The sequence below is a fragment of the Pantoea sp. GABEPS69 genome, from assembly GCF_045780835.1.
Classification (GTDB): Bacteria; Pseudomonadota; Gammaproteobacteria; order Enterobacterales; family Enterobacteriaceae; genus Pantoea; species Pantoea septica.
In genome coordinates this window covers 3,052,741-3,167,677 of sequence record NZ_CP118618.1, presented here as the reverse complement: position 1 = coordinate 3,167,677, position 114,937 = coordinate 3,052,741, and the positions used below count along the sequence as shown (strand labels likewise).

The window sequence follows — 114,937 nt, the reverse complement described above, 5'->3', positions numbered from 1 at the left end:
CTGAATCTGGGTCTGACGCCCGCCAGCGGCTTTAAAGAGCCGGTCGATCTCAGCGCGTAATCCTCAACCCTGAACGGCAGGCATAGTTCGATTCGCTTCGGCTATGCCTGTTCTGCATTATTACGGCACTGGCGCTGCGTTTATATTTTTCTCCGCTTTAACGTTATTTCCCGACGCGCTTTTTTATTATTTTTTACTCCCGCTTTTATTTAATCTTCCCTTGCAGACATAAAATATTCTCACGGCTTATTTGATTATGGATATTAACTAAAGCCGCTTGATAAAAGCTGTTTAATCAACGGCAGGCGTTGAAATAACCGGTCCAGCTAAATCAGAGGGCGGCACGGTATAATTCCTATTCTCTTTTTATTGAGGCGGATCGCACTGACGATTTGTAGACGTTTTCCTGACGAAATGGTGTGATACCCGCCAGCGCGACTGCCATTGTCGCGGCTTTTCTCCGTTTGTTATCGGCAAAAAAGAATGCCAACCCGGACACCTAAAAGTCCGGGTGGTCCTGTGCTGTCTCTCTGGAGGAAAACCCTTTGTTTAAATTAAATCCGCTGTTATTAAGCCTGGCCGCTGCGCCCGGGCTGCTTTTTCCGATTACCTGTAGTCAGGCCGCTACGTTAAAACCTTTTTCCCCGTTATTAAATGACTACAAGGCAGGCGTATTTTGCGTCTGTAATGGATCGACGCAAACCCTGAGCGGCATTCAACGCTTTCAGCCGGGCTTAGATGGCGGCCGTCCCATTACCGTCGGCGAATTGTTATCGGGCGGCAGAATTATTTCCGATGACAATGTTATCGGCGCGGATCGCCTGACGTTCGGCGCGCAGGATTATCTGATCAGCGTGCCCGACGTCAACGGCAGCGGCAACAATCAGCTGCCGGTGTTTAATTCGGCAAATATCAGCGCGCTCGCCTCGGTGACGCCCGCCAGCGAATTGCCTGACTACTACAACGTCAACGGCGAGCAATATATTGATGCCCGCGTGGCGCAGGTGAGCAACGGTACCATTAATGTCGATATCGGCGTCGACGGCGCGGCCACCACCGCCGCCACCAACGGCTGGAGCATGGCGGCGAAGCAGAGCCAGCTGTTTACCGCCAGCGGCAGCGGGGCGATGAACTGGCAGTCGGCTAACCGCATCGCCTTTACCGGATCCTATACCGAATACACTTACAACCTGGCCTGGTGGGTAGATAACGTCGCCCAGTACAGCGGCCCGTTCAGCGTCACCACGCTGGACGGCAACAGCCGCGAATTCAACGTCGCCAGCCTGAACGATCTGCGGCAGTACAACGACTGGCTGATTGAGCAGCTGCAGAGCGGCAACCTCAGCGCCGGCAGCTACAACGGCGAATTCAACAAGGCGCTGTCGCTCTACAGCGCGCCCATCGCCTATGTGATTGACGCCGATGAGTACAACGACGAGGTGACGCTGCCGGTGGGCGAGCGCTCGGTGCTGAGCGCCGACGGCCCAGGCGCCAGCGTCTCGGTGCAGAAGGGCGCCACGCTGGAGGTGGTCGACTCGGACGGCGGCGCGGTGCGCGCCACCAACGGCGCGAAGGCCACCATTGACGGCAAGCTGGCCGCCAGCGGATCGGCGGCCCATGAAAACACCGCGCTGCGGCTGGCGGGCGCCAGCGGCGTCAATAACGGCGTCATCAACGGCGGTTTCTTCAATAACGCAGACGGCAGCGGCGTGGATGCGGCGACGCTCGGCTACAGCGGCAGCACGGTACTGGCGACCGGCGGCAGCCGTTTCGTCAACAACGGCGTGCTGAATTACGCCACCACGCAACCAGGCAGCGCGCTGCGGCTCAGCGACGCCCAGGGGATCAACAATGGCGCGATTAACCTCGGCGTAGCGGAGTCGAGCGGTAGCCACAGCAGCGCGGGCGTCTTGCTCGACACCAGCGGCGCCAGCTTTATCAACGCCGCGGGCGGCATCATCTACGTCGGCCGCGCGCCGCAGAACGCGAAAAGCGACGTCGTGGAGGATGTGGCGATTAACCAGAGCGGCGGCGTCAACGCCATTGCGCAGCAGTTTAACTCTACCGCGATTAACGACGGGCGCATCGTGCTCGGCAGCAGGGTGCAGAACGCTGCCGCCATGCGCGTCGAGAACGGGCCGGAAGCGATCGCGCTTAACAACGGCACCATCGATCTCAACGGCCGCGCGCAGTTTCGCCCGGCGGAAAGCGTCGGCCTGCTGGCGATCGATTCCGGCAGCGGCGGACTGGTGGGCAATAACGGCACCATCAACCTTAACGGCGACGGCGGCACCGGCATCAAAGTCATCGCTCGCGACGGCCAGCGCGCCAGCGCTTTCTCCAGCGGGACAATCAACGTACCCGGCCGCGCCGATACCCTGAACGGCAGCTTCAACACCGCAGTATGGGTAAACGGGCAGGGTAGCGGCAAGGCGTCCGCTACCCTGAGCGGCCCCATCGCCCTGCAGGGCTACGGCGCGGTCGGCATTCGCGCCGAGGGCAACGCCACGGTCGATCTCACCGCCGATGCGGTGCCGCAGCTCGGCGGCAGCGGAGAGTACCAGATGGGTTTCCTCGCCATCGGACCGAATGCGCACATCAATCTGCCGCAGGCGGGCAACTATGCCACCGGCCCTGACGACTGGTACGCCACTATTTTCCGCTATCAGGACGGCGCAGACTTCGACGGCGCCGGGCTGACCATCGCGCCGGGCGCGGCGTTCTCCACCGGCATCGAAGCGGTGGGCGAGGGTTCGGTGGTCAACACCCACGGCGCGACGTTTAATATCGGCAACACCTCGACCGGCCTGCGCATCGAGGGCGGCGCGCAGGGCACCATCGATGCGGCGACGCAGCTTAACCTCAACGTCGGCGGCGCGACGGCGGCGGTGGTGGACGGCAACTACTACAACCTGACGCGCTACATCACCAACAGCTTCGACCAGCCTTTCGCCTCGACGCTGGTCAACCACGCGAATATCAACGGTCAGGGCAACCAGCAGATCGGTTTGATCGCCCAGTATCGCGGCGCGCTGATCAATACCGGCGACATCAGCCTGCGCGGCGAACAGAGCTACGGCATCCAGGCGCTCGTCAGCGGCCAGGCGGTCAACAGCGGAACTATCAGCGTCAGCGACGGCGCGATTGCGCTCTATGCGGCGAGCTATCCATTTGACTCCCCCGGCGGAGGCAGCGTGATCACCAGCAGCGGCGCGTTGAACGTGACGGCGGGCAGCGCGGACGGCTTTTTGCCCACCACCGGCCTGTATGCGATGGGCGGCGCGGCGCGCATCGAGCAGAATGGCGTTATCAACCTCTATGGCGGCAACGCGCTGGCGGGCGAGGCGCTTTATGGCGGCGCGCTGGTGCTCGGTCAGCAGAGCAAGGTGGTGTTTCACGATCCCAACCAGACCGCTTACCGGGTGGTGGAGGGAGGCGGCACCATCTATGCGTACGGCAGCAATCAGGATGTCTCTACCGACGGCTCGACGCTCTACCAGCTGGGCGACGGCGCAATCCTCTCGCTGCAGCGGTTAGGGGAGATCACCCTGAGCGGCGCCAACACCACTGGGGTGAAAATGTCCGGCAGCGCCACGCTCTATGACAACGAAACCTACTTCGTTAACGGCAAGGGCGCGGTGGCGCTGCGCGCTTCCAACGGCGCCTACGGCGATCTGGGCGACGTGTGGCTGAACGGCGACGAGACCATTGGCGCAATCAGCGAAAACGGCGACGGCGCGGTGTTTAGCAACCGCAACATCATCGGCAGCGGTAAAAACGTCACCGCGCTGCAGGCGTCCGGCGGCGCGACGGTGATGAACAACGGCACCATTATCCTCGACGGCGAGAACAGCACCGGCGCGCGGCTGCTGGACGGCGGACGCCTGATCAACAACGTCTGGATCCACGTAGCGTCTGGCATTGGGATTGACGCCAGCGAAGGAGCAAGCCTTTATCAGCCCTACAACGGCACGGTGCAGGTAGATGGCGGCATTGCTGGCGCGCGCGTGGAAGAAAACGCCATCCTCAACATTGAGGGCGACCAGCTGTTCCGCAGCGGTATCTGGGTCAAAGGTGGGGCGGACGCGGTATTGCTGGATCGCGGCGCGGCGGGGCTGCAGGCGAGCGAAATTATCCTCAGCGCCGAAGGCGGCGGCAGCGCCATCAACAACCGCGCCGAAACCGCGAATATTGCGCTGAATAACGCCTACCTTATTCCTACTAACGGCGCGGGCATCCGCTCCGCCACGTCGTTCGACTACGGCGGCAAGGCGACGATTGACGTACAGGGCAGCGGCGTCGGCTATCTGTTCCAGAACGAGGATGGCTCCGCCACCGCTAACGATTTGGTGGTGCCGCCAGGCTACGCAATTATCGTCAACGGCAGCGGTGACGGCATTCGCGCCAATACCACCGGCCGCGTCTTCGCCGACGGCTTTATCGCCGTGGGCAGCGAAGCGGGCGGATCGGCGATTGTCACCCGCAGCGCCAGCGAGGTGATAAACCGCGGCACCATCGTCTCCTACAGCCGCGTCGCGCCGGTGATCGATCTGCGCGGCGGCCAGACGGTGTTTATCAACCAGGGCGATATCAGCGCGGAATACCCGGAAACGCCGATCGTGGCGGGCGGCGCGACCAATGACCAGCTCGCCTTTATCGGCGGCAGCGTCATCGGCGAAGTCGATACCGGCAACGGCAGCGATACGCTTGCCGTCACCGGCGGCACCCTCAACGGCAGTCTCACCATGGGCAGCGGCGAGAACAACCAGGCGCTGATCGAGAACGTCAGCCTGGCGAATACCCGTCATATCACCACCGCAGGCGGCGTCGGCAGCACGCTCAGCTTCCGCAACATCGACGCCAGCGGCGGCTCCCTTAGCGGCGACGACCTCAGCAAAGGGGTTAACCTCGGCGCGGGCTGGAGCACGCTCAACTTTACGAAAACTCAGTGGACGCTGACCGACAACCTGAAGCTGGCGCACAGCACCATCAATATCGACCGCGACTCCACGCTGTTTGCCGGGAATAACGTCAACCCGCTGCTGGCGGGCGCCACCGACGACTCGCTGGTGGTGAACAACGCCGGTACGCTCGATCTGAGCAACGGTGGCGCGGGCAACAATCTGCTGACCATCGATGGCACCCTGGCGTCGCTCGGCGGCACGCTGCGGCTGGCGACGCGGCTTAGCGGCGCAGGCGGCCAGAGCGATGCGCTACGGGTGAACGGCGACGTCACCGGCACCACGCTGATTGACGATCGCATTCTCGCAGGCAGCGCCGCGACGCAGAGTGACGCCAGCGGCGACGGCGCGATCGACCGCCGCGAAGGCGTCTCGCTGGCGCAGGTTTCCGGCAACGCCAGCGCCGACAGCTTCGCGCTGCAGGGCGGCTACCTCGCCGCCGGGCCCTGGCAGTACGGGCTGTATGCGTTTGCGCCCGACGGCAGCGGCACGGGCTGGGACTACCGGCTCGCTAACCGCTATGTGTGCGAGGACGGCGCACTGTGCCAGCCGCAGGCGGGCCGCGCCGCATCGCGCGCGGCGCGTCCGGCGCTGGCGCCGCAGGTGCCTTCTTATCTCTCCGCGCCGGTCGGTCTGGCCTACTACACCCAGGCGATTACCGACGATCTGCATAAGCGTCTCGGTGAACTGCGCGACGGCCAGCGCAGCGGCGCGGGCGGCGAGCTGTTCCTGCGCTATCTCGGCTCGAATCTGACCTACCAGAGCAACCGCGACTTTAGCGACTACGGCTTTGACGCCGATATCGACTACAGCGCGGTGCAGCTCGGCGGCAATCTGCTGCAGCTGGACGGCACGAGCGACAGCCTGCGCGGCGGCGTCGCCTATACGCGCGGCAATACGCGCATTCGTCCGCACGCGGCCGACGGCTTTAGCTCAACCACGTTCGACAGCGACAGCGTTTCGTTCTACGGCACCTGGCAGCGCGACAGCGGCTTCTATCTGGACGGCTCGCTGAGCTGGAGCTGGCACCGCGGCGACACCGATGTCGCGCGGCAAAAAGAGGTGGCGAAGCTGAAGGCCGACGGCTGGAGCGCCTCGCTGGAGTCGGGGTATCCCTTTGTTTTCGCCAACGGCCTGCGTCTTGAGCCGCAGGCGCAGCTGACCTGGATGCGTCTGAAGTTCGATGACGCCACCGATAAGGATGGCACCACCGTGAAGTTCGACGACGACGATCAGACCATCGGCCGTCTCGGCGCGCGGCTGGATCGCACCTGGCAGGACGACGCGCAGCGTGAATATACGCCTTATCTGCGCGCCAACTACTCCCACGGCTGGGGCGGTGGCTCGAAGGTAAAAGTCGGCGCGGTGGGGGGCGACATCGGTCAGGATTTCAACAGCGGCAGGTTCGGGCAGATGTGGGACGTCGGCGTCGGCGGCACGACACGCTTCCGCAACGACGTGTCGCTCTACGCCGAAGCGGACTACCGCAAGGAGATCGACGGCAACGGCGCGAAGGGGTGGCGCTATAACGCCGGGGTACGCTGGACATTCTGAGAGGCAAGGTAAGAACCACCGTAAGGTGGTTCTTACAAAAAAGGTGCAAAAGCGGATGGCATGGTCTGATCGCAAAGTCGCTCAAGGCATCCCTGCGCGCTCGGCCCGCGACATCCCTGTCGCGGGACGCTTTGCTCCTCAGACCATGCCATCCACTTATTGACTATGGTGCTGCATAAAGAAAGGGCCGCTGATGAGGCGGCCCTTGTTTATCAGACACATTGAGGGGAAAACACTGCTGCCGTCGCGCGTCGCTTCGCGGCGGCGCCAGATTTTTAGAACTGGTAAGTCATGCCCAGCGCAACCACGTCGTCGTTGTTCAGGCTCAGACGGTTGTCGTCGTCCAGCTGGTTGATTTTGTAATCCACGAACGCCGACATGTTTTTGTTGAAGTAGTAGGTGGCGCCCACGTCGATATATTTCACCAGGTCTGCATCGCCGATACCGTTTTCGATATCTTTGCCTTTGGTCTGCACGTAGCCCAGTGACGGACGCAGGCCGAAATCAAACTGATACTGCGCTACCAGCTCGATATTCTGCGCTTTGTTCGCCGCGCCCGCGGCCGCCAGACCTGTTGCGCGATCGGTGCCGTTGAACGGCGTCATATTGCGCGTTTCGGTATAAATAGCCGCCAGGTAGACGCTATTGGCGTCATACTTCACGCCAGCGCCCCAGGAGTCCGCACGGTCGCCCTGACCGTAAACGCGCGCCTGCTGCTGGTTGGTGCGGTCGGAAGAGGTGATCGCCGACATCACGCTGATGCCGGTATCGGCGATGGTGTAGCCCAGAGACGCGCCATAGCCGTCGCCGTTCTGACGGTTGATATCGGTACGCGAGTTGCCGCCGTTGGCGTCGTTGCGGCCCTGGTACTGCAGCGCGAAGCGCAGGCCGTCAACCAGACCGAAGAAGTTGTTGTTGCGATAGGTGGCTACGCCGGTGGCGCGCTGCGTCATATAGCTGTCAGCACGCGCGGTGCCGTCGCCGCCGAACTCCGGGAATACGTCGGTCCAGGCTTCGACATCATAGAGCACGCCGTAGTTGCGGCCGTAGTCGAAGGAGCCGTACTGACCAAACTTCAGACCGGCAAAGCCCAGACGGGTTTTGTTGCCGTTGTTGGCGTCGGCGCCTTCAGAGTTATTGACGTTGTACTGATATTCCCACTGGCCGTAACCGGTCATCAGGTCGTTGATCTGGGTCTGGCCTTTGAAGCCGATACGTACATAGGACTTATCCCCGTCCTGGCTGTCCGCGTCGCTCAGATAGTGCATCGCTTTTACTTTGCCGTAGAAGTCCAGCTTATTGCCGTCTTTGTTATACACTTCCGCCGCATGAGCAGCAGAAGTCAGCGCCAGAGCAGAGACGACGAGTGCCAGTGTACTTTTCTTCATTTGCTATCAATCCCGATGAGTAAAATGTGTTATGCCCCTGAAAAGGGCTTATAAAACAGGGGACGTTTTACCGTCTGGAGATGAACGTTTTATGACATTTTTTCTGATTTCTTGTGATATGCGAACTTTTGGTCTACCTGCTTGTCTCGGGTTTTTCGTGCTTTTCCCCGGCGGAGAGTTGGCTTCGCTTCTGACTCCTGATAAAAAGTTCCTTCGCAGAAATTTTTTTCTTTTTTTACTTAAACGGCAGGAAATATGAGCGGCAGTCAGACCCTGGTGGTCAAATTGGGGACCAGCGTCCTTACCGGCGGTTCGCGCCGGTTGAATCGGGCGCATATGGTGGAGTTGGTTCGTCAGTGCGCGCAGCAGCACGCGGCCGGCCATCGCATCGTGATCGTCACCTCCGGCGCGATGGCCGCCGGGCGCGAGCACCTGGGTTACCCGGAACTGCCCCCTACCATCGCCTCAAAGCAGCTGCTGGCTGCGGTGGGGCAGAGCCGTTTAATTCAGCTGTGGGAGCAGCTCTTCTCTATCTACGGCATCCATATCGGCCAGATGCTGCTGACCCGCGCGGATATGGAGGATCGCGAGCGTTTCCTTAACGCCCGCGACACCCTGCGCGCGCTGCTGGACAACCATATCGTGCCGGTGATTAACGAAAACGACGCGGTGGCCACGGCGGAGATTAAAGTCGGCGACAACGATAACCTGTCGGCGCTGGCGGCGATGCTGGGCGGCGCCGATAAGCTGCTGCTGCTCACCGATCAGCAGGGGCTTTATACGGCCGATCCGCGCAGCAATCCGCAGGCGGAGCTGATCGCCGACGTGCATGAAATCGACGACGCGCTGCGCGCGCTGGCGGGCGACAGCGTCTCTGGCCTGGGCACCGGCGGCATGTCCACCAAGCTGCAGGCGGCGGACGTCGCCTGTCGCGCCGGCATCGACACTATTATCGCCGCGGGCAGCCGTCCCGGCGTGATCGCCGACGTGATCGCCGGCAATCCGGTCGGCACGCGCTTTCACGCTATGCAATCGCCGCTGGAGAACCGCAAGCGCTGGATCTTCGGCGCGCCGCCGGCTGGCGAGATCACCGTGGACGACGGCGCGCTGGCGGCGATACTGGAGCGCGGCAGCTCGCTGCTGCCGAAAGGCATCCGCGAGGTGCGCGGCAACTTTTCGCGCGGCGAGGTGATCCGCATTCGCAGCCTGCAGGGCCGCGATATCGCGCACGGCGTCTCGCGCTACAACAGCGATGCGCTGCGCATCATTGCCGGCCATCACAGCCAGCAGATCGGGGAGATCCTCGGCTACGAATACGGCCCGGTGGCCGTGCATCGCGACGACATGATCGTCAGTTAAGGAGCGGTCAAATGCTTGAAGAAATGGGAAAAGCGGCGCGCGCCGCCGCATATAAGCTGGCCGATCTGTCGACCGCTGAGAAAAACCAGGTGCTGCTGGCGATCGCCGATCGTCTCGACGCGGAGCGCGACGCAATTCTGGCGGCCAACGAGCAGGATCTCGCCGATGCGCGCGTCAGCGGCATGAGCGCCGCGCTGCTCGATCGCCTGATGCTCAATCCGCAGCGCCTGAGCGCCATCGCCGACGACGTGCGCAAAGTGTGCCAGCTCGCCGATCCGGTCGGCCAGCTGATCGACGGCGGTCAGCTCGACAGCGGGCTGCGCATCGAACGTCGCCGCGTTCCGCTCGGCGTGGTTGGGGTGATCTACGAAGCGCGCCCCAACGTCACGGTGGATGTCGCCAGCCTGTGTCTGAAAACCGGCAACGCGTCGATTCTGCGCGGCGGCAAAGAGACGTGGCGCACCAACGCCGCCACGGTGCGGGTGATTCAGAACGCGCTGCAGGCGTTTGGGCTGCCGGCGGCGGCGGTGCAGGCGATTGAAAACCCGGATCGCGAACTGGTGAATCAGCTGCTGAAGCTCGATCGCTACGTCGATATGCTGATCCCGCGCGGCGGCGCCGGCCTGCACAAGCTGTGCCGCGAAAACTCCACCATTCCGGTGATCACCGGCGGCATCGGCGTCTGTCATATCTATCTCGATGAAACCATGGAGGTCGCGCCGGCGCTGGAAGTGATCGTCAACGCGAAAAAACAGCGCCCCAGCGCCTGCAACTCGCTGGAAACCCTGCTGATCCATCGCGCCGCTGCCGACCGTTTCCTGCCGGCATTTACGGCGCGTATGGCGCAGGAAGGGATCCCGCTGCACGCCGATGAAAATCTGCTGGCGCAGCTGCAGGATAGTCCGGCCAGCGTGACGCCCGTCAGTCAGGGCGATTACGATGACGAGTGGCTGTCGCTCGATCTTAACGTGAAGCTGGTGGATGACATGGACGCGGCTATCGACCATATCCGTACGTATGGCACCCAGCATTCCGACGCTATCCTGACGCGCAGCACGCAGAACGCCAGCCGCTTTGTGAAACAGGTCGACTCCTCGGCGGTGTACGTCAATGCCAGCACACGTTTCACCGACGGCGGCCAGTTCGGTCTCGGCGCGGAAGTGGCGGTGAGCACTCAAAAGCTGCATGCGCGCGGCCCGATGGGGCTGGAGGCGTTAACGACCTACAAATGGGTCGCGTGGGGTGATGATACGCTGCGCCCCTGATTGCGACTTTATTTAACAAAAAGGGTGTCCAGAGCGGGCGCCCTTTTTTTTAACCCCTGTTTTTCGATCCAGTTAATTTTGGAGTTTTCAGGTGTGACATTCGACGCGTCTGGACGCCACTTTTTTTTCGACAAGGTGGCTGTCTGTTTTTTGCCCGTTTTTCTACGGAACATTCCTGAAAGCCGCGCCGCAACGGGGCGCGGCGCGATCGAGACTGGTTGCCCAGAGCATGAGGAGGATAATGATAATTAGCGTTGCTTTACAAAAGCAATTGGGTAGCAAACGGACGGTAATATAAAATGAACTGGTAGCAATAATGAAAATAACATCCAGTATCTCCTCTATGGCAGATTATTAACTAATGGTTAAAAAAGAGAGTACGAGACAAGCTTTTACTGCCAGGCTGATTGCCGCGTGCGAAAGTGCGGGAATTGTCGGACATGGACGAAATAAACAGGTTGCCAAAGCGTTACAGCAGCTGGGGTGCAAAATATCGACGCCGGGCGTGTGGAAGTGGTTCAACGCACAGTCCGTGCCGGATGATAATAATTTGCTGGCGCTAAGCCGCCTGCTGGGCGTACGGGTTGAATGGCTGCAGTATGGAATGGAAAAGCCCGCTGAATCGCTGTCGCTCGACAGCCTGAAGGCGCAGCGCAACGTCTTCCGTATCGAAAGCCTCGATATTGGGCAAAAGTCAGCATCGGGATTGCACGCGCGCGATGAGTTTGTTGAGACCATTCATGCCATTGAATATGGCGTGGATGAGGCGCGCGTGCTGTTCAACGGTCGGCCGGCGGAAAATATTCGTTTGATAGCGATCAACAGCGATTCGATGGTAGAGACCTTCGCGCCGCGCGATCAGCTGTTCGTGGACATTAGCGTGAAGTTTTTCGACGGGGACGGCATCTATATTTTTACCCTCGATAACCAGCTTTACCTCAAGCGTTTGCAGCTTCAGCACAAGAAAATTGCTGTTATTTCAGATAATAAGCGTTATGAAACCTGGTATCTCAATCGGGAGGATGTCGACAGCATGCAGGTGATGGCCAAGGTGATCCTGAGCCAGACACGGCACTATCAGCTGCTGGGTTAACCTCTGGCTAAATTCTGTTCAGTTGCAACCTGCTGAAAAAAATAATTCAGCAGAATTCAAAAATTTAACCAATGGTAAATAAAAAATTAACTGTTGGTGTTTGATAAAGCATAAGAACAGGTTAATAATTTGAGCGTGGACCAACGAAGCCCTTCTCTCACGGAGTGAGCCGCTCTTAAACAATCGAGGCGCTGCACAAGCGCGAATCAAACCATCCAAAGTCAGTGAACTTTGGGATGGGGTGGATGCGCACATGCAGCGTCGTCAGATGCCGCCTTTTTCTCCCAACTCGCGCTTAGCCTGGCTGTTATTACAGCCGGGGCATTGCGTCGTGAGCGGAAAACGCGGCATCCGGGACGGTTCGGCTTGCCGAAAACCCATGCCTGCCACCCCATCGCCAAAGACTCATTCACAGGAGGAGTTATGGCGATAATACACTATGGCAAAAGCGTCTTTGTTGGTAATGCCCGCACCCGCAGGCATCGGCGGCGCCAGCCGCTCAGTCGACTCAAGCTCAGCATCGATCAGGCGCTGGGCTGCGAACCCGAAAATCCCCCGTTACGCCACGCCGAGCGCATCGCTCAGCGTCCGGTGACCTCGCGTGTTGAGCGGGCGATTGCCCCGACGCCCGTTAACCGTTCTGAAACCGCCAGTTTCGATAACTGCTGTTTGCCGCATGTGCATCTCTACGCCGTGCGCTAAATCTGCTCTCTATCCGCCTGTACCGCTGTATCTCATCTTTTCTCCCGTTTTATCTGGACGGGAATTCTCAACGCACTGTTTAGTGCCGCTGCTGGTTTCACCTGCAGTTTTGCTGGTGTTATCTCTGGCACTGATCAGTGTGATTTAACTGTCGCTGTCGCATTGGGAATATCTTTCCCATGCCCGGAAAAGAGGAATGGTCATGAGCCAGATTATTGAGATTCTCAATTTTGAAGAGGGTTACGTCGAAGCGCCTTATCTCGACACGCAGGGATTTCCCACCGTGGCGGGCGGCATACGCATCGGCCCGAAAGGCGCATCGCTCAATAACTATGTGTTTCGCGTGCCGCGCCAGGTCGGCGACGTCTGGAAGAAGTGCATTATCGAGGGCAAAGCCCAGCAGATGCAGGGCGTGCCGCTGCTGCAGCAGGCGCTGGCGAAGTGCAACGACGCGCGCAGCGATGTGCTCTACAGCATGGCCTATCAGCTCGGCGTCGACGGACTCTCCTTGTTTAAAAACATGCTGACCGCGGTGGCGGCCGAGGATTACGACAGCGCGGCCAACTCCATGCTCAATAGCCTGTGGGCGCGTCAGACGCCGGGACGCGCCCGCCGTCATGCCGAAGTGATGCGCAGCGGCACCTACGACGTCTACAGGGGGCTGTTATGAGATGGCTCTTTTTTATCATCGCCGTGCTGATGGTGGTGATCGTGCTGCTGATTATGCAGCGCTTTACCACGCTGGAATTCGTGGCGCATGCGCGCCTGCTGTTTAAAACCTGGTCGGTCTGGCTGGCGTCGCTCGGGTCGATGCTCAGCGCCTGGGTGCAATCCTTTCCCTCCGCCTCGGTGGATGCCTGGAACGCCCTGCCGGAAGACGTGAAATCCATTCTGCCCCACAACTACCTCGGCCTGATCGGCGCCTTTATGGTGGCGATGGGCGTGATCGCGCAGTTTGTGCGACAGAAGAATCTGGTGCAGCAGAGGCAGCAGCTTGAGGCGAAAAAATCATGAGTCTATTTACCGCACTGCTTAGCGGCGGCTGGCACTGGCTTGCCGTCATCGGCGCGCTGATTGCCGCGCTGGGCGCCAGCTACTTCGGCGGCAAAAAGATCGGCAAGGTGCAGCAGCAGGCCGAAGCCGATACCAAAAGCGCGCAGAAAGAGGCGGCGCAAACCGCCGCCGTCGCGCAACAACAGCAAAAGCATCGTGAGGAGGCGACCCGTGTTACCACCGAGAACAGCAATCTTGATGACGCTGCTGCTCGCGACAAGCTGCAGCATTCGAAATTCAACAAACCCTGAGCCTACGGCCGTCACCGATTCGGCCTGCGTGCTTTTTTCCCCGATTTACACCCACGGCGACGACGCGAAACGCATGGACGTTCGCACCGTTCGCGCCATCAATACCCACAACGACATGTGGGATCAGCTTTGCGGCCATGCGGCCAAACCCTGATTAACGACGTGCTTTAGTACCCAAAATCCTGAGGAGGATACCATGATTGAAGTGAACTCATATGCCGAACTGCGTACCACTAAACCCGCAGCAGCAGGCCAGGTCGCCAGCCTGAATCGTTACTACGATAAGGATTCCACCTTCCGCGGCGGCGGCGATTTTGTCGGCTATCTCGGCACCACCACGCTAAAAGATGACGGCGGCACCATTGCGGTTGGCGACGGCTTCTACTGGAAGCGCACCATCAACGATCCCTCCGAGCTGAACGTGCTGCACTTCGGGGCGAAAGGCGATGGCTACGCCGACGATACCGAAGCCTTTATGCGCATGTACAACTGGACCAAAACCTGGAACGCCAACTGCGTCGCGCTGCCCGTGCGTTTTCCCGGCGGGAAATACCTGATTAAGCCGATCGATCTCAGCGCCACCGACGCGACCTTCTTTGGTCTGCTCGGCGACGATTCGCCGCTGGGCTCGCTGCCGCGCACCACCATTATCTCCGATAAGAGCGATGCGCCGGTGTTCAAGGTAAAAGCGCGGCGCACGGTGATCACTGGGATGGCGTGGAACGGTCAGGCGAGCGCCGATACCGTCGCCAATACCGGCACCATTACCGCCGATCTGGTGAGCAACAAGCAGCCGTTCTTCGAGAACACCTGTATCGAGGGTGAAACGGTGAATATTCACTGCTTCCGCGCGCAGAACACCGGCGGCACGGTATTCAAGCTGCTGGATACGCTCGACAGTAAGTTCGACCAGATCTATACCCTCTACACCTATTCGCGCGTGTTCGATGTAGGCTGGTCAAACTCACCGCGCGGCGTCTGGGATCACTCGACGGCGATCGAGCTGAGCAACGCCAACTTCCAGACCGGCTACGGCGACGCCACGCTCTATATGCCGCGCGTCACCCAGGGGATTATGCGCAACGTCTGGATTGAGCATACGCGCAACCCGGGCGATCTTTCCGACGGCGGCTGGACCATCGACACGCTGAACATCGAGGATTGCGGCAGCCCGTTCAATCTGAACAATGCGCGCGTGGTGATGCGTCAGATCGGCCTGCAGTCGGGGGCGAGGATCTCTCAGGACGCCGCCAGCGGCCGCTGGCTCTCTACCTTCGAGTATGGTTATCGCCGCGATGAAAACCACGGCACCTTTATGACCGGCTCGCTGCGGGTAGGGTACTTCAGCGGTTATAAGGTCACCAACAATACCGGCACCGATAACTGGTATCGCCTCGGTCAGTTCTTTTTCCCTAACGCCAACCAGCAGTGGGTCATCGAAATGATCGGCAAAGGCGACGCCACCTCGCCCTCCACCACCGCCGCTTCGCCGGTGAATATGGTGGGCACCGGTAAAACCTGGATTAACCTGCAGCGGCTGGAAACCGTCTGGGCCGACGCCCACCATATGGGGCAGCCGGCCGTGCTGGATATCCGCTACAACCGCGTCGGCACCACCTACGCGGTGGTCTGGGTAAAGCTGGCCGCGAACAGTGGGGACACCCTGTTCAACCTGAAATGTACCGGCCCGACGCGCTTCGATACCGGTTCATGCTCGCTGTTCCAGTCTGATCTGTCGATGGTAACGGATACCACCAAAATAGGGACGCTGAAACCGGCGGCACGCTTTGGCCTGCACAATGGAGTGGCGGGTATCGGCGCCAACGAGAAAGGCGTAGTCACGCTCGCGACGACCGCGGGTACGCCGACTAATAAAACCACGCCTTCGGGCTTTGTGCTGATCAATATCAATGGTACCGACCGCAAGGTTCCTTATTACGATTGATGAAAGGCACTTTTGGCGAGGCTGCGGCCTCGCCTTTTTTTGTTTTTGGCCTGGTAGCGCGCAGGGAAGGGCAGCTGCCGTGCTGTTTTCATTATCAGATGACGAGAAAAGCAGCATCCGCGCGCTGCGGCTCTTGACGGAAGTGACGCTTTTTTCTAACTTAATGCCCCGTAGTTCTCGCCTCTATGCCGGTGTAGCTCAGTTGGTAGAGCAGCGCATTCGTAATGCGAAGGTCGCAGGTTCGACTCCTGTTTCCGGCACCAGTCAGTTCAAGCCTGTGGCTCTGATCCCACTCTTTTCTTCATTTTGTGGGACAGATTTGGCACAGCAGCGGTCCCGTCAAATTCTCGCCAGAAACCTCAAGATGACCTGTTCCTCCTCATCATTAGCTTATCTGTTGTCCTTTTTGCCAACGCTTAGCATTACGTGCCTGGTAGATAATTTAAATATCCTTAATATCAGATGCTTGCTTCCATTTTAGCATGACAAGGTGATTTTTTATTTGCTATTAAATAGCGCGCTATATATATTCGGCTCATTCCGAATGCGCCGTCGCGAAGGCGGTGCATTTAAATAGCGTGCGATTTAATAGCGAAACAATTCAAGGAGTCACCTGATGACCATTAAACATACCGTCTTAGCGCTGGCGCTGGCCGCCGCGTCCGCCAACAGCTTCGCCGACGCGCCGCAGCCGGAGCGCCACGTACAGACTTTTTTGAACGCGCTGAACAGCAGCGGCGGCAAACCGATTGAGCAGCTCTCGCCGCAGGCGGCGCGCGAGGTGCTGATCGGCGCGCAAAAGGGGGCGACGCTGCCTGAGGCCGAGGTTACGGAAAAAACCATTGAGGTGAACGGCCAGCCTTTAAAACTGAATATCGTTAAGCCCAAAGGGGCGCAGGGCACGCTGCCGGTGTTTATGTTCTTTCACGGCGGCGGCTGGGTGTTAGGGGATTTTCAGACCCATGAACGCCTGGTGCGCGACCTGGTAGTTGAGTCAGGTGCCGCTGCGGTCTTCGTTAACTACACGCCGTCGCCGGAAGCGCACTTTCCCGTCGCGATCAATCAGGCCTACGCCGCTACCCGCTGGGTAGCAGAGCACGGCGCCGAGATTGGCGTAGACGGCAAGCGCCTGGCGCTGGCGGGCAACAGCGTCGGCGGCAACATGGTGGCGGCGGTGGCGCTGCAGGCGAAGCAGCAGCATGCTCCGGCGATTCGCTATGAGGTGATGCTGTGGCCGGTGACCGACGCGCGCTTCGATACTGGCTCCTATCAGCAGTTCCAGAAGGGCTATTTCCTGACGCGCAATATGATGAAATGGTTCTGGGATAACTACACCACCAAAGCAGGCGACCGTAACAATATTCTGGCGTCGCCGCTGCGTGCGACCCGCGAACAGCTGCAGGGGCTGCCGCCTACCTTAATCCAGACCGCCGAGCTTGACGTGCTGCGCGACGAAGGCGAGGCCTTTGGCCGCAAGCTGGACGCGGCAGGCGTCGACGTCACGGTAACGCGCTACAACGGTCTGATCCACGACTACGGCTTGCTGAACGGGCTGAGCGACGTGCCGGCGGTGCGTACTGCGCTGCGCCAGGCGGCCGATGGGCTGAAAACGCACCTGAACTGATGCTGTGCCAGGCGAAACGCCTGGCTTTTTTCCCTTGCCGCAGCACAAAAAAAGCAAGGCATCCGCGACCGGCCAGGTTAGATTAGCAAAATCATACGGTTAATCTACTCACTACTGCAGGATACGGACATGTTTGCAAAGCATTATGATGTTGATGAAAAGCATATCGATTTCCAGGGCATCGTCGACGGCCTCTATTATCCGTTTTATATGGAATGGACACGGCATGCCTACATGCGCGAAGCGCTGGGCATCGACATCGAAGAGGAGTTCAAACAGGGACGCCTCTATATGGTGCTGGAATATTCGCTGCGCTTCCGTAAAAGCCTGCAAAAGGGCGACCGCCTGGAGGTGACCTGCGCGCTGGAGAAAAATAGCAAGCGCAACCGGGTAAACTTCGTTCAGCAGATCAGAGTCGATGGCGTCACCTGTGCCGAAGCGACCTTCGTCTGCACCTGTCTCAGCAACGGCAGGCCCAGCATGCCGGATGCGGTCATGAACGCGCTGAATGCGCTTTAACCCCTTGCGTGAAGGGAGAAAGCCAGCCCTTCACGCAATGCGCGGCGCCAGCGCCTTGTTTTCCTCTGCCCTGACGCCTCGCTCAATTCTTAGTCCGACCGGCAAAATTTACGCGACCTGCGTCACGTTAACCGCCTTAATTTTTCCCCGCTTTTTCCCTGTTTTTTTCACATCAGCGTTGTTTAACCTGGCGCTATGCTTTAAATGTATATTGTTATTATCCTTAAGAGAGCATAATTGACCGCTGATAAATAACGACGCTTTCGAGAAATAAAAATTATTAAGCCCGATTAACAGGATTGCATGCTTAATTTTGCGATGCCATGAAAGCACTGCACTTTTTATTTTTTCCTACCAGGATAATTCCTAATGGATAAGCGTTTGCTGGCGCCGTTGAAGCACGGTTTTTATTCGACTTTTTTTCGCCTTTTAATGGTTTCGGTTCGAAGAAGCGAGAGCAATCACAGATAAGCGTAATGCCCGCTTATCCATTAATTCTGATGGATAAGCAGAGCATCTGTGCGGAAATTCCGGTTTAGCGCTCGCCCCATTGACGCAATAAAAGCGCCACGTAATATCTCCTCATTCAATCCTGATTTTTTCTGTAGTCGCACAACACTTATCCGGGATAAAAACAAAAACGCTAACGTGAGCCCGGCACTAAAACTTTATTGCGGTTATTGCCGCGCTTTTTAGCGCGGAGGTAAAAACTTTTCCAGAGGATCTATGGTGACGCTTAACAACCCGTTAATTAGCGTAATTGTGCCGGTCTATAATGCCGAAAACTCGATTATTCGCTGCGTTGAAAGCGTGCTGGCGCAGCGGGCGCCGCGCGTCGAGCTGATTCTGGTGGACGACGGTTCGACCGACAGTTCCCCGCTGATACTGGAGAGCTGGAGCGACCATCCTCAGGTGCGCATTATCACCCAGCGCAATGCCGGCGTTTCGTCGGCGCGCAACGCCGGCATTGCCGCCTCGCGCGGCACCTATTTGCGCTTCGTCGATGCGGATGATTTTCTGCCCGCCGACGCGTTGAGCCTCTGTCTGGCGCTGATGAATGACAAAGTCGGCCTGATTGTCGGCGAGTCGCAGCACTTTACGCCGCAGGGGCAGCCGATTGCGCGCGCCTTTCTGCCGGAGGCGCAGCGCGTACTCAGCGCCAGCGACGCGGTCAACGATCTGCTCTATTTCCATCCGCGCCACGGCATCTGCGACAAACTCTTTAACGGCGAGCTGATCCGCGCGCATCAGCTGCGCTTTAACGAACAGATCGCCAATTTCGAGGATCTGCTGTTTGTGATGCAGTATCTCAGCCTGCTCAGCACGCAGCGGGTCATCTGCATCAACAGCGTGATTTATCACTACGTTGAGTCAGAGAACTCGGCGACGCGCTCGTCGGTGCGCGAAAAGCATTTCTCCTTCGCCCGTTCATTTAGCGAAATGCAGCGGCTGCTGTCGCGCAGCAACGATAAGTTTTTCTATTTTCTGCTGCTAAAAGTCTCTTCAGCCTATTTATATAAGGCCATCGCCTCCGGCGAATTTAACGCCGCCTTTATCAACGACCATATTCGGCGCTATCGCAAAGCCTTTAAAGCCTATCTCTCTTCCGGCGTCATCGTTAACGGCTGGAGTCTCTACTTCACGCTCTTTTTCTGCTCGCCGCGCCTGGTTTCGCAACTGCGTAAGCTGGCGCAAAACGTGGGGCGCGAAGGATAACCATGAAAGATAAACTGAAGAACTCGATGTGGATGATCGCCGAAAAGATCATTGCGGTGTTCGGCCTGATTTTCGTCACCTCTTTTGTGGCGAAATATGTCGGCCCGACCACCTTCGGCATTATCTCTATTTCGCTGCTGGTGTTTCAGTTTTTGCAGACCGTGGCCTATATGGGCAGCGATGTCATCCTGCTGAAACGGCTGTCGCAGAATAAAGCGTCCGGTATCAGGCTGATGATCTCCGCCTCGGTGCTGATCGTCACGCTCTACCTGGCGCTGGCGTCGGTCGGGATGGTGATCATGCACGAAGAGATGAGCTCGCAGGCGCAGATCTTTATTGTCGCTGCGGCCATCGCCTGCCTCTTTTCCGCCATCGATCTGGTAAACGTCTTTAACGAGGCGATGCTGAATGCGAAGCTGAACGTTATCGCTAACGTTATCGGCTTAACCATCAGTTTGACAATACGCTTCGTTATCTCCAGCTGGGGGCTCGACCCCGCCTGGCTGGCGCTGCCGATCGTACTGGCGACCTTTATTCCCTTCGTAATTAAGCTGGCGCTGTTCCGCCGCTACGAAGGCGCGCTGCACAGGCCCAGCCGTAAACAGCTGAAAGCCTATTCGCGCTACATGCTGGCCTCCGGCGGCACGCTGATCTTCTCGGTAATCGCCGTGGCGCTCTATACGCGCCTCAACCAGTTCAGCGTCAGCTATTTTCTCGGCGTAAAAGAGGCGGGCGTATTTTCCGTAGCCTTAACCCTCTCCGGCGCCTGGGTCTTTTTGCCCAATGCGCTGCTGGCGTCTTTCTATCCGGCCTTTTTCTCGGAGCGCGATCCTAAACGCGCCATCGTCAAAATTCAGCAGCTGCATCTGCTGGTGGTCGGCGTTTCGGCGCTGGTCATTGCCGCCGTCGCGCTGCTGGCGCCGCCCTTTATTCACTACTTTTACGGCCCGGCCTACCAGGATGCGGTCGCGCCCACGGTCTGGCTCTGCCTGGGCGCGATGTTCGGCCTGCTGAGTAGCGTCATGGACCGCTTTATTATCAAGTACAACGGCTACGCCTACCTGGTGAAAAAAACCTTCTTCGTACTGCTGATTTGCCTGGTTTCTTCCGCCGTGCTGGTGCCGCTCTATGGGCTAACCGGCGCTGCCTTTAGCGTAATTTTGACCGAGCTGCTCTCCTTTACGCTGCTGAATTACTTTTTTGCCGCTCAACCGATGTTCACTATTCATCGCTCTTTTTTCAGTCCCAAAAAAATATGGTTTTTATTAAACGACGCCAAGACCCTCAGATAGTTAAGAGGAATGAAAAATGATTCCAGCACCAAAGTTCAGCATTATTATTCCCGCGTGGAATGCGCAAAAAACATTGAGAAGAACCTTGATCAGTGTGCTGCAGCAAACCTGCGATGATTATGAAGTGATCGTGGTTAATGACGGCAGCACCGACGGCACCGCCGCGCTGCTGGAGGAGTTTAGCTATCAGCCGACGATCCGCGTTATCAATCAGCCGAACGGCGGCGTCAGCGCGGCGCGCAATCGCGCGCTGAAGCAGGCGCAAGGGGATTTTATTATTTTCCTCGACGCTGACGACTGGGTGGAAGAGTCTTTCCTCGCCAGCTTTCAGCAGTCGCTGGATAACAGCCACGGCCGGCCGGTGGATTTAATTGTCGGCAACCTCGTGGACGACCGTATCGGCAGCATTCGCAAATATGGCTATTTTGCGGCGCAGGAGATGCCTTATCTACTGGGCGAGCTGGAGATGAGCGACAATATCGGCTATCTGCACAACAAGTGCTACAGCCGACGGGTGATTGAGGTGAACAATCTCTATTTCCTCGAGGGCATCTCCATGAGCGAGGATCTGCTGTTCAATCTCAAATATTTCTACAATATCAGCAACTGTCTGGTGATTGACAGCGCCGCCTATCACTATGAAAACGTGATGGATTCGCTGTCAAAAAAGCGCGTGCAGTACAACGAGCTCAAGGAGCGCAAGCAGTTTCTGACCGGGCTTTACGACACCATTATGAATAAATATACGCATCGCGATCTCGACTACTTCCTTAAAGGGGTGTCGAAACGGGTGCTGGCGCTGGATATGCAGATTGTGACGTCGATGTACCACGACTCCTTTACGCACAATGAAATCTCGCGCGAAATTAACGAGATCAAGCGCGGCAAATATTCGAAAGGGATTTTTATTCTGCTGAACCGCAATGAAAAGCTGAAATATATTATTATGAATTTCAACAGCTTTGCGGCTTACTACTGCCTTTACGCCCTGTATAAGGCGCGTGCATTTTAATGGATGTGCTTCATCCGCTACACACGACCAGGTTTGACGTTTCTGTGGTTTATTCGCGCTAATCGCATTGGGCGGCCCTTTCGGGTCGCCCAATGCTGAACAGCTTACTGCGCCGGACGCAGCGCGCCGGTTTTAAACACGCTCATCGCCTGCGCCATGCGCTCTGCCTGATCCTGCAGCGCCTGCGACGCGGCGGAGGCTTCCTGCACCAGCGCGGCGTTCTGCTGCGTTACCGCTTCCATCTGGGTAATCGCCATATTGATCTCGCTGATGCCGGTGCTCTGCTCGCTGCTGGCAATAGTGATTTCACTCATAATGCCGGCCACGCTCTTCACGCTATTGACCACCTCGCCGATGGTTGAGCCGGCATGGGAAACCAGCTTGCTGCCTTCCTCTACTTTAGCCACCGAATCTTCAATCAGCAGTTTGATCTCTTTCGCCGCTGACGCCGAGCGCTGCGCCAGATTGCGCACCTCGCTCGCCACCACCGCAAATCCGCGTCCCTGTTCGCCCGCACGTGCCGCTTCGACGGCGGCGTTGAGCGACAGGATGTTGGTCTGGAAGGCGATGGAATCGATGACGCTGATGATATCGACGATTTTCTTCGACGAGAGCGCAATCGCCTCCATCTTCTCAATCACCTGTTCCATCACCACGCCGCCTTCGCGCGCGACCGCTGAGGTGCTCGCCACCAGCTGGTTGGCTTCGCGCGCGTTGTCGGCATTGTGCTTCACGGTAGAGGTCATCTGCTCCATCGCCGAAGCGGTCTCCTCCAGCGAGCTGGCCTGCTGCTCGGTGCGGGTGGAGAGATCGAGGTTGCCGCTGGAGATTTGATTCGAAGCGACGGCGATGGTGTCGGAGCCGGTGCGCACTTCGGTCACAATGCTCAGCAGGTTGTCGTTCATCTGCTGCAGCGCGCGCATCAGCACGCCGGTTTCGTCGCGGCTGTCGATGGTGATTTTCGAGCTCAGATCGCCAGCGGCGACGCGTTCGGCGACGCCGACCGCTTCGGTCAACGGACGCACAATGGAGCGGGTCAGGTAGATGCCCAGCATGATTGAGGCGAGGATCGCCAGCGCGGCGCACACCAGCGTAATCATAATTGCCGTGCTGGCGGCGCTGACGATGGTTTGACCTTCATTGCGCAGCTGCGAATCCTGCGAGTTGGCGAATTTCTCCGCGCCCTCAAGAAAGGCGTTCTGACTGGGCGTCATGGTTTTTAGCGCGTAAACGCCCGCACCTTCAAAATCGCCGGCTTTGACCAGCGCGATCAGCGCGCCTTTCGCGCTTTCAAACTGCTGGCCCGCCTCGATCAGTCCCTGAATTTTCTTTTTGCCAACGGCGGTGACCTGAATGGCGGCAATGCGGTTCATCGCGGTATTGGTGCGCTGGGTCGCTTCATCCAGCTGGCCGTAACGCTTGAGATTTCGGTCGGGATGCGCGGTGTCGATCACCAGGCCGCGCAGGTATTTAATCTGATCGTTTACGCCGTCGCGCACGTCGAAGGCGAGGCGCACTTTGACGTAGCGGTCGTCGACGATAGCGGAAATGCCGCTGTTAATGCTTTGAATTTTGCTGACGGTAGTGACGCCGATGATCACCATCAGCACCACTACAATGCCGAAGGCGACGCCAAGCCGGGCGCCGACCTTCATATTTTTTAAACTCCACATCTCTGTTCTCCCGCGATTACATCGAATGTTGCTGCTGCAATAGTTAAGTTTTTTAACGCCTGTGCGTGACCAGCCCAGGCCGCCCAATAGCGGTTAAAAATGAGAGCTGGCGCACAGGTTATCGGATGTTTTTGTTTTGACTTTAATTTTTTCCAGGCGGTTTCTGCCCGCCTGAACGGCGTAAAGGGGGCGTTGAACCGCAACCATAAGCCGCAAAGGCGGCGCTCCAGCGGCGATGTGCGATCAGATTAACCTGGCTAAGCAGTTGAATAACGGCGGTCAGCGCGTAGACGGGCAGGGCAGCAAGGCGAGAAGGAGAAAGCGGCAGGAGAGGCGAGGAGAGGGCAGCAGAAAGGGAACACGCGACGTAGCGTCGCGTGTTGAGTGCGCATCAGGGCGCTTTTTCCAGCACGCTGTGGATCACGGTGGAAAGTTCGTTGATTTCAAATTTGGCGACGTAGCCGTCGGCGCCGACTTTGCGCACGTGATCTTCGTTAGCGCTGCCGGAGAGCGAGGAGTGGATCACCACCGGAATGCGCTTCAGCGACTCTTCGCGCTTGATATTGCGCGTCAGGGTAAAGCCGTCCATCTCCGGCATTTCGAGGTCGGTCAGCACCAGCGCGATTTTGTCGTGGATCGACTCGCCCGCCGCCTGCGCCGCTTCGTTCATCTCTTTAATCTTCAGCCAGGCTTCAAGCCCGGTGTTGTGCATCAGCGCGGGAATGCCCATGCTTTTCAGACCCTGCTCCAGCAGTTGACGCGCCACTTTCGAATCTTCCGCCACGATGGCGACCGCGCCCGGCTTAAGATTAAAGTTGCGCACGTTTTCCGGCGCCGGCTCGACGCCGCGCACCGAAGGGATAACGTCATAGAGGATCTGCTCGACGTCGAGCACCATCGCCAGGCTGTTGCTGCCCTTTTCATCGTCGAGGCAGGCGATGCTGGTGATATTGCGGCCGCCAATCCCTTTCTCGGCGGTATGCACCTGGCTCCAGTCGAGGCGCACGATGTTATCTACCGACTCCACGGCGAAGGCCTGGGTGTTGCGCGCATACTCGGTGACCAGCAGCAGGTTCAGGCCGGTTTCCGGCGTGCAGCCCGCTACCGCCGGCAGATCGATTACCGGGATAAACTGGCCGCGAATATTGGTCATGCCCAGCAGCGGCGAGCGCATGCCGGCCGCGCGGGTAATCGGCTGCATCGGCACAATTTCGCGCAGCTTGAAGACGTTAATGCCGAACAGCTCCGATTTACCTTTGGCCTGATCGGTGCCGAGACGGAACAGCAGCAGTTCAAAGCGGTTCGATAACGCCAGATTCGCTCTTTCATCTATCTCTTTTTGAAAATTATCCATCGTTGCTCTGCCTTGCTGCCGCCTGTGACGCGGCGAAAGTGAATGATAAGAGCGTTATCGGCACGGTTGGCTAAAAAGTGAGAGGCGAGCGCGCAAATTTGATCGCGCGGGCAGTTAGCGATTCTTGTGCCAGGCTTAGAGGGTAACAACGGAAAAATTTCACTAAAGGAGCGCACCATGAAAAAAGTCATGACGTTTACGCTGTTGGCCGTTTTGAGTCTGCCAGCGCTGGCTGAGAAGGGCGGTTTTGAAGCGGGCGCGACGCCGCCGCCGCAGAAAAAACAGGATGCAGGTTATAAAGGTTCAGAGGATACCGGCCAGACCCACATCAACCAGATCCGCGATTTTCGTCAGGACGGTTACGTCACGCTTGAAGGCTATATTCTGAAGAAGCTGCAGGGCGATAACTACCAGTTCCGCGACAGCACCGGCACCATCACCATTATCGCGCCGGAGAAAACCTTCGACGGCAAAACCTATAAAGCGGACGAGCAGGTGCGCGTCAGCGGCCGCGTACACGGCAAAGGCGAGAAAACGGTGCTGCACGTTACGCAGATCGACGAGCCATAAGCGCCAGAACGGCGTTTCAGTGTCATGATATTCGGCGCGGGCGGGTTAACGCCCCGCGCCGTTTCAGCGTAACGCCTAGTCCTGCAGCAGAATCGCCCGCACGCTCTTACCCTTCATTTTTCCCTGCTTTAGTTTGACCAGCGCCGCTTTGGCTTCGCTCGCCGCCACGGCGACATAGGCGTGAGTAGGGGTAATATCGATTTTGCCGATCTGGTCGGCGCGGAAGCCCGCATCGCCGGTCAGCGCGCCGAGAATATCTCCCGGACGGATTTTCGCTTTACGGCCGCCGTCGATGCAGAGCGTCATCATGTCAGCCGGAAGCGGCTGGCGCGCGCCTTTTTTCAACGCGCTTGCCGCCAGCCAGCGAAGCGGCTGCTGGAGGAAATCTTCCAGCGCGTGGGCGCGCGCCATTTCGTCCGCCGCGACAAAGCTTACCGCGCTGCCCTGTTCGCCGGCGCGCCCGGTGCGGCCGATGCGGTGCACATGCACCTCGGGATCCCACGCCAGCTGATAGTTCACCACCATCGCCAGCGCTTTAATATCCAGGCCGCGCGCCGCCACGTCGGTCGCCACTAATACGCGTCCGCTGCCGTTGGCGAAGCGGATCAGCACGCGTTCGCGATCGCGCTGCTCCAGATCGCCATGCAGCGCCAGCGCGCTGATGTTCTGCTGGTTGAGCGCGGCGGCGATATCGTCGCACTCGCGTTTGGTATTGCAGAACACCACGCACGAGGCTGGCTGACGCTGCGCCAGCAGCGCCTGCAGCAGCGGCAGCTTTTCGCTCGGGCTCGCTTCGATAAATTCCTGTTCGATCGCAGGCAGCTCGCTCACCTCTTCAGTGGCGACATGCAGCGCGTCGCGCTGAAAGCGCGCGCTGAGCGAGGCGATGCTCTCGGGCCAGGTGGCGGAGAAGAGCAGCGTCTGGCGGCTGGCGGGCGTAAGCGCCGCCACCGCTTCCATATCGTCGCGGAACCCCATCTCCAGCATGCGATCCGCCTCGTCGAGCACCAGCGTGTCGAGCTGATCGAGCTTTAGCGTCTCGCGTTTCAGGTGATCGAGAATACGCCCCGGCGTGCCGACCACGATGTGAGGCGCGTGCGCCAGCGAGTCGCGCTGCGCGCTGATGGGCTGGCCGCCGCACAGGGTGAGGATCTTAATATTGCGGGTAAAGCGCGCCAGCTGACGCAGCACGTTGCTGACCTGATCAGCCAGCTCGCGCGTTGGGCAGAGCACCAGCGCCTGAGTAACGTAGCGGCTGCTGTCGATATGCTGCAGCAGGCCGATGCCGAACGCCGCCGTTTTGCCGCTGCCGGTTTTGGCCTGCGCCCGCACGTCGCGTCGCGCCAGGATAGCGGGCAGCGTGGCGGCCTGAACAGGGGTCATCTCGGTGTAGCCCATGTCGGCCAGATTGGCGATCTGGCTGGCGGGAAGATCGGTAAGGGTAGTAAATGCGGTCACGGGCGGCCTCGGCGGCAAAAGGTGGTCGAAAAATAGCGCGGCAAGTCTGGCAGAATGTGCGTCGCGCGGCAACCTGCGAAAAGGGTTACCTGCATGATAGCTTCGCCCGACGGGCGTTTAGGAATAACCCGAAGATCGGTGAGAATGGATGTTATCTTCTAATGCTTTTACCCGGCGTCAGTCTGTTTGTGCATATCGTGTGGCGTTTCAAGGCCAGTGAAAACTTTATAACTGCGCGAATAAGAAAATTAATTTCTTTTGGTATCAGATGATTCCCTTTTTTACACTCCAGCAAAAGAATTAATCATTAAATAAAGTCACCTGTGCAGCCGATAAAATAATCACCGCAATTGCTTTATATTTAGCGCGCCATACTTCTATTACAACGACAGTTTGAGGGTTCTCCATTGAGTAATATTGCCCAGGGATCACATGAAGAAGTGCTGAAAATCGTTGGCCGCGCAGTGCTTACGCTGCATGTCCACGGTGAAAGCTTATCTGCTGACAAGGTTGTCTCAATGATCGGCTGCTACGCCGAAAGCGCGGAACAGAACCAGCAGCAGCTGTTTGCGCTGGCGATGGAAATGATGACGGCCCAGAAATGGGCGAAGAGCGCCTGACGTCATCGTCTCAGTTGAACCAAGCCTCCAGCCGGAGGCTTTTTTTATGCCTCTCTCTTTTTCTCGATTCGCCCTGTTGGTCCTACCAATTCAAGCCTGCTTTTTAACATCAGTCACAGAAGCGGAAAAATCGCGCCGTAAAGGTTGTCTCAGGTTAACAAAAGATTAACCATTTGAACTCTTATTGTCGCGCAGCGCGCCGTTGGTCCGACCAAAAAGGGCGCGCCGTTTTGGAATAACGCCATGAGTGAATCGACATCGACGGCCGCAGAGCATCTTGTGGTGCGGCTGCGCCGCTATATCGAGCAGCAAAAGCTGGAGCCAGGCATGAGGCTGCCCGCGGAACGCCAGCTTGCCGCTGAGCTGGGCGTGTCGCGATCGTCGCTGCGCGAAGCGCTGCAACAGTTGATCAGCAGCGGCCTGCTGATCAGCCGTCGCGGCGGCGGCACCTGGCTGCGTCAGCAGCTGGCGCCTTGGGCGGAACAGCGCATCGTCGCGCCAGTGCGCGCACTGCTGCAGGACGATCCCGACTATCGCTACGACATTCTCGAAGCGCGCCATGCCATCGAGGCGAGCACCGCCTGGTATGCGGCGCAGCGCGCCACCGAGGCGGATAAGGAGCGGCTGCGGCTCGCCTTCGACGCCACGCTGAAGCTGAAAGAGAGCGACGATCCCGACCTCGCCGCGCAGGCCGACGTGCGCTTTCACCTCGCTATCGCCGAAGCGTCGCACAATGTAGTGCTGCTGCAGACCATGCGCGGTTTCTTTGCGCTGCTGCAATCCTCGGTGCTGCAAAGCCGACAGCGCATGTACAGCCAGCCGCCGATTTTCGCCCGCCTCACCGAACAGCATCAGCGCCTGCTCGACGCCATCCTCGCCGGTGAGGCCGAGACGGCGCGCCGGGCGGCGATGGATCATCTCGGCTTTGTCCACGCCACCCTGAAAAGCCTGCATGAAGACGAAGCGCGCCAGGCGCGCATCACGCGTCTGCCAGGCAATGACGCTCTTTAACCCTAAGGAAACTGACCTGTGATTATCTCTGCCGCTTCCGATTATCGCGCCGCCGCGCAGCGTATTCTGCCGCCGTTTCTTTTCCACTACATCGACGGTGGCGCCTATAACGAGCGCACGCTGCAGCGCAACGTCGAGGATTTGGCCGACGTGGCGCTGCGCCAGCGCGTGCTGAAAAATATGTCCGATCTAAGCCTGGAGACCCGCCTGTTTAACGAAACCCTGGCGATGCCGGTGGCGCTGGCGCCGGTCGGGCTTTGCGGCATGTACGCGCGTCGCGGCGAGGTGCAGGCGGCGCGCGCCGCGGCGCTGAAAGGCATCCCTTTTACCCTGTCGACGGTCTCGGTCTGTCCGATCGAAGAGGTGGCGCCCGCCATCAACCGTCCGATGTGGTTCCAGCTCTACGTGCTGCGCGACCGCGGCTTTATGCGCAACGCGCTGGAGCGCGCCAAAGCAGCCGGCTGCTCGACGCTGGTGTTTACCGTGGATATGCCGACGCCCGGCGCGCGCTATCGCGATGCGCACTCCGGCATGAGCGGGCAGCACGCCGCGCTGCGCCGCTACTGGCAGGCGGCGACGCATCCGCAGTGGGCGTGGGACGTCGGCCTGCACGGCCGTCCGCACGATCTCGGCAATATTTCGACTTATCTCGGCAAACCGACAGGACTGGAGGATTATATCGGCTGGCTGGCGAACAACTTCGATCCCTCTATTTCCTGGCGCGATCTGGAGTGGATCCGTGAATTCTGGGACGGCCCGATGGTGATCAAAGGGATCCTCGATCCTGAAGACGCGCGCGATGCGGTGCGTTTCGGCGCGGACGGCATCGTGGTGTCGAACCACGGCGGCCGCCAGCTGGACGGCGTGCTCTCCTCGGCGCGCGCGCTGCCCGCTATCGCCGATGCGGTGAAAGGCGATATCACTATCCTTGCCGACAGCGGCATTCGCAACGGGCTGGATGTGGTGCGCATGATTGCGCTGGGCGCCGACAGCGTGCTGCTGGGGCGCGCCTGGCTTTATGCGCTGGCGACGCACGGCCAGCGCGGCGTGGAAAACCTGCTTTCGCTGGTGGAAAAAGAGATGCGCGTGGCGATGACCCTGACCGGCGCGAAATCGATCGCCGAGATCACGCGCGATGCGTTGGTGGATGCCGGCGCGGCGCTCACTAATGCAGCCGTCGCGCCGCGTCCGCGTGCCGTTAGCTGAGGCTTGTCTATACTTACTCACTCTTCATCAACAGGAGGAATGAAATGACTATTCACAAGAAAGGATCGGCGCACTGGGAAGGCGATATCAAAGGCAAAGGCACCATCAGCACCGAAAGCGGCGTGCTGAGCCAGACGCCTTACGGTTTCAATACCCGCTTCGAAGGCGAGAAGGGCACCAACCCGGAAGAGCTGATCGGCGCGGCGCACGCCGCCTGTTTCTCCATGGCGCTGTCGCTGATGCTGGGCAATGCCGGCCATAAGCCGCAGAGCATCGACACCACTGCTGACGTCTCGCTGGATAAAAAAGGCGAAGGCTTCGCCATCACCAAAGTGGCGCTGAACAGCACCATCAGCCTGCCGGGCATCGACAGCGCGGCGTTTGACGAAATCATTCAGAAGGCGAAGGCGGGCTGTCCGGTCTCGCAGGTGCTGAACGCCGAGATCACCCTCGATTATACCCTGAATAATTGATCCAGCAGGTCGCCCTCAATCGGCGACCGCGCTATGCTGGCTGACACGGGTTCTGATGAACCGCAATGGATGCGCCCTGGGGCGCATCTTTTCTTTCTGCGGAAGGAGGAGAAGCGTGGCGAAATATCTGCCGGCAAAAAGACACTGGAAAATGGTGCTGGTGCTGCTCTGTATTTGCGGCGCGTTGATGCTGATCCGCTGGGCGGCGATGATATGGGCCTGAAGGCGTGGATTTGCCGCCACAAGCTGGGCGTATTAGTGATGATCGTGCTGGCGCTGGAGCTGATTCACTTTCTGTTGACCTCATCCTGGCTGCCCTGGGTCTCCCGCTGAGCTGCGTCACACATACTCACGCTCTTCCTGCTCGCGCCGCTTAGCGCGCACGTCGCTGCGGGCGATGCGATACGCCTTGCCGGGATCGCCGGCGACGAACTCGAAGGTCGGCGAATAGTAAAACGGCAGCCAGCCGCCGAAGCCGCTTTCCCACTCCCAGCGCACCGGGCAGGGCCAGATAATGCCGTCATACAAAATGTAATAAACCCAGCGTCCAGTCGGACGACGGGGGCGTGGTGTTTTCATGGGGATCACAACGATAATAGGTTAAAACAGCTTATATTTTGAACGCTGTTGCCGCAGGCTGCAACGTTTAAACCGCTTCTTTTTTCCTCACATCCTTCAGCGGCCTTAATTAACGATGCACTTCGCCGCACAGCAGGACCACGCCAGGCCGCACTTTATGAATGCGATCCGCCATGGTTTCACAGGCTGCTTTGGTCGGGTAAATGCGCTCCGACACCGGCAGGGCATCGCAGGCATCATGGCCACAGGCGCTCACTAACAACACAAATCCAATCAACATGGCTCGACTCCTTTACACGGTCTCGTTGGTACGGACTGTGATGCTTAGATTCCTTTTTTACGATCCAGTATAGACAAACGTGACGGCGCGGCATTATCAGCCTGAGCGGTATTGCGTCTCAGGAGAAAAACCAGGCGGGCAGCAGGGCGACAAGGTTGTTGAAGGTATGCAGGAAAATCGGCAAGGCCAGGCTGTTGCTGCGCAGGCGCGCATAGCAGAGCAGCAGGGAAAAGAGCGTCAGCGCCACCAGGGTTTCCCAGTGCACGTACTGAGTATGCATCGCCGCGAACAGCAGCGACGTCAGCAGCATGCAGGCGAAGCGGCTGCGCGGCGCCCACAGCAGAAATCCCTGCAGCAGAAAGCCGCGAAACAGCACCTCTTCGAACACCGGCGCCAGCAGCACGGCGGTCAGCAGCAGGATCAGCATCGAATTGCGGCCCTGCTGCGCCTGCTCTACCAGCCAGCCTTCAGGCTGCAAAAACTGCGTCTGGGCCGCCATCAGCGCCAACAGCGCCAGGATAAACAGCAGCGTCTGACGAATGCGCAGCTCGCCCAGCGGCAGATCGCTGCGGCGCTGGCAATAAAAGCGGTAAAGCGGATAGATCACGGCGAATTCAAACAGGCAGAGCACCGGCACCAGAAGACCGTCGTTACGCAGCACGCCGTAGTTGGGAAACAGCGTAATCAGCATCGTCACGAGGTAATAGACCACAAAGCTGCCGACGTAGAACAGCGTCAACGTCACTCTGTCGGGATTGGTGTTCATAGGCAACCCAGCCACTGGAGGAAAGCGCATAGTAGCAACGCGCCCGATCCCTGTCGAGGGAGGCGCGCGTACAAACTTAACGCAGTAAATTGCCGCCTCAGGCTAAAACCGCGACGCCGCGCGCCGATAACCGATTAAACCTGTTTGGGCCTGCGACGTCAGCTGCTGACGCGCTGTTGCCCGAGCCTCTTTTATCGCTTTGCTGTGAGCGCCCTTGATGACTTTTGACACACCGGAATCGCCGTCGCGCCGCTCTGCGCCGGCGGCTGAAGATCGCACTCTGCGCAGCACGCGCCGCAGCCTGCGCATCTTTTCGCTGCTGCTCTCCGGCGTGCTGCTGCTCGTCGTGCTGATGGTGCTCGTCATCGCCCAGCGGCAGAACCGCGACGCGACGGATCACGATCGCCAGCGGCTGCGCCAGGCGTGGGACGCCCGGCAGGAGACGATGCTGACTGACGTGCGCGACTACGCCTTCTGGAGCGAGGCGTGGCGCAACCTGCATCTGACGCTAAACAAACGCTGGGCGTGGGATGAGGAGAATATCGGGCCGGATCTCTACAACGAGTATCACTACGAAGGGGTGTTCGTGGTGGATAATGCGGGCCGCACGCGCTACGCGGTGATTAACGGAAAACTCGCCGATCTACCGCTGGAGGCCTGGCTCGGCGCGCACAGCGCGTCGCTGCTGCGCGACGCGCGCGGGCTGCAGAACGCGGCGCTGGCGCGCAACGTCGTGATTGAGCAACAACCTGCCATTGTCGTGGCGGCGCCCATCTCAAGGGGCAAAGCGGCGGGTCTCTCTGAGCGGCCGGGCGCTCCCTCGGTGCTCGTCTTCGTCAATCTGTTCACGCCGGCCAAATTAGAGGCGCTGGGCAAAATGCTTGACGTCCTTGCGCCACGCGGCGCGGCGGACAACGACGCGCGTCAGCGCCCGACCATGGCGCTGGAGGCGATAGACGGCGGGAGCATGGCGCTGCGCTGGCAGCCGAAAATGCCGGGCACGCGCCTGCTGATGCTGCTGCTGCCGATCCTGGCGGCGGTGGCGCTGCTCACCGGCTGGATTACGCGCCGCGTCAGCCGCCACGCGCTGCATCACGCCCTGCTATCCGATCGCCGTTTCGCCATGCTGACCCAGAGTCAGCAGGAGCTGGCCAACAGCGAAGCGCGCTTCCGCGATCTGGCTGAAGCGGCTTCAGACTGGATCTGGGAAACCGATGAGCACGGACGGCTGATCTATCTCTCTTCCCGCTTCCATCGCCTGACAGGCCACCAGATTGCCGACTGGACGGGCGAGCATATCGATCGTCTGCTGACGCACTCCAGCCACTCGCTGGTGGCCTGGCTGATGCGTCAGGAAGATAGCGGCTCCTCCGCGCCGCTGCGCTGCCAGTTTATGAGCGCGCAGGGCGAACGCCGCATTGGCCATCTGGTGGCGAAAACCATCTGGCACGAGGGGCGTCGCGCCGGCTTTCGTGGCACGGTGTCGGATATTACTCAGGGAATGGAGGCGGAGGCGCGCATTCAGTTTCTGTCGCGCCACGACGCGCTGACCGGACTCGCCAACCGCATTCAGCTGCAGGAATTCCTGACGCGCCATCTGGAGCCGCCGCAGCTGGCGTCGCCGCTGACAATCGTCAGCCTCGATCTCGACCAGTTCAGGCCGCTAAATGATAACTGGGGGCACGCGGCGGGCGATCAGGTGCTGAATCAGCTGGCGCAGCGGCTGCAGCGCGGCGTCGACGCGCACGAGCTGGCGGCGCGACTGGGCGGCGACGAGTTCGTGCTGGTGCTGCAGGAGGGCGACGCCGAAGTGGTGGCGCACCGCTGCGCCCGGCTGCTGCAAGAGGTGCAGCAGCCGATCTATACCGGCCAGCACGCGCACTATCTCACCGCCAGCATCGGCATCGCCTGCGCGCCGCAGGACGCCAGCCACCCCGAGGCGCTGCTGCGCATGGCGGATATCGCCCTGAACGAAGCGCGCGCCGTGGGGCGCAACCGCTGGGTCTGGTACGCCAATAATATGGCCAGCCAGCGCGAGCATAAGCGCGAGATGGCGAAACGTATCGAGCAGGCGTTGCTCAACGACGAGTTTTGCCTGCATTATCAGCCGCGCTATCAGCTGCAAAGCGGCAGGCTGGCGGGAGCAGAGGCGCTGATTCGCTGGCAGCCCGAGGAGGGGCCGCCGATTACGCCCGATCGCTTTATTCCGCTGGCGGAAGAGAACGGCCTGATCGTCGCCATCAGCGACTGGGTGCTGGCGCGCGCCTGCCGCGACGCCCGCGGCTGGGGCGCGGATCGCTATGTGTCGGTCAATATCTCGCCGGTAGAGTTTCGCACCAACGATTTGGTGCAGCGCGTCGCGCGCGCGCTGGCGAGCAGCGGGCTGCCCGCCACACGGCTGGAGCTGGAGATCACGGAAAACGTAACGTTCGAGCATCCGCAGCAGGCGCTGGAAGTGATGCAGGGGCTGCGCGCGCTCGGCGTCAGGCTAACGGTAGACGATTTCGGCACCGGCTATGCGGCACTGGGTTATCTGAAGACCTTTCCGTTTAACGGCCTGAAGATCGATCGCTCCTGGATGAAGGATTTTCCAGAGTCACAGCAGGCGGAGTCGGTGGTAGCGGGCATTATCGCGCTGGCGCACGCTTTTGCGCTGACGATTACGGCGGAAGGGATTGAGACAGAAGCGCAGCTTGACCAGCTAAAACGGCTCTCCTGCGAAGAGGGGCAGGGCTACTTTTTGGGACGCCCCGTGCCGCTGGCGGACTTTACTGCGCTTCTGGAAACCACATCTCAACCAATTCGGGCTTAACGCACTTTGACCGCCACGGCGGTCATCAGAACGGCAAAGCCCACGAAAATTGCCAGTTCCATACGATCCTCCTCAGAAAAGTCTTAATAATTTTAGCGCTCCAGCGGAGAGGTTTTGTTCCGTAAGTGCGATTTATCTGAAAAGTTCGGCGCGCAACGTCGTAAACAGGCTATTCGCGGCCATCTTTTTAGCGCCTGAGGGTTAAGCCTGGCGCACGCCTTTGCTACTCTCTGGGGCGAGTTCACCACGTTCATGAGGAGAAAGCGTGAAATATTATGGAAAAGCGCTGCTGGCGCTGGGCATGCTCGCCTTAACCGCCTGTCAGTCAGCGAATAAACCTGATAACACCGCAGCAGACGCGGATGCGGCAAGCGACACCTGCGGCGCTTCGCAGTATCAGAGCTACGTCGGCAAGCCGATTAGCGCCGCCAGCAGCCTGCGTCTGGAGACGCCGGTGCGGGCCATTCGCTGGAACAGCGCGGTCACGATGGACTTTAATCTGCACCGTCTTAACTTCCTGGCGGACAAAAACGACGTTATCAGTCAGGTCTACTGCGGCTAAGGCGTCATAAAAAAAGCGTCGCATTGTCATGTGCTGGTCATTAATGGAGTCGAGGATAGATCGCGGATAACAGAGATTTCCTCGTCACTCTCAATATGCAATGCTCGTCTTGTTTATTCCCGCTTCGGCGGGAATTTTTTTGTTTATTCCGACGAACCGGTTTCCATTAACTGCGCCAGCAGTTGACGATAATTTTCCAGACGGCGCGCGTCGCCTTCCACCTCCAGCCGCTCAATAACCCGCGCGATCACCGCTTTATTGGTGGCGGGCTCGCCAGCTTCCATTAGCTCGCGCAGGATCACCGCCAGCAGATCGGACTCCTGCGGGGCGCTCCAGGCGGGGCTGTTGAAATAGTCCACAATCGCACGGCTGGCACTGTTTTGAACTCTCATATTCACCTCCGCTAAGGCGACGGCGCGTCTGTCACGACCTGCGCAGCGCAGCGTGATAGTCAACGTGATGGGTAACTGTGGACCTCGCCGCGACGGGAAGTGGCGGAGGCGTTAGCGCAGCCGGAAAGCCGCACCTGCGCCAGAGAAACTGGCGTTTTTTTAAACATACAACCGACGCCTTAACTTGTCAGTAACAGGCTGACATATTTTTTCATCTCTGCTGACACTCAGCCAGCGACGCCATCGACATTCACTGCAAAAAAGCGATAACAGCCTATATACGGCAGTGAAAAAGGGCTGACGCAGTAAAAAACGGTTTTTTTCTTTTCGTGCCATCATTTGTCGCTCAGCGACAGCGCGCCGTTGATAGACTGTGACCTCCCTCTGTCAGCGCCCGTTTGCTCATGCCACGCACAATTGAACCCTGGAAAATCAATCTTATCTCGGTCTGGTTCGGCTGTTTTTTTACCGGCCTGGCCATCAGTCAGATCATTCCTTTTCTGCCGCTCTATATCGAACAGCTCGGCATCAAAGACGGCGATGCGCTTAGCCTCTGGTCAGGACTCACCTTCAGCATCACCTTTGTGATTTCGGCCGCCGTCGCGCCGCTGTGGGGCAGTCTCGCCGATCGCAAAGGACGCAAGCTGATGCTGCTACGCGCGGCGTTCGGCATGGGCGTGGTGATCCTGCTGCAGGCCTTCGTTACCCAGGCCTGGCAATTACTGCTGCTGCGCGCGCTGATGGGGCTGACCTCGGGCTATATTCCTAACGCGATGGCGCTGGTAGCGGCGCAGGTGCCGCGCGACCGCAGCGGCTGGGCGCTGAGCTGCGTCTCGACCGGCCAGATCGGCGGGGTGATCCTCGGGCCGATGCTCGGCGGACTGCTGGCGGACTGGGTCGGCCTGCGCATGGTCTTTATCGTTACCGCCGCGCTGCTGCTGGTCAGTTTCCTGGTGACGCTGTTTCTGATTAAAGAGACCGGCTATACGCCGGTGAGTAAAAAGGACAAGCTGAGCGGGCGCGAGGTATTCGCTTCGCTCGACAATCCCAGACTCATGCTTTGCCTGTTTGTCACCACCATGGTGATCCAGATGTGCAACGGCTCGGTTAACCCGATTCTGACGCTGTTCGTCCGCGAACTGGCGCCGACCGCGGATAACATCGCCTTTCTCAGCGGAGTGATCGCCGCGCTGCCGGGCATCTCGGCGCTGATTGCCGCGCCGCGCCTGGGCAGGCTGGGTGACCGTATCGGCACCCAGCGGATTCTGCTGGCGACCATGGTGGTGTCGCTGCTGCTGCTGATCGCCATGTCTTTCGTTACCAGCGCCACCCAGCTCGGCGTGCTGCGCTTCCTGCTCGGCTTTGCCGACGGCGCGATGATGCCGGCGGTGCAGACGCTGCTGGTGCGCCACTCGCGCGACAACATTACCGGCCGTATCTTCGGCTACAACCAGTCCTTTATGTATCTCGGCAACGTCGCCGGCCCGCTGCTCGGCGCGGCAGTGTCGGCGCTGACCGGCTACCGCTGGGTCTTCTTCGCCACCGCGCTGGTGGTGCTGGTTAACGTGCTGCTGCTGAAGCGCTTTTACCGTCGTCCGCGTACGGTGCTGGAGCCGAAAGGGAAAAGCGCAGCGCATAGCGCCAGCGACGCTGAGTCAACAGAAACTCGGCGCTGACGCTCGGGCTCCAGGAGTCGTCACCGCCTACGCCCATATGCGCGGCGTCGAGATGCAGCCAGCATCCCGGCTCCGCGCGCAGCAGATGGCGGTGCGACGTGTCGCGCAGCTGTTCAAGGCTGTAGCGGCTCAGCGAGAAGCTGAAGTCGCCGCTGACGCGCCAGTCTTCCGCCTCCAGCCGCCGCGTGCCGCCGCGCAGGCCGTTTTCGCTCGGAAAGATGTAAGGGGTATGCAGCGCGTCGAGAGGCAGCTGCCAGCGCGAGAACTGCGCCGCCAGCTGGCGGTCCGGATAGTTTTCATGGGGGCCCAGCCCCAGCCAGGCGACCTGCTGCGGCGCGGCGGCGAACTGACAGCGCAGGCCGATGCGCGCCGGCGCGGGCGCGTCGGCGGCCTGTTCCACCTCAACCTCCAGATGCATTTCGCCCTGCGCGTCGAACCGGTAGCGTTTGTGGCTGAGAAAGGCGAGCCGGCCTCGGGCGTACCAGCCGTGCTGCACGCTGATCTGCACCGCGTCCGACAGCATCGAAGCCTCTGTTCGCTCTACGCGGCTGGTCATGGCGTCGTAGCCGGCCGCTTTCCAGCGCTCCGACCAGGCGTTGGGATCGACGCGCTCCGCTTCGCTGGTGCCGATATCGTTATCGAGCGGCGCGCGGATAAAGCAGTCCTGCAGCGGAGAGAGCAGCCTCGCCTGCTCGTCGACCTGCCACTGCGTCAGCTCGCCGCTTCTGCGGTTAAACTGCCAGCGCTGGTTGCGGTGCGTGACGGCGATAACCGTCTCCTCCACGCTGAGCGTCGGCGGCTCGCCCGCACTCGGCTGCGGCGGAAGCGCCAGCGCGGTGGGCAGCGGCCACTGATGCCAGGCGACGCGCCAGTCGGCGTCAGACCAGGCGGTGGCGGCGCGCTGATGTACGGCGACGTTTAGCCAGCACTCGCCGGTAAGATACGCTATCGGCGGAACGCAGTGGCGCTGCGTTCCCTGGGGCGCGATATCCAGCGCGATTTCGCCCTGGGTTACCACTTCGCCCTGCTGCTCAACGCGCCAGCGCAGCACCTCGTTGTCGCTGCGGCGAAACAGGTAGTCGCTGCTGACGGTAAAGCTAAAGGGATCGTCGGCGTCCGGGGTAAAGTGGAAAAACTGCTGCGCGCGCTGCGCTTCAAACAGCGCCGGATGCGGCGTGCGGTCGGCGAACACCAGGCCGTTCATGCAGAACTGGCGGTCGTTAGGCTTGTCGCCGAAGTCGCCGCCGTAGGCCTGCCAGGGCTGCCCGTTTTCATCGTAGCGCGTCAGGCTCTGATCGACCCAGTCCCAGACGAAGCCGCCCTGCAGGCGCGGAAACTGACGAAACGCCTGCCAGTATTTTGCAAAGCCGCCGAGGCTGTTGCCCATGGCGTGCGCATACTCGCACAGGATTAGCGGCCGGTTTTCCCCCGGCAGGCCGATCCACTTTTTCAGCGACCATTTCGGCACGGCGGGGAAGGGCTGATCTTCATCGACGCGCGCGTACATCGGGCAGAGAATATCGGTCGCCGCGCTGTTGGCGCCGCCGCCTTCATACTGAACGGGGCGCGTCGGATCGGCGCTTTTCACCCAGCGATAGAGCGCGTCGTGCGTGCTGCCGTGCCCCGACTCGTTGCCCAGCGACCAGATAATAATGCTGCAGTGGTTGCGGTCGCGCTGCACCATGCGCGTAACGCGTTCGCTAAAGGCGGCGAACCAGCGGGGATCCTCTGCCAGGCGGCTCATCGGCTGCATGCCGTGGGTTTCGATATTGGCTTCGTCGACCACGTAGAGGCCGTAGCGGTCGCACAGTCGATACCAGAGCGGATGGTTAGGGTAGTGCGAACAGCGCACCGCGTTGAAGTTATGCTGCTTCATCAGTTCGATGTCGCGCCGCATCGTCGCTTCATCCACCACCTGGCCTCTCTCCGCGTGATGTTCATGGCGGTTTACGCCGCGTATCAGCAGCGGCTGGCCGTTCAGGCAGAGCAGGCCGTTTTCGATAGCAACGCGGCGAAAGCCGACATCGTACGCCTCGACCTCAATGGTTTCGCCCTGCGCGTCGAGCAGCGCCAGCGTGGCGCGGTAGAGCGTCGGCGTTTCGGCGCTCCATAGCACAGGCGCGTCAACGCGCAGGCGCAGTTCGGCGCGATCGCCATAGTGGCCGCGCTCATCGATAATCGCGCTGCCGAGCGGCTGCTCGATGACGCCCGTCTGCTTGCCTTCTCGCCACAGCGTCAGCCGCAAACGCAGCGCCGCGTCCTGAGCGGTGACGCATACCCGCGCCACCAGATCTGCGCTGCGGTATTCCGGGCTCAGCAGCGTCTCCAGCTGGACATCCGCCAGATGCGGCGTCGGCTTATGCAGCAGCGAGACGTCGCGGAAAATGCCGCTCATGCGCCACATATCCTGGTCCTCCAGCCAGGTGCCGTCGCTCCAGCGCAGCACCATCACCGCCAGGCGATTCGCGCCGCGCACCAGCGCCGCGCTGAGGTCGAATTCGGCGGGCAGCCGGCTATCCTGGGAGTAGCCGATAAACCGGCCGTTGCACCACAGATAAAAGGCGGAGCTGACGCCGTCGAAGATCACGCGCGTCTGTCCGGTTTCAGGCCAGCTGTCGTCAAGGTTGAATGTGAGCGAGTAACAACCTGTAGGGTTCTCTTGCGGCACGCACGGCGGTGTCGCCGCGATCGGATACTGGACGTTGGTATAAATGGGCGCGTCATAACCGTGCATCTGCCAGTTAGCGGGCACAGGCAACGAGGCGGCGTCGGGCAGATCCTGCTGCAGCCACCCCTCCGGCACCGCTTCAGGGCGGCTGAAGTAGCTAAAGTTCCACGTGCCGTTCAGGCTGCGCCGCGCGGCAGAGGGCCGATCGTCGCGCGCCGCCTCTTCGCTGCGCCAGCTGGCGAAAGGCGGATGGGCGTCAAGGCGATGCAGACTGGTGACGGCCGGGTTCTCCCAGTCGCGGCGGGTAAGAAGCTGACTCAGCGAAATCGACGGCGTTGACATAGCGGTGTCCTTAAATTGTATTGCGCTCACAATGCAGTGTTTACCGCAGGCTGTAAAGAGCGACGGTTTAAAGAAAGGGGCAATTTTTTAACGCGCTCTGCGCCGTAAAACGGCCGGATGGCGGTTTTGTGTCGCTTTCGTGCCAGTAAATTGTTAAGCCTGGTATGCAAGGGTTAATACCGCCCTGAGTCAGAGAATTCTCTCTTGTCGCCCCGGTTTGCCGCTCATACACTCAGCCCGATTTCATCCATCCTGAGGTTGTTATGGTACGTATTGTTAAACTTGCCGCGGTCGTGGCGCTGGCGACCGCGCTGAGCGGCTGTATTTTCCCGCCCCCGGGCGGCGGCTGGGGAGGTCCTGGCGGCGGTGGTGGCGGTGGTGGCGGTGGTGGCGGCTGGGGCGGTCACGGTCACGGTTTTACTGGCCCGCGTTAATCCTGTCTAATTTCCGCTTTATTCCGGGCTGAAACGCGTTACGTCTCGCTTATTTAGCAGTAAAACGTTTCGCCCGCTCCTTAAAAAACGTTTAAGCCCTGTTTTAATAAAACGCGTTATAAAGAGCCGTGGAAAATCGGCGCAAAAGCGCTGTTTTTTTATTTTGGCGAATGATAACGTCTGCTTTTATTTACCCCATGGGAAAAGGGCATGAAGAACCTTATCGCTGAATTACTGATAAAACTGGCGGCAAAAGAAGAAGAATCGAAAGAGCTGGTCGCTCAGGTTGAGGCGCTGGAAATTATCGTAACGGCGATGCTGCGCAAGATGGAGCCGGAACAACAGCGCGCTATCGCCGCCGGAATCGACAACGCGATGCATAATGCAGACGCCGACGGCAGTAATGAAGATGCGCTTTTGTTACGTAACTACCTGGACAAATTACTTAATCATCCGCGCGTCTGATTGCTAATAGCGGAGCAGTGCGATCGGCGCTGCAAATTTGCGCAAATTTCCACCGCTCTGTTTCTCTCGTGCCAGAATTAACGGATTATTCATCAAGGGAGTCATACCATGAAATTGCATTTAGCGGCAGTCGTGATGGCAGGTTTGCTGATGAACGGCGTCAGCATGGCGCAGGCCGCCGAGAAAACGGCGCAGCAGCAAAAAATGACGCAGTGCAACCAGCACGCCAGCACGCAAAATCTGAAAGGCGACGCGCGTAAATCTTTTATGAGCGAGTGTCTGAAAAAAGAGAGCAATATCTCCAGCATGACGCCTCAGCAGGTAAAAATGAAAAGCTGCAACACCGCAGCGGGCGATAAAAAGCTTAGCGGCGACGCGCGTAAAAGCTTTATGAGTTCCTGTCTGAAAAAAGCCTGATATCCGGTTTATTACGGCCGCCGCGCGGCCGTAATATCCTCCGCGCCTCTTCTGCTCCGTTTTTTAAATATTTACACTTGCTAAAACTTTAAATAGACGCCTTAACAACGGGTTAGCCACTTTTTTTATTTTCAGACTCTGCCTTCCGCTTTCCTTTGCCACACTTACTTTTTGTAGGGGAATAGCGGCGTCCGCCCAGGGCGCATTGTTGAATAACGACAAAGAAGGAGCCGTGTCATGAATTATCAGCCCGTCATCGCCTTAAAGGATCTGCCCGATCGCCAGCCCACTAAAACGAAAATAGCCGATACCGATATTCTGCTGGTGCGCGACGGAGACAAGGTGCGCGCTTATCAGGCCACCTGTCCGCATGCGGGCGCGCCGCTGGAGCAGGGCGCTATCTGCGGCGATAAGCTGGTCTGCCCCTGGCATAAGGCGGTGTTTGCGCTGGAAGATGGCCATATGTGCGAGCCGCTGGCGCTGGCCGATCTCAAACAGTTTCCGCTGCGCGTCGAGAACGGCATCGTGCAGGTCAATCCCAAAGCCATGTCATCTGCGACGCCCATCGGCAGCGGCGGCGATGCGCCGGTTTATGCGGTGCTCGGCGGCGGCGCGGCAGGCAGCGCGGCCATCTGGACGCTGCGCCGGGAAGGCTTTAAGGGAAAGGTGGTGCTGGTGGAACGCGAGCCGGAGGCGCCCTACGACCGCACGGCGCTGACGAAATTCGTCCCCTCCGGCAAGATGGATATCAAGGATGTGCCGCGCATTCTGAAAGAGGACATTTTGCAGCACGTCGATCGCCTTCAGGGCGAAGTGACGCGCCTCGACACGCGCGAGCAGCGTATCCACTTCGCCGACGGCGACTCGCTGTTTTACGACAAATTACTGATCGCCTCAGGCGGCGCGCCGCAGCGTCCCGATTTAGCGGGCAGCGATCTGGCGGGCGTACACCTGCTGCGTTCGCTGGCGCAGGCGGATGCGCTGCTCAAGGAGGTCGACCAGAGCCAGCAGCTGGTGATTGTCGGCAACAGCTTTATCGGCATGGAGATGGCGTCGGCGCTGCGCAATCGCGACGTCGAGGTCACGGTGGTGGCGCGGCATCCGCTGCCTTTCGCGCGGCAGTTTGGCGAGCAGATCGGCCGCTATTTCCGCGATCTGCACGGCAGCAACGGCGTGCATTTTATTGATGGCGATCCGGCAGAGCTGGAGGGCGAGCAGCACGTTACCGCGCTGCGTCTGCAGGATGGCCGCCGCATCAAGGCGGACGTGGTGCTGCTGGCGACCGGCATTCAGCCCGCTACCGGATTTATTCACGATCTGCCGCTGCGCGAGGATGGCAGCCTGCTCGCCGACAGCCAGCTGCGCGTGACGCAAAACGTCTGGGTGGCGGGAGATATCGCCAGCTATCTGACGCCGCAGGGGCCGCTGCGCGTCGAGCACTATCGCGTCGCCCATCAGCAGGGACGCATCGCCGCCTTTAATATGCTGGACAAGCGCATGATGTATGACCGCGTGCCTTTTTTCTGGACCACGCACTTCGGCACGCGCTACGAGTATCTCGGTCATGCCGAGGAGTGGGACGAGTATCGCCTGATCGGCTCGCTGGAGGAGAAAAAGTTTATCGCGCTTTACGGCCAGCAGGGCAAGCTGGCGGCGGCGTTCTCCTGCGGCATGTATACGCTTACGGCGGCGCTGGTGCTGGAGATGCAGCAGCCGATGACCATGGCGCAGGCGCTGGCGACGGTGGCGAGCCGGCAGGGATAGCAGAAGCGGGCGGAGCGGGCGCTCCGCCCTGTGCGTTACTTCTTGCTCAGCGCTTCAGACTTCGCCATGCACTGCTGCATCGCCTCCATCACGGCGGCGCGAAAGCCTTTCTCTTCCAGCACTTTCACCGCTTCAATGGTGGTGCCGCCGGGCGAGCAGACCATATCTTTCAGTTCAGCGGGATGTTTGCCGGTTTCCAGCACCATCTGCGCCGAGCCTTTTACCGCCTGGGCGGCGAACTGATAGGCCTGGGCGCGCGGCATGCCGCCGAGCACGGCGGCATCCGCCATCGCCTCAATGAACATAAAGACATAGGCGGGCGCGGAGCCGCTAACGCCGACCACCGAATGGATCAGATATTCACTGACGACCGCCGCCTTGCCGAAGCTCTCGAATATCGTGACCACCTCGTCGATTTCCGACTGCTCAACCAGCACGTTCGGCGTTATCGAGGTCATCCCTTCGTTGACCAGCGCCGGCGTATTCGGCATGACGCGCACGATTTTGCGGTCGTGGCCAAGCACCGTCGCCAGCGAATCGAGCGTCACGCCCGCGGCGATAGAGACCACCAGCGCCTCTTTTTTCAGCTGGCTGGCCAGATCTTTCAGCACTTTCAGGATGACGTTGGGTTTGACCGCGCCGAACAGAATATCGACTTCGCGCGCCAGCGCCTCGGCGCTCTCGGCGGCCTGAATGCCGTACTCGCGCGCCAGCGCCTCGTTGGCCTCCGCTTTGCGATCAAATACCCAGATATTCGAGGGCGCGACCTGGCCGCTTTTCACCAGTCCGCCGATAATGGCTTTGGCCATATTGCCGCCGCCGATAAACCCAATCTTCTTCTCCAGCATCGCCGTATCCTTCAGAAAGTTCGAAAATCTTAACGCGTTAGCTTACTTCAGCCAGGATTAATAACAAGTCAGCAAGGAGAACACTGCATGGGCGACAATGAAAATCAAAGCCGGCACTACCCGGTTAAAGAGAATATGCCGTGGCAACGTATCGAGTGGCGTATTCAGCACGCAGGTTTTGCGCTGCTGCTGTTAATTGTTGTCGCTGGGGCGGCAGGGCTGTTTTCAAAAGGCTGGCTGAGTAACCAGAGCGTCGCCAGCACGGATAAGCGGCTGAGTGTCGATTACGAACGCTTCGGGCGACGGGAAAGCAACATGGATATGACGCTGCGTCTGAGGCAGCTGCGCGGCGACGCTTATCAGATCAGGCTGCGCGGTCCGCAGCTCGACGATATTCAGCTGCAGACCCTTCAGCCGCAGCCGGACGACGCCTGGAGCACCGGCGATAGCCTGGTGCTGCGCTGGCACCGACGCGCCGATCAGCAGGAGGCGACTATCTGGATCGGCACCCAGCCGCAGGACTTCGGCCGCTATCACCTTACCGTCACGCTCGACGACGGCTCCAGCGTACGGTTTAGTCAGTTTATCTATCCTTAGGAGAGCCATATGGAAACGGTTTTGCGCGCAGCCAGCATGTATCTGCTGTTGATGGTGGTGTTTAAAATCGCTGGACGGCGCACCCTCATGGAGATGACCTCTTTTGACCTGATTTTGCTGCTGATTATCAGCGAGGCGACCCAGCAGGCGCTGCTCGGCGATGACTTTTCCGTCACGGGCGCCGGATTGACCATCGTCACGCTGATCGTCATTGATATTCTGTTCGGCGTGATGAAAACGCGCTTTCCCCGCATGGAGCGGCTGATTGACGGCTCCTCGCTGATCCTGGTGGAAGAGGGCAAACTGCTGCGCCAGCGGGCGAAGCGCGCCGGGGTAGATGAAGAGGACATTCTGCAGAGCGCGCGCAGCTCGCAGGGGCTGGAGCGGCTGGATCAAATAAAGTTTGCCATTCTGGAGAAGACCGGCAAGATCTCCATCATTCCCAAAGAGTAAGGAAAGAATATGGTTATCTGGGTTGATGCCGACGCCTGCCCCAACGTCATTAAAGAGGTGCTTTACCGCGCGGCGGATCGCACCAAAACGCAGGTGACCTTCGTCGCCAACCAGTCGCTGCGCGTGCCGCCATCGCCCTGGCTGAAAACGCTGCGCGTGCCAGCCGGATTCGACGTCGCAGATAACGAGATCGTGAAGCGCGTGGAACCCGGAGATCTGGTGATTACCGCCGATATTCCGCTGGCGGCTGAGGTGCTGGAGAAAGGGGGCGCGGCGCTTAATCCGCGCGGCGAGCGCTATTCGCCCGCCACCATTCGCGAAAAGCTAACCATGCGCGACTTTATGGACACCATGCGCGCCAGCGGCGTGCAAACGGGCGGTCCCGCAGCGATGAGCCCGCGGGACCGCCAGCAGTTCGCTAACGCGCTCGACAGCTGGCTGACGCAGCGCCAGCGCTGAAATCAGACAAAGCTGTCGTCGTCGTCGTTAAAGCCGTCGAAGCTGTCGTTGCCGAGATCGTTGAAGTCGTTATTATCCGCGTAGTTGTTATCCCAGCCGTTGTTCTGGTCGAGGAAGCCACTGCCGCCGCTGTTGAAGGTGTCGAGATTGTCATCGACCTGCGGCAGCGGCGCGTCGGGTTCGTTGATAATGTTGACGATCTCTTCCGGCTGCGAGTGGTGGAACAGGCTGGTCAGCATATCCGCCATCACCACGCCGCCTGCGACGCCCACTGCGGTTTGCAGCGCGCCGCCGAGAAAGCCGGTACCGCGCGCCGGCGCGGCTGGCGCGTTGTTATATTGCTGCGGCTGCTGCGGCGCGTTGTTCCACGCCTGCTGCTGTGGCTGTTGCGCAGGCGCCTGCTGGCGCGATCCGCCGCCGAACAGGCTCGACAGAAAACCGCCGCTGCTCTGCTGTTGAGGCTGCTGTTGCTGTTGCGCCAGGCGATTCTCCAGCTCGGAGATGCGATCGTTGAGTTTCTTCATCGCCGCTTCCTGGATCAGGATCGCCTGCGCCATATAGTAAGGCGCGCCGGGCTGCTGTTGCAGATGCTCTTTAATCAGCTGTTCCGCCGCCGCGTCACGCGGTCCGGTCTGGCTCTCGGCCTGTTTCAGACGGCTGAACAGCCCCTCAATTAACTGATGTTCCTGACTGTACATAATGGCTCTCCTGTTGCGATGGAATAAGTATATGGGGGCGCGACGCGGCAAAGTAAAATCCACCAGGTAAGCAAATGTTGCCGCCGCTTGATCTGACGCGATCTGCACGAAATGCGCATGGTTAACCCGTTAATATTTAATGAAATTGGTGTGAAAGTCTGAAAAGGATGCGCAATTCTTGCTTCACGGGTGGAGGCTATAGCGGTTTCCAGTTATGATGCGTCGCATTATTAAGCGATACGCCGCGATATACGGCCTGTAACGGCGGAGGAACTGCCCGATGTCTCTACCCATTTATTTGATCGGCGCGCGCGGCTGCGGCAAAACCACCGTGGGCGAGGCGCTATCGCGCGCGCTTGGCTATGCCTTTCGCGATACCGATCACCATCTGCAGCTCAGCACCCAGCGCAGCGTCGCGCAAATTGTGGCCGATGAAGGCTGGGAAGGCTTTCGCGCGCGGGAAACAGAGGCGCTGAAAGCGGTTACCGCGCCAGCCACGGTGATCGCTACCGGCGGCGGCATGGTGCTGGCGGAGCACAATCGTCGCTTTATGCGCGAACAGGGGCGCGTGATCTGGCTCAGCGCGCCATCACATATTCTGGCGCAGCGGCTGGAGAGCCAGCCGGAAGCGGCGCAGCGCCCAACGCTGACCGGCCGTCCCATCGCCGAAGAGATGGGCGATATTCTGCGCGAACGCGCGCATCTCTATCGCGACGCCGCCCACCATGAAGTCAACGCCATGCAGACGCCGGAACGCGTTATCGACGAGATTCTTCAGTCGCTGTCGCTGGCGCGCGCCAGCTAATTTCCGCCTTTTCTTCAGATTTTTCCCGCTTTCCCGTCTGGGTTGCGTAGCCTGGCTATACTGATCTTCAGACGGGAATCGTCTCGTCGTGTGGAATACGATTAGCCAGGAGGGATTGAATATGCCGACCAGACCGCCTTATCCACGCGAAGCTCGCGTCGTCACCGTTGAGAAGGGACCGCCGGGCAGCACCGTAACCTCATGGGAGTTACGCGCCGATCATCCATCGCCCAATACCTTAATTAGCGAACATACGTCTGAAGCGGAAGCGCAGGATGCCAAAGTTCGCTATGAAGATGTGGAAAAAGAGTAGGGTAATCTCTCTGGCAGGGACGCCAGCCTGAATACGCTTTTTCGCTGATTTCTATTTGCTGTTATCCGCTGCCTGCGCGCAGCGAAGCTGTTATCCATTCTGCTATTTCTCTTAACTCCCTTATAAAATCATTTCTCTTTGCCGCCTGCCCGTTTATTTCACTGCGCACTATTTCCCCTGACAAAAATTGACGCTTGACCCTTATTCCCCCGCGTTTTAGTTTTAACCATCGATACAGGAACTCGGTTCCATATAGTGAAACTCGCAATATGACCACACTCGAAAACGCCGCCGCGGTGCTTAAGCTGTTTCAGCAAAAAGGCGTGACGCAGGGAAATCCCGGGCTGACGTTTACCGATGTCGTCGAGGCGCTGCGCCTGCCAAAAAGCACCGTATCGCGCCTGCTGGCCACCATGGAAAGTCAGGGCATGCTCGAGCGCGACGCAGAGAGCCGCTGTTTTCATATTGGCCGCGTGCTGCTGTCGGCTGCCGGACACTATCTCTCCGCGCCGCTGGTGGACAGCGCCGCGCCGGCGATGGCGCGGCTGGCGGATAAAACCGGCAGCATCGGCTATATCTCGCGCCTCGACGGGCGCGATCTGGTGGTGATGCGCATGTTTCACGGACGCCACTTCACCCAGCTGGTGACGCCGCCGGGAAGCCGCATGATCGCCGCCGCCACCTCGACCGGCCGCGTGCTGCTGGCGCAGCTCAGCGAAGAAGAGGTGCGCGAGCGCTACCGCGACGCCTGGCAGCCGCTGCCGCCCAATTCGCCGCAAACGCTGGAGGCGCTCTGCGCGCAGCTGGCGGCGATCCGCAGCCAGCGCTGGTCGCTGGCGCGCAATGAAACGCTGCCCGGCATCAGTTCGCTTTCCGTCGCGCTGCATAATAAATATCACGGCGATACGGTGGCGCTTTGCCTCTCGTTTTTATCGCAGGAGAGTTCGACTGGCTATCCGCCCGCGCTGCTTGACGAATTACGCATAACGGCCAGCGACCTGGCCGAGAAATATGGCGCAACGCCACTCTGAATTTATTTTTTATCGGCGCAATACTTTCGCCACACCGGGAAAACGTCAGGCCTTCGGGCCTGTTTATTCAACCTCACGGACGAAATAAAAAAACGACGTAAGCGAGCCTGATTCAGGCTCGCGAAGCGTCATTTCATTTCTACCGGCATTGCTGACGGGGACAATATGGAGAAGGTTAATCCAGTTAAACAGGCTGGCGTGGCGATAGTATTAATCGCCCTGTCGGTAGCGGGCGCCATTATCGGCGTGCAGCTTATTACCACTATCGGCGTGACGCCGAATACCTCAATTATCGGCGCGCTATTCGCCATGCTGCTGGCGCGTATTCCTTTACAGGCGTTTCGCCGCTATCGTTCGATTGAAATTCAAAACCTCGCGCAAACCGCTATTTCCTCCGCCACCTTCGGCGCCGCTAATAGCTTATTAATGCCGATCGCCGTGCCCTGGGCGCTGGGCGAGCCGCAGCTGGTGCTGCCGATGTTCTGCGGCGTCAGCGCGGCGATGCTGCTGGACGCTTATCTGCTCTACCGCCTGTTCGATACCCGCGTCTTTCCCGCCAGCAACGCCTGGCCGCCTGGCGTGGCCGCCGCAGAGGCGATCAAAGCGGGCGACAGGGGCGGACGACAGGCCTGGCTGCTGGCGGCGGGCATCGTCGGCGGCATACTCGGCTCGATGCTGAAGATCCCGATGTCCGCTTTCGGCACCGCCTTTATCGGCAATATCTGGGCGCTAGGCATGCTTGGGCTGGGCTTTCTGGTGCGCGCCTATGCGCAACCGGTTGCCGGCACCGACATCAACGCGCTCTATCTGCCGCACGGCGTCATGGTCGGCGCGGGGCTGGTGGCGCTGATTCAGGTGGTGATGGTGATCCGCAGCCGTCGCCACGACGAGCAAAAAGTAAGTCGCGGCGGCAATGAGGTCAGGCGCGCGCTCGGTCTCGGCGGCGCGGGCTACCTGATTATTTCGGCGCTGCTGGCGCTGGCGGGCGGGCTATGGAGCGAAATGAGCCTGCCGATGCTGCTGCTGTTTGTGATTTACGCCGCGTTCGCCGCCTTTGTGCATGAGCTGATCGTCGGCATCGCCGCGATGCACTCCGGCTGGTTCCCGGCCTTCGCAGTGGCGCTGATTACCCTGATCGTCGGCATCCTGCTCGGCTTTCCGCCGCTGGCGCTCTGCCTGCTGTGCGGCTTTACCGCAGCGACCGGGCCCGCCTTCGCCGACATGGGCTACGATCTTAAAGCGGGCTTTATCCTGCGCGGCAACGGCGCGGATCTGCAGCAGGAGCTGTGGGGCCGCCGCATTCAGCTGATCGCGGCGATGATCGCGTTTCTGGTCTCTATTCCCGTCGTCTGGTACGCGCATAACCTGTTCTTTGCGGAAAACCTGCTGCCGCCGGTGGCGCGCGTCTACGCCAAAACCATCCAGGCGGGTGCGGAGCCCGGCATCGCCGGTAGCCTGCTGATGTGGGCAATTCCCGGTGCCATTATTCAGCTGATCGGCGGGCCGAAACGCCAGCTCGGCGTGCTGCTTGCCACCGGCCTGCTGATTAACAACGCGATGGCCGGCTGGGCGGTGGTGGTGGGCATTGCGCTGCGCATCGTTATTATTCGCGTATGGGGCGAACGCGGCCGCTCGCCGATGGAGGTGATGGCGGCGGGCTTTATCGCCGGCGACGCGCTCTATAGCTTCTTTCACTCGCTGTTTGCCAGCGGCAAAAAATAATTAAGGGATGTCATGAGTCTGCACCAGACGTTACAGGTATTTGAATTATTCGACAGCGCATTTATCGACGGTCAGCAGGTAGTCGACCTGTTTGCCGCTTTTCCCGGCGTCAACGCCAGCTTTAAACGCGTCAGCGGGCCGAAAGGGCGCACCGATTTCGTTCGCATCGATATTCCAGGCGCGCAGGGCAAAGCTGGCGGCGGCAGCGCGCCGACGCTCGGCATCATCGGCCGCCTGGGCGGCATCGGCGCGCGCCCGACGCGCATCGGCATGGTCTCCGACGCCGATGGCGCCGTCGCGGCGGTGAGCAGCGCGCTGAAGCTGGCCGTTATGCAGACCAAAGGCGACGTGCTGGCGGGCGACGTCATCGTCACCACCCATATCTGTCCCGATGCGCCGACGCGTCCGCACGAGCCGGTCGATTTTATGGATTCGCCTATCGACGACGTCACCATGAACGACAATGAGGTGGTTCAGGAGGTCGACGCTATCCTGTCGATCGATACCACTAAGGGCAACCGCATTATCAACCACAAAGGATTTGCGCTGTCGCCTACGGTAAAAGAGGGCTATATCCTGCGCGTATCGGACGATCTGCTGCGCATCATGGAGATGACCACCGGCCGTCCGGCGGTGACCTTTCCCATCACCACTCAGGACATTACGCCTTACGGCAACGGCATTTATCACCTCAACAGCATTCTGCAGCCCTCTACCGCCACCGATGTGCCGGTGGTCGGCGTGGCGATCACCGCCGAGTCGGTGGTGCCGGGCTGCGGCACCGGCGCCAGCCACGAAGTGGATATCGCGGCGGCGGCGAAGTTTGCGGTGGAGGTGGCGAAAGAGTTCGGCCGCGAGACCTGCCATTTCTACGACGCGGACGAATATGCCCGCCTGCTGGCGCTCTATGGCAGCCTGAGCCATCTGCGTAAACGAGACTAATATGACGAAATCCCTGGTTACGCTGACCATCGGTCAGTCGCCGCGCAGCGATATCATGCCGCTGCTGACAGAGTTTTTACCCGGTGAGCAGACCGACCATGTCGGCCTGCTGGATGGGCTGAGCGAAGCGGAGATCGCCGCGCGCTACGCGCCTGACGCTCAGGACGGCGTGCTGGTGTCGCGCCTGCAGAACGGCGCGCAGGTGCGGCTGGCCACGGCAAAGGTAGAACAGGGATTGCAGGCGAAAATCGCCGCGCTGGAAGCCGAAGGCTACGACACTATTCTGCTGCTCTGCACCGGCGAGTTCGGCGCGCTGACCGCGAAAAGCGCGCTGCTGCTGGAGCCGGACCGCATTATTCCGCCGCTGGTTGCCGCCATTGTGCAGGACCATCAGGTCGGCATCGTGGTGCCGGTCGAGGAGCAGATCCGGCAGCAGGCGAATAAGTGGCGCAATCTGAAGCGCCGTCCCTGTTTCGCCGTCGCCAGCCCCTATATTCCCGATAATGAGAAGCTTACCGACGCCGCGCTCTCCCTTCAGGAGCAGGGCGCGGACGTGGTGGTGCTGGACTGCGTCGGCTATAACCAGACACATCGCGACTTTTTGCAAAAGCTGCTCGGCATTCCGGTGCTGCTCTCCAACGTGCTGGTCGCCAAACTGGCCGCTGAACTTATCGTCTGATAACCGACGCGATCACAAAGCGGGAGGCGGCGCTGCAATTCGCGTGACAGATCAGCGAGTTCCGCTCTACACTGCCAGATACCTTAATGTGCTGTGAGGAAGTAATATGCTCAATGTAAGCGAGTATTTTGACGGAAAAGTGAAATCGATCGGTTTCGACAGTGCCAGCACTGGTCGCGCCAGCGTAGGCGTGATGGCGGAAGGCGAATACACCTTCGGCACGGCGCAGCCGGAAGAGATGACGGTAGTCAGCGGATCGCTGAAGGTGCTGCTGCCGGGCGAAACCGAGTGGCAATGGTTCGAAGCGGGTTCGGTGTTCAACGTGCCGGGTCACAGCGAGTTTCATCTGCAGGTGGGCGAGCCGAGTTCCTATCTCTGCCGCTACCTGAAAGAGTAAACATCACCGCAAAGCGGCCCGCGACGTTCTTAGCGCAGGCCGCTTTACTGCTCGGGATTGGTTACCCCGGCTTTAGGTTTGTCAGCCGTCTGTAGGGCGGTTTTTTAGCGGGTAATAGTGACCTGCTCCAGCCGCGTATCCTGCCACGGCGCACTGCCCAGCTTCGACGCCAGCGGCGCCAGCACGCGCAGATCCTCCAGCCACGCGTCGCGCGTTTCAACCGTCTTCTGTCCGTCACCCTCACTACGACAGGCTACCTGCAGATAGCGACCGCTGAAAGCGGGGTTGATGCTCTGCGCCTCGCCGCCTGCCAGCACGCTGCACTGCTGCCGCGTGCGGCGCACGTCCGATGACGGCGCGCGCTCCACTAAATCGGTGTCGACGGTAAACGTCTGTCCGGCCACCAGCGGGAAACGCAGCGTGGTTTTTAGCGCTTCCAGTCGACTGGGCTGTGAGGCAATCGACATCGCAAACTTCAGCTGGATCAGATTGCCGAGCGTCAGGCGCTGCACCTTCCAGATACCGTAATTCTCCAGCTTGCGCAGGTAGCCATGCTCGTCGACGTCGATGCGTACCGCTACCTTGCCCGAGGGGCTGTTTTCCACCCAGTTCAGCTGACGAAAACGCGGCAGCGCCCAGGGCGCAATCAGCTGATGAACCTGCTGTTCCAGGCCCTTGTCCAGCGGCAGCGCCGCCATAACTGAGGCCGGGTTATCGCTCAGCGCGGGCAGAATAGTGTGCGCATCGCGGCTGACCGTTTTGTGCGTCGCAGAGACAAAGCGGCCCAGCGCGCGGAAGCGTTGCAGATCGGCGGTGGTGCAAAGGCGGGTAAAGGTCTGTTTCATAAGCGGCGTGAGTGGGAAATCGTCTTTGCGACGGGCGATATCCACGCCGTCCAGCGAGTCGGTCACATAGCCTTTGTCATCCACATCCATCATCGACACGGGGGTAATCGCCTGTGTCTGACAGTTGAAGCGATAGTTTTCCACCTTAAACGCGTAAGGCGCGTCATAGGGCGGATCGAAATCGCGGGTCGCATAGTCGTAGCCGAGGCGCACCTGCAATTCGTCGCCGCTGCGCTTCAGGCTGGCGACATCCACCAGCGCGGTGGCGCCAAAGCGGTTGGTCGGTTCGATTTTTTCCCAGACTACCGCTTTCTCCGGCAGGCTACAGATGCGCTTCAGCGTCTCTGGATCCTGATTGGGGCCAGGCTGCGGCGGTGTGTAACGGCCGAATTCGCTGCCGTAGAAGCGCGCGGTCGTCACACCTTTATTGTCGAGAAAATTGCGGTAGAGCGCCTCCGCAGTGAGCGATTTGCAGTCATAGGCCTGCCAGGCCTGCATCGCGCCGCTCGATTTACCGGCCAGCGCCACCATGACATTAAGGCGGTCGTTGATACGCAACGCATTCAGGCGGGTAAAAGGGGCGTCGCCAAAGCTGGCGGAAGAGAAGAGCACCAGCCCGGCGAGCAGCGCCGCGCGGGTAGAGGAACGAGACATAGCGGGAATCCTTTGCCGAAAGAAGTGATTATCGGCAAAGGCGCGTCACTCTTGAACCCTCAGCGTTTTGCTTCGCCGCCCAGCGCTTCCACCAGATTGCTGGTGAGCGCGGCGAGTTCGCTGGTCATCAGGATAAAGTCGGCGTCGAAACGCTGAGCGAAATCTTCGCGGTCGATATCGTCGTTTTGCTCGCGCAGCGTGTCGCTGAACTTCAGGCGCTTCACCGAGCCGTCGTCCGCCAGCACGAACTGAATGCGCTCCTGCCAGTCGAGCGCCAGCTTGGTCACCAGCTTGCCCGCTTCGATATGGTTGGCGATCTCGTCGCACACCAGATCCTGTTTTTTACAGCGGATCACGCCGCCATCTTCAAGGATCGCCTTCAGCTCCGCTTCGTCCATCAGGGCGAAACCGGCGGGCAGATCGCCGGAGCGCACCCATTCGGTCAGCGTCAGCTCGATCGGGCTTTCCAGCGTCAGCGGCACGACCGGCAGCGAGCCGAGGCTCTTGCGCAGCAGCGCCAGCGTATCTTCCGCCTTTTTCGCGCTGGCGCAGTCGACCATGATCAGGCTGTTAACGGTATCGATCCAGATAAAGGTCTGGCTGAGACGGCTGAAGGCGCGCGGCAGCAGGCTGTGCAGCACTTCATCTTTCAGCGAATCTTTTTCCGTTTTCTTCAGCTTGCGGCTCTGTTCCGCTTCCAGCTTGCTGATCTTCGCTTCCAGCGCCTGCTTCACCACCGGGGACGGCAGGATCTTTTCCTCTTTACGGGCGCAAATCACGATCTGGCCGTTGTTCACGTGGGTCAGCGCGTCGCTGCGGTTGCCCATCGGCGACACCCAACCGGTTTTGCTCATATCCTGGCTGCCGCAGGGAGAGAAGGTGTAAGCCTCAAGCTGTTTTTCCATGTCGTCTGCAGAGAGCGGAATGTCCCGATTCAGACGATAAACCATCATATTTTTAAACCACAACATCATAATTCCTTACCGGGTCGCGCGATCTGGCGCACAAGTCGAGAGGTCAGCGCGCATGATAGCGAAACATCGAAACGGTTTCATTGCCTTTCCCCGACGCCGCTCCTAATGTATCTCCTACCCTGACGAATAATGAGGAATAACGCGTGCGTATAGGTATTGATTTGGGCGGTACCAAGGTCGAAGTGATCGCCCTGTCTGACGAGGGAAATGAGCTGTTTCGCCACCGCGTGGATACGCCGCGCGACGACTACGCTGCCACGGTGCAGGCGATTGCGGATCTGGTGCGTCTCGCCGAAGCGAAAACCGGCCAGACCGGCAGCGTCGGCGTCGGCATTCCCGGTACGATTTCGCCTTACGCGCACCGCGTGAAAAACGCTAACTCCACCTGGCTTAACGGTCAGCCGCTGGATCGCGATCTGGCGCTGGCGCTGCAGCGCGAGGTGCGCATCGCCAACGACGCCAACTGCCTGGCGGTCTCAGAGGCGGTAGACGGCGCGGGCGCCGGTCAGCCGCTGGTGTTCGCGGTGATCATCGGCACCGGATCGGGCGCGGGCGTGGCGATCAACGGCGAAGCGCGCATCGGTGGCAACGGCAACGCGGGCGAGTGGGGCCACAATCCGCTGCCGTGGATGGACGATGAGGAGCTGCGCTACCGTGAGGAGGTGCCGTGCTACTGCGGCCAGAAAGGCTGCATCGAGACCTTTGTTTCCGGCACCGGCTTCGGCATCGACTACCGGCGTCTGAGCGGGCAGGCGCTGAAGGGCGCGGAGATCGTCAGGCTGATCGCGCAGCAGGATCCCGTCGCCGAGCAGGCGATGCGGCGCTACGAAACCCGGCTGGCGAAGTCGCTGGCGCAGGTGGTGAACCTGCTCGATCCCGATGTGATCGTGCTCGGCGGCGGCATGAGTAATAACGATCGTCTCTACCAGACGGTGCCGACGCTGATGAAGCAGTGGGTTTTCGGCGGAGAGTGCGAAACGCCGGTGCTAAAAGCAAAACACGGCGATTCGAGCGGGGTGCGCGGCGCGGCCTGGCTCTGGCCGCTGAAAAAATAGGGATTACTGCGTCGCGCCGAAGGGAAACTGCCAGTCCTCCGGCACGCCGACCGGCGGCAGCGGCAGGTTGCGCGCGCTGCTGACCTGCTGCCAGGCGCGCAGGCAGAGCGCCTCGTCGCCTTCGGTGCGCAGCACGCTGTAGCCGCCGTCGGCGCGGCGGTGCGCCGACACCAGACAGGTCTGGCCGGGATAGCGCGGCGCGACGCGGCTGTTGAAGCTGTCGATCAGCTGGTGCTGAACGTCACGCAGATAGTTGCACTGCGCCGCCGAGTAAGCGCGGTCGCAGCTGAGATTGCTTTGCGGTTTGCTGCTGCATCCCGCCAGCAGCGCGCTGGCGAGCAGCAGCGCCATGCCTGTTTTCATTACGCCTCCTGAGGGCGGGGCAGCTCCAGTTTGCTGTAGCCCAGCCCATTAATCTTGCGCACCCGAATCTGTACCGGAATGCGCTCTTTCATCGCCTCGACGTGGCTAATGACACCGATGGTTTTACCGCTGGCGTTAAGCGCGTCCAGCGCGTCCAGCGCGGTGTCGAGCGTTTCGGCGTCCAGCGTACCGAAGCCCTCGTCGAGAAACAAAGACTCTATGCGGGTTTTCACGCTGACTAAATCTGAAAGTGCCAGCGCCAGCGCGAGGCTGACCAGAAAACTCTCGCCGCCCGAAAGGGTGCGGGTGTCGCGCGCGGCGTCCGCCTGCCAGGTATCGATCACGTCCAGCTCCAGCGCGTCGCTGGCGCGGCGCTGCAGCAGATAGCGGCCGTGCAGCCGATCGAGCTGGCGGTTGGCGAGCGCCACCAGGTGATCCAGCGTCAGCCCCTGCGCGAAGCGGCGGAATTTATCGCCGCTGGCGGAGCCGATAAGATCGTTTAGCTGGCTCCACTGCGCCAGCGCCGCTTCATCCTCTTCGATCTGGGTCATCAGGCTTTGCTGCTGTTCGCGCAGGCGCGCGTCGCTCTGAAGCTGCTGCTGCGCTTCGCCCTGCTGGCGCGCATTGTCGCGCAGCGCCAGGCGCAGCGCCTCAAGCTGCGCTTCCAGCGCGGCGGCGTTTTCTGTCGCGCCCTCGGGCCGGCTTTGCTGATGCGTCGCCCGACGCTGGGCCAGCTGCTGCCGCTGAGCCTGCAGCGCCTGGCGCTGCTGCTCAAGCTGCTGTAACCGGCTGCGCAGCGCGCGCGCCTCCTCTTCCTCCAGCAGCGCGGCGCGCAGGCTGGCTTCATCGTCAAAGCCGGCGGCGGCCAGCGCGACGCTGAACGACTGTTGCGCCTCGCGCAGCTGCTGGCTGACTTTTTCCTGCTGCGCCTCCAGTTCTGCGGCGCGCCCGGCCAGCTGGCTGAGGTGGCTCTGGGTTTTCTGCAGCGCCTCCAGCGCGGCGGCGAGGGCGGCTTCCTGCTGCTGGATCTGCGCCTGCATTTGTCGCCGCGCCGCGGCGACGTCGCTATCGCCGAACAGCGCCTGTCGCGTCGCGCGCTGCTGCGCCAGCGTCGCGTCGCTTTGCGCGCGCTGCTGCTGCAGAACGTCGAGCCGCTGCCGTTCGCTCTCTACGCGCTGCTGCAGGCTGCTGCACTGCGCCTCGACGCGCGCCAGCTGCGGCTGAAGTTGAGCCAGCTGCTGCTCGCTCTCGTTCCACTGCCGCCAGCGCTGCTGCTGCTGTTGCAGCCAGCCGTCGCGCGACGCCGCGTCGGGCAGGGCGAGACCGGCGTCCGCCAGCTCCTGATGCAGCGCGTCGCGGCGCTGCCGCCAGTCGCGCTCTTCCTGTTCCAGACGCTGCGCCAGCGTTGTCGCGCCCTCTTGCAGGTTAGTGAGCGTTTGCTGGGCCAGTTGAAGCTGCTGCTGATGCTGCTGTAGCGCCTGCTGATGCCGCAGGTGCTCATCTTTCGCCTGCTGGCGCTGGCGCGCGGCACTCTCCTGCTGACGCATCAGCTGCTGCAGCGCCTGCTCTTCGCTGTTGTGCTGCTGCTGCCAGGCGGCCAGCGCGGCGCTGTCGCCCGCATCGAATGTGAGCGCCAGCTCACGCTGTAGAACTTGCCACTGCTGGGTTAACTCATCCAGCCGTTGGGTCTCTGCTGCCAGCTCCTCCTGCAGCCGCTGCCGTTCGGCCTTCGCCTGCTTAACGGCCTCGCCTTTTTTGATGCCCTGTTCGCGCAGCGCCTCAACCTGCTGCTCCTGTTCGGCCAGCCGTCGCTGATTTTCGCTCAGCTCCAGCGCGGCGTAGCGCTCGACCGCCGGATGCTGGCAAGAGCCGCACAGCGGGCAGGGCTGCTCCGGTTCCAGGCGCGCGCGCCAGGCCGCCAGATCGGCGATATGCTGCTCCAGCTCGCAAATCTTTTTGATATCGGCCAGCGACGCTTTTTCGCGCGCGAAGGCGGCGCGCAGCGTCTGCAGCGTTTCGTCATCCTGCTGCAGCGTCTTTTCCAGCGCGGCAAGGCGCTGCTGACGCGCGGCGAGATGCTGCTGCAGCGGCGTCCACTGCGAGGCGAGCACCGCCAGCTGCTGACGCAGCGGGCGGCTCGTCTCGCTTTGCGCCAGGCTGGCCTGCAGCGCCTGCGGCGGATGGCGCTGCTCTAGATCGGCCAGCGCCTGTTGCGCCCTCTTCAGGGCGCTCGCCGCCTGCTGTTCGGCCTGGCTCAGCGGCGTCGCCTGCTGCTCCAGCCGGGCGAGCTCCGCCTGCCGCTGCGCCAGCGTCCGCTGCTGCTGAATTTGCTGCTCGCGCAGCGCCGCCAGCGCGGTTTCGCGCTGCGTCAGCTGGGCGAAACGCTCCTGCCACAGCGCCAGCGAAGGGCCCCACTGCGGCAGCGCGCCCTGATCCGCGCGCCACTGCTGCTGTTGCGCCAGCGCGGCCTGCAGGCTGTCGCGCTGTGCCGTTTCCTGCTGCAGCGCGCGCGCGCTTTGCGTCAGCGCCTGCTGCTGCTGGTCGCTTTCCTGCCGCTGCTGCTGCGCCTGCGCCAGCAAAGCGGCGATCTGCTGGTCGAGCGGAATGACCTGTTCCGTCAGCAGTGTCTCCTGCGTCTGCTGCTCGCGCAGCGCGGCGTCGCGCGCCGCCTGGGCCGCCTCGCGGCGCTGCCGATCGCTCTCGGTTTGCTGCTCGGCGGCCTGGCGCTGCTGTGCGAGCTGCTGCTGCGTCTGCTGCAGGCGCTGCTGCTCATGCAGCAGACTGTCGCGCTGAGCTAATTTATCGCGCAGCTTCTCCGCCGGCTCGCTGCGCGCCAGCCGCTGGCGATCCGCTTCCGCGTCGCGCCACGCCTGTTCTGCCGCCTCCAGCGCAGCCTGCGCGGCCTGAATGTCGCTGTCGAGCTGCTGCGCCTGGGTCAGCCACTGATGCTGCCTGCGCAGGCTATCGTTCTGCTGAGTAAGCGCCTGCTCCGCTTCGGTCAGCGCAGCCAGCTGCTGCTGCAGCGCGGCGCGCGCTTCGGCGTCGAGCAGCGTCAGGGTGCCGGCGCGGCTGCGCAGGTTATCCAGCGCCAGCCGCGCCGCCTTGTGGCGCTCGTAGATGGCGACGGAGATCTGGCCGTAGATCTCGGTGCCGGTCAGCTCCTCCAGCAGTTCGGCGCGCTCGCCGGGCTTCGCGTTAAGAAACGCGGCGAACTGCCCCTGCGACAGCATCATCGAGCGGGTAAAGCGCTCGAAGTCGAGGCCCGACAGCGACTCGATCAGTTTTAATTTGTCGTTGACCTTGTCCGCGAAGATTTTGTCGTCGATGCAGCGCGCCAGCTCGACGCGCGGCGCCTGCAGCTTGCCGTCGGCCGCGCCGCGCGCGCGGTTCTGACTCCAGAAGGCGCGCCAGGCTTCGCCTTTGATCTCGAACTCCACTTCGGCGAGGCATTCGGCGGTGTCGCGCGTCATCAGACCGTTTTGCGTCTGCGACAGCACGCCGAGGCGCGGCGTCTGGTGATAGAGCGCCAGACAGATGGCGTCGAGCAGAGTGGTTTTGCCTGCGCCGGTCGCGCCGGTTATGGCGAACAGGCCGTTGCTGGCGAAGGGCTCGGCGCGAAAGTCGATAAACCATTCGCCTTTCAGCGCGTTCAGGTTTTTAAAGCGCAGCGTGAGGATTTTCATTCGCTCTCCTCCAGCGAGGCGAGGGCAGAGCGGAACAGGGCGCTGAGGCGCGCATGCTCGGATTCTTCGATATCCTCCGCCAGCGCGATGCGGCGGGCGAAGACCTCTTCCACTTTTAGCTCGCTCAGGGTTTCGTTTTTTAGCTGCGCCAGGCTGTGCTGGCGCTGTTCGCGGCTGCGGCGCAGCAGCAGGACTTCGACCGGCAGATCGGCGGTCAGCGCCTCGACGCGGCGCTGCAAATCGCTGAGAAATTCCTGGGTCGTCACCTCAATATCGAGCCAAACCGGCTTGTCGCCCTGATGGTCGGCGAAGGGCGCCAGCTGCGCCTCGATCTCCGCCAGCGAGCCTTTCAGCATTTTCATTGGCTGGAACGGCGGAACGGGCAGCGGCGTCACGCTCTGCAAACCGGCGCTGTTCAGCTCCAGTAAAAAGACGCTTTTCTCGCTGCCGAGCTCGTCGAAGCTGAGCGGGATCGGCGAGCCGCTGTAGCGAATATGATCGCTGTTGGCGACGCGCTGGGCGCGATGGATATGGCCGAGCGCCACGTAGTCGACGTCGGGAAAAGCCGACGCGGGAAAGGCGTCGAGCGTGCCGATATAGATATCGCGCACCGAATCGCTTTTGCTGACGCCGACGGTGGTGAGATGGCCGGTAGCGATAACCGGCAGCGCCAGCGGATGCGCGCGCGCCGCGTCGACGCTGCGCTGATAGTGCGCGGCGATCGCCTCCAGCAGGCTGAGCTGTTTCTCCCGCCCCGACTGGCCCGCGCGGCTGCGCATAATATCGCGCGGCCGCAGATAGGGAATGGCGCAGAGCAGCGCGCCTGTTTCGCCGGCGCGGTCGCGCAGCAGCAGCAGATTGTGATCCGCCTGCGGCGTGGTGATCACCTGGGTATTCAGGCAGGCGAGCAGGGCGCGCGACTCGTTGAGCGTGGCGACCGAATCGTGATTGCCCGCCAGCACCACCAGCTGGCAGCCGGTCGGCTGCAGCGCCACGACGAAACGGTTAAAGAGTTCGCGCGCGTAGCTTGGCGGCGTGCCGCTATCGAAGAGGTCGCCCGCGACGATCAGCGCATCGACCTGATGCGCCTCGATACGCGCCAGCAGCCAGTCGAGAAAGGCCTGGTGCTCGGCCGCCCGGCTCTTGTTATAGAAAAACTGACCGAGGTGCCAGTCCGCGGTATGAATGATGCGCATAAAACTCCCTGCGGTAACGGTTTGCCGGAGGATTATACCGGCTATGGCGCAAAAGCGAAAAAAGCTGCGCTGGCTGTCATAAAGCAGTGTTAACGCGCTGATTAAGCGGCTATGTTTTTCATAAAAGTGTCATAAATCTGACGCATAATGGCGCCGCATATAACGGTGACAGCGGTCACATCAGCAGGAGTTGCAATGGCTAAGCGCATTTTGGTTGTGGAAGATGAAGCCCCTATCCGTGAAATGTTGTGCTTTGTTCTGGAGCAGAACGACTACCAGCCCATTGAGGCCGAGGATTATGACAGCGCGATAGGGAAACTGATTGAGCCCTGGCCAGATTTAATTCTGCTGGACTGGATGTTGCCGGGCGGCAGCGGTATTCAGTTTATTAAGCATCTCAAGCGCGAAGCCCTGACGCGCGATATTCCGGTGATGATGCTGACGGCGCGCGGCGAAGAGGAAGATCGCGTGCGCGGTCTGGAAGTGGGCGCGGATGACTACATCACCAAGCCTTTCTCGCCGAAAGAGCTGATGGCGCGCATCAAGGCGGTGATGCGCCGCATTTCGCCGATGGCGGTGGAAGAGGTGATCGAGATGCAGGGGCTGAGCCTGGACCCGTCGTCGCACCGCGTAATGTCGGAGTCGACGCCGCTGGAGATGGGCCCGACCGAATATAAGCTGCTGCACTTCTTTATGACCCATCCCGAACGCGTCTACAGCCGCGAGCAGCTGCTGAACCACGTCTGGGGCACCAATGTCTATGTGGAAGATCGCACCGTCGACGTGCATATCCGCCGCTTACGTAAGGCGCTGGAAGTTTCCGGCCACGATCGCATGGTTCAAACCGTTCGCGGAACGGGGTATCGTTTCTCCGCCCGCTACTAAACGGAGTCTTTACCGTGCTGGAACGACTCTCCTGGAAGAGACTGCTCTCCGAGCTGGCGCTGGCCTGCCTGCCGGCGCTGATTATCGGTTTGATTTTCGGCTATCTCCCCTGGCTGCTGCTGATCAGCGTGCTGGGGATGCTGCTGTGGCACTTCTATAATTTGATGCGGCTGTCGCACTGGCTGTGGGTGGATCGCACCATGACGCCGCCCACCGGGCAGGCGAGCTGGGAGCCGCTGTTTTACGGCCTCTATCAGATGCAGCTGCGCAACCGGCGGCGGCGGCGCGAGCTGGGCAACCTGATCAAGCGCTTTCGCAGCGGCGCCGAGACGCTGCCCGACGCGGTGGTGCTTACCACGGAAGAGGGCGCCATTTTCTGGTGTAACGGTCTGGCGCAGCAGCACCTTGGCCTGCGCTGGCCGGAAGATAACGGCCAGAACATCCTTAACCTGCTGCGCTATCCGGAGTTCTCCCGCTATATTCGCCAGCGCGATTTCAACAAGCCGCTCACCTTAATTCTCAATAACCAGCACCACATGGAGTTTCGCATCATGCCCTACAGCGAAGGGCAGTGGCTGATGGTGGCGCGCGACGTGACGCAGATGCACCAGCTGGAAGGGGCGCGGCGCAATTTCTTCGCCAACGTCAGCCATGAGCTGCGCACGCCGCTGACGGTGCTGCAGGGCTATCTGGAGATGATGAACGACTCGGTGATGAACGAGCGCTCGCGCGGCAAAGCGCTGCAGACCATGCAGGAGCAGACGCGCCGCATGGACAGCCTGGTGCGCCAGCTGCTGACGCTGTCGCGCATCGAGGCGGCGCCGGCCATCGACATGAAAGAGACGGTGGACGTGCCGATGATGCTGCATCTGCTGCAGCGCGAGGCGGAGACGCTGAGCGGCGGCCGCCACGAGATTCACTTTCACACCGATTCGCATCTCAAGGTGCTCGGCGACGACGATCAGCTACGCAGCGCCCTCTCTAACCTGGTCTATAACGCGGTGAACCATACGCCGGACGGCACGCGCATCGACATCAGCTGGCTGCGCAGCCGCCAGGGGGCGCAGTTCAAAGTCTGCGACAACGGGCCGGGCATTCCGGCGGAGCACCTGCCGCGCCTGACGGAGCGCTTCTATCGCGTAGATAAGGCGCGCTCGCGCGCCACCGGTGGCAGCGGACTGGGGCTGGCGATCGTCAAGCACGCCCTTAGCCACCATAATGCGCGGCTGGAGATCACCAGCATTCCCGATAAAGAGACCTGTTTTACCTTTACGCTGCCGTCAAGGTTGATCGTCAGCGCGGGATTGCAGGAGAATGCCGTCCATTAACCGTTAATGGAACCTCTCATGCGCGCCTTGCTGCTGTTGCTTTCTCTCTTTTCGCCTGCGCTGACGCTGGCGGCGGCGCCTCAGCCCGAAATGCTCACCGGCAACCTCAGCAGCGTCGGCTCAGACACGCTGGGAACGCTGATGATGCTGTGGAGCGAAGATTTCAGCACGCGGGCGCCGGGCGTCAATCTACAGGTGCAGGCCTCCGGCTCTTCTACCGCGCCGACCGCGCTGGCGGCGGGCGCCGCGCAGCTCGGCCCGATGAGCCGCCCCATGCAGGCGGAAGAGCGGCAAACATTCCAGGCGCGCTATGGCTACGCGCCGCTCGCCGTGCCGGTGGCGCTCGACGCGCTGGTGGTAGTGGTCAATCAGCGCAATCCGCTGACGCAGATCGATGCGCGCCAGCTGGATGCCATCTTTTCCGTGACGCGCCTGTGCGGCGCGCCGCGGGTACTGACGCGCTGGGGCGATATGGGCGTGCGACAGCCCGACTGGGCGCGGCGACCGATTCAGCGTTACGGACGCAACTCCGCCTCGGGCACCTGGGGGTTTTTCAAGCAGCAGGCGCTGTGCAACGGCGATTTTCGCGCCGACGTGGCGGAGTTTCCCGGATCGGCCGCCGTGGTGCAGGCGGTTGCCGCCAATCCGCGCAGCATCGGCTACGCCAGCTTCGGTTTTCATCTCAGCGGCGTGAAGATGCTTGCCGTGACGGACGCGCAGGGCGCGGCGGTAACGCCGGACGCCGACTCTATCCGCAGCGGCCGCTATCCCTGGGCGCGCCCGCTTTATATCTATGTCAATAAGCCGCCGGGCAAGCCGCTGCCGCCGCTGGTAAACGCCTTTCTCCATCAGGTGCTTTCGCCGCAGGGCCAGCGCCGCGTCAGCGAAGCGGGCTATCTTCCGCTGTCAGCAGCGCAGCGTGATCAGGCTCTGTCTGCGATAGAGGCGAAGTAACTACTAACGTGAATTTTTTTCATCTCCGCTGAAATTTCTTCTGTTGCAGATAAGGCGCGCACATGCCAATCTGTCCACAGACGTTTAGCCATCCAGATGGCTACATATAACTTAGCGAAATTATTCCCTGACGTGATTAACGTTCAGGGTGCCAGGAGTGAAGATGACCGCACAGACCGCCCCGTTCCGCGCCGATACCGTCGGCAGCTTCCTGCGTCCCGCCGCCATTAAAAACGCGCGCGAGCAGTATGCCGCCGGCCAGATTGATAAAACCGAGCTGACCCGCATCGAAGACGAAGCGATTCGCGACGTCGTCAGCAAGCAGATCGCCAACGGGCTGCAGGTGGTGACTGACGGCGAATTCCGCCGCGCCTGGTGGCACTTCGACTTTTTCGGCGGCCTGGAGGGCGTCGAGCTGTTCGAAGCGGAGCAGGGCATTCAGTTCAACGGCGTCCAGACCAAAGCGCACGGCGTGCGCGTGGTGGGCAAGCTGGGCTTCCGCGATCACCCGATGCTGGAGCATTTTCGCTTCCTGCAGAGCGTCGCAGGCGATGCGGTACCGAAGATGACCATCCCCAGCCCGAGCGTGCTGCACTTCCGCGGCGGCCGCAAAGTGATTGACGAGAACGTCTATCCCGATCTGGCGGACTACTTCGACGACCTGGCCGACACCTATAAAACGGCGATCAAAGCCTTTTACGATGCGGGCTGCCGCTATCTGCAGCTGGACGATACCGTCTGGGCCTATCTCTGCTCGGAAGATCAGAAGCGTCAGATCCGCGAGCGCGGCGACGATCCCGAGCAGCTGGCGCACACCTACGCCCGCGTGCTCAATAAAGCGCTGGAGGGCAAGCCTGCCGATCTTACCGTTGGCCTGCACGTCTGCCGCGGCAACTTCCGCTCGACCTGGATCTCTGAAGGCGGCTACGAGCCGGTAGCGGAGATTCTGTTCGGCGGCGTGAACATCGACGCATTCTTCCTGGAGTACGATAACGAGCGCGCCGGCGGCTTCGAACCTCTGCGTTTTATCAAGCCTGGCCACCAGAAAGTGGTGCTGGGTCTGGTGACCACCAAAAACGGCGAGCTGGAAGATCCGGCGCAGGTGAAGGCGCGTCTGCAGGAGGCGGCGAAGTTCGTCAGCCTTGACCAGATCTGCCTCAGCCCGCAGTGCGGCTTCGCCTCGACAGAAGAGGGCAACAGCCTGAGCGAAGAGCAGCAGTGGGCGAAGATTCGCCTGGTGGTCGATATCGCCGGACAGGTGTGGTAATGCTGTAAACTTGTGCAAACAGGCGCGTAAAACGCGCCTTTTGTGCATCATGCCGCGCACTTACGCTGAAATTTCTTACGCGCTGCAGAAAAAATAAGCACATCATCTGATGCCCTGCAGAGATATATCCGAGATATTCACTGCTTTTACTCTGTTTTCCGTCATAACCTTCTGGTTTTCCGATCCTGTATTGCCTTTCTCCGCTATAAACGTTCTACTTACGGCCGTTGTCGTAGCATCCCACTTGTGAACAGAACAAAAGCAGCTTAATTCACCTGCGCGACACGATTAAGGCAAGCACAATGCGCTGGCATCGTGCGCTGAGTCGTTGTCAACGCGCGGTCTGGGGACAACATAAACCCAACTTCCACCGCAACACTCGTAACAGGCAATACAGTTGTATGACACATCGTTTAACCTCGAAGGATATCCTCGCGCTGGGCTTTATGACGTTTGCCCTGTTTGTTGGCGCGGGTAACATTATTTTCCCGCCGATGGTCGGTATTCAGTCTGGCGAACATGTCTGGACGGCCGCTATTGGCTTCTTGATCACCGCCGTCGGCCTGCCGGTAATGACCGTTATCGCGCTGGCGCGCGTCGGCGGCGGCGTCGACGCGCTCAGCTCCCCTATCGGCAAGGGCGCCGGACTGCTGCTGGCCACCGTCTGCTATCTGGCGGTCGGCCCGCTGTTTGCCACGCCGCGCACCGCGACCGTATCGTTCGAAATGGGCATCGCACCGCTGACCGGCGACGGCGCGCTGCCGCTGTTTGTCTACAGCTTTATCTATTTCGCGCTGGTGATTGGCGTTTCGCTCTATCCCGGCAAGCTGCTGGACACCGTGGGCCACTTCCTCGCGCCGCTGAAAATCGTCGCGCTGACGGTGCTCGGCGTTGCCGCGCTGATCTGGCCGGCGGGCACTATCGCGCCTGCCACTGAAGACTATCAGCGCGCCGCCTTCTCCAGCGGCTTCGTCAATGGCTATCTCACTATGGATACGCTTGGCGCGCTGGTGTTCGGTATCGTTATCGTCAACGCGGCGCGCTCGCGCGGCGTTGAGAGCGCCAGCCTGCTGACGCGCTATACCGTGATGGCGGGTCTGATCGCCGGCGTCGGCCTGACGCTGGTCTACCTCAGCCTGTTCAAGCTCGGCAACGGCAGCGGCGCGCTGGTGGCGCAGAGCGCGAACGGCGCGGCGATCCTGCATGCCTACGTGCAGCAGACCTTCGGCGGCATGGGCAGTTTCTTCCTGGCAGCGCTGATTTTCGTCGCCTGCATGGTGACGGCGGTCGGTCTGACCTGCGCCTGTGCGGAATTTTTTGCGCAATACCTGCCGTTGTCGTATAAAGCACTGGTCTTTATTCTGGGTCTGTTCTCAATGGTGGTGTCGAACCTCGGCCTGAGCCATCTGATTCAGATTTCGATTCCGGTGCTGACGGCGATCTATCCGCCTTGCATCGTGCTTATCGTGCTGAGTTTCACCCTGAACTGGTGGAACAAGAGCAGCCGTCTGATTGCGCCGACCATGCTGGTCAGCCTGATTTTCGGCGTTATCGACGGAGTGAAAACCACCAGCTTTAAAGATATGCTGCCAGCGTTCAGCCAGCAGCTGCCGCTGGCGGACCAGGGACTCGCCTGGCTGCCGCCCGCGCTGGTGATGCTGCTGATCGCGGCGATTGTGGATCGCGTTAAAGGACGCGAGCAGGTTACGGCGCACTCGTAACCGCCGCCGCTGTTTTCTCTGACCACGGGCTTGCCCGTGGTTAGTTTAGTGACAGAGTGCTGACGCGGGAGAAATGGCCCGATCGCAAAGACGCAACATGGCATCCATGCCAGCTCGGCCCGCACCATCCATGGCGCGGGACGCTTTGCTCTTCGGGCCATCTCACCCGCTTGCGGGCTTTGGCTGCAATGTAACCACGGGCTTGCCCGTGGTTTTTCTTTTACAGGTACAGGTTGTTATGCAAGAAACCAACAAGCTCAAACGCGGACTGAGCACGCGCCATATCCGTTTTATGGCGCTGGGATCGGCGATTGGCACCGGACTGTTTTACGGGTCGGCGGATGCCATCAAGATGGCGGGGCCGAGCGTGCTGCTCGCCTATATTATCGGCGGCGCGGTGGCCTATATCATTATGCGCGCGCTCGGCGAGATGTCGGTGAATAACCCGCAGGCCAGCTCCTTTTCGCGCTATGCGCAGGACTATCTCGGGCCGCTGGCGGGCTATATCACCGGCTGGACCTACTGCTTTGAGATCCTGATCGTCGCCATCGCCGACGTGACCGCCTTCGGCATCTATATGGGCGTCTGGTTTCCTGAGGTGCCGCACTGGATTTGGGTGCTGAGCGTGGTGTTGATTATCGGCGCCGTTAACCTGATGAGCGTGAAGGTGTTCGGCGAAGTCGAATTCTGGTTCTCTTTCTTCAAGGTTGCCACCATTGTGGTGATGATCGTCGCCGGTTTCGCCATGATTTTCTGGGGCATCGGCAACGGCGGTCAGCCGACCGGCATTCATAACCTGTGGAGCAACGGCGGCTTCTTCGCCCACGGCATCGTCGGCATGCTGCTGTCGCTGCAGATGGTGATGTTCGCCTACGGCGGCATCGAAATTATCGGCATTACCGCCGGCGAGGCCAAAGATCCGGCGCAGTCGATTCCGCGCGCCATTAACTCGGTGCCGATGCGTATTCTGGTGTTTTACGTCGGCACGCTGTTTGTGATTATGTCGATCTATCCGTGGAATCAGGTCGGCACCAACGGCTCGCCTTTCGTGCTGACCTTCCAGCATCTCGGCATTGCGGCGGCCGCCTCTATCCTGAATTTCGTGGTGCTGACGGCGTCGCTGTCGGCGATCAATAGCGATGTGTTTGGCGTCGGACGTATGCTGCACGGCATGGCGCAGCAGGGCCACGCGCCGAAGATGTTTATGAAGGTTTCCGCGCGCGGTATTCCCTGGGTGACGGTGGTGGTGATGATGGCGGCGATGCTGATCGCGGTCTATCTCAACTATCTGATGCCGGAAAAAGTCTTCCTGGTTATCGCCTCGCTGGCAACCTTCGCCACCGTCTGGGTGTGGATTATGATCCTGCTGTCGCAGATCGCTTTCCGCCGCAAGATCGGCAAAGAGGCGGCGAGCAAGCTGCAGTTCGCGGTGCCGGGCGGCATCTGGACCTCGCTATTCGGCGTGCTGTTCCTGGGCTTTATTATCGCGCTGATCGGCTACTTCCCGGATACGCGTATTTCGCTCTATGTAGGGCTGGTGTGGATCGTGCTGCTGCTGGCGGGCTATAAGCTGGTGCGTAAGTCTTGATTTGAATAAAGCAGCGGGGGAATCCAATCCCCCCGTCTGAAGCGTCGTGCCAGCGCGGCAGGCATAGCCCGATCGCAAAGACGCATAAGGCGGCATCCCTGCCAGCTCGTCCCGCGCCATCCCTGGCGCGGGACGCTTTGCTCTTCGGGCTATACCTACCGCATGTATATGATGAGCCGTCTGTTTCGGCGCTACCAGCGACTGCCCAGCGCGATCTCCACGCCCTGCGGACTCAGATGGCTATCGTCGTAATAGAGCGGCAGCCCCTGCCAGGTCACCAGACAGCCGCTGCGGTTGCATAAATTTTCCTGTAACGACACCACGCGCACGTCGCGCTGTTCGTAGCCGCGCAGCAGCCGCGTCACGTCCGCTTCCGGCAGCGAATAGAGCCGGGTGCGAGCGTTCTGCGTCGGCAGGGGTTTCCAGTCGCTCAGCCACTGGCTCAGCTCGCGGCGCAGCGGCATATTTCGGTTGTTGCTGTAGCGCAGGGGATCCAGCGACAGCAATGGCGCATCCTCGATCAATACCACTTTTTTGCCCGCCTGGCGCAGCTGGGCGATAACCCCGTCCATGCCCTGTTTCAGCGCGCTGAGATTATCTCTGTCGGGATGATGAATGTCGCGGTAGCCTGCGCCGGGCAGCGTTTCGATTCCGGCCGCCCAGGAAGCGGCGATGACTACCTCGTCGATGCGCGGGCTAACCAGCTCTTTCATGACTGCGGCGTTGAACGCCGCGCACTGGCTGGCGTGCGCCGGCTGCTGATAGAGCGCGCGCGTGACGCCCGCCGCCAGCAGCGGGCAGGTGGTTTTCGTTAGCTGAAAGAGCGGCTTGTCCTGCGCCTCGGCGTAGCGCGCCACGGCGCTACGCATCGCCGCCGCATGGCTGTCGCCGACCAGCGCGATGCCGGGACGCGACCGCTTCGGCTGGCAGCGCGCGCTGGCTGAGGGCAGTCCGGCGCCGCTATCGATCAGGCAGGGATCGGCCTGAGCGTCGATTTTGTAGGCTTCGCTGCTGACCACCTTATCATTGACGCGCCAGGGAAGGCCGCCGCTGCTCCACAGGCCGACCATCGCAGCGGCGGCGACGCCTGAGATCAGACAATAGGTGGGGATAACCGCGCGCGGCGCTCTGGCCGGTCGGCGGAACGGCTGTTCAACGTAGCGCCACGACAGCCAGGCGACGCCTAGCGCTATCGCGCTGATGCTCAGCCCCTGATTGACGCTGACCGGACCGTCGCTACAGATGCGCGCCAGCGCCAGCAGCGGCCAGTGCCACAGATACCAGGAGTAAGAAATTTTGCCGATAAAGCGCATCGGCGCGTTTTCCAGCGCCAGGCGGCTAATTGCGCTGCGCGCCGCGATTAGCAGGCAGGCCGCCAGCACCGGCAGCAGCGCCTGGTCGCCGGGAAAACCCTCGCCGTTGTTGAGCCGGCGCGCGCAAAAGGCGATTAGCGCCAGTCCGGCCAGCGTGAAAAGGTTGGCCCACAGGCCGCCGATCGGCCGCGGTCTCCACAGCGCCAGCAGCACGCCCGCGCCCAGCTCCCAGCCGCGCGTCGGCAGCAGGTAGAAGGCCTGCGAGCTGTTTTGCGGCGTCAGCCAGATGCAGCCCGCCAGCGACAGCAGGCTCAGCAGCGTCACCACCGCGAATAATAACGCGCGTTTTCTGGCGGCCAGCAGCATGATAATCGGCAGCACAAGATAGAACTGCTCTTCAATGCCGAGCGACCAGGTGATCAGCAGCGGATTTAAATCTGCCGGTGCGCTGAAATAATCCGCGCCTTTTAGCAGAATAATATTGGGCACCGAAAGAAAGACGCCAAAGCTGTATTTCGCCAGCTGGCTATATTCCAGCGGCGAAAGCAGGAAATAGCCGATAAACAGCAGGCCGAATAGCATGGTCAACAGCGCAGGTGCGATGCGGCGAATACGGCGCACGGCGAAGCGATAGAGCGAGAACTGGCCGGCAGCGTAGTCGCGGTAGAGCGCACCGCCGATAAGAAAGCCTGAAATAACAAAGAAGAGGTCGACGCCGACGTAGCCGCCGGGCAGGGCGCTGACGCCCGCGTGAAACAGAACAACCAGCAGGATCGCCACTGCGCGCAGGCCGTCGATATCCGCGCGATAATCCTGTGATGAGAGCGTTTTCATTATCGGATTCCCCGAGTATCGACAAAGGTATTTAACACCGCTGATGTCGTTGGCGCCGCCCATAAAGAAATCGGCGAATCCAGTCGCCGAATTAAGCAAAAGATAAAATAAAAAAATAATGATAAAGGGATGATTGACGCCTTTATTTTAAGTCAAAAAAGGGCAGGGAAATCATGTCGGCGCGAATATAGAAAAGTTCGCAGTGGCGCTGAAAAAACAGTGCAGCGGCGGTTAAGGATAAAAGGGCGATAGATTAGACAGGCTAAAGGCAGATAAGGAAGGGAAGGCGCAGACGCGGAGAGCATGGCCCGATGAGCAAGCACGCCGCGCGTTGGCCCGTTACCGGGCCGAAGGCGCAGGGGACGATGGACTGTGCGATCGCGCCATACTCTCTGCGCTATAGATGATTGCGCCGACTGTCTAAAGGCGTGTCTGGCTCAGGTTTCCTTAATCGCGTCCGGGCCGAGCAGCGCGTTGATTTGCGCATAGATAGCCGGATTGGCCAGCAGCACCGGATTCCCGTTTTTCAGGCCGTCGTTGGCGAGATAGTCGTTGGTGACGCCGCCCGCTTCGCGCATCAGCACGATGCCCGGCAGGCTGTCCCAGGGATTCATATGCGCTTCGTAGTAGCCGATCAGACGGCCCGCCGCCGCCCAGGCGGTGGTGAGCGCGCCGGAGCCGATGCGGACGAACATGCCGCCTTCGGCAAGCAGGCCCTGAATGAATGCGGCGGTCTGTTCCGCCGGCGCGCGGCTGGAGTTGCTTAATCCCAGCACTCCCTCGCTGAGATGCAGCGCACCGTGCGCCTGCAGGCGCGTTTCGTTGACCCAGGCGCCGCGGCCCGCGCGGGCGTGAAACAGCTCCTGATGGTTCGGATCGCAAATCACGCCGATCAGCGCTTCGCCGTCGCACAAGACGGCCAGCGACACGCACCAGTTATGCAGTCCGTTGAGGAAGCAGGCGGTGCCGTCGATGGGGTCCACTACCCACACCCAGCGCGCGCCCTCGACCTCGCCGCCGCTCTCTTCCCCCAGCACCGCATCGTCCGGAAAGCGTTCGGCAATCAGGATTTTAATCAGCTCTTCGACGTTGCGGTCCGCCTCGCTGACCACATCCTGTAAATCCCGCTTGTGTTCCACCACCAGCTGCTGGCGCTGCTGATACCAGGCATAGGCGCGGCTGGCCGCTGCGCGGGCGATTTCACAGGCATAGTGGTAACGCGCGTCTGTTTCGGTTTGCGAAGCGGATGACATCCTTTCCCTCTTATGATTTGTCACGCGGCTGAATCGATCATTCGCCGGAAATAGCGTGCAGGGCGCACGCTATTGTTAAGCAGGGTTTCATTAAGCCGCAAATGCAGAGGGCTGGCAAGTCGGGAAAAGATTAGAGCGTCTTGCTGCGCGCCAGCGCCATCAGGCGCGGGTAGAAGCGGAAAAAAAGCGTTTCCAGCTGATCGTAGTGGTCGATGAAATCCTGATAGGAGTCGCGCAGCGCGGCGAGGCGCGGACGCCGCTGGGCCATGCCGCTAAGCACGCGCGCCATGCGCGCCGGATCGGCGTAGTGTTCGAACCAGCGTTCGCGCCACATCACCGCGTTGAGCGCCTGAAAACTCTCCGGCGTGCCCGCCATCTGCGGCACCACGCGCTGTTCAGCAAAGCGCGAGAACGCCGCCAGCGTGACCTCAGGATGGATGGTTGCCCAGTGGCGGGCGAGAAAGTGATCCCACACCACGTCCAGCGTAATGGGCGCGACGCGGCGCGTTTCCGGTCGAAACAGCGGGCGGGCCTCCTGCACTTCCGGCAGGGCGTCGGTCATCGCATCGAGCCGGCGGTGCATCAGAATGCCGTCGGCCACCGGCGTCGGCCACTGTTCGTGCGGGTTTCCGCGCACGAAATCCGCCAGCAGGTTGCCGAGCAGCGAGCTTTCGGCGAGATGAGCAAGGTGAAGATGGGCAAGAAAGTTCATGCCGCATTATAGCCAGAAGTGCGAACGTGCAGCCAGTTGTTCAGAATTGGCCGCTTTTCCGCTAAACTGTGCCGCCTGTTTTTATGCCTGAGTAAGAAGTTAGCCATGCGTGTCGCCGATTTTACTTTTGAGTTGCCTGAATCTCTTATCGCCCTCTATCCGCAGGCGCAGCGCAGCGGTTGTCGCCTGCTGTCGCTGGACGGTCCGAGCGGGCAGCTGACGCACGGGGTCTTTACCGACGTGCTGGAGAAGCTGAATCCCGGCGATCTGCTGGTGTTCAACAATACGCGGGTGATCCCGGCGCGCGTTTACGGCCGGAAGGCGAGCGGCGGCAAAATCGAAATGCTGGTGGAGCGCATGCTGGACGAGAAGCGCGTGCTGGCGCACGTGCGCGCCTCTAAAGCGCCGAAGCCTGGCGCAGAGCTGCTGCTGGGCGACGACGAGAGCGTGAAGGCGACGATGGTGGCGCGTCACGACACCCTGTTCGAGATTGCGTTCGAAGACGACCGCGCGGTGCTGGATATTCTCAACAGCGTCGGCCATATGCCGCTGCCGCCCTATATCGATCGTCCCGACGAAGAGGCGGATCGCGAGCTGTATCAGACCGTCTATAGCGCGCGTCCCGGCGCCGTGGCGGCGCCGACCGCCGGACTGCATTTCGACGAGCCGCTGCTGGCCGCGCTGCGTGAGAAGGGCGTCGAGATGGCGTTCGTGACGCTGCACGTCGGCGCGGGCACCTTTCAGCCGGTGCGCGTCGACAGTATCGAAGAGCATGTCATGCACTCCGAATATGCCGAAGTGCCGCAGGAGGTAGTCGACGCGGTGCTGGCGTGCAAAGCGCGCGGCAATAAAGTGGTCGCCGTCGGCACCACCTCGGTGCGCTCGCTGGAGAGCGCGGCGCAGGCAAGCCAGCAAGCGCTGATTGCGCCCTTCTTCGACGACACCCAGATCTTTATCTATCCCGGCTACCAGTATCAGGTGATCGACGCGCTGATCACCAATTTCCACCTGCCGGAATCGACCCTGATTATGCTGGTGTCGGCCTTTGCCGGCTATCAGCACACCATGGCGGCCTATCAGGCCGCTGTGGCTGAACAATATCGCTTTTTCAGCTATGGCGACGCGATGTTCATTACGAAAAATCCGCAGGCACCGCACGAGAAAGTCGGCGCCTGATGACGTCCGGTTTACGGCGGCGCCGTAAACTGCTTGTTTAACCATCGCATCAGACTGTTTCTCTGATGGAGGCTTTGTGAAGTTTGAACTCGACACTACCGACGGGCGCGCGCGCCGTGGCCGTCTGATTTTCGATCGCGGCGTGGTGGAAACCCCGGCGTTTATGCCGGTGGGCACCTACGGCACGGTTAAGGGCATGACGCCGGAAGAGGTTCAGGAAACCGGCGCGCAGATTATCCTCGGCAACACCTTCCATCTCTGGCTGCGTCCTGGCCAGGAGATCATGAAGCTGCACGGCGATCTGCATGACTTTATGCAGTGGAAAGGGCCGATTCTCACCGATTCCGGCGGTTTCCAGGTGTTCAGCCTCGGCGATATCCGCAAGATCACCGAAGCGGGCGTTCACTTCCGCAACCCGATCAACGGCGATCCGATCTTCCTCGATCCGGAAAAATCGATGGAGATCCAGTTCGATCTGGGATCGGACATCGTGATGATCTTCGACGAATGTACGCCATACCCGGCGGACTGGGACTACGCGAAGCGCTCGATGGAGATGTCGCTGCGCTGGGCGCGACGCAGTCGCGATCGCTTCGACAGCCTGGGCAACAAGAACGCGCTGTTCGGCATTATCCAGGGCTCTGTTTACGAAGATTTACGTGATGTCTCGGTCAAAGGTCTGGTAGAGATTGGCTTTGATGGGTACGCTGTGGGCGGCCTGGCGGTGGGTGAGCCGAAAGAGGACATGCATCGCATCCTGGAGCACGTTTGTCCGCAGATCCCGCAGGATAAACCTCGTTACCTGATGGGCGTCGGCAAGCCGGAAGATCTGGTGGAAGGCGTACGTCGCGGCATTGATATGTTCGACTGCGTGATGCCGACGCGCAACGCGCGCAACGGCCATCTGTTCGTCACCGACGGCGTGGTGAAAATCCGTAACGCGAAGCATAAAGACGACACCTCGCCGCTGGATGCGGAGTGTGATTGCTACACCTGTCGCAATTACAGCCGCGCCTACTTGCATCATCTTGATCGCTGTAACGAAATACTCGGCGCGCGCCTGAATACCATTCATAACCTGCGCTACTACCAGCGCCTGATGGCGGGTTTACGCCAGGCTATCGAAGAGGGTAAATTGGAGCGCTTTGTTAGCGAGTTCTACCAACGGACGGGCAAAGCGGTTCCGCCGTTAAACGTCTGATAATTCTATCAATGAGGGAAATTAAATGAGCTTTTTCATTTCTGACGCCGTGGCTGCCGCAGGTGCACCGTCGCAGGGAAGTCCGTATTCTCTGGTGATCATGCTGGTGGTGTTTGGCCTGATTTTTTACTTCATGATCCTGCGTCCGCAGCAGAAGCGTGCGAAAGAGCACAAAAAGCTGATGGATTCCATCGCTAAAGGCGACGAAGTGCTGACCAGCGGTGGCCTGGTAGGCCGCGTAACGAAAGTTTCCGACACGGGCTATGTTTCTATCGCCCTGAACGAGACGAACGAAGTGGTTATCAAACGTGATTTCGTGGCTGCCGTCCTGCCGAAAGGTACGATGAAGGCGCTCTAATATTTACTTCCCTAAGGGAACTGCCGTGTTAAATCGTTATCCTTTGTGGAAGTACGTGATGCTGGTCGTCGTCATTCTTGTCGGCCTGCTCTATGCGCTTCCCAACCTGTATGGTGAGGATCCGGCCGTTCAGATCACTGGCGCGCGCGGCGGCGCCGCCAGTGAGCAAACGTTGGATCAGATTCAGAACCTGTTAAAACAAGAGAATATCCAGAGCAAATCCCTCGCGCTGGAAAACGGCGCCATTCTGGCGCGTTTCGCCAATACGGATGTGCAGCTGCGCGCCCGTGAAGCGATTGTGAATAAGCTTGGCGAGAACTACGTCGTCGCGCTCAACCTTGCGCCGGCTACCCCGCGCTGGCTGAGCATGCTGGCGGCTGAGCCGATGAAGCTCGGTCTGGATCTGCGCGGCGGCGTGCACTTCCTGATGGAAGTGGATATGGACACCGCGCTGGGCAAGCTGCAGGAGCAGAATGCCGACAGCCTGCGCAGCGACCTGCGCGAAAAGAATATCCCCTATACCAACGTCAATAAAATCGCCAACTACGGCGTGGAAATCCGTTTCCGCGACGGCGACAGCCGCGATGCCGCGATTAACTGGCTGAGCGCGCGCCATCGCGACATGGTCATCTCCTCCAGCGGCAGCGACGCGCTGCGCGCGGTGATGAGCGACGCGCGTCTCAGCGAAGCGCGCGAATACGCCGTTCAGCAGAACATCACTATTCTGCGTAACCGCGTCAACCAGCTCGGCGTCGCCGAACCGCTGGTGCAGCGTCAGGGCACCGATCGCATCGTCGTTGAACTGCCGGGCATTCAGGATACCGCGCGCGCCAAAGAGATCCTCGGCGCTACCGCGACTCTGGAGTTCCGTCTGGTGAACACCACTGCCGATCCGACCGCCGCCGCCAACGGCCGCGTGCCGGGCGACTCGGAAGTGAAGCAGACGCGCGAAGGTCAGCCGGTTGTGCTCTACAAGCGCGTGATCCTGACCGGTGACCATATCACCGACTCAACCTCCAGCATGGACGAGTACAACCAGCCGCAGGTCAATATCTCCCTGGACGGCGCGGGCGGCAATATCATGTCTAACTTCACCAAGGACAACATCGGTAAGCCGATGGCGACCCTGTTCGTGGAGTACAAAGACAGCGGTAAGAAAGACGCCAACGGTCGCGCAGTGCTGGTGAAACAGGAAGAGGTGATTAACGTCGCCAATATCCAGTCTCGCCTCGGCAACAGCTTCCGCATCACCGGCATCAACAACCCGAACGAAGCGCGTCAGCTCTCGCTGCTGCTGCGTGCGGGCGCGCTGATTGCGCCGATTCAGATCGTGGAAGAGCGCACTATCGGCCCGACCATGGGCGCGCAGAATATCACGCAGGGGCTTGAAGCCTGCCTGTGGGGTCTGATCGCTTCGATTCTGTTTATGGTGGTGTTCTATAAGAAGTTCGGCTTGATCGCCACCAGCGCGCTGCTGTGCAACCTGGTGCTGATTGTCGGCATCATGTCGCTGCTGCCGGGCGCCACGCTCACTATGCCGGGTATCGCCGGTATCGTGCTGACGCTGGCGGTAGCGGTGGATGCGAACGTACTGATTAACGAGCGTATTAAGGAAGAGCTGAGAAACGGCCGTTCCGTGCAGCAGGCGATTCATGAAGGCTACAAAGGCGCCTTCTCCAGTATCGTCGATGCTAACGTGACCACGCTGATCAAGGTCATCATCCTGTATGCCGTTGGTACAGGTTCAATTAAAGGCTTTGCGATTACCACCGCTATTGGTATCGCCACCTCGATGTTTACCGCGATCGTTGGAACGCGCGCCATCGTGAACCTGGTGTACGGCGGCAAGCGCATCAACAAGCTGTCTATCTGAGGAGTGCGTTGTGGCACAGGAATACAATATTGAACAGCTGAACCACGGGCGTAAAGTCGTCGACTTTATGCGCTGGGACACGCTGGCGTTTATTATCTCCGGCCTGCTGATCGTGGCGTCTATCGCCATGGTCTCCGTGCGCGGTTTCAACTGGGGTCTCGATTTTACCGGCGGTACGGTGATCGAGATCGCGCTGGAGAAACCCGCAGAGCTGGATACGCTGCGTGACGGGCTGGAAAAGGCCGGTTATGCCGATCCTATCGTGCAGAACTTCGGCAGCAGTCGCGACGTGATGGTGCGCATGGCGCCCATGGACGGACCGGCCGGCCAGGAGCTGGGCAACAAGATTATCACTATCATCAATCAGACCACCCAGCAGAACGCGACGGTGAAGCGCATTGAGTTCGTCGGCCCGAGCGTGGGCAACGACCTGGCGCAGGCGGGCGCGATGGCGTTGCTGGCGGCGCTGATTGCGATTCTGATCTATATCGGCTTTCGCTTTGAGTGGCGTCTGGCGCTCGGCACCGTGCTGGCGCTGGCGCACGACGTGATCATCACCTGCGGCATTCTGTCGCTGGCGCACATCGAGATCGATCTGACCATTGTCGCCTCGCTGATGTCGGTGATCGGCTACTCGCTCAACGATAAAATCGTGGTATCCGACCGTATTCGTGAGAACTTCCGCAAGATCCGCCGCGGTTCTTCTTACGATATCACCAACGTGTCGCTGACCCAGACGCTGAGCCGTACCTTGATCACCTCGCTCACCACGCTGGCGATGATCCTGATTCTGTTCATCTTTGGCGGCGCGTTGCTGAAAGGCTTCTCGCTGACCATGCTGATCGGCGTCACCATCGGTACTATTTCGTCGATTTATGTCTCTTCCGCGCTGGCGCTGAAGCTGGGCATGAAGCGCGAACATATGCTGGTGCAGAAGGTAGAGAAAGAGGGCGCGGACCAGCCTTCAATTCTGCCGTAACGCGCGAGCGTAATAAAAAAACGGGCTGCCATATGGCAGCCCGTTTTGTTTGGGCGCTTCTTTTACTGCGCGACGGGCGCGGCAGGCGCGTCGCCTACAACGTCATGCACGCGCACGAAACCGAGCTGGTCAGGCGTCAGGCCGCTCAGGCGCAGCGGCACGATGACCGAGGCGCGGGGCAACAGCGCGGCTGGCACCTCGATCTCCTGGCTCAGGCTGGTGGCGTCAAGCGGCTTGCCGGTCGCCGGATCGCGCTCGCCCCATACCACGCGCGCGCGCAGCGCCGGAACGGGCTGACTGTCGGTGGCGCTGATGGTCAGGTTAGCGCGCGCGCCGTTGGCTTCCGCCGCTACGCGCGTCAGCGAGAGACGCAGCTTGCCGAGCTGGGTTTGCAGCTCGACCGGCGTGTTAGCCTGCGGCACCAGCCAGGCGCCCTGCGTCGAGTTGCTGTTAAGCTGCCCCTGGATTTCGATGGCGCTCGCCTGAGTGGTCAGGTGGCGCATCTGCTGATTCAGCTGGCTCACTTCCTGATGCAGCTGATTCACTTTGGGGCTGACGGGCGTCGAGCTACAGCCGCTTAACAGCGCCATCGCACACGCCAGCGGCGCCCAAACCGTCCTGATCATAAACTCTTCCTTGTCCGTTATTTAGGAATACGTAATACCTGGCCCGGATAGATTTTGTCAGGATGGGTCAGCATCGGCTTGTTGGCTTCGAAAATCTTATTGTATTCGTTAGGGTTGCCGTAAACCGCTTTCGAAATTGCGCTCAGCGTGTCGCCTTTTTTCACGGTGTAGAATTCCGCTTCCGGCGCGCCGTCGGCTGTTTTGACCTGGTCGTCGACTTTGGTGATGCCTGCAACGTTGCCGGCCGCCACCAAAATTTTCTCTTTCAGCTCCTGAGAAATGCCATCGCCGCTCACCGTTACGGTGTCGCCGTTGACCGCTACGTTTACTTTGTCGCTGTCAGGTAGGCCCAGCTTGTCGATGTGCTCTTTCAGCTTTTTGCTGGCATCATCATGGCCGGATACCGCGTCCCACAGTTTTTCGCCTGCCTCTTTCACAAAGTTAAACAAACCCATATATATCCTCCAGATTGTCATGGTGTAGGCCGTCTTTCTGACGACATCAGTAAGCATAGACACTTTCTCGCGACGTCTCCTGCCGAATGGCAAAAGAGGAAAGGCACGCTAATACATTTTGTTGACATGCCATTCGCGCTACACTGTGTGGCCCATTTGTTTAGCGTCAGGAAAGGTCATGCACTGCCCATTTTGCTCTGCTGTGGACACTAAAGTCATTGATTCACGTCTGGTTAGTGAAGGTTCGTCCGTGCGGCGGCGCCGGCAGTGTCTGGTGTGCCATGAGCGCTTCACCACCTTTGAAGTGGCGGAGCTGGTGATGCCGCGGGTAGTGAAAAGCAATGACGTGCGCGAGCCCTTTAATGAAGACAAGCTCAGCAGCGGCATGATGAAGGCGCTGGAGAAGCGCCCGGTCAGCGCCGATGCGGTGGAAAGCGCGGTAAACCATATCAAAACCCAGCTGCGCGCTACCGGCGAGCGAGAGATTCCCAGCAAGCTGATCGGCAATCTGGTGATGGACGAGCTGAAAAAGCTCGATAAGGTCGCCTATATTCGTTTCGCCTCGGTCTACCGCAGCTTTGAAGATATTCGCGATTTCGGTGCGGAGATCGCCAGGTTACAGGATTGATTATGGATGAACGCTATATGGCGCGCGCGCTGGAGCTGGCGCGGCGCGGACGCTTTACCACCACGCCCAATCCTAACGTGGGCTGCGTTATCGTACGCGACGGCGAGATCGTCGGCGAAGGCTGGCATCAGCGCGCCGGCGAGCCGCACGCCGAGGTGCACGCGCTGCGCATGGCGGGGGACAGGGCGCGCGGTGCCACCGCCTACGTCACGCTCGAACCGTGCAGCCATCACGGCCGCACGCCGCCGTGCTGCGACGCGCTGATCGCCGCCGGCGTCAGCCGCGTAGTCGCGGCGATGCAGGATCCTAATCCGCAGGTTGCCGGACGCGGACTTTACCGCCTGCAGCAGGCGGGCGTCGCGGTCAGCCACGGGCTGATGATGGCGGAAGCGGAAGCGCTCAATCGCGGCTTTCTGAAGCGCATGCGCACCGGATTTCCGTTTGTTCAGCTCAAGCTCGGCGCCTCGCTGGATGGCCGCACCGCCATGGCGAGCGGCGAAAGCCAGTGGATTACCTCGGCCGCCGCGCGTCGCGACGTGCAGCGTCTGCGAGCGCAGAGCTCCGCGATCCTCAGCAGCAGCGCCACCGTGCTGGCGGACGATCCGTCGCTGACGGTGCGCTGGGCAGAGCTCGATAGCGCGTCGCAGTCGCTGCTGAACGAAGCAGAGCTGCGGCAGCCGCTGCGCGTCATTGTCGACAGCCGCAATCGGGTGACGCCGCAGCACAAACTGATTGCCCAGCCGGGCGAAACCTGGCTGATGCGCGCCGCGCCGGACCAGCAGGTCTGGCCGGAGAGCGTGACGCAAATCGCCGTGCCGCCGCGCGGCGAGCAGCTCGACCTGGTGGCGCTGATGATGCTGCTGGGCAAACAGCAGGTGAACAGCCTGTGGGTCGAAGCGGGCGCGTCGCTGGCCGGCGCGCTGCTGCAGACGGGCGTGGTGGATGAGCTGATCGTCTATATGGCGCCGAAGCTGCTCGGCGATGCCGCGCGCGGCCTGTGCCAGCTGCCCGGCTTAGCCCAACTGGCCGATGCGCCGGCCTTTTCATTTAGCGACGTGCGCCAGGTCGGTCCCGATCTGCGCCTGACGCTGACGCCGCGCTGAGCGCGGCGGAAAAGCGAGAGCACGCCGCCAAAGAGTGTGATAGAATCCGCCCCCCTGCGGGGCCATAACAAAACCCTGAAAGGATAAGTATGAAAGTTATCGAAGCTGCTGTTGCCACGCCTGAGGCCAATGTCGCCATCGTTATCGCGCGTTTTAACAACTTCATCAACGACAGCCTGCTGCACGGCGCGATCGATGCCCTGAAGCGTATCGGTCAGGTGAAAGATGAAAACATCACCGTCGTCTGGGTTCCAGGCGCATACGAACTGCCGCTGGCAGCCCGCGCGCTGGCGAACAGCGGTAAGCACGACGCCATCGTGGCGCTGGGCACCGTGATTCGCGGCGGCACCGCCCACTTTGAATATGTCGCCGGCGAAGCCAGCTCCGGCATCGCTAACGTCGCGATGACCAGCGAAATCCCGGTGACTTTCGGCGTGTTGACCACGGAAAATATCGAGCAGGCTATTGAGCGTGCCGGTACCAAAGCGGGTAACAAAGGCGCCGAAGCGGCCCTGACCGCACTCGAAATGATTAACGTATTGAAAGCCATCAAAGCCTGATTTTTGTAAGGGGAATTTTGTGAAACCTGCTGCTCGTCGCCGCGCCCGCGAGTGCGCTGTCCAGGCGCTCTACTCCTGGCAGTTGTCTAAAAACGACATTGCCGATGTGGAATACCAGTTTCTGGCGGAACAGGACGTCAAAGACGTCGACATTACCTATTTCCGCGAACTGCTGTCCGGTGTGGCGACCAACAGCGCGTATCTGGATGGGCTGATGAAACCTTACCTGTCGCGCCAGCTTGAAGAGCTGGGCCAGGTAGAAAAAGCAATCCTGCGTATTTCGCTGTATGAACTGAGCAAGCGCGCTGATGTGCCCTACAAAGTGGCGATCAACGAAGGTATCGAGCTGGCGAAAGTATTTGGCGCCGAAGATAGCCATAAGTTCGTCAATGGTGTGCTGGATAAAGCCGCTCCACAAATCAGACCCAATCGCAAATAAAGAAAAGGCCAGCTTGCTGGCCTTTTTTCATCAGTAAGCGGAACGCAACCATGTCCTGTGGCGAATTCGAACTCATCGCACGCTATTTCAATCGCAGAACCCGCAGCCGCCGCGACGTCGAGACCGGCATCGGCGACGACTGCGCGCTGATGAGCGTGCCGGAGAAACAGACGCTGGCAATCAGCACCGATACGCTGGTGGCGGGCGTCCACTTTTTACGCGATATCCATCCTGCCGATCTCGGCTATAAAGCGCTGGCGGTCAACCTCAGCGATCTGGCGGCCATGGGTGCCGATCCGGCGTGGCTGACGCTGGCGCTGACGCTGCCGGAGGTCGACGAAGAGTGGCTGAAAGCCTTTAGCGAAAGCCTGTTCGAGCTGCTGGAATATTACGATATGCAGCTGGTGGGCGGCGATACCACGCGCGGCCCGCTGAGCATGACGCTCGGCATCCACGGCCTGGTGCCGCAGGGTCGCGCGCTGAAGCGCTCGGGCGCGAAGCCGGGCGACTGGATCTACGTGACCGGCACGCTGGGCGACAGCGCTGCGGGCCTGTCGCTGCTGCAGCATCGTCACCGCATTAACGATCCGGCGGTGCATGAGGCGCTGATTAAGCGCCACCTGCGGCCGATGCCGCGCATCCTGCAGGGCCAGGCGCTGCGTTCGCTCGCCTCGGCGGCGATCGATCTCTCCGACGGCCTGATTTCCGATCTCGGCCATATTCTCAAGGCCAGCGGCTGCGGCGCGCGGCTGAATCTGGAGACGCTGCCGCTGTCGCCTGCGCTGCGCGACCATTTCGAGCCTGAGCAGGTGCTGCGCTGGGCGCTGAGCGGCGGCGAGGATTATGAGCTCTGCTTTACCGTACCGGAGATGAACCGCGGCGCACTCGACGTGGCGCTGGGCCACCTTGGCGTGCCCTTTACCTGCATCGGGCAGCTGATGCCGGAAGCGGAAGGGCTGACGCTGCTGGAGCATGGCAAACCGGTTACCTTCAGCCATAAGGGATTTGATCATTTTGACGCGAAATAAGGATGTGGCGAAAAGCCGTCTGCGTATGAGCAATCCCTGGCATTTGCTCGCCACCGGTTTCGGCAGCGGCTTGAGTCCTTATGTGCCGGGCACGATGGGGTCGCTGGCGGCGATCCCGTTCTGGTGGCTGATGGCGCGGCTGCCGCAGGATCTCTATTCGCTGATCGTGCTGTTGGGCATTAGCATCGGCGTCTATATCTGCCACCGCACCGCCAAAGATATGGGCGTGCACGATCACGGCAGCATCGTCTGGGATGAGTTTATCGGCATGTGGATTACGCTGATGGCAATTCCGACGAATAGCTGGCAGTGGGTGCTGGCCGGTTTTGTGGTGTTCCGCATTTTCGATATGTGGAAGCCATGGCCGATCCGCTGGTTCGATCGCAACGTGCACGGCGGCATGGGGATTATGGTAGATGATATTATCGCCGGCGTGATCTCAGCGGCGCTGCTTTATGGCGCAGGCGTGTGGCTGGCGGCCTGATTTTTGCTGGCGCGTGCTGAAACCTCTTTCAGCGCGCACGCTATTCCTACAAGCGGGCGGCATGGGCAGAAGAGCAAAGCGTCCCGCGCCAGGGATGGCGCGGGACGAGCGTGCAGGGATGCCTTGAGCGACTTTGCGATCTGGCCATGCCGCTCGTGCAGGCACTTGATTCACAGGCTACTATTCGAAGCCTACTACTGGATGAGGCTGATAAACCGTCTCCAGCTCGGCAATCTCCTCAGTACTCAGTTCTACCTCAACCGCTTTCACCAGGTCCGCCAGCTGCTCAGCGCGCGATGCGCCGATAATCGGTGCGGTCACGGCCGGCTTATGCAGCAGCCAGGCGAGCGCCACCTGCGCGCGGCTCACGCCTCTGCGCGCCGCGATCGCCTCTACGCGCTGGGCGATGGCCGCATCGTTCTCTTCCGTAGCATGATAAAGGGTTTTGCCATACTCGTCCGAGGCTGTACGCGCTGTGGCTTCGCCCCAGGGACGCGTCAGCCTGCCGCGCGCCAGCGGACTCCACGGCAGCACGGCGATATTTTCCGCCTGACAGAGCGGGTGCATCTCGCGCTCCTCTTCGCGTTGAATCAGGTTGTACTGATCCTGCATGCTGACGAACGGCGCCCAGCCGTGCTGCCGCTGGGTATAAACCGCTTTGGCGAACTGCCACGCATGCATCGAAGAGGCGCCGATATAGCGCGCTTTACCCGCCTTCACCACGTCGCTCAGCGCTTCCAGCGTCTCCTCCAACGGCGTCTCATAATCCCAGCGGTGAATTTGCAGCAGGTCGACATACTCCATATCCAGACGGCGCAGGCTGTCGTCGATCGACTGCATAATATTTTTGCGTGACAGGCCCTGCGACAGATTGCTGAGCGGGAAGTAAACCTTGGTGGCGACCACGATCTCCTCGCGACGCGCGAAGGCCTTTAGCGCGCGGCCGACGATCTCTTCGCTGCTGCCGTCAGAATAGCTGTTCGCGGTATCGAAAAAGTTAATGCCTGCTTCCAGCGCCTGCTGGATCAGCGGACGGCTGCTCGCTTCCGGCAGCGTCCAGGCGTGGCGACCGCGGTCCGGCTCGCCAAAGGTCATACAGCCGAGGCAGAGACGGGAAACCTGAAGGTCGGTGTTGCCTAACTGGGTGGTTTTCATGAAAGCTCCTGCTATGCATTAAACCATCAAGCATAGCAGGAGAGGAGGGCAGGGGATTACTGCGCGAGCCAGTCGCGGATTTGCTGCTGAATGCCTTGCGCGTCCAGCTGGTAATCGTGACGCACTTCATCCTGGGTGCCCTGCGGAATAAATTCATCCGGCAGGCCGAGGTTAAGCACCGAGACGCGCATGCGCTTCGCCATCACCGTCTCGTTGACGCCGCTGCCCGCGCCGCCTTTAATCGCGCCTTCTTCCAGCGTCACCAGCGATTCGTGACTCTGCGCCAGCTCGGCGATCAGCGCCTCATCCAGCGGCTTAACGAAGCGCATATCCACCAGCGTGGCGTTAAGCGCTTCCGCCGCTTCCGCCGCCGCAGGCAGCAGCGTGCCGAAGTTCAGGATCGCCAGCTTCTCGCCCTGACGCTTCACGACGCCTTTGCCCAGCGGCAGGCTCTGCAGCGGCGTCAGCTCGACGCCGACCGCGTTGCCGCGCGGATAGCGCACCGCGCTCGGCCCGTCCTGATAGTGATAGCCGGTATAGAGCATCTGACGACATTCGTTCTCGTCGCTCGGCGTCATAATCACCATTTCCGGCACGCAGCGCAGAAATGCAAGGTCGAACGCGCCCTGATGGGTCTGCCCGTCGGCGCCGACGATGCCGCCGCGATCGATGGCGAACATCACCGGCAGCTTCTGGATCGCCACGTCGTGGATCACCTGATCGTAGGCGCGCTGCAGAAAGGTCGAATAGATCGCGACGATCGGCTTATAGCCACCGATCGCCATGCCCGCGGCGAACGTCACCGCATGCTGCTCGGCAATCGCCACGTCGAAATACTGCGCCGGATAGCGGCGCGAAAACTCTACCATGCCGGAGCCTTCGCGCATCGCAGGCGTGATCGCCATCAGCTTCGCATCGTCCTGCGCCATTTCGCACAGCCAGCTACCGAAAATTTTGGAGTAGCTCGGCAGGCCTTCGGCGCTCTTAGGCAGCGCGCCGCTGGCGGGATCGAACTTCGGCACCGCGTGCCAGGCGATCGGATCCTGTTCCGCCGGCGCGTAGCCTTTGCCCTTTTTGGTCATAATATGCAGGAACTGCGGCCCTTTCAGGCTGCGCATATTCTTCAGCGTCGTCACCAGCGTCAGTACGTCGTGACCATCCACCGGGCCAATATAGTTAAAGCCCAGCTCTTCAAACAGCGTGCCTGGCACCACCATGCCTTTCAGATGTTCTTCGGTGCGCTTCACCAGCTCTTTAATCGGCGGCAGCCCGCCCAGCACGCGCTTGCCCCCTTCGCGCAGGCGCGAGTAGGTTTTACCGGACAGGATCTGCGCCAGACGGTTATTCAGCGCGCCGACGTTCTCTGAAATCGACATCTCGTTGTCGTTGAGGATTACCAGCATATCGGGCTTGATATCGCCCGCGTGGTTCATCGCCTCAAACGCCATGCCGGCGGTAATGGCGCCGTCGCCGATAATGCAGGCGGTGCGGCGGCCCAGACCTTCGCGCTCCGCCGCCGCTGCCATGCCGAGTCCGGCGCTGATGGAGGTAGAGGAGTGGCCGACGCTCAGCACGTCATATTCGCTCTCGCCGCGCCATGGAAAGGGGTGCAGGCCATTTTTCTGGCGAATAGTGCCGATGCGGTCACGGCGTCCGGTCAGAATTTTATGCGGGTAGGCCTGATGTCCGACGTCCCACACCAGATGATCGAATGGCGTGTTGTAGACGTAATGCAGCGCGACGGTCAGCTCGACGACGCCCAGACCCGAGGCGAAATGGCCGCTCGAGCGGCTTACGCTGTCCAGCAGGTATTGACGAAGCTCGTCGCACAGCGCCGGAAGCGACTCTTTCGGGAGAGAACGCAGCTCCTCAACGGTGCTTGCCTGCGCCAGTGTCGGGTATTTTGCAATATCAAAACTCATCAGAGACTCATTATGGAAGTTATTTGTCGCGTTCAATTATGAAGCTTGCCAGCGCCTGCAATGCTGTGGTGTCTAACGATTGCGCCGCAAGAATATCCAGCGCGCTCAGCGCTTGCTGGTGAAGCTCCCTGGCTTTCGCTCGGGCATTGTCGAGCCCCAGCAGCGACGGGTAAGTACTTTTATCCAGATCCTGATCGGCACCCTGTTTTTTGCCGGTGATGGCGCTGTCGCCTACCACATCAAGAATATCGTCTTGTACCTGAAACGCGAGGCCGATGGCGTCGGCATATATATCCAGCGCCGGCAGCGCGTCGCGTCCGCGTTCGCCCGCCGCTAACGCGCCCAGGCGCACGGCGGCGCGGATCAGCGCGCCGGTTTTATGGCGATGGATCTGCTCCAGCTGTTCCAGCCCGACCCGCTGGCCTTCCGCCGCTAAATCAAGCGCCTGGCCGCCGCACATGCCTGCTACGCCGCTGGCGCGCGCCAGTTCGGCAATCATCGCAATGCGGCTGGCGTCGCTGACGCCCGGCATCGGCTCGTCCGCCAGGATAGAGAACGCCAGCGTCTGCAGCGCGTCGCCGGCGAGTATCGCGGTATCTTCGCCATATTTGATATGACAGGTCGGCTGGCCGCGGCGCAACGCATCGTCATCCATCGCTGGCAGGTCGTCATGGATCAGGGAGTAGGCGTGAATGCATTCTACGGCGGCGGCGGGCGCGTCAAGGCTCGTCGGATCCGCGTTGAACATTTCGCCGGTGGCGTAGACCAGAAAGGGGCGCAGACGTTTACCGCCTAATAATGCCCCATAACGCATAGCGTTAACCAGAGGAGAACTCTGAAAGGGAAGCGGCGCTAATAAGCGAGACAGCGCGGCATTGGCCCGCTCCGGATAAAGGCTCAGCAGGTGAATAAAATCCATTACTCTTTTTCCGGGGTGAAGGGGCTGAGATCGGCGTCTTTATCGTCGCTGAGCAGAATGCGTACGCGCTGCTCGGCCTGTTGTAATGTTTGCTGACCGTTGCGCGCCAGCTGTACGCCGCGCTCAAACTCATTCAGCGCCTCTTCCAGCGGCAGCTCGCCGCTCTCGAGCCGGCTGACGATCTGCTCCAGCTGCTGCAAGGAGGTTTCAAAACTAGCGGGCTGTTCGGCTTTTTTCGGCATATTCAGTGTCGACTCACGTGTAAGACTTTCTCTCGTAATCGGTCATGGTAGCGGAGAGCGTTTGATTAGCAAAATAATCAATGTGACTGCGGTTGCAGAAGCAGTCATCTGACAAAGGTGATATACTCTCGCGCCTCGGATGCGGATGCGCCCTTTAGCCCGCAATTTTTATGATTTTACCAGCTAAGTGCCGCTCGCTCGCACTTATTTGCCCAACGAATTCGTGTCGCCATGAAGTTTATCATCAAGTTATTTCCCGAAATCACCATCAAAAGTCAGTCGGTGCGGTTGCGCTTTATTAAAATTCTCACCAGCAATATTCGCAACGTGCTGAAGACCGTCGGCGACGATATCGCCGTGGTGCGCCACTGGGATCACATCGAAGTCCGGTCGAAAGACGAAGGGCTGCGCGGCGTGATTGTGGATGAGCTCACCCGCATTCCCGGCATTCATCACGTGCTGTCGGTCGAAGACCGCAGCTACACCGACGTGCACGATATTTTCGAGCAGACGCTGGCGCAGTATGGCGAGAGCCTGCAGAACAAAAGCTTCTGCGTGCGCGTTAAGCGCCGCGGTAAACATGAGTTTAGCTCGCAGGACGTAGAGCGCTACGTCGGCGGCGGCCTTAATCAGCATATCGCCAGCGCGAAGGTGCAGCTGAACAAGCCCGACGTCACCGTGCATCTTGAAATCGACGACGATCGGCTGATGCTGATCACCGGCCGCTATGAAGGGCTGGGCGGTTTTCCGATCGGCACGCAGGAAGATGTGCTGTCGCTGATCTCCGGCGGCTTCGACTCCGGCGTCTCCAGCTATATGCTGCTGCGCCGCGGCTGTCGCGTGCACTACTGCTTCTTTAATCTCGGCGGCGCAGCGCACGAAATCGGCGTTCGCCAGGTGGCGCACTATATCTGGAACCGCTTCGGCCGCTCGCACCGCGTGCGCTTTGTGGCGATCAACTTCGAGCCGGTGGTCGGCGAGATTCTGGAAAAAGTGGATGACGGCCAAATGGGCGTAGTGCTGAAACGCATGATGGTGCGCGCCGCGTCGATGGTCGCAGAGCGCTACGGCGTGCAGGCGCTGGTGACCGGCGAAGCGCTGGGCCAGGTCTCCAGCCAGACGCTGACCAACCTGCGCCTGATCGACAACGCCTCCGACACCCTGATCCTGCGTCCGCTGATCTCACACGATAAAGAGCACATCATCAAAGTGGCGCGCGAGATCGGCACCGAAGATTTTGCCAGCACCATGCCGGAATATTGCGGCGTTATCTCTAAAAGCCCGACGGTGAAAGCGGTTAAGGCGAAGATTGAAGCGGAAGAGCAGAACTTCGATTTCGCTATTCTGCAGCGCGTAGTGGAAGAGGCGAGCAACGTCGATATCCGCGATATCGCCGAGCAGGCCGAAGAAGAGGTCGTGGAAGTGGAAACCGTGGACTCGTTCGGCAGCGATGACGTAGTGCTGGATATCCGCGCCATCGACGAGCAGGAAGATAAGCCGCTGGCGCTGCAGGGCACCGAGGTGAAATCGCTGCCGTTTTATAAGCTTAGCAGCCAGTTCGGCGATCTCGACCAGAGCAAGACCTGGCTGCTCTACTGCGATCGCGGCGTGATGAGCAAGCTGCAGGCGCTCTATCTGCATGAGCAGGGCTTCAAAAACGTGAAGGTCTATCGTCCGTAATGAAACAGGCTGCGCATAGTGCGCAGCCTTTTTTACTCGCTGTAATCGTAGATGCCCGCCGCCAGCACCAGCTGGGATGCCACCTCCGCCGCTTTCTCTTTACCCGCCAGCAGATCGATCAGCTTAAGCGCGAAATCCATCGTCGTGCCCGGCCCCTGGCTGGTCAGCAGATTGACGCGCGGATCCCATACCACGCGCCTCTCCATCCACTTCTCCGCCGGAATCGTCTCCTTTAAGCCGGGAAAGCCGGTCATATTGCCCACCGGAAAGAGGTCGTGCGGCACCAGCACCGTGCCGGCCGCCGCGCAGATCGCCGCGACGATGCGGCCGGAGAGATGGAACTGGCGCACCGTTTCCACCAGCAGCGGACTGTCGCGGAAGGTTTCCGCGCCTTTCAGACCGCCCGGCAGCACGATGGCTGCGTAATCGTCATCGGCTATCTCCACCAGCGGCGCATCCGCCAGCAGGCGCACGCCGCGCGAGCAGACAATTTCGCGCGCGCCGTCGCTCTCTATGCTGGCAGTAACCACTTTCAGGCCGCCGCGCACCAGCAAATCGATGGTGGTGACCGCCTCGGTCTCTTCACTGCCATGTGCCAGGCAAACGAGAACTGGCGTGTTCGCGGTCATAATGGGACTCCTTGCGTTTTACGAGCTCATAGAGACGAGTGTTTTCCGGCACCGCGATGCCCTGCGCGCGTGCGCGCCGCAGCAGAAAGCCGGAGATGTAATCGATTTCAGTCAGACGCTGCGCGCGCACGTCCTGCAGCATAGAGGAAGTATTGGCCGCGGTGGTTTCAATCACGTTGTAGACAATATCCCGCAGGCTGTCGGCGGTGATATGCTGGCCCTCGCGCTCCATCACCCAGCTCAGCTCCTGGCAGAGCAGGTCGATCTGTTCCGGCCAGGCGCGCAGCGCGCCGTTCTGGCAGTCGTGCTCCACGGTCAGCGGATTGATAACGCAGTTGACCGCCAGCTTGCGCCAGCAGGCGGCGGCGATATTGTCGTGCCAGGCGACGTCCGGCAGCGCCGCGTGCAGGATATCGGCGAGGTCGCTAAAGGCCGCGCTTTTCCGGTTTGCCGGGCCGATATGCGTAATGCCGCTGGCGACATGTTTAATCACCGTACCGTCGCGCATCGCCGCATGCGTGGTGATGCCGCGCAGCAGCGGCTGGCTCAGGCCTTTCAGCTCTTCCAGCGTACCCATACCGTTGTGCAGCAGCAGCACCGGACAATCGTCCGACAGCACGCTCTGCAGGTTGCGCACCGCGGGCGAAACCTGCGGCGCCTTGAGCGTCACCAGCAGCAGCTGGCTGTCGGCCAAAAACAGCGGGTCGTTGGCGATAAAGGTGTTGTTGCTCACCTGGCCCTGGTAATCAATCACGTTGACGGAACAGTAGGGCTGCGGCACGCGCAGCCATCCCTGCACTTCGTGGCCCTGGCGCGCCAGGGCGGCGAGCCAGACCTGGCCAATAGCGCCACAACCCAACACGGTAATCTTCATACTGCCTCCCGTATCCGGGTTTGTCGTTTGTTCTGTTATACACAGCGATAATAAGTATAGCGTTGTGCGCAGCCTGATTTTGTTTAGTGCGGCAAGACGCGTATTATGCATGTCACTTTAGCGTCAGGAGAAGAAGAGATGCCATCTTTCGATATCGTTTCAGAAATCGACATGCAGGAAGTCCGCAACGCGGTCGAAAACGCCAACCGTGAATTAACGACCCGCTTCGATTTTCGCAACGTGAGCGCCAGTTTCGAGCTCAACGAAAAGAATGAAACCATCAAAGTGACCAGCGAGTCCGATTTTCAGGTGAAACAGCTGGTGGATATGCTGCGCGAGAAGATGCTCAAGCGCGGCATCGAGGGCGCCGCGCTCGATATCCCTGAGGAGATCGAGCACAGCGGCAAGAGCTGGAGCGTCGATGCCAAAATGAAAAAGGGCATTGAGAGCGAAGTGGCGAAAAAGATCGTGAAGCTGATTAAAGACAGCAAGATCAAGGTGCAGATGCAGATTCAGGGCGAATCGCTGCGCGTTACCGGCAAATCGCGCGACGATCTGCAGAGCGCGATGGCGCTGGTGCGCGGCGGCAATCTCGGCCAGCCGTTCCAGTTTAAGAACTTCCGCGATTAATCCTCTTAAAGCGTGCGGCAGCTAAACTGCTGCACGCTTTGCTTACCGCCTCTCTCGCCCCGTTTGTTTCCCCTTCCCTCTGCGTTAAATCAATATGCTTACCCGCAAAGGTGTGCAACTCTCTTGATGAAACCCTCAACAGGAGAAAGAAGTCATGAAAATGATGAAAGCTGCCGTGGTTAAGGCGTTTGGTGCACCGCTGGTTATTGAGCAGGTGCCAATACCAGAAGTTGGCGCGGGGCAGGTACTGGTCAAAATCGCGGCGACCGGCGTCTGCCATACCGATCTCCATGCGGCGCAGGGCGACTGGCCCGTCAAACCTGTACCGCCTTTTATTCCCGGTCATGAAGGGGTCGGCGAGGTGGTTGCGGTAGGGCCTAATGTCACGCATCTTAAGCTGGGAGATCGCGTTGGCGTGCCCTGGCTCTACTCGGCGTGCGGGCACTGCGAGCACTGCCTTGATAGCTGGGAGACGCTCTGTCATGAACAGAAGAATGCAGGCTATTCGGTTAACGGCAGCTTTGCGGAGTATTGCCTGGCCGATGCCAACTATGTCGGCATTTTGCCTGATAACCTCGATTATGCCGAGGTTGCGCCGATCCTTTGCGCCGGGGTAACGGTCTACAAGGGCTTGAAAATGACGGAGGCCCGGCCCGGAAACTGGGTAGTTATTTCCGGTATCGGCGGACTGGGCCATCTGGCTGTCCAGTATGCCGTGGCGATGGGGCTAAACGTCGCCGCGGTAGATGTTGACGATGACAAGCTGACTTTCGCGCAGCGCCTCGGCGCCAGCGTGGTGGTGAACGCACGTAAAGACGATCCGGCAGAGGTGTTTCACGCGCAGTTCGGCGGCGCACATGCCGCGCTGGTCACCGCCGTGTCACCTGCGGCGTTTGAACAGGCCATCGGCACGCTGCGGCGTGGCGGAACCATGGTGCTTAACGGGCTGCCGCCGGGCAAGTTCGATCTCTCTATCTTCGATATGGTACTGGACGGTATCACGGTGCGCGGCTCTATCGTTGGCACCAGAAAAGATTTGCAGGAGGCGCTCGATTTTGCCGGACGGCATAAGGTGAAAGCCACCATTGCCGTCGAGCCGCTGAGTCATATCAACGCCATCTTTGAGCGTATGCACGCTGGAAAAATCGAGGGGCGGATCGTGGTGGATATGTCACTTTAACGCAGGCGTGAAAAGCAAAGAACCGGCGCAAAGCCGGTTCTTTTGTCTCAGTTCTAAAGCCCGCGTTTAGCTGCTTGCCAGCAGCGCCTCCAGCTCGGGGCGGCTGGTGACCTTGCTGTCGATTTTGATATAGGCGCTTTTCTCTTCCGGCACGATCAGCACTGCCGATACGCCCGGCTGTGCTTTCAGACGCTGTTCCAGATTCGGCACCGCCAGCGCGTTATCGCTCAACACGATACGCAGGCTGCTGACGTAGGGCGGCTCCTGCATGGTCATGGCGACGAACAGCCAGAGCGCCGCCACGATGGCGCCCACCAGGAACACCGTCTGCGCGTCGAAATGGCCGAACACCCAGCCGCCGAGGCTGCCGCCAATCGCCACGCCGATAAACTGGCTGGTGGAGTAGAGCCCCATCGCCGTGCCTTTATAGCCCGCCGGCGACTCTTTGCTCACCAGCGACGGCAGAATCGCCTCCATCAGGTTAAAGGCGAAGAAAAAGAGCTGCACGCCGATCACCAGCGTCCAGAAATGGCCCGCCGCGCCCCACAGCACGATCTCTGCGATAACGATCAGGCCGACACAGGCGACGAATACGCGCTTCATGCGGCGCTTAACCTCGGCGTAGATAATAAAGGGCACCACGCCGACAAAGGCGATCAGCATCGTCACCAGATAGATTTTCCAGTGCTCGGCGGCGGGCAGACCCGCCTGCTCGAACTGGCCGGGCAGGGCGACGAAGCTGGACATCAGCAAAATATGCAGACAGAGAATGCCGACGTTGAGTTTGATCAGGCGCGAATTGCCGAGCACCTTGCGGAAGCTGCCTTTCACCATGCCCGATTCGCGGTTCAGCACATGGCCGGGCGCGCTCGGCACCACCAGCAGGGTAATCACGATACCCAGCGAGGCGAGAATGGCGATCATCCAGAACAGCGCGTGCAGGCCGAGCGCGTGGGTAACGATGGGACCGACCACCATCGCGATAGCGAAGGTGACGCCGAAGCTGATGCCGATAAAGGCCATCGCCTTGGTGCGGTTCTGTTCGCGGGTTAAATCAGAGAGCAGCGCCATCACGGCGGCGGCGATCGCGCCGGAGCCCTGCAGCGCGCGGCCGAGAATAATGCCCCAGATAGAGGTAGTGGTCGCGGCGATAAGGCTACCGAGAACAAACAGCAGCAGGCCGCCGACGATCAGCGGCTTACGGCCGATGCGGTCAGACATCAGGCCGAAGGGGATTTGAAAGATCGCCTGCGCCAGACCGTAGATGCCGATTGCCAGGCCGATAAGCGTTTCACTTGCACCCTGAAGAGCCATGCCGTAAGTGGTTAATACCGGCAGGACCATAAACATGCCCAGCATACGCAGGGAAAACACCGTGCCCAAACCCCATGTGGCGCGGAGCTCCACCGGCGTCATTTTATTATCGTTCATTCCAACCTCTGTAAGTTTGCCGTATCTATTTTAGGGAGCAGGGCAGGGCGGGTAAAATAATAGTGTTTAAGAAGTGGTAACAAAAAGAAAGGGCGCGAAATCGCGCCCTTAGCATGCATGGCAGTGCGGCATTACCACACGTAGGTCAGCAGATCTTTTGACGCCGGAGCCATAAAGTCCACCGACATCATGACGCTCAGCGCGGTGATAGCCACGATAGAGAAGACGAACAGCTTACGGGCCCAGACACGATCGTTCGAGGTCTTGTAACCTGACAACGCCATTCCCAGCCACCATACGCTCACGGCCGCCGCGACCACCAGATATTTATAGCCCGCGTAGCCGCCCAGCGACAGCATCAGCGTGGCGATCATAAACGCCAGAATGTAGAGCGTAATATGATTCTTCGCCACGGAGATGCCTTTCACCACCGGCAGTACCGGGATGTTCGCCGCCTGGTAATCTTTAAAGCGGAAGATAGCAATCGCATAGGAGTGCGGCATCTGCCACAGGCTAAAGATCGCCAGCAGGATCAGCGCGCCGGCATCAAACTGGTTGGTGACGGCGCAGTAGCCGATCACCGGCGGCGCGGCGCCAGACAGGCTGCCAATCAGCGTCCCGTAAACCGAGTGACGCTTCATGTAGAGACTGTAAACGCCGACGTAAACCACAAAGCCCATGACCGCCAGCCACATGGCCAGCGGATTGGCACCAAAGTAGAGCAACGCAAAGCCAGCAATACCTAGCGCGGTAGCATAAATCAGGCTTACTTTCGCGGAGATGAGGCCTTTAACCAGCACTCGATTCCGGGTTCTCTCCATCTTTACGTCGATATCGCGGTCGATCACGTTGTTGAAAACACAACCTGAGGCGACAACCAGCGACACGCCGATCAGCGAGGCGAGAAACAGGGCGTAATCAATGCTGCCTTTTGAAGCCAGCAAAAATCCGCCGATCACAGAAATTAAATTCCCGAAAATAATTCCTGGTTTTGTTACTTGCAGGTATTGCTTAATCATTACGCGACTCTTTAGTGAACCATCATGTTGTAGTTGAGGTTCCACATAATCCACAGCGAGCCAACTACGACGATCAGAATAATGATCGCCGAGAAGACGATGGCTACCATGTTCCAGCCGCCTTCGGACTTGGTGTCCAGATGCAGGAAGTAGATCAGGTGAACAACGACCTGGATGACTGCGCAGGCAACTACGACGCCCAGGGTCATACCTTGAGATGACCCACCGCTCATCACCATCCAGAACGGAATACCGGTCAGGATGACGGAGAGGATGAAGCCGATCATGTAGGACTTCACGCTGCTGTGCGGAACGACGTTTCCGTTAGCTGAATGACTCATTACATGACTCCCATCAGATAGACAATGGTAAATACGCAGATCCAGACCACATCCAGGAAGTGCCAGAACAGGCTCAGGCACAGGATACGGGTATGGTTAGTCGACGTCAGCCCACGTTTGGCAATCTGGAACATCAGCACCAGCATCCAGATCAGGCCGCAGGTAACGTGCAGACCGTGGGTGCCTACCAGGGTAAAGAAGCCTGACAGGAAGCCGCTGCGATTCGGGCCGAAGCCTTCTTCGATCAGATGATGGAACTCATAGATCTCCATGCAGATAAAGCCAAGACCAAACAGGAAAGTCAGCGCCAGCCAGCTAAGGACTGAGCTCTTCTTGTCGTGGTTCATGGCGATAACCGCCATGCCGTAGGTGATGGAGCTCAGCAGCAGCAGCGCTGTTTCGCCCAGAACGAACGGCAGTTCGAAGATGTCTTTGCCTGCCGGGCCACCGGCAGTGCTGTTGACCATAACTGCATAGGTCGCAAACAGGGTTGCGAAGATAATGCAGTCACTCATCAGGTAGATCCAGAAGCCAAAGACTTTATTAGCTCCCGCATCGTGATGCCCATGCTCCGCATGGGCGTCGTGGTGGTGTTTTGTCAGAGTTTCAGTCGACATTATTTCAGACCCGCTTTGCTGATATCGTCAAAGTGCTGCTTTTCGATCTTCTCAATCTCGGCAACCGGAACGTAGTAGTCCACGTCTTCGTCGAAGCTCTTCACAATCCAGGTCACGATCATGCCCAGGAAGGAGAGGCCAGCCAGCCACCAGATATGCCAGATTGCGGCAAAACCGAATACCGTGGCGAAGGCAGCGATGACGATAGCCGCGCCGCTGTTCTTCGGCATATGAATCTCTTCATATTTCGCCGGCTGCTTGTACGCTTCGCCTTTTTCTTTCATTTCCCAGAACGCGTCGCGCTCGTGGATATGCGGGATAGTGGCAAAGTTGTAGAACGGCGGCGGTGAAGAGGTTGCCCACTCCAGCGTACGACCGCCCCACGGGTCACCGGTCAGATCGCGGTTCTGATGACGGTCACGCACAGAGACGTAGAACATGGTCAGCTGGCAGATGATACCGCAAGCGATCAGGCCTGCACCAACGGCCGCAATAACCAGCAGAGAGTGGAACTGCGGGTCGATATCCTGGCTCAGACGACGCGTCATACCCATGAAGCCCAGAACGTAGAGCGGCATAAAGGCAACGAAGAAGCCGATGATCCAGAACCAGAAGGCGCGTTTGCCCCAGGTTTCGTTCAGGGTAAAGCCGAAGGCTTTCGGGAACCAGTAGGTCACGCCAGCCATACAGCCGAATACCACGCCGCCGATGATGACGTTATGGAAGTGCGCAATCAGGAACAGGCTGTTGTGCAGCACGAAGTCCGCACCCGGCACCGCCAGCAGAACGCCGGTCATACCACCTACAGAGAAGGTGACCAGGAAGCCTACGGTCCACAGCATGGCAGAGTGCATCACGATGCGGCCCTGGTACATGGTGAACAGCCAGTTGAAGATTTTCACGCCGGTCGGAATCGCGATGATCATCGTCATGATGCCGAAGAAGGCGTTAACGTTCGCGCCCGCACCCATGGTGAAGAAGTGGTGCAGCCAAACGATGAACGACAGCACGGTAATGGCGATGGTTGCCCACACCAGCGAGGTGTAGCCAAACAGACGTTTTTTCGAGAAGGTCGCAGTGACTTCAGAGAAGACGCCGAACACCGGCAGAACCAGGATGTACACTTCCGGATGACCCCAAACCCAGATCAGGTTGACGTACATCATCATGTTACCGCCCATATCATTGGTAAAGAAATGGAAGCCAAGGTAACGATCAAGCGTCAACAGCGCCAGGGTCACGGTCAGAACCGGGAACGCGGCGATAATCAGGACGTTGGTGCAAAGAGAAGCCCAGGTAAATACCGGCATTTTGAACAGGTCCATGCCCGGCGCACGCATCTTCAGAATGGTCACGAAGAAGTTGATGCCGGTCAGCGTGGTCCCGATACCGGAAAGCTGGAGACTCCAGATCCAGTAATCGACCCCGACGCCAGGACTGTACTCCGCGCCCGACAGCGGCGGATAGGCCAGCCAGCCGGTCTGTGCGAACTCGCCCACGCCCAGCGACAGGTTAACCAGGATCACACCGACCGCGGTAAACCAGAAGCTCAGGTTGTTCAGGAACGGGAAGGCAACGTCACGCGCGCCGATTTGCAGCGGCACCGCGATGTTCATCAGACCCACGACGAAAGGCATCGCCACGAAGAAGATCATAATCACGCCGTGCGCGGTAAAGATCTGGTCGTAGTGATGCGGCGGGAGTATGCCGGCTTCCCCGGCGGAAGCCATTACCTGCTGGGTACGCATCATGATGGCATCGGCAAAGCCGCGCAGCAGCATGACGAACGCCATGATGATGTACATGATACCCAGTTTTTTATGGTCGACGGAGGTGAGCCATTCCGACCACAGGTACTGCCATTTACCAAAGTAGGTTAGGGCAGCGATGATTGCCAGACCACCAATGATGATCCCGGCAACCGTAACCATGATAATCGGCTCATGGTACGGCACTGCATCCAGTGTTAATTTTCCGAACATCGTATTATTCCTCGGCTCCCGCGGAAGCGGTGTGACTCATGTCCATGCCTTCGTGCTGAGACATGTCCATCTTCCCGTGGCTGGTCATGAACTTAGCGATGACTTGCTTGAACAGTTCAGGATTCGCTGAAGAGAAATATTCCACCGGATGATTTTCGCTTGGCACTGCAACTTTCTCGAAATCTTCCATAGTGGTCAGCGTGTTAGGCGCCGCTTTAACTTTGGCGACCCACTGCTGGAACTCCGCATCGTCCTTGGTTGCAATGGCTTTGAACTTCATACCAGAGAAACCTCGACCACTGAAGTTCGAGGAAATACCGTCGAACGTTCCTGGCTCATTGGCGATCAGGTGCAGTTTGGTCTGCATGCCCGCCATGGCGTAGATCTGGCTGCCGAGCGTCGGAATAAAGAAGGAGTTCATAACGGAGTTAGAGGTAATTTTGAAGCTCACCGGCGTGTTAGCCGGGAAAGCGATCTGGTTAACGGTGGCAATACCCTGTTCCGGGTAGATAAACAACCATTTCCAGTCCAGCGCCACCACTTGGATCTCAACCGGCTTTACGTCAGAGGCCAGCGGTTTGCTCGGCTCCAGCGCGTGGGTTGATTTCCAGGTCAGCACGCCGAGGAAGAGAATGATCAGGATCGGAATGGTCCAGACCACGGCTTCGACTTTGTTAGAGTGCGACCAGTTGGGGCTGTACTTCGCTTCAGTGTTGGATGCACGATATTTCCATGCAAACACCACCGCCATCAAGATTGCCGGAATAACGACGATCATCATTAAGCCGAAGGCTGTCAGAATCAACGAACGTTGCTCAAGTGCAATCTGTCCCTTGGGATTTAACAACGCATTATCGCAGCCACTCATTAACAAAGTGCCTGCGATTAATGACAAAATCCCCAAACTTTTATTGTATTTCCTGAGTCTCATTTAACGACCTCAATGACAAAGGGCTTATTGTCGTTTAAGTGTGCGCGCATTTTACGGGAAGGTTTATGCAGTGTAAACCAGCATAAGGATGTGTCAGCAGCGTGTTGACACCTTTTGCTAAGGGTGTCACAGATGTTGCCTGGGGTGATAAATTATTAACTGCGACAAGCAGTTGGCACTAATATAACAAAAACCGATGAAAGTATCCTTAAAGAAATCAGGGAAAGAATAAACCTTACTTTTGATACTCAATTCTTTAACAAATCTGCATCATTTGGATGATGAAATTTATACAAAATAATTGCGCACCGGTTTTTAATATATTCGCTGAATGCAGAATCAGGATCTTAATATTTCCAGGAAAATAACACTGGATGACAAAGTTTAACTTTTACCGCCCGGCAGGGCGGTTTGATCCATTTTCGTAGTGAAATAATACCTGTTGTTAATTAATGCTGCTGCGCCGCGCTTTTGCGCTGCGCGATGTAGTCAAGCGTCACGCCGCCGCATACTGCCAGCGCCAGCAGCGCTATACCGGCTTCGAACAGCGCGCCCGGCACGCTCTCCAGCCGCCATAGCCCCAGCGCCTGACACGCCAGCGTCGTCAGCCAGAGCGCGATAACAGCGCAGCCGATACAGAACAGACGCGTGGTCCAGCGGTAGCCGGCGGCAAAACGCGTGCGCATCAGGAAGCGCTCGCTGTTTTGCGCGTCGTTCAGCGTGTCGCGACAGAGCAGCAGCAGCAGCAGACCGGGCAGCGCCGCCAGCACGGTGAAAGCGTAGAAGGTCGGCCAGCCCCAGAGTTCTACCAGCCAGCCGGCCGCCGGGCCGACATAGACGCGGCCAACCGCCGAGAGTGCCGAAAGCAGAGCGAACTGCGTGGCGGAGAATGACTTGTTGCACAGGGTCATCAGCAGCGCGACAAATGCCGCCGTGCCCATGCCGCCGCACAGATTCTCCACGAAGACCGCGCTGGCCATGCTCCATAAATGCGGCGGCGTCACCGCCAGCAGCCAGTAGGCGAAATTCGAAACCGCCTGCAGCACGCCGAAAATCATCAGGGCGCGGAACAGGCTCAGGCGCTGCATCAGTACGCCGCCGTAGAGGGCACCGATAATGGTCGCCAGCAGGCCGAGCGTTTTGTTCACCAGTCCGACGTCGCCGGCGTTAAAACCCACGCCGCGGATCAGAAAAGTGGTAGTCAGTGAGGCGGCGAAGGCGTCGCCCAGCTTATAGAGCACGATAAGAGTGATCAGCAGCCAGGCGTTATTGCGCTGAAAAAAGTCCTTCAGCGGCAGTGATACCGCCTCGCGCAGCGAATGCGGCGTGGTGGCGCGCGTATCGGGCTCTTTCGCCATCAGGGTGGCGATAAGCGCGGGCACCATCAGCAGCGCCATCAGCCAGTAGGTCGCCTGCCAGCCGAGATAGCGATCCGCCAGCCAGAGCGCGAGCCCGCCGGAGACCAGCATCGCCAGTCGGTAGCCAAGCACGGTGATGGCAGCGCCGCTGCCGCGCTCTTCCGGCGGCAGCACGTCGGTTTTCCACGCGTCGAAGACGATATCCTGCGAAGCGGAGCAGAAGGCGACCAGCACCGCCAGCGCGGCGAGCAGCGTCAGGTCGCGTCCGGGCTGCATAAAGCCCATAGCGATAATCCCGGCGATCAGCGCCAGCTGCGTCAGCAGCAGCCAGCCGCGTCGACGGCCGAGAAACGGCGGCGTAAAGCGGTCCATCACTGGCGACCAGAGAAATTTAAAAACGTACGCCTGGCCGACCAGCGAAAAAAAACCGATGGTCTTGAGATCGACATTTTCCACCGTCATCCACGCCTGCAGCGTGCCGGCGGTCAGCGCCAGCGGCAGGCCTGAAGCAAAGCCAAGCAGCAGTAAAACGGCGGCGTTTCGTTGAGTGAAGATGCGAAGATAGTGATTCATGCTGACCCTGAAGCGATGCCCGGCGGCGCGCCGGGCATGCATATAGTGCGGCGGATTAGTGCGCGTTCTGCTTGATGAAGTTGTTGATGCTGGTGTCCTGCGCCATATCGGCGATCACGTCGCCCAGCGTCGAGTTCACTGCTTTGGTGATCTTGTCGTTGGTCGCGCTGAAGGCGCCTTCTACGCTATAGGTCTGGCGATAGTTCTTCACCTGCTTGTTGCCGTTCTTCGCGGTGGCGATAATCGAGATATCCGCTTTGGTGGTGATGCTGTAGCGTACGTTGCCCTGGGTCACGTCCGCATAGAGGTTGTTTACCACGATCTGCAGATCGACGGCGCCTTCCGGCCCGATCATATAGCCGCGCGCGGTCATCTGTTTCTCCAGCACTTCCTGCAGCAGGAAGCGCAGATCGCGGGACGGCGTCAGGGTAACCAGCTGGCCGTCGCGGTTGACTTTCGCCAGCGCCTGGTCGCTGCGCTGATCGGCGCCGTTGATGCTGACGGTCACGCCCATCAGACTCGGATCCTGCTGCGGCAGCTCAATTTTCGGCTGAATGGTCAACGTATTGCTGTTGGTGGCGCAGCCGGCCAAAATGAAGGCGGCCAGCAGGGGAAATAACAGTTTTTTCAACATACTTATTCTCGTTAATGTTGTGGGTTGGTTTGCAAAAACTGCGGCCATCATAGCATTGCGCGGCAGTGAAAAAAGCCCTTGCGAAGGGGAAATTCGCGCTAACCGCCTTTTTTATACGCTAAGAAAAATCCAGGCATTGACCCGCAGTCGCGCTGCGCTATCATGCCGGTCGGCTTAGACGGCGGCGGAAATATTTTCACACATTTGTGCGGATGCGTCTGAAAACCTACTAATATTTAACCAGATGGGGCACAGCGCTCGCCATTGAGGAAAGAGACAATGATTCGCGAACAGATCGAAGAGAAGCTGCGCCTGGCTTTTGAGCCGGCTCATCTGGAAGTGCATGACGAAAGCTATCGTCATAATGTCCCGGCGGGTTCCGAAAGCCACTTCAAGGTGGTTATCGTCAGTGACGTATTCGCAGGTCAGCGCTTTCTGGCGCGCCACCGGGCGATTTACGGCGAGCTCGCCGCCGAGCTGGCAGGCAGCGTTCACGCGCTGGCGCTGCATACCTATACCCTGAAAGAGTGGGAGGGATTGCAGGATACCGTGCTCGCCTCGCCAAACTGCCGCGGCGCCGGCACCCTCGCCTGATCTCCTCCCGCTTTTGAAAAACGGCCTGCGGGCCGTTTTTTTTCATTATTTAGCGATAAACGCGATCTCCGGCGCAAAAAAGCAGCAAAGCCGCTAAAAAGTGGTGAGTTTCCAGCCTCGACTCACCAGGGCGATGCCGCTATAATGCTGCGTCTATTTTTCCGGAATGTCTTCGGGACGCTTCTGGTGACAGGGATCAGGTTCTCTTAATGGAAGCCGTCCCGGTTGTTGGATACGGCGCATTGCATAATGTGTGGTGTCTGAAGTTGACCGAGCACGCGATTTTTTGAGGTAACAAGATGACAGTTTCAGTAGAAACCACGCAGGGTCTGGGCCGTCGCATTACGATTACTGTCCCCGCTGACAGCATCGAAAGCGCAGTGAAGAAAGAACTGGTGGAAGTGGCGAAAAAAGTCCGTATCGATGGTTTCCGTAAAGGCAAAGTGCCGGCCAATATCATCGCACAGCGCTATGGCGCTTCTGTTCGCCAGGACGTGCTGGGCGAGCTGATGACGCGCAACTTCGTTGACGCCATCATCAAAGAAAAAATCAATCCGGCTGGCGCGCCGAACTACGTGCCGGGCGAATATAAAGAAGGCGAAGATTTCACCTACGCGGTCGAGTTCGAAGTCTATCCGGAAGTTGAACTGCAGGGTCTGGACAGCATCGAAGTTGAAAAACCGCTGGTGGAAGTGACCGACGCAGACGTCGACGCCATGCTGGACACCCTGCGCAAGCAGCAGGCTAACTGGAAAGAGAGCGATGCGGCGGCAACGGCTGAAGATCGCGCGACCATCGACTTCAGCGGTTCAGTTGACGGCGAAGAGTTCGAAGGCGGCAAAGCCTCTGACTTCGTGCTGGCGATGGGCCAGGGCCGTATGATCCCGGGCTTCGAAGAGGGCATCGTGGGTCATAAAGCGGGCGAAACCTTCACTATCGACGTGAAATTCCCGGAAGACTACCACGCGGAAAACCTGAAAGGGAAAGACGCGAAGTTCGACATCGTGCTGAAGAAAGTTGAAACGCGCGAACTGCCGGAGCTGACTGAAGAGTTCATCAAGCGTTTCGGCGTGGAAGATGGTTCTATCGACGGCCTGCGCGCTGAAGTACGTAAAAACATGGACCGCGAGCTGAAAGGCGCTATCCGCAACCGCGTGAAAACGCAGGCGATCGACGGCCTGGTGAAAGCCAACGACATCGACGTGCCGGCTGCGCTGATCGACAGCGAAATCGACGTACTGCGTCGCCAGGCTGCGCAGCGCTTTGGCGGCAACGAGAAGCAAGCGCTGGAACTGCCGCGCGAGCTGTTTGAAGAGCAGGCGAAACGTCGCGTTGTTGTGGGTCTGCTGCTGGGTGAAGTAATTCGCACCCATGAGCTGAAGGCTGACGAAGCACGCGTTAACGCTCTGATCGAAGAGATGGCGTCCGCTTACGAAGATCCGCAGGAAGTAATCGAGTTCTACAGCAAAAACAACGAGCTGATGAACAACATGCGTAACGTCGCGCTCGAAGAGCAGGCGGTTGAAGCCGTTCTGGAAAAAGCGAAAGTGACTGAGAAAGCGACCAGCTTCCAGGAACTGATGAATCAGACCACCGCTGCCTGATCGCTGATTTAACCAGAAGTGCTAAGCCCGCGGCTGCAAAGTCGCGGGCTTTTTTGTTTTTCCGGCGCCATCGGCGCTCTTCCGCTGCTATTCGCTTAATAAACCGGCAAATTATTCACGTTGCGCTTTTTCCAGGTTAGCGAATAGAGAAAAGGTTGTTATGCTTGAAACAGCAGGGCAGTATCCCCAGATTGAGGGAGTATGCAGAAGAGAGTTAGACTGGCTGATTAACCGTCCTTGAAGGTGTCGGAAACGAAGCGGAGCTGCGCAGAACGCGCTCGCTTCAGAGAAAATCGGTACAGAATGTAGCCAATGAACTATATCCAGGAGACGGTAATGTCATACAGTGGCGATCGTGAATTTACTGCGCCGCGCAATGCGCTGGTGCCCATGGTGGTTGAACAGACTTCGCGCGGCGAGCGTTCCTACGACATCTATTCCCGCCTGCTGAAAGAGCGCGTCATCTTCCTGACCGGCCAGGTTGAAGATCACATGGCCAATCTGATCGTGGCGCAGATGCTGTTTCTGGAAGCGGAAAACCCTGAGAAAGATATCTATCTTTATATCAACTCCCCAGGCGGCGTGATCACCGCAGGCATGTCGATCTACGACACCATGAAGTTTATCAAGCCCGACGTCAGCACCATCTGTATGGGCCAGGCCTGTTCAATGGGCGCTTTCCTGCTGACTGCCGGCACTAAAGGCAAGCGCTTCTGCCTGCCGAACTCGCGCGTGATGATTCACCAGCCGCTGGGCGGCTATCAGGGCCAGGCGACCGACATTGAGATTCATGCGAAAGAGATTCTGAAAGTGAAACAGCGCATGAATGAGCTGATGGCGGAGCATACCGGCAAGTCGCTGGAAGAAATTGAGCGCGATACCGAGCGCGATCGTTTCCTCTCGGCGAGTGAAGCGGTAGAGTATGGTTTAGTCGACTCCGTCCTGACACATCGCGAATAAGACTCATCTGCCCGTCTCCTTACGCTATAGTTACTGGGAAACGGGTTTGAGTTGAATGAATATTGGCCGTGTTCGCACGGCCTGCGCCGTACGCCAGTATGGCCTGAGAACAAGAAGAGGTTAACTGATGACAGATAAGCGCAAAGACGGTTCAGGGAAGTTGCTGTACTGCTCTTTTTGCGGCAAAAGCCAGCATGAAGTGCGTAAGCTGATTGCCGGGCCGTCAGTGTATATCTGCGACGAATGTGTCGATCTGTGCAATGACATCATTCGCGAAGAGATTAAAGAAGTTGCCCCGCATCGCGAACGTAGCGCGCTGCCTACGCCGCACGAAATCCGCCATCACCTCGATGATTATGTTATCGGCCAGGAAAAGGCGAAAAAAGTGCTGGCGGTTGCGGTGTACAACCACTACAAACGCCTGCGCAACGGCGATACCAGCAATGGCATCGAGCTGGGCAAAAGCAACATTCTGCTGATTGGTCCGACCGGTAGCGGTAAAACCCTGCTGGCGGAGACGCTGGCGCGCCTGCTGGATGTGCCGTTCACCATGGCCGACGCCACCACGCTAACCGAAGCGGGCTACGTGGGCGAGGATGTGGAGAACATCATCCAGAAGCTGCTGCAGAAGTGCGACTACGACGTGCAGAAAGCGCAGCGCGGCATCGTCTATATCGATGAGATCGATAAAATCTCGCGTAAGTCGGATAACCCGTCTATTACGCGCGACGTCTCCGGCGAAGGCGTGCAGCAGGCGCTGCTGAAGCTGATTGAAGGCACCGTAGCGGCCGTTCCGCCGCAGGGCGGTCGCAAGCATCCGCAGCAGGAATTTTTGCAGGTCGATACCTCTAAAATTCTGTTTATCTGCGGCGGCGCTTTCGCGGGTCTGGATAAAGTGATCTCTCAGCGCGTGGAAACCGGCTCCGGTATCGGTTTTGGCGCAACGGTAAAAGGCAAGTCGGAAAAAGCGAGCGAAGGCGAGCTGCTCTCTCAGGTTGAACCTGAAGATCTGATCAAATTCGGCCTGATTCCAGAGTTCATTGGTCGTCTGCCGGTGGTCGCGACGCTCAACGAGCTGAGCGAAGAAGCGCTGATCCAGATCCTGCGCGAGCCGAAAAACGCCCTGACCAAACAGTACCAGGCGTTGTTCAACCTGGAAGGGGTCGAGCTGGAGTTCCGCGACGAAGCCCTGACCGCCATCGCCAAAAAAGCGATGTCGCGTAAGACCGGCGCCCGCGGCCTGCGTTCTATCGTTGAAGGCGCGCTGCTGGAAACCATGTATGACCTGCCTTCTATGGAAGACGTAGAAAAAGTGGTGATCGACGAGTCGGTTATCGAAGGCCAGTCAGAGCCGATGCTTATCTACGGCAAGCATGAAGCCCAGGCGTCTGGCGAATAATTCGCCAGCGTAAGGGCGTTGATATTATTAAAAAAGGGGAAAATTCTTTCCCCTTTTGTTTTTCTCGCTCTCATGACGTTGAATGTCGAACGATCATCCCCATATACTCATAATCCTGTGGGTTTAACTGCACATTCCCTGCATTATGCGGTGCCCATCACCTGGCGGACACTAACTAAGAGAGAGCTCTATGAATCCTGAGCGTTCTGAACGCATTGAAATCCCCGTGTTGCCTCTGCGCGACGTGGTGGTTTATCCGCACATGGTAATTCCGTTGTTTGTTGGTCGGGAAAAATCGATTCGTTGCCTCGAAGCGGCGATGGATCATGACAAGAAGATCATGCTGGTTGCCCAGAAAGAGGCTTCAACGGATGAACCTGGCATTAACGATCTCTTCTCTGTAGGGACCGTAGCCTCAGTGCTGCAGATGCTGAAACTGCCTGACGGCACCGTCAAAGTTTTAGTCGAAGGGCTGCAGCGCGCGCATATCACTACCCTGGCGGATAATGGCGACCATTTTACCGCGCAGGCGGAATACCTGATCTCGCCGGAAATCGAAGAGCGCGAACAGGAAGTGCTGGTACGGACGGCGATCAATCAGTTTGAAGGCTATATCAAGCTGAACAAAAAGATCCCGCCGGAAGTGCTGACCTCGCTGAACAATATCGACGATGCGGCGCGCCTCGCCGACACCGTTGCGGCCCATATGCCGCTGAAATTAGCCGATAAACAGTCGGTGCTGGAGATGTCGGACGTGAACGAGCGTCTGGAATATCTCATGGCGATGATGGAGTCGGAAATCGATCTGCTGCAGGTTGAGAAGCGCATTCGCAACCGCGTGAAAAAGCAGATGGAGAAGAGCCAGCGCGAGTACTATCTGAATGAGCAGATGAAGGCGATTCAGAAAGAGCTGGGCGAAATGGACGACGTGCCGGATGAGTACGAAGCCCTGAAGCGCAAAATCGATGCGGCGAAAATGCCGACCGAAGCGCGTGAAAAAGCCGAAGCCGAGCTGCAGAAATTAAAAATGATGTCGCCGATGTCCGCCGAAGCGACGGTGGTACGCGGCTATATCGACTGGATGGTCCAGGTGCCGTGGAACGCGCGCAGCAAGGTGAAAAAAGACCTGCGCAAGGCCCAGGAGACGCTGGACACCGACCACTACGGCCTGGAGCGCGTCAAAGACCGCATTCTGGAATACCTCGCCGTGCAGAGCCGCGTCAGCAAAATTAAAGGCCCGATCCTCTGCCTGGTTGGACCGCCGGGCGTGGGTAAAACCTCGCTGGGTCAGTCGATCGCCAAGGCGACCGGCCGTAAGTATGTGCGTATGGCGCTGGGCGGCGTGCGTGACGAAGCGGAAATTCGCGGTCACCGCCGCACCTACATCGGCTCTATGCCAGGCAAGCTGATCCAGAAAATGGCGAAGGTCGGGGTGAAAAACCCGCTGTTCCTGCTGGACGAGATCGACAAAATGTCATCCGACATGCGCGGCGATCCTGCTTCCGCGCTGCTGGAAGTGCTCGATCCCGAGCAGAACATCGCCTTTAACGATCACTACCTCGAAGTCGATTACGATCTCTCCGACGTGATGTTCGTTGCCACCTCCAACTCCATGAACATTCCGGCGCCGCTGCTGGACCGTATGGAAGTCATTCGCCTCTCTGGTTACACCGAGGATGAGAAGCTCAATATCGCCAAACAGCATCTGCTGCCGAAGCAGATTGAGCGTAACGCCCTGAAAGAGAGCGAAATCACGGTGGAAGACAGCGCCATCGTCGGCATCATCCGCTACTACACGCGCGAAGCGGGCGTGCGTAGCCTGGAGCGCGAACTGTCGAAGCTGTGCCGTAAAGCGGTGAAAACGCTGCTGCTGAATAAAGAGCAGAAGCACATCACCATCAACGGCGACAACCTCAAGGATTACCTGGGCGTACAGCGCTTCGACTATGGCCGCGCCGAAAGCGAAAACCGCGTTGGCCAGGTGACCGGCCTCGCATGGACCGAAGTGGGCGGCGATCTGCTGACCATCGAAACCGCCTGCGTGCCGGGCAAAGGCAAGCTGACCTACACCGGTTCGCTCGGCGAGGTGATGCAGGAGTCGATCCAGGCGGCGCTGACCGTGGTGCGTGCGCGCGCCGAGAAGCTGGGCATCAACGGCGATTTCTACGAGAAGCGCGACATCCACGTTCACGTGCCGGAAGGCGCGACGCCGAAGGATGGCCCGAGCGCCGGTATCGCGATGTGCACCGCGCTGGTCTCCTGTCTGACCGGCAACCCGGTGCGTTCTGACGTGGCGATGACCGGCGAGATCACTTTGCGCGGCCAGGTGCTGCCGATCGGCGGCCTGAAAGAGAAGCTGCTGGCGGCCCATCGCGGCGGCATTAAAGTGGTGCTGATCCCGGACGATAATAAACGCGACCTGGAAGAAATTCCAGCCAACGTTATCGCCGATCTGGAGATCCATCCGGTGAAACGCATCGAAGAAGTTTTAGGCCTTGCGCTGGAAAACGCCCCTTACGGCATGCAGGTTGCTACCGCAAAATAGTGATTAGCGACATAAAGCATTAAAAAGCGAAGCTGGCAGGCCAATGAGCGCTTGCCAGCTTTTTTTAGTGCCGTTAATTTAGGGGGCTGCGGATTCAGCGATTAAGATGAATTCCGTTGTTTCGCCTCAACAGGCTTGATATAACGTGCTGCGCATTCGTATCCGCCAGGACGCGCGGATGTGAAGTGAAATAATAAAAGAGGGGATGAAGAGAGTGAATAAGTCACAGTTGATCGACAAAATTGCTGCAGACGCTGACATTTCTAAAGCAGCAGCGGGACGTGTTTTGGACGCATTCACCAGTTCTGTTTCCGACGCGCTGAAAGGCGGCGAGGAAGTGGCTCTGGTGGGCTTTGGCACTTTCTCCGTACGCGAACGTGCCGCACGTACCGGCCGCAACCCGCAGACCGGCAAAGAGATCACCATTGCCGCTGGCAAAGTGCCGGGCTTCCGCGCCGGTAAAGCGCTGAAAGACGCTGTCAACGCATGACATCGCACCCGTCCGCAGAAGCATTTTCTTCCGTGGACTAGAGGACGGTTCATGCGTTCTCATGTAACATACGGGCACATCAAATTTGATGTGCCTTTTTTATTCGGATCCGGGGATAAATCGCGCTAAGACTTGTCTCAACAGGAGTGAAGCTGCCAGGCTAAACGGCAGTTGCGTAACGACCTTTATCCGACAGGCGTTGCGCCCGAGGTTTATATCCACACTACAGCGGAGCGTTGTCATACCATGATGGACAATTTACGCGCGGCGTCGAATCATGTCGTGCTCAAGGTTATTTTGGGGTTGATTATTCTCTCCTTCGTGCTGACCGGCGTTGGCAACTACCTTATCGGCGGCGGCAGCGATTACGCCGCTAAAGTCAACGGACAGGAAATCAGCCGCGCGCAGCTCGATCAGGCGTTCAACAACGAGCGCAGCCGCCAGCAGCAGATGCTGGGCGATCAGTTCTCGCAGCTTGCCGGCAACGACGGCTTCATGCAGCAGATGCGTCAGCAGGCGCTGTCGCAGCTGGTGGATCAGGCGCTGCTCGATCAGTACATCAACGACCTCCACATTACTATCAGCGACGATCAGGTCAAGCAGGCGATCTTCGCCCAGCAGGCGTTCCAGACCAACGGCAAGTTCGACAACGCGAAATATAACGCTCTGCTGAGCAGCATGGGCTTTACCGCCGATCGCTATGCGGAAGCGCTGCGCAAGCAGCTGGCGACCCAGCAGCTGATCAACGCCGTCGCTAATACCGACTTTATGCTGAAAGGCGAAACCAGCAAGCTGGTGGATCTGGTGTCGCAGAAGCGCGACATTCGTCAGGCGACTATCGACGTCAACGCGCTGGCGGCGAAACAAACCGCGACGGCCGACGAGATCGCGCAATACTATCAGCAGCATAAAAACAACTTTATGGCGCCGGAGCAGTTCCGCGTCAGCTACATCAAAATGGATGCTGCCAGCATGCAGGCCAGCGTTAGCGACGCCGACATTCAGAGCTGGTACGACCAACATAAAGCGGACTACACCCAGCCGCAGCGTAACCGCTACAGCGTCATCCAGACCAAAACCGAGGCGGATGCCAGCGCCGTGCTGGCGCAGCTGAAGGGCGGGGCGGACTTCGCCGCGCTGGCGAAAAGCAAATCGATCGATCCCATCTCTGCGCGCAAGGGCGGCGATATGGGCTGGCTTGAGCCGGCCACCACGCCGGACGAGCTGAAAAACGCCGGGCTGACGCAGAAGGGCCAGCTTTCGGGCGTGATTAAATCGTCGGTCGGCTTCCTGGTGGTGCGTCTGGACGATATCCAGCCGGAACAGATCAAACCGCTGGCCGAAGTGCGCGACGCGGTGGCCGACAAAGCGAAGCAGGAGAAAGCGGTCGACGCTTTCTACCAGCAGCAGCAGAAAGTGAGCGAAGCGGCGAGCAACGACAATGAGTCGCTGGCCGGCGCCGCGCAGGCTTCCGGCCTGAAAGTGGTTGAAACCGGCTGGTTCAGCCGCGACAGCGTGCCGCAGGAGCTCAACTTCGACGCGGTGAAAAACGCCATTTTTAACGGCGGCCTGACCGGCCAGAACGGTGCGCCAGGCAACAACTCCGACGTGATTACCGTGGATGGCGACCGCGCGTTCGTGCTGCGCATCAGCGAGCACAAACCTGAAGCGATTAAACCGCTGGATGAGGTGAAAGCGCAGATTGCCGACACGCTGAAGCACGATAAAGCGGAACAGCAGGCGAAGGCGCAGGCGGACAAACTGCTGGCCGATCTCAAAGCGGGCAAACAGGATGCGCTGAACGCAGCCGGTCTGACGCTGAGCGCCAGCAAAACCGTCGACCGCAACAGCCAGGATCCGGTCGCGCAGACCGCCTTCAATCTGCCGCAGCCCGTTGACGGTAAAGCGTCGTGGGGCGTGAGCGAAGATATGCAGGGCAATGTGGTGCTGGTGGCGCTGGACAAGGTCAGCAGCGGTACGCTGCCGCAGGAGCAGGTAGACGAAATGATTAAGGGCGTGACGCAGAACAACGCGCAGCTGGCGTTCGAAGCGCTGCTCGCAAATCTGCGCAAAGAAGCCAAAATTAAATACGGCGCCGCAGCGCAAATGCAGTAACGCTCGCAAAAAAGTGTTTTGCAGTGAAAACCGAAAAGGCCGCTTGCGCGGCCTTTTCCATTTCTGGATGTTGCCTTTTGAGGCCTTCTCTCTTCTCTGTCACGCTCTCCTTGCTGTTAAACATAAGGAGAAACAGAGCATGTCTAAATCACTATTGTCCGTTCTTTGCTTTACCCTCGCGCTTGGCGGCGCAATCGGCTATTCCAGCGTGACGGCGGCGGAAACCGCAGGCGAAACGCCGACTGCCCAGGCCGCGCAGGCGGCAGGCGAAAAAATCAGCATTAACGAGGCGACCGCCGAGCAGTTGTCGGCGGCGATGAACGGCGTCGGGTTGAAAAAGGCGCAGGCGATTGTCAGCTACCGCGAGCAGTACGGGCCGTTTACCGCCGTCGAACAGCTAAAGGAGGTGCCGGGCATCGGCAATTCGCTTATCGAACGTAACGCCGGGCGGCTGAAACTGTGAGCTAAGGCGCAACCCTGACGCTTTTGCCGCGCGGCAAAAAGGCTTTTGCTACGCTAAAGAGGTCATACCAGTTAGGTCCTCTTTAACGACAGGAGATGTCAGGCATGCAGACCACGATTAAAGTTCGCGGCTATCACCTCGACGTGTATCAGCACGTCAACAATGCGCGCTATCTGGAGTTTCTGGAAGAGGCGCGCTGGCAGTGGCTCGAAGAGGCGGACGCGTTCAACTGGCTGCAGCAGCAGCAGCTGGCGTTCGTGGTGGTGAATATCAATATCAACTATCGTCGCCCGGCTGTGCTGGGCGACGTTCTGGCCATACACAGCGAAATGACGCAGCTGAACGGAAAAAGCGGCGTGATTACCCAGCGCGTAACGCTGGCGGGGAGCGAAACTTTGGTGGCGGATGCGGCGCTGACCTTTGTCTGCATCGATCTGCGCACGCAGAAAGCGGTCGCGCTGGAGAGCGAGCTGCGCGCGCGGCTGGAGGCTTTCTCCGTCTGAGTCAACAGCGCGGCGCATCTGTGCGGCGCCGCGCCGATATCAGATCAGGCCGCTTTTGCTTTTCATCGCCGCCATCACGGCGTCGCGATCGGCGAGATAGTCGTTCAGGCCGCGTGCGCGCAGATGACAGGCGGCGCATTCGCCGCAGCCGTCGCCCTTGACGCCGTTATAGCAGGTCAGCGTTTCTTCGCGTACCAGCGTCAGGCTTTGCCAGTAGTCGGCCAGCGCCCAGGTCTCTGCTTTATTGAGCCACATCAGCGGGGTTTCAAAACGCACCTCGCGCGCCATGCCGAGGCTGACCGCGTGGTTCAGCGCTTTAACGAACTCGTCGCGGCAGTCGGGATAGCCGGAAAAATCGGTTTCGCAGACGCCGGTGATGACAGCCTCCGCCTCGACCTGATACGCGTAAACCGAGGCGAGGGTCAGAAACAGAATATTGCGTCCCGGCACAAAGGTGCTCGGCAGGCCGCTGGCGGCGGGATCATAAGAGGGAACCGGAATGTTGTCGCGGGTCAGGCTGCTTACCGCCAGCTCGTTCAGCAGAGTGACGTCGAGCACCTTATGGGCGCGTGCGCCCAGCTTCAGCGCCAGCGCGCGGGCGACCTCGATCTCTTCGCGATGGCGCTGGCCGTAGTCGAAGGTGACGCAGTGCACTTCGTCATACTGCTGCAACGCCTGGATCAGGCAGGTGGTGGAGTCTTGTCCACCGCTAAAGACTACAACGGCTCGCTTCATCATTTTGTCCTGGTCGAAAATTTTGCGTCTATGGTAATCACTCTCCCGCCCGCTGAACAGCGCGAAGCGCGGCTTCACGCCGTCAGCGGCGGCGGAACCCAGGCGCGGCTGAAGTCGAACCAGCCGAGGGTATTTAGCTGGATGCCCTCTACGCCTGGGGGCGCGAAGATTTGATAGCGATAGTTGAACAGCGGCAGCAGCAGGCCGTCGCGCATCAGGCTGTGGTAGAGCTGGTGCAGTGCGGCACGGCGCGCCTCGCCGTCGGCCAGCCGCTGTATCCTCGACAGCTGCTGACGAAGATGCTGGCTGGTTTCCGCAGGCCACAACCGATCGATCTCCAGCCAGCTTGCCAGCGTAAAAAGCGGCGCGTCGCCGATCAGCCGGTCGCCCATCACCAGATCGGCCTGCGCCAGATCCTCGCTGTTCTGCCAGCTTTTTACGTCGTGAAAGATCAGGGTGAGCTCACAGCCCTCCGCCCGCAATAGCTCACGCAGCGCCTGCGCCATCTCATGCAGTTCGACCGGAAGCTGGTAGTGCAGCGTCAGGCGCGGCGGCAGATGCGGCGCCTCATCCTCCACCTGCGGCACCGGCCAGCCCGGCAGCAGCTCTTTGCTCGGCGTAATCAGCCCTTCTTCCAGCGGCAGCTGCGCAACGATGCCGCTTTGCTGCAGCAGGCGGAGCAAACGACGCGCCTGCGCCGGGCTAAAACCGGCGCGCGGACGACAGGCGAGGTAGCAAAAACCGAGGCTGATGCTGCGGCTGACCGGACGCAGCGACGCCAGATCCGCCGCATCGCCAATGGCGATCTGCACCGGATGACGGCAGCTGGTGCCGAGTGCGCGATCGAACAGCGTCGGCGTAATCCAGTACTCAACGGCCTGCATCAGCGGCAGCTGCAGGTGACAGCGCGTATGGCTCTCGATACGCACCAGTTCGGGCGTAAAGTGCGCCAGCTTCCAGGGGCCGCTGCCGAGGCGCAGCTGCTGCGGATGGGGCAGCAAACAGAGCTGATGCGCCAGTCGCCAGGGCAGCCAGTAGTCGCTGCGGCTCAGCCGAAAGCGCAGCGCCAGCGGATGCGGCGCGTCTACGCTTGCGACGTCCGCCAGCAGGCGCTGCGCGCGCGCGTCCTGCAAAATGCGCTGAAACTGCTCGACCAGCTGCGCGGCCTGAAGCGGCTCGTCGTTATGCCAGAACAGCTGCGGACGCAGCCAGAACAGCCAGACGCGCCCCTTGTCGGCGTGCTGCCAGTGATGCGCCAGATCGCCGACCGGCTCATCCGCTTCGAATCGCGTCAGGCCGGAAAAGAGCTGACGCGCCAGGTGCTGTTCGGCGCGCCCGACAATCTGCAGCGGCGCGACGGAATCGAGCGGACGATAGTAGGGAATGCGCAGCACAGGGGCGTCGTTTTGCCACTGGCCGCCCATCAGCGGACGCAGCAGATCCACCAGCCGCTCCGGCGCCATATCCAGCACCTGCAGCGCTTCGGCTGCATTTCCCGCCTGCAGCTGCGTCTGAAGCAGCTGTTGCCGCAGCTGTTCGGGCGATCGAAGAAAGGTCAACGTGCCCAGCCTGCCGCGCCCCGATTCGCCCTGCCAGCGCAGCCAGCCTGCATGCTGCCACTGCGACAGCAGGGTGCGCAGGTGACGATCGCTGCAAAAGCAGCGGCTGGCCATCTCG

106 protein-coding genes and 1 tRNA gene (2 of these 107 running past the window's edge) are annotated in these 114,937 nt (G+C 59.6%); 70 read left to right on the top strand and 37 right to left on the bottom strand.

The annotated features are described in order from the left end of the window. Nucleotides 1-60 carry the 3' end of a sigma factor-binding protein Crl gene (gene crl, locus PVE98_RS15555; RefSeq protein WP_033752802.1) on the top strand. It extends 339 nt beyond the left edge of the window, so the window shows 60 of its 399 coding nt (coding positions 340-399); its start codon lies beyond the left edge, outside the window; its stop codon occupies nt 58-60. Nucleotides 61-545: 485 nt separating this feature from the next. After that, nucleotides 546-6,515, top strand: a complete 5,970-nt coding sequence (locus tag PVE98_RS15550; RefSeq protein ID WP_096072657.1) for an autotransporter outer membrane beta-barrel domain-containing protein — start codon at nt 546-548, stop codon at nt 6,513-6,515. 275 nt (nt 6,516-6,790) lie between these two features. Here the strand turns inward: PVE98_RS15550 and ompC are convergent, their stop codons facing one another. After that, on the bottom strand, nt 6,791-7,903 hold the full coding sequence (gene ompC, locus PVE98_RS15545) for a porin OmpC (protein WP_096072658.1): 1,113 nt from the start codon (nt 7,901-7,903) through the stop codon (nt 6,791-6,793). 255 nt (nt 7,904-8,158) lie between these two features. On the opposite strand from ompC, the gene proB reads away from it, so the two are divergent. The 15 genes from proB (at nt 8,159) to PVE98_RS15470 (ending at nt 21,734) form a co-directional block, all read left to right on the top strand. After that, on the top strand, nt 8,159-9,262 hold the full coding sequence (proB, locus tag PVE98_RS15540) for a glutamate 5-kinase (RefSeq protein WP_096072659.1): 1,104 nt from the start codon (nt 8,159-8,161) through the stop codon (nt 9,260-9,262). An 11-nt stretch (nt 9,263-9,273) separates the two neighbouring features. Next, entirely contained in the window at nt 9,274-10,527 is a 1,254-nt protein-coding gene (proA, locus tag PVE98_RS15535; protein ID WP_333620655.1) for a glutamate-5-semialdehyde dehydrogenase, read from the top strand. A gap of 361 nt (nt 10,528-10,888) precedes the next feature. After that, nucleotides 10,889-11,620, top strand: coding sequence for an XRE family transcriptional regulator (locus tag PVE98_RS15530; protein WP_033752797.1), 732 nt, complete (start codon nt 10,889-10,891; stop codon nt 11,618-11,620). A 423-nt stretch (nt 11,621-12,043) separates the two neighbouring features. Further along, nucleotides 12,044-12,322: a hypothetical protein gene (locus tag PVE98_RS15525; RefSeq protein WP_033752796.1), complete on the top strand. Its 279-nt coding sequence runs from the start codon at nt 12,044-12,046 to the stop codon at nt 12,320-12,322. A 202-nt stretch (nt 12,323-12,524) separates the two neighbouring features. Continuing rightward, the gene (locus PVE98_RS15520; RefSeq protein WP_033752795.1) at nt 12,525-12,992 is read left to right on the top strand and encodes a glycoside hydrolase family protein; all 468 of its coding nucleotides are present in this window, start codon (nt 12,525-12,527) and stop codon (nt 12,990-12,992) included. Beyond that, nucleotides 12,989-13,336 (top strand): hypothetical protein, encoded by a 348-nt coding sequence (locus tag PVE98_RS15515; RefSeq protein WP_033752794.1) that lies wholly within the window; start codon nt 12,989-12,991, stop codon nt 13,334-13,336. Before PVE98_RS15520 ends, PVE98_RS15515 begins: the two co-directional genes overlap by 4 nt. Next, entirely contained in the window at nt 13,333-13,626 is a 294-nt protein-coding gene (locus PVE98_RS15510; RefSeq protein WP_407568522.1) for a hypothetical protein, read from the top strand. Before PVE98_RS15515 ends, PVE98_RS15510 begins: the two co-directional genes overlap by 4 nt. Before the next feature lie 28 nt (nt 13,627-13,654). Beyond that, nucleotides 13,655-13,780: a hypothetical protein gene (locus tag PVE98_RS15505; RefSeq protein WP_255404266.1), complete on the top strand. Its 126-nt coding sequence runs from the start codon at nt 13,655-13,657 to the stop codon at nt 13,778-13,780. A 42-nt stretch (nt 13,781-13,822) separates the two neighbouring features. After that, nucleotides 13,823-15,571, top strand: a complete 1,749-nt coding sequence (locus PVE98_RS15500; RefSeq protein WP_033752792.1) for a glycosyl hydrolase family 28-related protein — start codon at nt 13,823-13,825, stop codon at nt 15,569-15,571. Between the two features lie 187 nt (nt 15,572-15,758). Continuing rightward, a tRNA-Thr gene (locus PVE98_RS15495) sits at nt 15,759-15,834 on the top strand. A 353-nt stretch (nt 15,835-16,187) separates the two neighbouring features. Continuing rightward, nucleotides 16,188-17,195 carry an alpha/beta hydrolase gene (locus tag PVE98_RS15490; RefSeq protein ID WP_096072660.1) on the top strand — a complete coding sequence of 336 codons (1,008 nt, stop codon included), beginning with the start codon at nt 16,188-16,190 and terminating at the stop codon, nt 17,193-17,195. Between the two features lie 129 nt (nt 17,196-17,324). Next, nucleotides 17,325-17,714 carry a thioesterase family protein gene (locus PVE98_RS15485; protein ID WP_033752790.1) on the top strand — a complete coding sequence of 130 codons (390 nt, stop codon included), beginning with the start codon at nt 17,325-17,327 and terminating at the stop codon, nt 17,712-17,714. Nucleotides 17,715-18,440: 726 nt separating this feature from the next. Further along, nucleotides 18,441-19,430, top strand: a complete 990-nt coding sequence (locus PVE98_RS15480) for a glycosyltransferase (protein ID WP_096072661.1) — start codon at nt 18,441-18,443, stop codon at nt 19,428-19,430. Between the two features lie 2 nt (nt 19,431-19,432). Beyond that, on the top strand, nt 19,433-20,722 hold the full coding sequence (locus PVE98_RS15475; protein WP_096072662.1) for an oligosaccharide flippase family protein: 1,290 nt from the start codon (nt 19,433-19,435) through the stop codon (nt 20,720-20,722). Nucleotides 20,723-20,807: 85 nt separating this feature from the next. Further along, complete coding sequence (locus PVE98_RS15470; protein ID WP_235213010.1) at nt 20,808-21,734, top strand: glycosyltransferase family 2 protein; 927 nt, start codon at nt 20,808-20,810, stop codon at nt 21,732-21,734. Nucleotides 21,735-21,838: 104 nt separating this feature from the next. Here PVE98_RS15470 and PVE98_RS15465 read toward each other — a convergent pair whose 3' ends face one another. Both PVE98_RS15465 and PVE98_RS15460 read right to left on the bottom strand, forming a co-directional pair. Next, nucleotides 21,839-23,407, bottom strand: coding sequence for a methyl-accepting chemotaxis protein (locus PVE98_RS15465; RefSeq protein ID WP_096072663.1), 1,569 nt, complete (start codon nt 23,405-23,407; stop codon nt 21,839-21,841). Between the two features lie 391 nt (nt 23,408-23,798). Beyond that, complete coding sequence (locus PVE98_RS15460; protein ID WP_033752785.1) at nt 23,799-24,761, bottom strand: chemotaxis protein; 963 nt, start codon at nt 24,759-24,761, stop codon at nt 23,799-23,801. Nucleotides 24,762-24,938: 177 nt separating this feature from the next. On the opposite strand from PVE98_RS15460, the gene PVE98_RS15455 reads away from it, so the two are divergent. Continuing rightward, a complete protein-coding gene (locus PVE98_RS15455; protein ID WP_033752784.1) occupies nt 24,939-25,331 on the top strand; it encodes a YgiW/YdeI family stress tolerance OB fold protein in 393 nt (130 codons plus the stop codon). A gap of 75 nt (nt 25,332-25,406) precedes the next feature. Here PVE98_RS15455 and dbpA read toward each other — a convergent pair whose 3' ends face one another. Then, nucleotides 25,407-26,789, bottom strand: coding sequence for an ATP-dependent RNA helicase DbpA (dbpA, locus tag PVE98_RS15450; RefSeq protein WP_096072664.1), 1,383 nt, complete (start codon nt 26,787-26,789; stop codon nt 25,407-25,409). A 407-nt stretch (nt 26,790-27,196) separates the two neighbouring features. On the opposite strand from dbpA, the gene PVE98_RS15445 reads away from it, so the two are divergent. From PVE98_RS15445 to yniD, 5 genes are all read left to right on the top strand, one after another. Next, the gene (locus PVE98_RS15445; RefSeq protein ID WP_033752782.1) at nt 27,197-27,409 is read left to right on the top strand and encodes a hypothetical protein; all 213 of its coding nucleotides are present in this window, start codon (nt 27,197-27,199) and stop codon (nt 27,407-27,409) included. A 243-nt stretch (nt 27,410-27,652) separates the two neighbouring features. Then, the gene (lldR, locus tag PVE98_RS15440) at nt 27,653-28,420 is read left to right on the top strand and encodes a transcriptional regulator LldR (protein ID WP_096072665.1); all 768 of its coding nucleotides are present in this window, start codon (nt 27,653-27,655) and stop codon (nt 28,418-28,420) included. Nucleotides 28,421-28,438: 18 nt separating this feature from the next. Continuing rightward, nucleotides 28,439-29,626 carry an FMN-dependent L-lactate dehydrogenase LldD gene (gene lldD / locus PVE98_RS15435; protein WP_048786465.1) on the top strand — a complete coding sequence of 396 codons (1,188 nt, stop codon included), beginning with the start codon at nt 28,439-28,441 and terminating at the stop codon, nt 29,624-29,626. 44 nt (nt 29,627-29,670) lie between these two features. Continuing rightward, nucleotides 29,671-30,099, top strand: coding sequence for an OsmC family protein (locus PVE98_RS15430; protein ID WP_033752779.1), 429 nt, complete (start codon nt 29,671-29,673; stop codon nt 30,097-30,099). 115 nt (nt 30,100-30,214) lie between these two features. Continuing rightward, nucleotides 30,215-30,322 (top strand): small membrane protein YniD, encoded by a 108-nt coding sequence (gene yniD, locus PVE98_RS15425; protein WP_096072666.1) that lies wholly within the window; start codon nt 30,215-30,217, stop codon nt 30,320-30,322. Between the two features lie 116 nt (nt 30,323-30,438). Here yniD and PVE98_RS15420 read toward each other — a convergent pair whose 3' ends face one another. The 3 genes from PVE98_RS15420 to PVE98_RS15410 form a co-directional block, all read right to left on the bottom strand. Beyond that, nucleotides 30,439-30,678: a hypothetical protein gene (locus PVE98_RS15420; protein ID WP_033752778.1), complete on the bottom strand. Its 240-nt coding sequence runs from the start codon at nt 30,676-30,678 to the stop codon at nt 30,439-30,441. A 109-nt stretch (nt 30,679-30,787) separates the two neighbouring features. Continuing rightward, a complete protein-coding gene (locus tag PVE98_RS15415) occupies nt 30,788-30,958 on the bottom strand; it encodes a hypothetical protein (protein ID WP_094078501.1) in 171 nt (56 codons plus the stop codon). Between the two features lie 118 nt (nt 30,959-31,076). Further along, entirely contained in the window at nt 31,077-31,724 is a 648-nt protein-coding gene (locus PVE98_RS15410; protein ID WP_096072667.1) for a CPBP family intramembrane glutamic endopeptidase, read from the bottom strand. Nucleotides 31,725-31,941: 217 nt separating this feature from the next. Here PVE98_RS15410 and PVE98_RS15405 point away from each other — a divergent pair, with 217 nt between their 5' ends. Next, entirely contained in the window at nt 31,942-34,536 is a 2,595-nt protein-coding gene (locus tag PVE98_RS15405) for an EAL domain-containing protein (protein WP_096072668.1), read from the top strand. A 265-nt stretch (nt 34,537-34,801) separates the two neighbouring features. After that, on the top strand, nt 34,802-35,098 hold the full coding sequence (locus PVE98_RS15400) for an I78 family peptidase inhibitor (protein ID WP_096072669.1): 297 nt from the start codon (nt 34,802-34,804) through the stop codon (nt 35,096-35,098). Nucleotides 35,099-35,241: 143 nt separating this feature from the next. Here PVE98_RS15400 and PVE98_RS15395 read toward each other — a convergent pair whose 3' ends face one another. Next, the gene (locus tag PVE98_RS15395; protein ID WP_033752774.1) at nt 35,242-35,490 is read right to left on the bottom strand and encodes a biofilm development regulator YmgB/AriR family protein; all 249 of its coding nucleotides are present in this window, start codon (nt 35,488-35,490) and stop codon (nt 35,242-35,244) included. Nucleotides 35,491-35,894: 404 nt separating this feature from the next. Here PVE98_RS15395 and PVE98_RS15390 point away from each other — a divergent pair, with 404 nt between their 5' ends. Then, on the top strand, nt 35,895-37,166 hold the full coding sequence (locus PVE98_RS15390) for a multidrug efflux MFS transporter (RefSeq protein ID WP_096072670.1): 1,272 nt from the start codon (nt 35,895-35,897) through the stop codon (nt 37,164-37,166). Here the strand turns inward: PVE98_RS15390 and PVE98_RS15385 are convergent. Then, nucleotides 37,051-40,176: a beta-galactosidase gene (locus PVE98_RS15385; protein ID WP_127908370.1), complete on the bottom strand. Its 3,126-nt coding sequence runs from the start codon at nt 40,174-40,176 to the stop codon at nt 37,051-37,053. The two genes, PVE98_RS15390 and PVE98_RS15385, sit on opposite strands and share 116 nt — an antisense overlap. A gap of 263 nt (nt 40,177-40,439) precedes the next feature. On the opposite strand from PVE98_RS15385, the gene PVE98_RS15380 reads away from it, so the two are divergent. The 4 genes from PVE98_RS15380 to PVE98_RS15365 all read left to right on the top strand — a co-directional run bounded on the left by PVE98_RS15380 (nt 40,440) and on the right by PVE98_RS15365 (nt 43,256). After that, complete coding sequence (locus PVE98_RS15380) at nt 40,440-40,610, top strand: hypothetical protein (RefSeq protein ID WP_187143620.1); 171 nt, start codon at nt 40,440-40,442, stop codon at nt 40,608-40,610. Nucleotides 40,611-40,820: 210 nt separating this feature from the next. Beyond that, nucleotides 40,821-41,075 carry an anti-adapter protein IraP gene (iraP, locus tag PVE98_RS15375; protein WP_096072671.1) on the top strand — a complete coding sequence of 85 codons (255 nt, stop codon included), beginning with the start codon at nt 40,821-40,823 and terminating at the stop codon, nt 41,073-41,075. A gap of 108 nt (nt 41,076-41,183) precedes the next feature. After that, nucleotides 41,184-41,492 carry a PsiF family protein gene (locus PVE98_RS15370; RefSeq protein WP_033752770.1) on the top strand — a complete coding sequence of 103 codons (309 nt, stop codon included), beginning with the start codon at nt 41,184-41,186 and terminating at the stop codon, nt 41,490-41,492. Nucleotides 41,493-41,729: 237 nt separating this feature from the next. Further along, complete coding sequence (locus PVE98_RS15365) at nt 41,730-43,256, top strand: FAD-dependent oxidoreductase (protein WP_096072672.1); 1,527 nt, start codon at nt 41,730-41,732, stop codon at nt 43,254-43,256. Between the two features lie 35 nt (nt 43,257-43,291). Here the strand turns inward: PVE98_RS15365 and proC are convergent, their stop codons facing one another. Further along, nucleotides 43,292-44,104, bottom strand: coding sequence for a pyrroline-5-carboxylate reductase (gene proC, locus PVE98_RS15360; RefSeq protein ID WP_096072673.1), 813 nt, complete (start codon nt 44,102-44,104; stop codon nt 43,292-43,294). Between the two features lie 87 nt (nt 44,105-44,191). Here proC and PVE98_RS15355 point away from each other — a divergent pair, with 87 nt between their 5' ends. The 3 genes from PVE98_RS15355 to PVE98_RS15345 are packed head-to-tail and all read left to right on the top strand — an operon-like array spanning nt 44,192 to nt 45,613. Further along, nucleotides 44,192-44,701 carry a hypothetical protein gene (locus PVE98_RS15355; protein WP_096072674.1) on the top strand — a complete coding sequence of 170 codons (510 nt, stop codon included), beginning with the start codon at nt 44,192-44,194 and terminating at the stop codon, nt 44,699-44,701. A 9-nt stretch (nt 44,702-44,710) separates the two neighbouring features. After that, nucleotides 44,711-45,154, top strand: a complete 444-nt coding sequence (locus PVE98_RS15350) for a DUF421 domain-containing protein (protein WP_033752766.1) — start codon at nt 44,711-44,713, stop codon at nt 45,152-45,154. Nucleotides 45,155-45,163: 9 nt separating this feature from the next. After that, complete coding sequence (locus PVE98_RS15345) at nt 45,164-45,613, top strand: YaiI/YqxD family protein (RefSeq protein WP_033752765.1); 450 nt, start codon at nt 45,164-45,166, stop codon at nt 45,611-45,613. Nucleotides 45,614-45,615: 2 nt separating this feature from the next. On the opposite strand, the gene PVE98_RS15340 is transcribed toward PVE98_RS15345, so the two are convergent. Then, a complete protein-coding gene (locus tag PVE98_RS15340; protein ID WP_033752764.1) occupies nt 45,616-46,311 on the bottom strand; it encodes a DUF2076 domain-containing protein in 696 nt (231 codons plus the stop codon). A gap of 280 nt (nt 46,312-46,591) precedes the next feature. Here PVE98_RS15340 and aroL point away from each other — a divergent pair, with 280 nt between their 5' ends. From aroL to ppnP, 7 genes are all read left to right on the top strand, one after another. Further along, complete coding sequence (gene aroL / locus PVE98_RS15335) at nt 46,592-47,116, top strand: shikimate kinase AroL (RefSeq protein WP_033752763.1); 525 nt, start codon at nt 46,592-46,594, stop codon at nt 47,114-47,116. A gap of 121 nt (nt 47,117-47,237) precedes the next feature. Continuing rightward, nucleotides 47,238-47,429, top strand: coding sequence for a YaiA family protein (locus PVE98_RS15330; RefSeq protein WP_033752762.1), 192 nt, complete (start codon nt 47,238-47,240; stop codon nt 47,427-47,429). 269 nt (nt 47,430-47,698) lie between these two features. Then, nucleotides 47,699-48,460: an IclR family transcriptional regulator gene (locus tag PVE98_RS15325; RefSeq protein ID WP_096072676.1), complete on the top strand. Its 762-nt coding sequence runs from the start codon at nt 47,699-47,701 to the stop codon at nt 48,458-48,460. Nucleotides 48,461-48,625: 165 nt separating this feature from the next. Continuing rightward, entirely contained in the window at nt 48,626-50,182 is a 1,557-nt protein-coding gene (locus PVE98_RS15320) for an OPT/YSL family transporter (protein WP_096072677.1), read from the top strand. Nucleotides 50,183-50,194: 12 nt separating this feature from the next. Next, nucleotides 50,195-51,124: a DUF1177 domain-containing protein gene (locus tag PVE98_RS15315; protein WP_096072678.1), complete on the top strand. Its 930-nt coding sequence runs from the start codon at nt 50,195-50,197 to the stop codon at nt 51,122-51,124. Between the two features lies 1 nt (nt 51,125). Continuing rightward, nucleotides 51,126-51,803 carry an AroM family protein gene (locus PVE98_RS15310; protein WP_033752758.1) on the top strand — a complete coding sequence of 226 codons (678 nt, stop codon included), beginning with the start codon at nt 51,126-51,128 and terminating at the stop codon, nt 51,801-51,803. A 106-nt stretch (nt 51,804-51,909) separates the two neighbouring features. Further along, a complete protein-coding gene (gene ppnP, locus PVE98_RS15305; protein ID WP_033752757.1) occupies nt 51,910-52,200 on the top strand; it encodes a pyrimidine/purine nucleoside phosphorylase in 291 nt (96 codons plus the stop codon). A gap of 104 nt (nt 52,201-52,304) precedes the next feature. Here the strand turns inward: ppnP and PVE98_RS15300 are convergent, their stop codons facing one another. Both PVE98_RS15300 and rdgC read right to left on the bottom strand, forming a co-directional pair. Next, the gene (locus tag PVE98_RS15300) at nt 52,305-53,699 is read right to left on the bottom strand and encodes a hypothetical protein (RefSeq protein WP_096072679.1); all 1,395 of its coding nucleotides are present in this window, start codon (nt 53,697-53,699) and stop codon (nt 52,305-52,307) included. A 59-nt stretch (nt 53,700-53,758) separates the two neighbouring features. Continuing rightward, complete coding sequence (rdgC, locus tag PVE98_RS15295; RefSeq protein WP_048780820.1) at nt 53,759-54,670, bottom strand: recombination-associated protein RdgC; 912 nt, start codon at nt 54,668-54,670, stop codon at nt 53,759-53,761. Between the two features lie 146 nt (nt 54,671-54,816). On the opposite strand from rdgC, the gene mak reads away from it, so the two are divergent. Then, entirely contained in the window at nt 54,817-55,728 is a 912-nt protein-coding gene (gene mak / locus PVE98_RS15290; RefSeq protein ID WP_096072680.1) for a fructokinase, read from the top strand. Between the two features lie 3 nt (nt 55,729-55,731). On the opposite strand, the gene PVE98_RS15285 is transcribed toward mak, so the two are convergent. The 3 genes from PVE98_RS15285 to sbcD are packed head-to-tail and all read right to left on the bottom strand — an operon-like array spanning nt 55,732 to nt 60,970. Next, nucleotides 55,732-56,091, bottom strand: coding sequence for a cell envelope integrity protein TolA (locus PVE98_RS15285; protein ID WP_096072681.1), 360 nt, complete (start codon nt 56,089-56,091; stop codon nt 55,732-55,734). After that, nucleotides 56,091-59,774, bottom strand: a complete 3,684-nt coding sequence (locus PVE98_RS15280) for an AAA family ATPase (RefSeq protein WP_096072682.1) — start codon at nt 59,772-59,774, stop codon at nt 56,091-56,093. Before PVE98_RS15280 ends, PVE98_RS15285 begins: the two co-directional genes overlap by 1 nt. Beyond that, nucleotides 59,771-60,970, bottom strand: coding sequence for an exonuclease subunit SbcD (gene sbcD / locus PVE98_RS15275; RefSeq protein ID WP_407568521.1), 1,200 nt, complete (start codon nt 60,968-60,970; stop codon nt 59,771-59,773). The genes PVE98_RS15280 and sbcD overlap by 4 nt, the downstream gene beginning before the upstream one ends. 195 nt (nt 60,971-61,165) lie before the next feature. On the opposite strand from sbcD, the gene phoB reads away from it, so the two are divergent. From phoB to proY, 6 genes are all read left to right on the top strand, one after another. After that, entirely contained in the window at nt 61,166-61,855 is a 690-nt protein-coding gene (gene phoB, locus PVE98_RS15270; protein WP_033752752.1) for a phosphate response regulator transcription factor PhoB, read from the top strand. Nucleotides 61,856-61,869: 14 nt separating this feature from the next. Next, the gene (gene phoR / locus PVE98_RS15265; protein WP_033752751.1) at nt 61,870-63,183 is read left to right on the top strand and encodes a phosphate regulon sensor histidine kinase PhoR; all 1,314 of its coding nucleotides are present in this window, start codon (nt 61,870-61,872) and stop codon (nt 63,181-63,183) included. An 18-nt stretch (nt 63,184-63,201) separates the two neighbouring features. After that, entirely contained in the window at nt 63,202-64,137 is a 936-nt protein-coding gene (locus tag PVE98_RS15260) for a PstS family phosphate ABC transporter substrate-binding protein (RefSeq protein ID WP_096072683.1), read from the top strand. A gap of 163 nt (nt 64,138-64,300) precedes the next feature. Continuing rightward, complete coding sequence (locus PVE98_RS15255; RefSeq protein ID WP_033752749.1) at nt 64,301-65,404, top strand: cobalamin-independent methionine synthase II family protein; 1,104 nt, start codon at nt 64,301-64,303, stop codon at nt 65,402-65,404. 401 nt (nt 65,405-65,805) lie between these two features. After that, on the top strand, nt 65,806-67,125 hold the full coding sequence (gene brnQ / locus PVE98_RS15250) for a branched-chain amino acid transporter carrier protein BrnQ (RefSeq protein WP_033752748.1): 1,320 nt from the start codon (nt 65,806-65,808) through the stop codon (nt 67,123-67,125). Nucleotides 67,126-67,363: 238 nt separating this feature from the next. Beyond that, complete coding sequence (gene proY / locus PVE98_RS15245; protein WP_033752747.1) at nt 67,364-68,713, top strand: proline-specific permease ProY; 1,350 nt, start codon at nt 67,364-67,366, stop codon at nt 68,711-68,713. Nucleotides 68,714-68,904: 191 nt separating this feature from the next. Here proY and PVE98_RS15240 read toward each other — a convergent pair whose 3' ends face one another. From PVE98_RS15240 to PVE98_RS15230, 3 genes are all read right to left on the bottom strand, one after another. Continuing rightward, the gene (locus PVE98_RS15240) at nt 68,905-70,860 is read right to left on the bottom strand and encodes an acyltransferase family protein (protein WP_407568520.1); all 1,956 of its coding nucleotides are present in this window, start codon (nt 70,858-70,860) and stop codon (nt 68,905-68,907) included. 437 nt (nt 70,861-71,297) lie between these two features. Continuing rightward, nucleotides 71,298-72,113 (bottom strand): inositol monophosphatase family protein, encoded by an 816-nt coding sequence (locus PVE98_RS15235; RefSeq protein WP_313620148.1) that lies wholly within the window; start codon nt 72,111-72,113, stop codon nt 71,298-71,300. 130 nt (nt 72,114-72,243) lie between these two features. Continuing rightward, nucleotides 72,244-72,825: an ACP phosphodiesterase gene (locus PVE98_RS15230; protein ID WP_096072686.1), complete on the bottom strand. Its 582-nt coding sequence runs from the start codon at nt 72,823-72,825 to the stop codon at nt 72,244-72,246. Between the two features lie 105 nt (nt 72,826-72,930). Here PVE98_RS15230 and queA point away from each other — a divergent pair, with 105 nt between their 5' ends. The 5 genes from queA to secF all read left to right on the top strand — a co-directional run bounded on the left by queA (nt 72,931) and on the right by secF (nt 78,412). Then, the gene (queA, locus tag PVE98_RS15225) at nt 72,931-74,001 is read left to right on the top strand and encodes a tRNA preQ1(34) S-adenosylmethionine ribosyltransferase-isomerase QueA (RefSeq protein WP_096072687.1); all 1,071 of its coding nucleotides are present in this window, start codon (nt 72,931-72,933) and stop codon (nt 73,999-74,001) included. A 76-nt stretch (nt 74,002-74,077) separates the two neighbouring features. After that, the gene (tgt, locus tag PVE98_RS15220; RefSeq protein WP_033752742.1) at nt 74,078-75,202 is read left to right on the top strand and encodes a tRNA guanosine(34) transglycosylase Tgt; all 1,125 of its coding nucleotides are present in this window, start codon (nt 74,078-74,080) and stop codon (nt 75,200-75,202) included. A gap of 25 nt (nt 75,203-75,227) precedes the next feature. Next, nucleotides 75,228-75,560 carry a preprotein translocase subunit YajC gene (yajC, locus tag PVE98_RS15215; RefSeq protein ID WP_033752741.1) on the top strand — a complete coding sequence of 111 codons (333 nt, stop codon included), beginning with the start codon at nt 75,228-75,230 and terminating at the stop codon, nt 75,558-75,560. Between the two features lie 25 nt (nt 75,561-75,585). Further along, entirely contained in the window at nt 75,586-77,433 is a 1,848-nt protein-coding gene (gene secD / locus PVE98_RS15210; RefSeq protein WP_072010447.1) for a protein translocase subunit SecD, read from the top strand. A gap of 10 nt (nt 77,434-77,443) precedes the next feature. Next, nucleotides 77,444-78,412, top strand: a complete 969-nt coding sequence (secF, locus tag PVE98_RS15205) for a protein translocase subunit SecF (protein WP_033752739.1) — start codon at nt 77,444-77,446, stop codon at nt 78,410-78,412. A 62-nt stretch (nt 78,413-78,474) separates the two neighbouring features. Here the strand turns inward: secF and PVE98_RS15200 are convergent, their stop codons facing one another. Together PVE98_RS15200 and lysM are read right to left on the bottom strand one after the other, a co-directional pair. Beyond that, a complete protein-coding gene (locus PVE98_RS15200; protein WP_096072688.1) occupies nt 78,475-79,038 on the bottom strand; it encodes a DUF3251 domain-containing protein in 564 nt (187 codons plus the stop codon). A gap of 17 nt (nt 79,039-79,055) precedes the next feature. Continuing rightward, the gene (gene lysM / locus PVE98_RS15195; RefSeq protein ID WP_033752737.1) at nt 79,056-79,493 is read right to left on the bottom strand and encodes a peptidoglycan-binding protein LysM; all 438 of its coding nucleotides are present in this window, start codon (nt 79,491-79,493) and stop codon (nt 79,056-79,058) included. Between the two features lie 178 nt (nt 79,494-79,671). Between lysM and nrdR the strand changes: the two genes are divergently transcribed. The 6 genes from nrdR (at nt 79,672) to pgpA (ending at nt 83,735) form a co-directional block, all read left to right on the top strand. Then, nucleotides 79,672-80,121, top strand: coding sequence for a transcriptional regulator NrdR (gene nrdR / locus PVE98_RS15190; RefSeq protein WP_033788790.1), 450 nt, complete (start codon nt 79,672-79,674; stop codon nt 80,119-80,121). A gap of 2 nt (nt 80,122-80,123) precedes the next feature. Further along, nucleotides 80,124-81,224: a bifunctional diaminohydroxyphosphoribosylaminopyrimidine deaminase/5-amino-6-(5-phosphoribosylamino)uracil reductase RibD gene (gene ribD / locus PVE98_RS15185; RefSeq protein WP_187143621.1), complete on the top strand. Its 1,101-nt coding sequence runs from the start codon at nt 80,124-80,126 to the stop codon at nt 81,222-81,224. Nucleotides 81,225-81,313: 89 nt separating this feature from the next. Continuing rightward, nucleotides 81,314-81,784 carry a 6,7-dimethyl-8-ribityllumazine synthase gene (ribE, locus tag PVE98_RS15180; RefSeq protein ID WP_033752735.1) on the top strand — a complete coding sequence of 157 codons (471 nt, stop codon included), beginning with the start codon at nt 81,314-81,316 and terminating at the stop codon, nt 81,782-81,784. Nucleotides 81,785-81,803: 19 nt separating this feature from the next. Continuing rightward, nucleotides 81,804-82,223, top strand: a complete 420-nt coding sequence (gene nusB, locus PVE98_RS15175; protein WP_033752734.1) for a transcription antitermination factor NusB — start codon at nt 81,804-81,806, stop codon at nt 82,221-82,223. 50 nt (nt 82,224-82,273) lie between these two features. Continuing rightward, nucleotides 82,274-83,251 carry a thiamine-phosphate kinase gene (gene thiL / locus PVE98_RS15170; RefSeq protein WP_096072689.1) on the top strand — a complete coding sequence of 326 codons (978 nt, stop codon included), beginning with the start codon at nt 82,274-82,276 and terminating at the stop codon, nt 83,249-83,251. Then, nucleotides 83,196-83,735, top strand: a complete 540-nt coding sequence (gene pgpA / locus PVE98_RS15165; protein WP_369826156.1) for a phosphatidylglycerophosphatase A — start codon at nt 83,196-83,198, stop codon at nt 83,733-83,735. The genes thiL and pgpA overlap by 56 nt, the downstream gene beginning before the upstream one ends. Nucleotides 83,736-83,915: 180 nt before the next feature. Here pgpA and PVE98_RS15160 read toward each other — a convergent pair whose 3' ends face one another. The 4 genes from PVE98_RS15160 to xseB are packed head-to-tail and all read right to left on the bottom strand — an operon-like array spanning nt 83,916 to nt 87,973. Then, nucleotides 83,916-84,890 carry an aldo/keto reductase gene (locus tag PVE98_RS15160; RefSeq protein ID WP_096072691.1) on the bottom strand — a complete coding sequence of 325 codons (975 nt, stop codon included), beginning with the start codon at nt 84,888-84,890 and terminating at the stop codon, nt 83,916-83,918. A gap of 56 nt (nt 84,891-84,946) precedes the next feature. Then, a complete protein-coding gene (gene dxs / locus PVE98_RS15155; protein ID WP_096072692.1) occupies nt 84,947-86,812 on the bottom strand; it encodes a 1-deoxy-D-xylulose-5-phosphate synthase in 1,866 nt (621 codons plus the stop codon). Nucleotides 86,813-86,831: 19 nt separating this feature from the next. After that, nucleotides 86,832-87,731: a (2E,6E)-farnesyl diphosphate synthase gene (gene ispA / locus PVE98_RS15150; protein ID WP_033752729.1), complete on the bottom strand. Its 900-nt coding sequence runs from the start codon at nt 87,729-87,731 to the stop codon at nt 86,832-86,834. Beyond that, complete coding sequence (gene xseB, locus PVE98_RS15145) at nt 87,731-87,973, bottom strand: exodeoxyribonuclease VII small subunit (protein WP_033752728.1); 243 nt, start codon at nt 87,971-87,973, stop codon at nt 87,731-87,733. Before xseB ends, ispA begins: the two co-directional genes overlap by 1 nt. A gap of 231 nt (nt 87,974-88,204) precedes the next feature. Here xseB and thiI point away from each other — a divergent pair, with 231 nt between their 5' ends. Continuing rightward, entirely contained in the window at nt 88,205-89,653 is a 1,449-nt protein-coding gene (gene thiI / locus PVE98_RS15140; RefSeq protein ID WP_033752727.1) for a tRNA uracil 4-sulfurtransferase ThiI, read from the top strand. Between the two features lie 32 nt (nt 89,654-89,685). Here the strand turns inward: thiI and yajL are convergent, their stop codons facing one another. Further along, complete coding sequence (yajL, locus tag PVE98_RS15135) at nt 89,686-90,282, bottom strand: protein deglycase YajL (protein WP_096072694.1); 597 nt, start codon at nt 90,280-90,282, stop codon at nt 89,686-89,688. After that, on the bottom strand, nt 90,236-91,156 hold the full coding sequence (gene panE / locus PVE98_RS15130; RefSeq protein ID WP_033752725.1) for a 2-dehydropantoate 2-reductase: 921 nt from the start codon (nt 91,154-91,156) through the stop codon (nt 90,236-90,238). The genes yajL and panE overlap by 47 nt, the downstream gene beginning before the upstream one ends. A 138-nt stretch (nt 91,157-91,294) precedes the next feature. Between panE and PVE98_RS15125 the strand changes: the two genes are divergently transcribed. Both PVE98_RS15125 and adhP read left to right on the top strand, forming a co-directional pair. After that, the gene (locus PVE98_RS15125; protein WP_096072695.1) at nt 91,295-91,786 is read left to right on the top strand and encodes a YajQ family cyclic di-GMP-binding protein; all 492 of its coding nucleotides are present in this window, start codon (nt 91,295-91,297) and stop codon (nt 91,784-91,786) included. Nucleotides 91,787-91,940: 154 nt separating this feature from the next. Beyond that, complete coding sequence (gene adhP, locus PVE98_RS15120; RefSeq protein ID WP_033752723.1) at nt 91,941-92,966, top strand: alcohol dehydrogenase AdhP; 1,026 nt, start codon at nt 91,941-91,943, stop codon at nt 92,964-92,966. Nucleotides 92,967-93,032: 66 nt separating this feature from the next. Here the strand turns inward: adhP and PVE98_RS15115 are convergent, their stop codons facing one another. From PVE98_RS15115 to PVE98_RS15080, 8 genes are all read right to left on the bottom strand, one after another. After that, nucleotides 93,033-94,397 (bottom strand): MFS transporter, encoded by a 1,365-nt coding sequence (locus tag PVE98_RS15115; RefSeq protein ID WP_033752722.1) that lies wholly within the window; start codon nt 94,395-94,397, stop codon nt 93,033-93,035. A 131-nt stretch (nt 94,398-94,528) separates the two neighbouring features. Then, entirely contained in the window at nt 94,529-95,416 is an 888-nt protein-coding gene (gene cyoE / locus PVE98_RS15110; RefSeq protein WP_033752721.1) for a heme o synthase, read from the bottom strand. Nucleotides 95,417-95,427: 11 nt separating this feature from the next. After that, nucleotides 95,428-95,757 (bottom strand): cytochrome o ubiquinol oxidase subunit IV, encoded by a 330-nt coding sequence (locus tag PVE98_RS15105; protein WP_048783368.1) that lies wholly within the window; start codon nt 95,755-95,757, stop codon nt 95,428-95,430. After that, nucleotides 95,757-96,374 (bottom strand): cytochrome o ubiquinol oxidase subunit III, encoded by a 618-nt coding sequence (locus tag PVE98_RS15100; RefSeq protein WP_033752718.1) that lies wholly within the window; start codon nt 96,372-96,374, stop codon nt 95,757-95,759. The genes PVE98_RS15105 and PVE98_RS15100 overlap by 1 nt, the downstream gene beginning before the upstream one ends. Further along, a complete protein-coding gene (gene cyoB / locus PVE98_RS15095) occupies nt 96,374-98,356 on the bottom strand; it encodes a cytochrome o ubiquinol oxidase subunit I (protein ID WP_033752717.1) in 1,983 nt (660 codons plus the stop codon). Before cyoB ends, PVE98_RS15100 begins: the two co-directional genes overlap by 1 nt. Nucleotides 98,357-98,360: 4 nt before the next feature. Then, nucleotides 98,361-99,287 (bottom strand): cytochrome o ubiquinol oxidase subunit II, encoded by a 927-nt coding sequence (gene cyoA, locus PVE98_RS15090; RefSeq protein ID WP_048783360.1) that lies wholly within the window; start codon nt 99,285-99,287, stop codon nt 98,361-98,363. 449 nt (nt 99,288-99,736) lie between these two features. Continuing rightward, entirely contained in the window at nt 99,737-101,218 is a 1,482-nt protein-coding gene (gene ampG / locus PVE98_RS15085; protein WP_096072696.1) for a muropeptide MFS transporter AmpG, read from the bottom strand. A gap of 55 nt (nt 101,219-101,273) precedes the next feature. Then, nucleotides 101,274-101,852, bottom strand: a complete 579-nt coding sequence (locus tag PVE98_RS15080) for a lipoprotein (protein ID WP_033788805.1) — start codon at nt 101,850-101,852, stop codon at nt 101,274-101,276. Nucleotides 101,853-102,131: 279 nt separating this feature from the next. Here PVE98_RS15080 and bolA point away from each other — a divergent pair, with 279 nt between their 5' ends. The 9 genes from bolA to PVE98_RS15035 all read left to right on the top strand — a co-directional run bounded on the left by bolA (nt 102,132) and on the right by PVE98_RS15035 (nt 112,525). Continuing rightward, nucleotides 102,132-102,446 (top strand): transcriptional regulator BolA, encoded by a 315-nt coding sequence (bolA, locus tag PVE98_RS15075; RefSeq protein ID WP_033752711.1) that lies wholly within the window; start codon nt 102,132-102,134, stop codon nt 102,444-102,446. A gap of 299 nt (nt 102,447-102,745) precedes the next feature. Next, complete coding sequence (tig, locus tag PVE98_RS15070; RefSeq protein ID WP_033752710.1) at nt 102,746-104,050, top strand: trigger factor; 1,305 nt, start codon at nt 102,746-102,748, stop codon at nt 104,048-104,050. A gap of 336 nt (nt 104,051-104,386) precedes the next feature. After that, nucleotides 104,387-105,010, top strand: coding sequence for an ATP-dependent Clp endopeptidase proteolytic subunit ClpP (gene clpP, locus PVE98_RS15065; RefSeq protein WP_033752709.1), 624 nt, complete (start codon nt 104,387-104,389; stop codon nt 105,008-105,010). Between the two features lie 127 nt (nt 105,011-105,137). Then, complete coding sequence (gene clpX / locus PVE98_RS15060; RefSeq protein WP_033752707.1) at nt 105,138-106,409, top strand: ATP-dependent protease ATP-binding subunit ClpX; 1,272 nt, start codon at nt 105,138-105,140, stop codon at nt 106,407-106,409. Between the two features lie 190 nt (nt 106,410-106,599). Beyond that, a complete protein-coding gene (lon, locus tag PVE98_RS15055; RefSeq protein ID WP_033752706.1) occupies nt 106,600-108,954 on the top strand; it encodes an endopeptidase La in 2,355 nt (784 codons plus the stop codon). Nucleotides 108,955-109,168: 214 nt separating this feature from the next. Next, nucleotides 109,169-109,444 carry a nucleoid-associated protein HU-beta gene (gene hupB, locus PVE98_RS15050; protein WP_096072697.1) on the top strand — a complete coding sequence of 92 codons (276 nt, stop codon included), beginning with the start codon at nt 109,169-109,171 and terminating at the stop codon, nt 109,442-109,444. A gap of 246 nt (nt 109,445-109,690) precedes the next feature. Further along, nucleotides 109,691-111,559, top strand: coding sequence for a peptidylprolyl isomerase (gene ppiD, locus PVE98_RS15045; protein ID WP_096072698.1), 1,869 nt, complete (start codon nt 109,691-109,693; stop codon nt 111,557-111,559). A 139-nt stretch (nt 111,560-111,698) separates the two neighbouring features. Next, the gene (locus tag PVE98_RS15040) at nt 111,699-112,022 is read left to right on the top strand and encodes a helix-hairpin-helix domain-containing protein (RefSeq protein WP_096072699.1); all 324 of its coding nucleotides are present in this window, start codon (nt 111,699-111,701) and stop codon (nt 112,020-112,022) included. Nucleotides 112,023-112,126: 104 nt separating this feature from the next. Then, the gene (locus PVE98_RS15035) at nt 112,127-112,525 is read left to right on the top strand and encodes a YbgC/FadM family acyl-CoA thioesterase (protein WP_033752700.1); all 399 of its coding nucleotides are present in this window, start codon (nt 112,127-112,129) and stop codon (nt 112,523-112,525) included. A 39-nt stretch (nt 112,526-112,564) separates the two neighbouring features. Here the strand turns inward: PVE98_RS15035 and queC are convergent, their stop codons facing one another. Together queC and PVE98_RS15025 are read right to left on the bottom strand one after the other, a co-directional pair. Continuing rightward, nucleotides 112,565-113,260 (bottom strand): 7-cyano-7-deazaguanine synthase QueC, encoded by a 696-nt coding sequence (queC, locus tag PVE98_RS15030; protein ID WP_033752894.1) that lies wholly within the window; start codon nt 113,258-113,260, stop codon nt 112,565-112,567. Between the two features lie 74 nt (nt 113,261-113,334). Continuing rightward, nucleotides 113,335-114,937: the 3' portion of an SgrR family transcriptional regulator gene (locus PVE98_RS15025; RefSeq protein ID WP_096072700.1), read on the bottom strand. It continues 80 nt past the right edge of the window; only the last 1,603 of its 1,683 coding nucleotides appear in the window; its start codon lies beyond the right edge, outside the window; it ends in the stop codon at nt 113,335-113,337.

Coding starts and splice junctions, on each gene's coding strand:
- PVE98_RS15430 (WP_033752779.1), top strand. CDS start 29,671: ATGACTATTCACAAGAAAGGATCGGCGCACTGGGAAGGCGATATCAAA.
- PVE98_RS15105 (WP_048783368.1), bottom strand. CDS start 95,757: ATGAGTCATTCAGCTAACGGAAACGTCGTTCCGCACAGCAGCGTGAAG.
- bolA (WP_033752711.1), top strand. CDS start 102,132: ATGATTCGCGAACAGATCGAAGAGAAGCTGCGCCTGGCTTTTGAGCCG.
- ampG (WP_096072696.1), bottom strand. CDS start 101,218: ATGAATCACTATCTTCGCATCTTCACTCAACGAAACGCCGCCGTTTTA.
- PVE98_RS15475 (WP_096072662.1), top strand. CDS start 19,433: ATGAAAGATAAACTGAAGAACTCGATGTGGATGATCGCCGAAAAGATC.
- ribD (WP_187143621.1), top strand. CDS start 80,124: ATGGATGAACGCTATATGGCGCGCGCGCTGGAGCTGGCGCGGCGCGGA.
- ompC (WP_096072658.1), bottom strand. CDS start 7,903: ATGAAGAAAAGTACACTGGCACTCGTCGTCTCTGCTCTGGCGCTGACT.
- PVE98_RS15315 (WP_096072678.1), top strand. CDS start 50,195: ATGAGTCTGCACCAGACGTTACAGGTATTTGAATTATTCGACAGCGCA.
- tig (WP_033752710.1), top strand. CDS start 102,746: ATGACAGTTTCAGTAGAAACCACGCAGGGTCTGGGCCGTCGCATTACG.
- ispA (WP_033752729.1), bottom strand. CDS start 87,731: ATGGATTTTATTCACCTGCTGAGCCTTTATCCGGAGCGGGCCAATGCC.
- iraP (WP_096072671.1), top strand. CDS start 40,821: ATGAAGAACCTTATCGCTGAATTACTGATAAAACTGGCGGCAAAAGAA.
- lysM (WP_033752737.1), bottom strand. CDS start 79,493: ATGGGTTTGTTTAACTTTGTGAAAGAGGCAGGCGAAAAACTGTGGGAC.
- lon (WP_033752706.1), top strand. CDS start 106,600: ATGAATCCTGAGCGTTCTGAACGCATTGAAATCCCCGTGTTGCCTCTG.
- ribE (WP_033752735.1), top strand. CDS start 81,314: ATGAAAGTTATCGAAGCTGCTGTTGCCACGCCTGAGGCCAATGTCGCC.
- proA (WP_333620655.1), top strand. CDS start 9,274: ATGCTTGAAGAAATGGGAAAAGCGGCGCGCGCCGCCGCATATAAGCTG.
- PVE98_RS15040 (WP_096072699.1), top strand. CDS start 111,699: ATGTCTAAATCACTATTGTCCGTTCTTTGCTTTACCCTCGCGCTTGGC.
- PVE98_RS15350 (WP_033752766.1), top strand. CDS start 44,711: ATGGAAACGGTTTTGCGCGCAGCCAGCATGTATCTGCTGTTGATGGTG.
- PVE98_RS15300 (WP_096072679.1), bottom strand. CDS start 53,699: ATGTCTCGTTCCTCTACCCGCGCGGCGCTGCTCGCCGGGCTGGTGCTC.
- queC (WP_033752894.1), bottom strand. CDS start 113,260: ATGAAGCGAGCCGTTGTAGTCTTTAGCGGTGGACAAGACTCCACCACC.
- PVE98_RS15405 (WP_096072668.1), top strand. CDS start 31,942: ATGACTTTTGACACACCGGAATCGCCGTCGCGCCGCTCTGCGCCGGCG.
- PVE98_RS15490 (WP_096072660.1), top strand. CDS start 16,188: ATGACCATTAAACATACCGTCTTAGCGCTGGCGCTGGCCGCCGCGTCC.
- ppnP (WP_033752757.1), top strand. CDS start 51,910: ATGCTCAATGTAAGCGAGTATTTTGACGGAAAAGTGAAATCGATCGGT.
- PVE98_RS15035 (WP_033752700.1), top strand. CDS start 112,127: ATGCAGACCACGATTAAAGTTCGCGGCTATCACCTCGACGTGTATCAG.
- PVE98_RS15160 (WP_096072691.1), bottom strand. CDS start 84,890: ATGAAAACCACCCAGTTAGGCAACACCGACCTTCAGGTTTCCCGTCTC.
- PVE98_RS15415 (WP_094078501.1), bottom strand. CDS start 30,958: ATGTTGATTGGATTTGTGTTGTTAGTGAGCGCCTGTGGCCATGATGCC.
- PVE98_RS15365 (WP_096072672.1), top strand. CDS start 41,730: ATGAATTATCAGCCCGTCATCGCCTTAAAGGATCTGCCCGATCGCCAG.
- cyoA (WP_048783360.1), bottom strand. CDS start 99,287: ATGAGACTCAGGAAATACAATAAAAGTTTGGGGATTTTGTCATTAATC.
- lldR (WP_096072665.1), top strand. CDS start 27,653: ATGAGTGAATCGACATCGACGGCCGCAGAGCATCTTGTGGTGCGGCTG.
- clpP (WP_033752709.1), top strand. CDS start 104,387: ATGTCATACAGTGGCGATCGTGAATTTACTGCGCCGCGCAATGCGCTG.
- nrdR (WP_033788790.1), top strand. CDS start 79,672: ATGCACTGCCCATTTTGCTCTGCTGTGGACACTAAAGTCATTGATTCA.
- yajC (WP_033752741.1), top strand. CDS start 75,228: ATGAGCTTTTTCATTTCTGACGCCGTGGCTGCCGCAGGTGCACCGTCG.
- PVE98_RS15520 (WP_033752795.1), top strand. CDS start 12,525: ATGAGCCAGATTATTGAGATTCTCAATTTTGAAGAGGGTTACGTCGAA.
- PVE98_RS15320 (WP_096072677.1), top strand. CDS start 48,626: ATGGAGAAGGTTAATCCAGTTAAACAGGCTGGCGTGGCGATAGTATTA.
- dxs (WP_096072692.1), bottom strand. CDS start 86,812: ATGAGTTTTGATATTGCAAAATACCCGACACTGGCGCAGGCAAGCACC.
- thiL (WP_096072689.1), top strand. CDS start 82,274: ATGTCCTGTGGCGAATTCGAACTCATCGCACGCTATTTCAATCGCAGA.
- PVE98_RS15480 (WP_096072661.1), top strand. CDS start 18,441: ATGGTGACGCTTAACAACCCGTTAATTAGCGTAATTGTGCCGGTCTAT.
- rdgC (WP_048780820.1), bottom strand. CDS start 54,670: ATGTTGTGGTTTAAAAATATGATGGTTTATCGTCTGAATCGGGACATT.
- PVE98_RS15465 (WP_096072663.1), bottom strand. CDS start 23,407: ATGTGGAGTTTAAAAAATATGAAGGTCGGCGCCCGGCTTGGCGTCGCC.
- PVE98_RS15510 (WP_407568522.1), top strand. CDS start 13,333: ATGAGTCTATTTACCGCACTGCTTAGCGGCGGCTGGCACTGGCTTGCC.
- cyoE (WP_033752721.1), bottom strand. CDS start 95,416: ATGATTAAGCAATACCTGCAAGTAACAAAACCAGGAATTATTTTCGGG.
- thiI (WP_033752727.1), top strand. CDS start 88,205: ATGAAGTTTATCATCAAGTTATTTCCCGAAATCACCATCAAAAGTCAG.
- PVE98_RS15325 (WP_096072676.1), top strand. CDS start 47,699: ATGACCACACTCGAAAACGCCGCCGCGGTGCTTAAGCTGTTTCAGCAA.
- brnQ (WP_033752748.1), top strand. CDS start 65,806: ATGACACATCGTTTAACCTCGAAGGATATCCTCGCGCTGGGCTTTATG.
- cyoB (WP_033752717.1), bottom strand. CDS start 98,356: ATGTTCGGAAAATTAACACTGGATGCAGTGCCGTACCATGAGCCGATT.
- PVE98_RS15410 (WP_096072667.1), bottom strand. CDS start 31,724: ATGAACACCAATCCCGACAGAGTGACGTTGACGCTGTTCTACGTCGGC.
- PVE98_RS15200 (WP_096072688.1), bottom strand. CDS start 79,038: ATGATCAGGACGGTTTGGGCGCCGCTGGCGTGTGCGATGGCGCTGTTA.
- PVE98_RS15310 (WP_033752758.1), top strand. CDS start 51,126: ATGACGAAATCCCTGGTTACGCTGACCATCGGTCAGTCGCCGCGCAGC.
- phoB (WP_033752752.1), top strand. CDS start 61,166: ATGGCTAAGCGCATTTTGGTTGTGGAAGATGAAGCCCCTATCCGTGAA.
- PVE98_RS15485 (WP_033752790.1), top strand. CDS start 17,325: ATGTTTGCAAAGCATTATGATGTTGATGAAAAGCATATCGATTTCCAG.
- PVE98_RS15500 (WP_033752792.1), top strand. CDS start 13,823: ATGATTGAAGTGAACTCATATGCCGAACTGCGTACCACTAAACCCGCA.
- PVE98_RS15385 (WP_127908370.1), bottom strand. CDS start 40,176: ATGTCAACGCCGTCGATTTCGCTGAGTCAGCTTCTTACCCGCCGCGAC.
- PVE98_RS15260 (WP_096072683.1), top strand. CDS start 63,202: ATGCGCGCCTTGCTGCTGTTGCTTTCTCTCTTTTCGCCTGCGCTGACG.
- PVE98_RS15525 (WP_033752796.1), top strand. CDS start 12,044: ATGGCGATAATACACTATGGCAAAAGCGTCTTTGTTGGTAATGCCCGC.
- PVE98_RS15395 (WP_033752774.1), bottom strand. CDS start 35,490: ATGAGAGTTCAAAACAGTGCCAGCCGTGCGATTGTGGACTATTTCAAC.
- PVE98_RS15115 (WP_033752722.1), bottom strand. CDS start 94,397: ATGAACGATAATAAAATGACGCCGGTGGAGCTCCGCGCCACATGGGGT.
- PVE98_RS15330 (WP_033752762.1), top strand. CDS start 47,238: ATGCCGACCAGACCGCCTTATCCACGCGAAGCTCGCGTCGTCACCGTT.
- PVE98_RS15345 (WP_033752765.1), top strand. CDS start 45,164: ATGGTTATCTGGGTTGATGCCGACGCCTGCCCCAACGTCATTAAAGAG.
- PVE98_RS15515 (WP_033752794.1), top strand. CDS start 12,989: ATGAGATGGCTCTTTTTTATCATCGCCGTGCTGATGGTGGTGATCGTG.
- proB (WP_096072659.1), top strand. CDS start 8,159: ATGAGCGGCAGTCAGACCCTGGTGGTCAAATTGGGGACCAGCGTCCTT.
- panE (WP_033752725.1), bottom strand. CDS start 91,156: ATGAAGATTACCGTGTTGGGTTGTGGCGCTATTGGCCAGGTCTGGCTC.
- proY (WP_033752747.1), top strand. CDS start 67,364: ATGCAAGAAACCAACAAGCTCAAACGCGGACTGAGCACGCGCCATATC.
- PVE98_RS15455 (WP_033752784.1), top strand. CDS start 24,939: ATGAAAAAAGTCATGACGTTTACGCTGTTGGCCGTTTTGAGTCTGCCA.
- PVE98_RS15355 (WP_096072674.1), top strand. CDS start 44,192: ATGGGCGACAATGAAAATCAAAGCCGGCACTACCCGGTTAAAGAGAAT.
- PVE98_RS15530 (WP_033752797.1), top strand. CDS start 10,889: ATGGTTAAAAAAGAGAGTACGAGACAAGCTTTTACTGCCAGGCTGATT.
- PVE98_RS15340 (WP_033752764.1), bottom strand. CDS start 46,311: ATGTACAGTCAGGAACATCAGTTAATTGAGGGGCTGTTCAGCCGTCTG.
- PVE98_RS15235 (WP_313620148.1), bottom strand. CDS start 72,113: ATGTCATCCGCTTCGCAAACCGAAACAGACGCGCGTTACCACTATGCC.
- PVE98_RS15285 (WP_096072681.1), bottom strand. CDS start 56,091: ATGAAAACAGGCATGGCGCTGCTGCTCGCCAGCGCGCTGCTGGCGGGA.
- PVE98_RS15240 (WP_407568520.1), bottom strand. CDS start 70,860: ATGAAAACGCTCTCATCACAGGATTATCGCGCGGATATCGACGGCCTG.
- PVE98_RS15280 (WP_096072682.1), bottom strand. CDS start 59,774: ATGAAAATCCTCACGCTGCGCTTTAAAAACCTGAACGCGCTGAAAGGC.
- pgpA (WP_369826156.1), top strand. CDS start 83,196: ATGGCAAACCGGTTACCTTCAGCCATAAGGGATTTGATCATTTTGACG.
- proC (WP_096072673.1), bottom strand. CDS start 44,104: ATGCTGGAGAAGAAGATTGGGTTTATCGGCGGCGGCAATATGGCCAAA.
- PVE98_RS15460 (WP_033752785.1), bottom strand. CDS start 24,761: ATGGATAATTTTCAAAAAGAGATAGATGAAAGAGCGAATCTGGCGTTA.
- xseB (WP_033752728.1), bottom strand. CDS start 87,973: ATGCCGAAAAAAGCCGAACAGCCCGCTAGTTTTGAAACCTCCTTGCAG.
- yajL (WP_096072694.1), bottom strand. CDS start 90,282: ATGACCGCGAACACGCCAGTTCTCGTTTGCCTGGCACATGGCAGTGAA.
- PVE98_RS15100 (WP_033752718.1), bottom strand. CDS start 96,374: ATGTCGACTGAAACTCTGACAAAACACCACCACGACGCCCATGCGGAG.
- PVE98_RS15390 (WP_096072670.1), top strand. CDS start 35,895: ATGCCACGCACAATTGAACCCTGGAAAATCAATCTTATCTCGGTCTGG.
- PVE98_RS15255 (WP_033752749.1), top strand. CDS start 64,301: ATGACCGCACAGACCGCCCCGTTCCGCGCCGATACCGTCGGCAGCTTC.
- clpX (WP_033752707.1), top strand. CDS start 105,138: ATGACAGATAAGCGCAAAGACGGTTCAGGGAAGTTGCTGTACTGCTCT.
- PVE98_RS15420 (WP_033752778.1), bottom strand. CDS start 30,678: ATGAAAACACCACGCCCCCGTCGTCCGACTGGACGCTGGGTTTATTAC.
- adhP (WP_033752723.1), top strand. CDS start 91,941: ATGAAAATGATGAAAGCTGCCGTGGTTAAGGCGTTTGGTGCACCGCTG.
- queA (WP_096072687.1), top strand. CDS start 72,931: ATGCGTGTCGCCGATTTTACTTTTGAGTTGCCTGAATCTCTTATCGCC.
- PVE98_RS15230 (WP_096072686.1), bottom strand. CDS start 72,825: ATGAACTTTCTTGCCCATCTTCACCTTGCTCATCTCGCCGAAAGCTCG.
- ppiD (WP_096072698.1), top strand. CDS start 109,691: ATGATGGACAATTTACGCGCGGCGTCGAATCATGTCGTGCTCAAGGTT.
- PVE98_RS15125 (WP_096072695.1), top strand. CDS start 91,295: ATGCCATCTTTCGATATCGTTTCAGAAATCGACATGCAGGAAGTCCGC.
- sbcD (WP_407568521.1), bottom strand. CDS start 60,970: ATGCGCATCATTCATACCGCGGACTGGCACCTCGGTCAGTTTTTCTAT.
- PVE98_RS15380 (WP_187143620.1), top strand. CDS start 40,440: ATGGTACGTATTGTTAAACTTGCCGCGGTCGTGGCGCTGGCGACCGCG.
- PVE98_RS15370 (WP_033752770.1), top strand. CDS start 41,184: ATGAAATTGCATTTAGCGGCAGTCGTGATGGCAGGTTTGCTGATGAAC.
- aroL (WP_033752763.1), top strand. CDS start 46,592: ATGTCTCTACCCATTTATTTGATCGGCGCGCGCGGCTGCGGCAAAACC.
- PVE98_RS15080 (WP_033788805.1), bottom strand. CDS start 101,852: ATGTTGAAAAAACTGTTATTTCCCCTGCTGGCCGCCTTCATTTTGGCC.